This window comes from Ralstonia pickettii, assembly GCF_001699815.1.
Taxonomy (GTDB): Bacteria; Pseudomonadota; Gammaproteobacteria; order Burkholderiales; family Burkholderiaceae; genus Ralstonia; species Ralstonia thomasii.
This window is the reverse complement of sequence record NZ_MCGB01000061.1, coordinates 54,358-169,700: the sequence shown is the minus strand read 5'-3', so window position 1 is coordinate 169,700 and position 115,343 is coordinate 54,358. Positions and strand designations below refer to the sequence as shown.

The 115,343-nt window shown below is 63.5% G+C and carries 103 protein-coding genes (2 of these 103 only partly in view); 46 read left to right on the top strand and 57 right to left on the bottom strand.

What is annotated here, in order from left to right:
- The 3 genes from BEK68_RS11485 to BEK68_RS11475 all read left to right on the top strand — a co-directional run.
- On the top strand, positions 1-987 hold the 3' portion of the coding sequence (locus BEK68_RS11485; RefSeq protein WP_012435726.1) for a carbohydrate porin. The gene continues 462 nt to the left of window position 1, outside the view; 987 of the gene's 1,449 nt are visible here — the last part of the coding sequence; the start codon falls outside the window, past its left edge; it ends in the stop codon at positions 985-987.
- A gap of 236 nt (positions 988-1,223) precedes the next feature.
- Entirely contained in the window at positions 1,224-1,430 is a 207-nt protein-coding gene (locus tag BEK68_RS11480) for a hypothetical protein (RefSeq protein ID WP_012435727.1), read from the top strand.
- Between the two features lie 43 nt (positions 1,431-1,473).
- Complete coding sequence (locus tag BEK68_RS11475; protein ID WP_012435728.1) at positions 1,474-3,117, top strand: Nramp family divalent metal transporter; 1,644 nt, start codon at positions 1,474-1,476, stop codon at positions 3,115-3,117.
- A gap of 31 nt (positions 3,118-3,148) precedes the next feature.
- On the opposite strand, the gene BEK68_RS11470 is transcribed toward BEK68_RS11475, so the two are convergent.
- Positions 3,149-3,532 carry a hypothetical protein gene (locus BEK68_RS11470; RefSeq protein WP_233902599.1) on the bottom strand — a complete coding sequence of 128 codons (384 nt, stop codon included), beginning with the start codon at positions 3,530-3,532 and terminating at the stop codon, positions 3,149-3,151.
- Between the two features lie 338 nt (positions 3,533-3,870).
- Between BEK68_RS11470 and BEK68_RS11465 the strand changes: the two genes are divergently transcribed.
- Complete coding sequence (locus BEK68_RS11465) at positions 3,871-4,659, top strand: hypothetical protein (protein WP_012435730.1); 789 nt, start codon at positions 3,871-3,873, stop codon at positions 4,657-4,659.
- Positions 4,660-4,698: 39 nt separating this feature from the next.
- Here BEK68_RS11465 and BEK68_RS11460 read toward each other — a convergent pair whose 3' ends face one another.
- On the bottom strand, positions 4,699-6,216 hold the full coding sequence (locus BEK68_RS11460) for an efflux transporter outer membrane subunit (RefSeq protein WP_012435731.1): 1,518 nt from the start codon (positions 6,214-6,216) through the stop codon (positions 4,699-4,701).
- Between the two features lie 137 nt (positions 6,217-6,353).
- Between BEK68_RS11460 and BEK68_RS11455 the strand changes: the two genes are divergently transcribed.
- Together BEK68_RS11455 and BEK68_RS11450 are read left to right on the top strand one after the other, a co-directional pair.
- Positions 6,354-7,574 carry an efflux RND transporter periplasmic adaptor subunit gene (locus tag BEK68_RS11455; protein ID WP_021197846.1) on the top strand — a complete coding sequence of 407 codons (1,221 nt, stop codon included), beginning with the start codon at positions 6,354-6,356 and terminating at the stop codon, positions 7,572-7,574.
- 12 nt (positions 7,575-7,586) lie between these two features.
- Positions 7,587-10,751, top strand: coding sequence for an efflux RND transporter permease subunit (locus tag BEK68_RS11450; protein ID WP_012435733.1), 3,165 nt, complete (start codon positions 7,587-7,589; stop codon positions 10,749-10,751).
- 29 nt (positions 10,752-10,780) lie between these two features.
- Here the strand turns inward: BEK68_RS11450 and BEK68_RS11445 are convergent, their stop codons facing one another.
- A complete protein-coding gene (locus tag BEK68_RS11445) occupies positions 10,781-11,386 on the bottom strand; it encodes a response regulator transcription factor (RefSeq protein WP_012435734.1) in 606 nt (201 codons plus the stop codon).
- 77 nt (positions 11,387-11,463) lie between these two features.
- Between BEK68_RS11445 and BEK68_RS11440 the strand changes: the two genes are divergently transcribed.
- Positions 11,464-13,071, top strand: coding sequence for a sensor histidine kinase (locus BEK68_RS11440; RefSeq protein WP_012435735.1), 1,608 nt, complete (start codon positions 11,464-11,466; stop codon positions 13,069-13,071).
- Here BEK68_RS11440 and BEK68_RS11435 read toward each other — a convergent pair.
- The 4 genes from BEK68_RS11435 to BEK68_RS11420 all read right to left on the bottom strand — a co-directional run bounded on the left by BEK68_RS11435 (position 13,068) and on the right by BEK68_RS11420 (position 17,010).
- Positions 13,068-13,991 (bottom strand): cation diffusion facilitator family transporter, encoded by a 924-nt coding sequence (locus tag BEK68_RS11435; RefSeq protein ID WP_012435736.1) that lies wholly within the window; start codon positions 13,989-13,991, stop codon positions 13,068-13,070. The two genes, BEK68_RS11440 and BEK68_RS11435, sit on opposite strands and share 4 nt — an antisense overlap.
- A 343-nt stretch (positions 13,992-14,334) precedes the next feature.
- The gene (locus BEK68_RS11430) at positions 14,335-15,288 is read right to left on the bottom strand and encodes a hypothetical protein (RefSeq protein WP_012435737.1); all 954 of its coding nucleotides are present in this window, start codon (positions 15,286-15,288) and stop codon (positions 14,335-14,337) included.
- A 131-nt stretch (positions 15,289-15,419) separates the two neighbouring features.
- Positions 15,420-16,724: a CDF family Co(II)/Ni(II) efflux transporter DmeF gene (dmeF, locus tag BEK68_RS11425; RefSeq protein ID WP_012435738.1), complete on the bottom strand. Its 1,305-nt coding sequence runs from the start codon at positions 16,722-16,724 to the stop codon at positions 15,420-15,422.
- A gap of 7 nt (positions 16,725-16,731) precedes the next feature.
- Positions 16,732-17,010 carry a metal/formaldehyde-sensitive transcriptional repressor gene (locus BEK68_RS11420; protein ID WP_012435739.1) on the bottom strand — a complete coding sequence of 93 codons (279 nt, stop codon included), beginning with the start codon at positions 17,008-17,010 and terminating at the stop codon, positions 16,732-16,734.
- Between the two features lie 354 nt (positions 17,011-17,364).
- On the opposite strand from BEK68_RS11420, the gene BEK68_RS11415 reads away from it, so the two are divergent.
- Genes BEK68_RS11415 through BEK68_RS24840 form a run of 4 tightly spaced genes read left to right on the top strand, consistent with a single transcriptional unit; the run spans position 17,365 to position 21,893 of the window.
- Entirely contained in the window at positions 17,365-18,012 is a 648-nt protein-coding gene (locus tag BEK68_RS11415) for a heteromeric transposase endonuclease subunit TnsA (RefSeq protein ID WP_012435740.1), read from the top strand.
- A 2-nt stretch (positions 18,013-18,014) separates the two neighbouring features.
- Positions 18,015-19,937 (top strand): Mu transposase C-terminal domain-containing protein, encoded by a 1,923-nt coding sequence (locus BEK68_RS11410; RefSeq protein WP_012435741.1) that lies wholly within the window; start codon positions 18,015-18,017, stop codon positions 19,935-19,937.
- Positions 19,930-20,835: a TniB family NTP-binding protein gene (locus BEK68_RS11405; RefSeq protein WP_012435742.1), complete on the top strand. Its 906-nt coding sequence runs from the start codon at positions 19,930-19,932 to the stop codon at positions 20,833-20,835. The genes BEK68_RS11410 and BEK68_RS11405 overlap by 8 nt, the downstream gene beginning before the upstream one ends.
- Complete coding sequence (locus BEK68_RS24840) at positions 20,832-21,893, top strand: TniQ family protein (protein WP_012435743.1); 1,062 nt, start codon at positions 20,832-20,834, stop codon at positions 21,891-21,893. The genes BEK68_RS11405 and BEK68_RS24840 overlap by 4 nt, the downstream gene beginning before the upstream one ends.
- On the opposite strand, the gene BEK68_RS11400 is transcribed toward BEK68_RS24840, so the two are convergent.
- Together BEK68_RS11400 and BEK68_RS11395 are read right to left on the bottom strand one after the other, a co-directional pair.
- Positions 21,861-23,321 (bottom strand): hypothetical protein, encoded by a 1,461-nt coding sequence (locus tag BEK68_RS11400; RefSeq protein ID WP_021197849.1) that lies wholly within the window; start codon positions 23,319-23,321, stop codon positions 21,861-21,863. The genes BEK68_RS24840 and BEK68_RS11400 overlap by 33 nt on opposite strands.
- 311 nt (positions 23,322-23,632) lie before the next feature.
- On the bottom strand, positions 23,633-23,986 hold the full coding sequence (locus BEK68_RS11395; RefSeq protein ID WP_012435745.1) for a hypothetical protein: 354 nt from the start codon (positions 23,984-23,986) through the stop codon (positions 23,633-23,635).
- Positions 23,987-24,371: 385 nt separating this feature from the next.
- Between BEK68_RS11395 and BEK68_RS11390 the strand changes: the two genes are divergently transcribed.
- Both BEK68_RS11390 and BEK68_RS11385 read left to right on the top strand, forming a co-directional pair.
- The gene (locus BEK68_RS11390; RefSeq protein ID WP_139111351.1) at positions 24,372-27,038 is read left to right on the top strand and encodes a protein kinase; all 2,667 of its coding nucleotides are present in this window, start codon (positions 24,372-24,374) and stop codon (positions 27,036-27,038) included.
- A complete protein-coding gene (locus BEK68_RS11385; protein ID WP_012435747.1) occupies positions 27,031-28,248 on the top strand; it encodes a hypothetical protein in 1,218 nt (405 codons plus the stop codon). Before BEK68_RS11390 ends, BEK68_RS11385 begins: the two co-directional genes overlap by 8 nt.
- Here the strand turns inward: BEK68_RS11385 and BEK68_RS11380 are convergent.
- From BEK68_RS11380 to BEK68_RS11370, 4 genes are all read right to left on the bottom strand, one after another.
- Positions 28,245-29,456, bottom strand: a complete 1,212-nt coding sequence (locus BEK68_RS11380; protein WP_012435748.1) for a Druantia anti-phage system protein DruA — start codon at positions 29,454-29,456, stop codon at positions 28,245-28,247. The two genes, BEK68_RS11385 and BEK68_RS11380, sit on opposite strands and share 4 nt — an antisense overlap.
- A gap of 171 nt (positions 29,457-29,627) precedes the next feature.
- Positions 29,628-30,404 (bottom strand): metallophosphoesterase, encoded by a 777-nt coding sequence (locus BEK68_RS11375; RefSeq protein WP_012435749.1) that lies wholly within the window; start codon positions 30,402-30,404, stop codon positions 29,628-29,630.
- Positions 30,382-30,609: a hypothetical protein gene (locus BEK68_RS24835; protein WP_012435750.1), complete on the bottom strand. Its 228-nt coding sequence runs from the start codon at positions 30,607-30,609 to the stop codon at positions 30,382-30,384. The genes BEK68_RS11375 and BEK68_RS24835 overlap by 23 nt, the downstream gene beginning before the upstream one ends.
- Positions 30,610-30,724: 115 nt before the next feature.
- Complete coding sequence (locus tag BEK68_RS11370) at positions 30,725-31,945, bottom strand: AAA family ATPase (RefSeq protein WP_012435751.1); 1,221 nt, start codon at positions 31,943-31,945, stop codon at positions 30,725-30,727.
- 772 nt (positions 31,946-32,717) lie between these two features.
- On the opposite strand from BEK68_RS11370, the gene BEK68_RS11365 reads away from it, so the two are divergent.
- The 4 genes from BEK68_RS11365 to ubiA all read left to right on the top strand — a co-directional run bounded on the left by BEK68_RS11365 (position 32,718) and on the right by ubiA (position 36,872).
- On the top strand, positions 32,718-32,960 hold the full coding sequence (locus BEK68_RS11365) for a hypothetical protein (RefSeq protein WP_012436376.1): 243 nt from the start codon (positions 32,718-32,720) through the stop codon (positions 32,958-32,960).
- 174 nt (positions 32,961-33,134) lie between these two features.
- Positions 33,135-33,635 carry a Dps family protein gene (locus tag BEK68_RS11360; protein WP_004631595.1) on the top strand — a complete coding sequence of 167 codons (501 nt, stop codon included), beginning with the start codon at positions 33,135-33,137 and terminating at the stop codon, positions 33,633-33,635.
- Positions 33,636-33,763: 128 nt separating this feature from the next.
- A complete protein-coding gene (gene katG, locus BEK68_RS11355; RefSeq protein ID WP_012436375.1) occupies positions 33,764-35,929 on the top strand; it encodes a catalase/peroxidase HPI in 2,166 nt (721 codons plus the stop codon).
- 67 nt (positions 35,930-35,996) lie between these two features.
- Positions 35,997-36,872 carry a 4-hydroxybenzoate octaprenyltransferase gene (ubiA, locus tag BEK68_RS11350; protein WP_004631597.1) on the top strand — a complete coding sequence of 292 codons (876 nt, stop codon included), beginning with the start codon at positions 35,997-35,999 and terminating at the stop codon, positions 36,870-36,872.
- A gap of 65 nt (positions 36,873-36,937) precedes the next feature.
- On the opposite strand, the gene proC is transcribed toward ubiA, so the two are convergent.
- A complete protein-coding gene (gene proC / locus BEK68_RS11345) occupies positions 36,938-37,762 on the bottom strand; it encodes a pyrroline-5-carboxylate reductase (RefSeq protein ID WP_024542538.1) in 825 nt (274 codons plus the stop codon).
- Between the two features lie 31 nt (positions 37,763-37,793).
- A complete protein-coding gene (locus BEK68_RS11340) occupies positions 37,794-38,510 on the bottom strand; it encodes a YggS family pyridoxal phosphate-dependent enzyme (RefSeq protein ID WP_004631599.1) in 717 nt (238 codons plus the stop codon).
- 122 nt (positions 38,511-38,632) lie between these two features.
- Here BEK68_RS11340 and BEK68_RS11335 point away from each other — a divergent pair, with 122 nt between their 5' ends.
- The 9 genes from BEK68_RS11335 (at position 38,633) to BEK68_RS11295 (ending at position 48,056) form a co-directional block, all read left to right on the top strand.
- The gene (locus BEK68_RS11335) at positions 38,633-39,676 is read left to right on the top strand and encodes a type IV pilus twitching motility protein PilT (protein ID WP_004631600.1); all 1,044 of its coding nucleotides are present in this window, start codon (positions 38,633-38,635) and stop codon (positions 39,674-39,676) included.
- 66 nt (positions 39,677-39,742) lie between these two features.
- Positions 39,743-40,882 (top strand): PilT/PilU family type 4a pilus ATPase, encoded by a 1,140-nt coding sequence (locus tag BEK68_RS11330; RefSeq protein ID WP_004631601.1) that lies wholly within the window; start codon positions 39,743-39,745, stop codon positions 40,880-40,882.
- A gap of 197 nt (positions 40,883-41,079) precedes the next feature.
- The gene (locus BEK68_RS11325; RefSeq protein WP_004631602.1) at positions 41,080-41,517 is read left to right on the top strand and encodes a type IV pilin protein; all 438 of its coding nucleotides are present in this window, start codon (positions 41,080-41,082) and stop codon (positions 41,515-41,517) included.
- 8 nt (positions 41,518-41,525) lie between these two features.
- A complete protein-coding gene (locus tag BEK68_RS11320; protein WP_004631605.1) occupies positions 41,526-41,999 on the top strand; it encodes a GspH/FimT family pseudopilin in 474 nt (157 codons plus the stop codon).
- Positions 41,996-42,592, top strand: coding sequence for a type IV pilus modification protein PilV (pilV, locus tag BEK68_RS11315; RefSeq protein WP_004631607.1), 597 nt, complete (start codon positions 41,996-41,998; stop codon positions 42,590-42,592). The genes BEK68_RS11320 and pilV overlap by 4 nt, the downstream gene beginning before the upstream one ends.
- Positions 42,589-43,626: a PilW family protein gene (locus BEK68_RS11310; RefSeq protein ID WP_004631609.1), complete on the top strand. Its 1,038-nt coding sequence runs from the start codon at positions 42,589-42,591 to the stop codon at positions 43,624-43,626. Before pilV ends, BEK68_RS11310 begins: the two co-directional genes overlap by 4 nt.
- A gap of 2 nt (positions 43,627-43,628) precedes the next feature.
- The gene (locus tag BEK68_RS11305; protein WP_004631610.1) at positions 43,629-44,198 is read left to right on the top strand and encodes a pilus assembly PilX family protein; all 570 of its coding nucleotides are present in this window, start codon (positions 43,629-43,631) and stop codon (positions 44,196-44,198) included.
- 29 nt (positions 44,199-44,227) lie between these two features.
- On the top strand, positions 44,228-47,464 hold the full coding sequence (locus tag BEK68_RS11300; RefSeq protein WP_012436371.1) for a pilus assembly protein: 3,237 nt from the start codon (positions 44,228-44,230) through the stop codon (positions 47,462-47,464).
- A 94-nt stretch (positions 47,465-47,558) separates the two neighbouring features.
- Positions 47,559-48,056, top strand: coding sequence for a glutathione peroxidase (locus BEK68_RS11295; RefSeq protein WP_012436370.1), 498 nt, complete (start codon positions 47,559-47,561; stop codon positions 48,054-48,056).
- An 11-nt stretch (positions 48,057-48,067) separates the two neighbouring features.
- On the opposite strand, the gene BEK68_RS11290 is transcribed toward BEK68_RS11295, so the two are convergent.
- The 10 genes from BEK68_RS11290 to BEK68_RS11245 form a co-directional block, all read right to left on the bottom strand.
- Entirely contained in the window at positions 48,068-48,766 is a 699-nt protein-coding gene (locus BEK68_RS11290; protein WP_012436369.1) for a helix-turn-helix transcriptional regulator, read from the bottom strand.
- A gap of 41 nt (positions 48,767-48,807) precedes the next feature.
- The gene (locus tag BEK68_RS11285; RefSeq protein WP_004631617.1) at positions 48,808-49,287 is read right to left on the bottom strand and encodes a cupin domain-containing protein; all 480 of its coding nucleotides are present in this window, start codon (positions 49,285-49,287) and stop codon (positions 48,808-48,810) included.
- A 67-nt stretch (positions 49,288-49,354) separates the two neighbouring features.
- On the bottom strand, positions 49,355-49,750 hold the full coding sequence (locus BEK68_RS11280) for a VOC family protein (protein WP_009241464.1): 396 nt from the start codon (positions 49,748-49,750) through the stop codon (positions 49,355-49,357).
- A 170-nt stretch (positions 49,751-49,920) separates the two neighbouring features.
- Complete coding sequence (locus BEK68_RS11275) at positions 49,921-50,652, bottom strand: LrgB family protein (RefSeq protein ID WP_012436368.1); 732 nt, start codon at positions 50,650-50,652, stop codon at positions 49,921-49,923.
- On the bottom strand, positions 50,649-51,026 hold the full coding sequence (locus BEK68_RS11270; protein ID WP_009241463.1) for a CidA/LrgA family protein: 378 nt from the start codon (positions 51,024-51,026) through the stop codon (positions 50,649-50,651). The genes BEK68_RS11275 and BEK68_RS11270 overlap by 4 nt, the downstream gene beginning before the upstream one ends.
- 52 nt (positions 51,027-51,078) lie before the next feature.
- Positions 51,079-52,335 (bottom strand): glycolate oxidase subunit GlcF, encoded by a 1,257-nt coding sequence (glcF, locus tag BEK68_RS11265; protein ID WP_012436367.1) that lies wholly within the window; start codon positions 52,333-52,335, stop codon positions 51,079-51,081.
- A gap of 12 nt (positions 52,336-52,347) precedes the next feature.
- Complete coding sequence (glcE, locus tag BEK68_RS11260; protein ID WP_012436366.1) at positions 52,348-53,481, bottom strand: glycolate oxidase subunit GlcE; 1,134 nt, start codon at positions 53,479-53,481, stop codon at positions 52,348-52,350.
- Positions 53,482-53,543: 62 nt separating this feature from the next.
- Positions 53,544-55,037, bottom strand: coding sequence for an FAD-linked oxidase C-terminal domain-containing protein (locus tag BEK68_RS11255; RefSeq protein ID WP_012436365.1), 1,494 nt, complete (start codon positions 55,035-55,037; stop codon positions 53,544-53,546).
- Between the two features lie 493 nt (positions 55,038-55,530).
- Positions 55,531-56,421 carry a LysR substrate-binding domain-containing protein gene (locus BEK68_RS11250; RefSeq protein WP_004631636.1) on the bottom strand — a complete coding sequence of 297 codons (891 nt, stop codon included), beginning with the start codon at positions 56,419-56,421 and terminating at the stop codon, positions 55,531-55,533.
- 27 nt (positions 56,422-56,448) lie between these two features.
- The gene (locus BEK68_RS11245; protein WP_012436364.1) at positions 56,449-57,867 is read right to left on the bottom strand and encodes an FAD-binding oxidoreductase; all 1,419 of its coding nucleotides are present in this window, start codon (positions 57,865-57,867) and stop codon (positions 56,449-56,451) included.
- A gap of 118 nt (positions 57,868-57,985) precedes the next feature.
- Here BEK68_RS11245 and BEK68_RS11240 point away from each other — a divergent pair, with 118 nt between their 5' ends.
- Positions 57,986-58,543: a cob(I)yrinic acid a,c-diamide adenosyltransferase gene (locus BEK68_RS11240; protein ID WP_009241457.1), complete on the top strand. Its 558-nt coding sequence runs from the start codon at positions 57,986-57,988 to the stop codon at positions 58,541-58,543.
- 73 nt (positions 58,544-58,616) lie between these two features.
- On the opposite strand, the gene BEK68_RS11235 is transcribed toward BEK68_RS11240, so the two are convergent.
- The 5 genes from BEK68_RS11235 to BEK68_RS11215 all read right to left on the bottom strand — a co-directional run bounded on the left by BEK68_RS11235 (position 58,617) and on the right by BEK68_RS11215 (position 67,804).
- Complete coding sequence (locus BEK68_RS11235; protein WP_004631639.1) at positions 58,617-59,519, bottom strand: mechanosensitive ion channel family protein; 903 nt, start codon at positions 59,517-59,519, stop codon at positions 58,617-58,619.
- 168 nt (positions 59,520-59,687) lie between these two features.
- A complete protein-coding gene (gene aroG, locus BEK68_RS11230) occupies positions 59,688-60,767 on the bottom strand; it encodes a 3-deoxy-7-phosphoheptulonate synthase AroG (RefSeq protein ID WP_004631640.1) in 1,080 nt (359 codons plus the stop codon).
- Between the two features lie 388 nt (positions 60,768-61,155).
- Complete coding sequence (tldD, locus tag BEK68_RS11225; protein ID WP_004631641.1) at positions 61,156-62,619, bottom strand: metalloprotease TldD; 1,464 nt, start codon at positions 62,617-62,619, stop codon at positions 61,156-61,158.
- Between the two features lie 29 nt (positions 62,620-62,648).
- The gene (locus BEK68_RS11220; protein ID WP_012436363.1) at positions 62,649-63,518 is read right to left on the bottom strand and encodes a carbon-nitrogen hydrolase family protein; all 870 of its coding nucleotides are present in this window, start codon (positions 63,516-63,518) and stop codon (positions 62,649-62,651) included.
- A 5-nt stretch (positions 63,519-63,523) separates the two neighbouring features.
- Positions 63,524-67,804 carry a YhdP family protein gene (locus BEK68_RS11215; RefSeq protein WP_012436362.1) on the bottom strand — a complete coding sequence of 1,427 codons (4,281 nt, stop codon included), beginning with the start codon at positions 67,802-67,804 and terminating at the stop codon, positions 63,524-63,526.
- Positions 67,805-67,979: 175 nt separating this feature from the next.
- On the opposite strand from BEK68_RS11215, the gene glnE reads away from it, so the two are divergent.
- Positions 67,980-70,823: a bifunctional [glutamate--ammonia ligase]-adenylyl-L-tyrosine phosphorylase/[glutamate--ammonia-ligase] adenylyltransferase gene (glnE, locus tag BEK68_RS11210; RefSeq protein ID WP_012436361.1), complete on the top strand. Its 2,844-nt coding sequence runs from the start codon at positions 67,980-67,982 to the stop codon at positions 70,821-70,823.
- Positions 70,820-71,434: a rhombosortase gene (gene rrtA, locus BEK68_RS11205; RefSeq protein ID WP_012436360.1), complete on the top strand. Its 615-nt coding sequence runs from the start codon at positions 70,820-70,822 to the stop codon at positions 71,432-71,434. The genes glnE and rrtA overlap by 4 nt, the downstream gene beginning before the upstream one ends.
- An 88-nt stretch (positions 71,435-71,522) precedes the next feature.
- Here the strand turns inward: rrtA and BEK68_RS11200 are convergent, their stop codons facing one another.
- From BEK68_RS11200 to BEK68_RS11180, 5 genes are all read right to left on the bottom strand, one after another.
- The gene (locus BEK68_RS11200) at positions 71,523-73,469 is read right to left on the bottom strand and encodes a S8 family serine peptidase (RefSeq protein WP_012436359.1); all 1,947 of its coding nucleotides are present in this window, start codon (positions 73,467-73,469) and stop codon (positions 71,523-71,525) included.
- Positions 73,470-73,693: 224 nt separating this feature from the next.
- Entirely contained in the window at positions 73,694-75,337 is a 1,644-nt protein-coding gene (locus tag BEK68_RS11195; RefSeq protein WP_012436358.1) for a S8 family peptidase, read from the bottom strand.
- A 264-nt stretch (positions 75,338-75,601) separates the two neighbouring features.
- Positions 75,602-76,060: a hypothetical protein gene (locus BEK68_RS11190; RefSeq protein ID WP_012436357.1), complete on the bottom strand. Its 459-nt coding sequence runs from the start codon at positions 76,058-76,060 to the stop codon at positions 75,602-75,604.
- A 93-nt stretch (positions 76,061-76,153) separates the two neighbouring features.
- Entirely contained in the window at positions 76,154-77,860 is a 1,707-nt protein-coding gene (gene recN, locus BEK68_RS11185; protein WP_012436356.1) for a DNA repair protein RecN, read from the bottom strand.
- 10 nt (positions 77,861-77,870) lie between these two features.
- Complete coding sequence (locus BEK68_RS11180) at positions 77,871-78,809, bottom strand: NAD kinase (protein WP_004631655.1); 939 nt, start codon at positions 78,807-78,809, stop codon at positions 77,871-77,873.
- Positions 78,810-78,920: 111 nt separating this feature from the next.
- On the opposite strand from BEK68_RS11180, the gene hrcA reads away from it, so the two are divergent.
- From hrcA to BEK68_RS11160, 4 genes are all read left to right on the top strand, one after another.
- Positions 78,921-79,979 carry a heat-inducible transcriptional repressor HrcA gene (hrcA, locus tag BEK68_RS11175; RefSeq protein WP_004631656.1) on the top strand — a complete coding sequence of 353 codons (1,059 nt, stop codon included), beginning with the start codon at positions 78,921-78,923 and terminating at the stop codon, positions 79,977-79,979.
- Between the two features lie 125 nt (positions 79,980-80,104).
- Complete coding sequence (gene tauA / locus BEK68_RS11170; protein WP_012436355.1) at positions 80,105-81,169, top strand: taurine ABC transporter substrate-binding protein; 1,065 nt, start codon at positions 80,105-80,107, stop codon at positions 81,167-81,169.
- Entirely contained in the window at positions 81,166-81,957 is a 792-nt protein-coding gene (locus BEK68_RS11165; protein WP_012436354.1) for a taurine ABC transporter ATP-binding protein, read from the top strand. The genes tauA and BEK68_RS11165 overlap by 4 nt, the downstream gene beginning before the upstream one ends.
- Positions 81,954-82,823, top strand: a complete 870-nt coding sequence (locus BEK68_RS11160) for an ABC transporter permease subunit (RefSeq protein WP_012436353.1) — start codon at positions 81,954-81,956, stop codon at positions 82,821-82,823. The genes BEK68_RS11165 and BEK68_RS11160 overlap by 4 nt, the downstream gene beginning before the upstream one ends.
- A gap of 7 nt (positions 82,824-82,830) precedes the next feature.
- Here BEK68_RS11160 and hutC read toward each other — a convergent pair whose 3' ends face one another.
- Positions 82,831-83,544, bottom strand: coding sequence for a histidine utilization repressor (gene hutC, locus BEK68_RS11155; protein WP_012436352.1), 714 nt, complete (start codon positions 83,542-83,544; stop codon positions 82,831-82,833).
- 154 nt (positions 83,545-83,698) lie between these two features.
- Here hutC and hutU point away from each other — a divergent pair, with 154 nt between their 5' ends.
- The 6 genes from hutU to BEK68_RS11125 are packed head-to-tail and all read left to right on the top strand — an operon-like array spanning position 83,699 to position 90,774.
- Entirely contained in the window at positions 83,699-85,417 is a 1,719-nt protein-coding gene (gene hutU, locus BEK68_RS11150) for a urocanate hydratase (protein WP_012436351.1), read from the top strand.
- 25 nt (positions 85,418-85,442) lie between these two features.
- Complete coding sequence (gene hutH / locus BEK68_RS11145) at positions 85,443-86,999, top strand: histidine ammonia-lyase (protein ID WP_012436350.1); 1,557 nt, start codon at positions 85,443-85,445, stop codon at positions 86,997-86,999.
- Positions 87,000-87,001: 2 nt separating this feature from the next.
- Entirely contained in the window at positions 87,002-87,979 is a 978-nt protein-coding gene (gene hutG / locus BEK68_RS11140) for a formimidoylglutamase (protein WP_012436349.1), read from the top strand.
- Complete coding sequence (gene hutI, locus BEK68_RS11135) at positions 87,972-89,207, top strand: imidazolonepropionase (protein WP_012436348.1); 1,236 nt, start codon at positions 87,972-87,974, stop codon at positions 89,205-89,207. The genes hutG and hutI overlap by 8 nt, the downstream gene beginning before the upstream one ends.
- 56 nt (positions 89,208-89,263) lie before the next feature.
- Positions 89,264-90,379 (top strand): ferrochelatase, encoded by a 1,116-nt coding sequence (gene hemH / locus BEK68_RS11130; protein ID WP_004631671.1) that lies wholly within the window; start codon positions 89,264-89,266, stop codon positions 90,377-90,379.
- Entirely contained in the window at positions 90,376-90,774 is a 399-nt protein-coding gene (locus tag BEK68_RS11125) for an RNA-binding S4 domain-containing protein (RefSeq protein WP_012436347.1), read from the top strand. Before hemH ends, BEK68_RS11125 begins: the two co-directional genes overlap by 4 nt.
- 21 nt (positions 90,775-90,795) lie before the next feature.
- Here the strand turns inward: BEK68_RS11125 and BEK68_RS26455 are convergent, their stop codons facing one another.
- Positions 90,796-90,993, bottom strand: coding sequence for a hypothetical protein (locus tag BEK68_RS26455; protein ID WP_004631677.1), 198 nt, complete (start codon positions 90,991-90,993; stop codon positions 90,796-90,798).
- Between the two features lie 262 nt (positions 90,994-91,255).
- Between BEK68_RS26455 and grpE the strand changes: the two genes are divergently transcribed.
- The 3 genes from grpE to rnk all read left to right on the top strand — a co-directional run bounded on the left by grpE (position 91,256) and on the right by rnk (position 93,061).
- Positions 91,256-91,903, top strand: coding sequence for a nucleotide exchange factor GrpE (grpE, locus tag BEK68_RS11115; protein WP_012436346.1), 648 nt, complete (start codon positions 91,256-91,258; stop codon positions 91,901-91,903).
- A gap of 13 nt (positions 91,904-91,916) precedes the next feature.
- Positions 91,917-92,342, top strand: coding sequence for a thioredoxin family protein (locus tag BEK68_RS11110; protein WP_004631681.1), 426 nt, complete (start codon positions 91,917-91,919; stop codon positions 92,340-92,342).
- A gap of 311 nt (positions 92,343-92,653) precedes the next feature.
- The gene (gene rnk / locus BEK68_RS11105) at positions 92,654-93,061 is read left to right on the top strand and encodes a nucleoside diphosphate kinase regulator (RefSeq protein WP_012436345.1); all 408 of its coding nucleotides are present in this window, start codon (positions 92,654-92,656) and stop codon (positions 93,059-93,061) included.
- 12 nt (positions 93,062-93,073) lie between these two features.
- Here the strand turns inward: rnk and BEK68_RS11100 are convergent, their stop codons facing one another.
- A complete protein-coding gene (locus BEK68_RS11100) occupies positions 93,074-94,369 on the bottom strand; it encodes a phospholipase A (RefSeq protein WP_012436344.1) in 1,296 nt (431 codons plus the stop codon).
- A gap of 264 nt (positions 94,370-94,633) precedes the next feature.
- On the opposite strand from BEK68_RS11100, the gene dnaK reads away from it, so the two are divergent.
- From dnaK to BEK68_RS11085, 3 genes are all read left to right on the top strand, one after another.
- Entirely contained in the window at positions 94,634-96,586 is a 1,953-nt protein-coding gene (gene dnaK / locus BEK68_RS11095) for a molecular chaperone DnaK (protein WP_012436343.1), read from the top strand.
- A 134-nt stretch (positions 96,587-96,720) separates the two neighbouring features.
- Entirely contained in the window at positions 96,721-97,869 is a 1,149-nt protein-coding gene (dnaJ, locus tag BEK68_RS11090; protein WP_004631688.1) for a molecular chaperone DnaJ, read from the top strand.
- A gap of 149 nt (positions 97,870-98,018) precedes the next feature.
- Positions 98,019-99,917 (top strand): bifunctional chorismate-binding protein/class IV aminotransferase, encoded by a 1,899-nt coding sequence (locus BEK68_RS11085; RefSeq protein ID WP_012436342.1) that lies wholly within the window; start codon positions 98,019-98,021, stop codon positions 99,915-99,917.
- Here the strand turns inward: BEK68_RS11085 and BEK68_RS11080 are convergent.
- Genes BEK68_RS11080 through BEK68_RS11040 form a run of 9 tightly spaced genes read right to left on the bottom strand, consistent with a single transcriptional unit; the run spans position 99,861 to position 107,461 of the window.
- The gene (locus BEK68_RS11080) at positions 99,861-100,559 is read right to left on the bottom strand and encodes an ABC transporter ATP-binding protein (RefSeq protein ID WP_012436341.1); all 699 of its coding nucleotides are present in this window, start codon (positions 100,557-100,559) and stop codon (positions 99,861-99,863) included. The genes BEK68_RS11085 and BEK68_RS11080 overlap by 57 nt on opposite strands.
- Complete coding sequence (locus BEK68_RS11075) at positions 100,556-101,263, bottom strand: ABC transporter permease (RefSeq protein ID WP_004631691.1); 708 nt, start codon at positions 101,261-101,263, stop codon at positions 100,556-100,558. Before BEK68_RS11075 ends, BEK68_RS11080 begins: the two co-directional genes overlap by 4 nt.
- 11 nt (positions 101,264-101,274) lie before the next feature.
- The gene (panB, locus tag BEK68_RS11070; RefSeq protein ID WP_012436340.1) at positions 101,275-102,093 is read right to left on the bottom strand and encodes a 3-methyl-2-oxobutanoate hydroxymethyltransferase; all 819 of its coding nucleotides are present in this window, start codon (positions 102,091-102,093) and stop codon (positions 101,275-101,277) included.
- A 56-nt stretch (positions 102,094-102,149) separates the two neighbouring features.
- Entirely contained in the window at positions 102,150-102,794 is a 645-nt protein-coding gene (locus tag BEK68_RS11065) for a deoxynucleoside kinase (RefSeq protein WP_012436339.1), read from the bottom strand.
- A gap of 29 nt (positions 102,795-102,823) precedes the next feature.
- Positions 102,824-103,339, bottom strand: coding sequence for a 2-amino-4-hydroxy-6-hydroxymethyldihydropteridine diphosphokinase (gene folK, locus BEK68_RS11060; RefSeq protein WP_004631694.1), 516 nt, complete (start codon positions 103,337-103,339; stop codon positions 102,824-102,826).
- Positions 103,336-104,901, bottom strand: coding sequence for a polynucleotide adenylyltransferase PcnB (gene pcnB / locus BEK68_RS11055; protein WP_004631699.1), 1,566 nt, complete (start codon positions 104,899-104,901; stop codon positions 103,336-103,338). Before pcnB ends, folK begins: the two co-directional genes overlap by 4 nt.
- Positions 104,902-104,913: 12 nt before the next feature.
- The gene (locus BEK68_RS11050; protein WP_004631702.1) at positions 104,914-105,588 is read right to left on the bottom strand and encodes an HAD family hydrolase; all 675 of its coding nucleotides are present in this window, start codon (positions 105,586-105,588) and stop codon (positions 104,914-104,916) included.
- A 52-nt stretch (positions 105,589-105,640) separates the two neighbouring features.
- Complete coding sequence (gene hda / locus BEK68_RS11045; protein WP_004631704.1) at positions 105,641-106,342, bottom strand: DnaA regulatory inactivator Hda; 702 nt, start codon at positions 106,340-106,342, stop codon at positions 105,641-105,643.
- Between the two features lie 48 nt (positions 106,343-106,390).
- On the bottom strand, positions 106,391-107,461 hold the full coding sequence (locus tag BEK68_RS11040) for an AI-2E family transporter (protein WP_012436338.1): 1,071 nt from the start codon (positions 107,459-107,461) through the stop codon (positions 106,391-106,393).
- Positions 107,462-107,624: 163 nt separating this feature from the next.
- Here BEK68_RS11040 and purM point away from each other — a divergent pair, with 163 nt between their 5' ends.
- Positions 107,625-108,680: a phosphoribosylformylglycinamidine cyclo-ligase gene (purM, locus tag BEK68_RS11035; protein ID WP_004631708.1), complete on the top strand. Its 1,056-nt coding sequence runs from the start codon at positions 107,625-107,627 to the stop codon at positions 108,678-108,680.
- Positions 108,681-108,753: 73 nt separating this feature from the next.
- Here purM and BEK68_RS11030 read toward each other — a convergent pair whose 3' ends face one another.
- From BEK68_RS11030 to ccmC, 10 genes are all read right to left on the bottom strand, one after another.
- Positions 108,754-109,194, bottom strand: coding sequence for a hypothetical protein (locus BEK68_RS11030; protein ID WP_024542263.1), 441 nt, complete (start codon positions 109,192-109,194; stop codon positions 108,754-108,756).
- A 95-nt stretch (positions 109,195-109,289) separates the two neighbouring features.
- Positions 109,290-109,496: a hypothetical protein gene (locus BEK68_RS11025; protein WP_049768039.1), complete on the bottom strand. Its 207-nt coding sequence runs from the start codon at positions 109,494-109,496 to the stop codon at positions 109,290-109,292.
- A gap of 6 nt (positions 109,497-109,502) precedes the next feature.
- Entirely contained in the window at positions 109,503-110,588 is a 1,086-nt protein-coding gene (gene ada / locus BEK68_RS11020; RefSeq protein WP_012436336.1) for a bifunctional DNA-binding transcriptional regulator/O6-methylguanine-DNA methyltransferase Ada, read from the bottom strand.
- A gap of 95 nt (positions 110,589-110,683) precedes the next feature.
- Positions 110,684-111,583, bottom strand: coding sequence for a c-type cytochrome biogenesis protein CcmI (gene ccmI, locus BEK68_RS11015; protein ID WP_004631713.1), 900 nt, complete (start codon positions 111,581-111,583; stop codon positions 110,684-110,686).
- On the bottom strand, positions 111,580-112,050 hold the full coding sequence (locus BEK68_RS11010) for a cytochrome c-type biogenesis protein (RefSeq protein ID WP_004631714.1): 471 nt from the start codon (positions 112,048-112,050) through the stop codon (positions 111,580-111,582). The genes ccmI and BEK68_RS11010 overlap by 4 nt, the downstream gene beginning before the upstream one ends.
- Entirely contained in the window at positions 112,043-112,585 is a 543-nt protein-coding gene (locus BEK68_RS11005) for a DsbE family thiol:disulfide interchange protein (RefSeq protein WP_012436335.1), read from the bottom strand. Before BEK68_RS11005 ends, BEK68_RS11010 begins: the two co-directional genes overlap by 8 nt.
- Positions 112,582-114,600 carry a heme lyase CcmF/NrfE family subunit gene (locus tag BEK68_RS11000; RefSeq protein WP_012436334.1) on the bottom strand — a complete coding sequence of 673 codons (2,019 nt, stop codon included), beginning with the start codon at positions 114,598-114,600 and terminating at the stop codon, positions 112,582-112,584. The genes BEK68_RS11005 and BEK68_RS11000 overlap by 4 nt, the downstream gene beginning before the upstream one ends.
- Positions 114,597-115,067 carry a cytochrome c maturation protein CcmE gene (gene ccmE / locus BEK68_RS10995; protein WP_012436333.1) on the bottom strand — a complete coding sequence of 157 codons (471 nt, stop codon included), beginning with the start codon at positions 115,065-115,067 and terminating at the stop codon, positions 114,597-114,599. Before ccmE ends, BEK68_RS11000 begins: the two co-directional genes overlap by 4 nt.
- Positions 115,064-115,216 carry a hypothetical protein gene (locus tag BEK68_RS25750; protein ID WP_004631720.1) on the bottom strand — a complete coding sequence of 51 codons (153 nt, stop codon included), beginning with the start codon at positions 115,214-115,216 and terminating at the stop codon, positions 115,064-115,066. The genes ccmE and BEK68_RS25750 overlap by 4 nt, the downstream gene beginning before the upstream one ends.
- Positions 115,213-115,343 carry the end of a heme ABC transporter permease CcmC gene (gene ccmC, locus BEK68_RS10990; protein ID WP_012436332.1) on the bottom strand. 658 nt of this gene lie beyond the right edge of the window, so 131 of the gene's 789 nt are visible here — the last part of the coding sequence; its start codon lies beyond the right edge, outside the window; its stop codon occupies positions 115,213-115,215. The genes BEK68_RS25750 and ccmC overlap by 4 nt, the downstream gene beginning before the upstream one ends.

The window sequence follows — 115,343 nt, the reverse complement described above, 5'->3', positions numbered from 1 at the left end:
GGCACTGACCCGACGCTGTACCGCGCCCGCGTTTTCATGCGTCAGACCTGGGGCCTGGGCGGTGACACAGAAAAGGTCGACGCCGACTTCAACCAGTTCGCTGACGTGGTCGACAAGCGTCGCGTGGTGCTGACCGCGGGCAATCTGCCGGTGCTCGATGTCTTTGATGCCGTGGAGTACGCGCACGACCCGCGCACGCAGTTCCTGAACTGGTCGTTCATGACGCACCCGTCGTTCGACTATGCGGCCGATGCGCGCGGCTACAGCTGGGGCGTTGCGCTGGAGTACATCGACAGCGAGCTGGGCTGGGCCGTCCGCGCGGGCCGATTCCTGCAACCGCTTGAGTCCAACGGCTTGCCGCTCGACACGCGTTTTCTGAAGCACTACGGCGACATGCTGGAGCTTGAAAAGCGCTACACGCTGTTCGGCCAGGAGGGCAAGGTGCGCTTGCTGGGCTGGCGCAACTTCGCGCGCATGGGCCGCTTTGATGATGCGATTGCGCTCGGGCAGGCCACCGGTGCCGCGCCAGACCTGAGCCAGGTGCGGCGCGAGCACGCCAAGGTGGGCGTCGGCCTGTCGTTCGAGCAGAAAGTGGGCGAAAACCTGGGCCTGTTCACCCGCCTGAACTGGTCGGATGACAAGACCGAGACCTATGCTTTTACCGAGGTGGGCCGCAACGTGTCGTTCGGCGGTCTGCTCAAGGGCACGTCCTGGGGGCGGCCGAATGATGTGTTGGGGGCGGCCTTTTCGCTCAACATGCTGGGCCCGGATCATCGTGCCTATCTGGCGGCGGGCGGCAGCGGCGCCTTCCTGGGTGACGGCGCACTGAACTATGGCCACGAGCGCATACTCGAAGTGTTCTACAGCTTTCAACCGGTCAAGGGCATCACGCTCAGCCCCGATTTTCAGTTGATCCAGAACCCCGGTTACAACCGGGACCGCGGGCCTGCCAAGTTCTTTGGCATTCGTGCCCACGCGGAGTTCTAACGCCTACGGAGGACCCATATGGACAGTCCGAGTCGACCTTATCCGACAACCACATCAGTTTCCCACTAGGCCAGTCCGCCGCACGGTTTTCCCTGCTGCTGACTTGCCGCCCAGGCAAGGCAGCGGTGTCTGCATCGCTCCTTGATTGTTTGAATCTGCCGCCAGGGTAAGACGACCCCTGTGCGGCGATTGCCGCATGCCATGCACCCGTCGTGCGCATGTGGCGAGGAGTACCTATGCGCAAATTCAACATCCCCGCCCGTCGTTTCTCGGCAATCGCGCTGCCGTTCAGCTCGCCGTTCGTGCAGGCCCGGGCCGGTGCGCCCGAGCGTGCCAACGCCGTGCCCGCCACCTCCAACCGGCGTGCTGACGACGGTGGGCAGCCGCTCTCCAACCACGGCTACGCTGCCGCTGCCGTCCGGCTGTCGCGCACCTATTGGTAACCGGTGGGTCATCCAATCACCCAATAACAAATCGGAGGTCGCTATGACCCAACTGACTTCGGGCATCGACACACCACCACGTCATGCCGCTCTCGACGACGCCCATGTGGGCGACATCCGTGGGGCGCTCGGCACCATCGCCCACCATGACACCGGCGCGCGTGATAGCTGGCGTGCGCGCTTGCGTACATTGCTCGCCATCCTCGGGCCCGGCCTGATCGTGATGGTCGGCGACAACGATGCCGGCGCCTTCGGCACCTACACGCAGGCCGGGCAGAACTACGGCACCACGCTGCTCTGGACGTTGCTGCTGCTGATCCCTGTGCTGTACGTGAACCAGGAGATGGTGCTGCGCCTGGGCGCCGTCACGCGCGTCGGCCATGCGCGGCTGATCTTTGCGCGCTTCGGCAAGTTCTGGGGCAGCTTCTCCGTCATCGACCTGTTTCTGGTGAACGCGCTGACCTTGGTGACGGAATTCATCGGCATCAGCCTGGCGCTGGAGTATCTCGGCATCCCGCGTCATTGGGGCGTGTGTGCAGCGGCCGCGCTGGTGATGCTGGCCGCCTCCACGGGCGACTTCCGCCGCTTCGAGCGCTTTGCGCTGCTGCTGGTGGCGGGCAGCCTCACGCTTATTCCCATCTTTGTGATGGTGCACCCGCCGATGGGGCAGGTGGCGCGCGACTTCTTCGTGCCTGCTCTACCGGCCGGTGCACCGCTGGCGGAGGTAATGCTGCTGATCATCGCCATCGTGGGGACGACGGTGGCGCCGTGGCAGTTGTTCTTCCAGCAGAGCTACGTGATCGACAAGCGGATCACCGCGCGCTTCATCCGCTATGAGCGAGCGGACCTGTGGCTGGGCATCGTGCTCGTGATTGCCGGTGCCGTGGCGATGATCGCCTTCAGCGCGCAGGCCTTCCACGGTACGCCAGAGTTTGGCAACTACACCGATGCACTGGGCACGGCGAAAGGGTTGGAAGCGCACTCGGGCCGCTGGGCCGGTGTGCTGTTTGCGATCGCGCTGTTGGACGCCAGCATCATCGGCGCATGCGCGGTGTCGCTGTCCACGGCCTATGCTATCGGCGATGTGTTCGCTGTACGGCATTCGCTGCATCGCAAGCCGACGGAGGCCAAGGGTTTCTATGCGATTTACTTCGGGCTGACGCTGCTGGCCGCAGGGTTGGTGCTGACGCCGGGTGTGCCGCTCGGGCTGTTGACCAACGCGGTGCAATCACTGGCCGGCGTGCTGCTGCCGAGCGCGACGGTGTTCCTGCTGCTGTTGTGCAATGACAAGGCTGTGCTGGGCCCCTGGACGAACGGCCGCGCGATGAACATCTTCACCGGCGGTGTGGTGGCGGTGCTGGTGATGCTCTCCGTCATCCTGACGGCGGCGGTGCTGTTTCCCGGCATCGGCGAATTCGAGATCGGCGCGATCCTGATCGGCGGTTCGCTCATCGCCATTGTCATGTCGCTGGTGTTGTGGCACATCGAGCGGCGCAGTCATCGACCCCAGCATCCACTGCGCGTGAGCGTGCTCGATCGCGACCACTGGACCATGCCGCCGCTGGAGCAGCTCACGCCAGCACGTTGGACACCGCTCAAGCGCACGTGGATGTTTGTGCTGCGGGCTTATCTCGTGGTGGCCGCTGGACTGGTGCTGGTGCGGATCGCTGGGCTGGTGACGGGATGAGGCTAGGCCAACAGCCTACATACATCTTGCCTCACGCGCCGGGTAGCTGAAGCGGTTTTGAGTCCAGTTTGCCAACGGGGACAAGGGGTTGCTCGCAATCCCGGATGTTCACGTATACGTGCGCGTCCTTTTTCAACGGGCTGTCGAGAGGCAGTTGCACCACCACGTGTTGCAGTTTATGGCTGCTATGCATATATCTGCCGGCCGTGGTTCCGAAGTCGAACCTTACGACAGCAACCGGAGGATACGCTGCAGACAGGTCTCGCCTTTGGCGGCACAGCGCTCCGAACCGCCCCAGATCCGCTGGTGCACCAATCTTTTCGATTTCTCCGAGTCTCCATCCCTCGTCGTAGGCATATTTGCCTTCATAGATAGTCGAGCAACCGGCGAGGGACATGACCAGCATTGTGCTCATGGTGCGCATCTGCAGTGCGGAAGGAAGAGAGCGCATTCTGAGAACTCCTACCATCATCTGCCTCTTGATACTCCATTTGGACCTATGGCCACGAACCTGTTCGATAGGCATAGCGCATACTTGAAAAGTCCTGCCCTCCATTCAGTGTAGGTCACGTCTCCCACACAGTGATACCGTACAAATCACAGTGCGCTATTTGTCGAACGCGGTAAAAGAGGAAGACCGACAGAGTGAAAACGAAAACGCATCTCATGCAGGTTTTCGTTTGCGTCACCGGGTTATTCGGAAAAACGCATGCACGACGTCTATGCTTCGGCTGCCAGAAATTGGAGCCCCCCATGCAACACACTCGCTTATCCAGCCTTGTTGGAGTCATCGCAACGGTACTGGGTCTAACTGCGCTTCCGGCGTATGCCGTCCTTCCTGATGAGATTCAGGTCTACACCGGTGACATCAACGCGCCCGGCGAGTTTGGACTGGAGTTGCATCTGAACACGACGCCAAGCGGCATTGGAGAACCGTCTTATCCGCGCGAGGTCACGACACCGCATGGCTGGCGGGGCACTGCTGAATTCTCTTACGGCTTGACGCCTTCGGTGGAACTCGGTGTGTACGTCCCAACCGCGCTCACGCGCGAAAATACCTACTACGTCACCGGGCCAAAGGTGCGCGTCAAATGGATGCCCGTCCGACCCGAAGACGGTGTCGGTTACTTCGCTGGTCTCAACGTCGAGCTTGCTCATGTTGCAAGTCGCTTTGAGCAATCACAACAAGCGGTAGAGCTCCGGCCGATTTATGGCTATCAGAATGAGCAATGGCTATGGGCGCTCAACCCGGTGCTCGACTGGAATCTCTCCGGCCAGGATCGCAGTGGCGTGCCTGAATTCGCCCCGGCCCTCAAGATCGCCCGTACGGTGTCCACAGGCATTCGTGCCGGATTGGAGTACTACGCCGGTCTGGGTCGCGTCGACCATGTCTTGCCATTATACGAACAGCAGCACACGGCCTTTCTCGCGTTTGACGTGGATCGCAAGCCGTTCGTTTTCAACTTTGGCGTGGGCAGAGGCTTAACGCGCGCCACCGACCGGTGGACGTTCAAATGGATCTTTGAAGTCCCATTGAGTTAACCGTCAGCCCTCAGCGAGAAGGCTGGCGCCTCATCGGTTTTAGCGCCGTGCGACGTCAGCGTTGGGCCGGTTCCACCACCCGCCACCTAGGGCTTGAAACAGCGCTGCCGTATCGGCGAATCGGTTTGCACGCGCCCCAATCGTGGCTTGCACAGCAGTCTGGTAGGCCTGTTCTGCATTCAGCACAGCGAGGATGTTGACCTGGCCGATCGCGCGCTGCCTATCCGTGATGTTTAGAGTTCGGTGTGCTGCCTGTTCGGATCTGAGCGCGGCTTTCAGCACGTCGGCATCGGCATCTAGCGCGTGCAGGGTATCGGCGACGTTCTGGAATGCAGTGATGACGGTGCCACGGTACTGCGCCTCCGCTTGATCGACCCCCGCATCGGCTGCCCGTTTTTTCGCCAGCATCGCACCACCATCGAAGAAGGTCTGCGCCACATTGCCGACCAGGCTCCAGAAGACGTTGCCGTCCCGGAACATCTGGCTGAAGATTTCTGCGGTGCCGCCCTTGGTGCCGGTGATCGTCAGTTGGGGCAGCATATTGGCGATCGCCACGCCCACCTGCGCTGTTGCGGCGTGCAGCTGTTCTTCGGCTGCGCGCACGTCAGGGCGCTGCCGGACGAGATCCGATGGCAGCGACACGGGCAAGTCCTGCGGCAGCGTGAAGTCTGCAAAGGTGAACGTCTCGGCGATGCCTTCGCTAGGCAGCTTGCCGGCCAGTGCAGCCAACAGATCGCGCTGAACCGCCAGTTGCTTTTGCAGGTTGGGTAGCGCCTGCTCGGCCTGCGCAAGCGCCGTTTCGGCAGCTGCAATATCCAGCCCCGTTACCGCGCCCAGCGCGAACTGCTTGTGCAGGTTGTCGAGCAACTGCGTATTGATGCCGACAATGCGTTGTTGCGCTTCAATCTGCGCGCGCAGCGAGGCTTCCTGCACTGCCGCCACCACGATGTTGGACGCAAGGGTGAGGTGAGCCGCCTCCATCTGGAAGTACTGTGCCTCTTCGGTGGCCTTCAGTGATTCCACCTGCCGGCGGTTCAGGCCGAAGACGTCTGGGGCATAGCTCACCGTGAGCTGCGCGGTGTGCAGGGTGTAGATCGGTGCGCCAGAGGTGAGCGTGGGCGAAATCGTGCCGACGGCGTTTTGCTGTCGGCTCGGTTGATACGAGCCTTGCAGCATTGGGAAGAACGCTCCTTGTTGCGCGCGCGTTTGCTGCTGCGCCACGCGCAGTGCAGCCTGGGCGGCGGCCAGCGTGGGGCTGGCGGAAATCGCATCGGCAATCGTCTTGTTCAGCTTTTCTGACTGGAACGCCTTCCACCATTGATCGGAAACTGGCATCCCCGAGACAAAGCGCTGTGCTTCGCCGCCCTGCGTGGCTGCAGCCGATGTCTGCTGCGGCAGCGGCTTGGGCGTATAGCCAGTCACTTTCGGAGCATCCGGAGTCTTGAAATCCGGTCCGACCGCGCAGGCGGCGGTCAACAGGCATGCCGCCGCCACGATGGTCAGGCGCAGAAGAACAGTGGCGGACGATGGCATGCCGTGGGCAGTGTTGGCGGGCATGGAAGCACCCAGTTTGGTCGAATGGCGCCGATTCTATGGGGGCGTCGAATCGTTGCGAACTGTGATTCATCACAGTAGACCGCTCCACGTGCGGGCAGCATCATGCGGGCAAAATTTCTATCAACTGGGGTACTGCTGTGCAGGTTGATTACAAGTCCGCAGCCATTGGGGGCGTTGTCGCCGGGTTGGTCGTTGGCGGCCTGATGTGGGGAATCTGGGGGCAAAAGCGCTCGGAAGCTGCGCCCACACCATCGTATGCAGCCGCGCCGGTCACCGTGCCAGCGCCACCCTCACGCGATGGGCAGGCCGTGACCTTGAGCCAGGGCCAATTGCAGTACATCAAGGTTGCGCCCGTAGAGTTGCGCGAATTCGCCAACCGGCGCGAGGCGGTGGGCAATATCGACTTCAACGAGGACCGCGCTGTGCAGGTCTTCACGTCGTACCAAGGCAAGATCCGCAACACCTACGCCAAGGTGGGCGACATCGTTGCCAAGGGCAAGCCGCTGTTCGATATCGACAGCCCTGATCTGGTGCAAGCGGAATCCACGCTGATTTCCACTGCTGGTACGCGCAAGTTGACGACTGATGCGCTCGCTCGTGCGCGCCAGTTGTATGAGATCCAGGGCCTGGCACAGAAGGATCTGGACCAGGCTATCTCCGACCAGCAAGCCGCCGAGGCGGCCTACAAGGCCGCGCGTGAAGCCCTGGCTGTGTTCGGCAAGACGCCCGCACAGATGGACCAGATCGTGCAGACGCGCAAGACTGATTCGCTGCTGACGGTGGTGAGCCCGATCTCGGGCCAGGTGACCGCGCGCAGCGCGCAGCCAGGCTTGCTCTTGCAGCCCGGCAACGGTACGGCGCCATTCACGGTGGCTGATGTGTCCACCATGTGGATGCAGGCGTTCGTGCCGGAAGCCGATGCACCGCTGCTGCACGTCGGCCAGCCGGTCAAGATTCACGTCATGGCGTTCCCAAGCCGGGTCTTCAACGGCAAGATCACCACCGTGGGTGCATCGGTCGACGCCAACACGCACCGCATCCTGGTGCGTTCGGAAATCGACGACCCGAAGCACGAACTGCGCCCCGGCATGTTCACTTCATTCGACATCACCACCGGCGCGCCCATCCAATCCCCAGCGTTGGCGATGGACGGCGTGGTCCGCGAAGGCGACGGCACCATGACCGCGTGGGTTACGACCGACCGCAAGCGCTTTGCGCGGCGCGTGATCAAGCTTGGCCTGGAGCAGGATGGCTTTGTGCAGGTGCTCGAAGGCCTGAACGCAGGCGAGCTGGCCGCCAACGAAGGGGCACTGTATCTGAGCACGGCTGCCTCCGGCAGCGTCAATAGCGCTAATTGAGGGGAGTTCACCGTGCTCAAAGCGATTCTGAAGCTGTCGCTGCTGCGACGGCCGCTGATCCTGTTGTTCCTGCTGGCGTTCGTGACGGCAGGGCTGTTCGCGTATTCCAAGCTCAACATCGAGGCGTACCCCAACCCCGCTCCCGTCATTCTCGAAATCACGGCGCAAACGCCCGGTCTGTCGGCCGAAGAAATGGAGCGGTACTACACCGTGCCGATGGAGATCGGCCTCGCGGCGACGCCCGGTGTGGAGAACATCCGCTCCACGTCGTTCTATGGGTTGTCGTTCGTGCGCGTGACCTTTAAGTACGGGATCGACTACTACTTTGCTTACACGCAGGCGGCACTTGCCCTCCAGCAGAACGTCAGCCTGCCCAACAATGTGCAGCCGCAAATTCAGGCGTCCAGCCTGGTCGGGGAAGTGGTGCGCTATCAGTTGAAGGGCCCGCCCCACTTTGGCCTGACCAACCTGCGCACCTTGCAGGATTGGGTGTTGCAGCGCCGCCTGAAGACCGTACCGGGCGTGGCGCAGGTCGTCAGTTGGGGAGGCACGACCAAGGAGTACGACGTCGAGGTCGACCCGAAGAAGCTGGAAGCCTATGGCGTCACCCTGCCGCAGATGATGACGGCGCTCGGTAACGCCAATATCAACGTCGGCGGGCGCACGATCAACTTTGGCCAGCAGTCAGTCAACATCCGCGGCGTGGGTCTGATCCAAGACGTGAAGGACATCGACAAGATCGTCCTTACGCAGACCAATGGCGTGCCCGTGCAGGTCAAGGATGTCGCGAAGACGAAGATTGGTTTCGCGCCCCGTCTGGGCATTGCCGGCCGTGACAACGAAAGCGACGTCGTCACCGCCATCGTGGTGATGAACCGCACCATGCAGACCAACGACGTGGTGGCGCGCGTCAAGGCCGAGCTGGACAAGATCAACACCGATGGCACGCTGCCGGCAGGCGTGAAGGTCGAGCGTTACTACGACCGCTCGGAGCTCGTCTCGGTCACCACGCACACGGTCATGCATGCGCTGCTGTTTGGCTGCCTGCTGGTGTTCTTCATCCAATGGATCTTCCTGGGCGATTTGCGCAGCGCCATCATCGTTAGCGCCAACATTCCGTTTGCGCTGTTCTTCAGCATCCTGATCCTCTTGCTGACCGGCGAATCCGCCAACCTGCTATCGGTGGGCGCGGTGGACTTCGGGATCATCGTGGATTCGTCGGTCATCCTGGTCGAAAACATCTTCCGCAACTTCCAGATGCCGGCGGCGGAGCAGACGCGCCTGCTGATGAGCCGTGACGCGAAGATGCTGGGCTTCCGCGTGCCGGAGCGCTTGCGCATGATTTTCGTCAGTGCGCTGCAGGTCGATCGCGCGGTGTTCTTCTCCGCACTGATCACTGTGGCCGCATTTGTTCCACTGTTCACCATGCAGGGGGTGGAAGGCCAGATCTTCGGCCCGATGGCGCGTACCTATGGCTACGCGTTGGCGGGCGCGCTTATCGCCACCTTCACGGTCACGCCGGCGCTGTGCTCGTACCTGCTGCCCAAGAAGATCGAAGAGAAGGAAACCTGGCTCGTTCGCGCGTTGCACAAGGTCTACCAGCCTGCGCTGACGTGGTCCTTGTCCAACCGGCGCATTGCCGTGACGATCGGCGCGGTCGTGCTGGCGGTAACGGCGGCGCTCATGCCGCTGCTGGGTACGGAGTTCCTGCCGGCGCTTGAAGAAGGCAACCTGTGGATTCGGCTGACGATGCCGCAAACGGCGTCGCTGGAATCGGGCGTGGTACCGGTCGCGCGCATGCGCCAGATTTTGCTCAAGCACCCCGAGGTGCGCACGGTGGTGTCGGCCCACGGTCGCCCCGACGACGGCAGTGATGCCGCGGGCTTCTACAACGCTGAATTCTTCGTGCCCCTCAAGCCGTTCGACCAATGGTCGGCGGGGATGACCAAGGAGAAGCTGATCGCGCAGATCCAGAAAGAATTCACCAGTGAGTTCACCGGGGTCGGCCTGAACTTCTCGCAGTACATCCAGGACAACGTGGAAGAAGGGTTGTCGGGCGTGAAGGGGGCCAACTCGGTCAAGATCATCGGCCCGGACCTGCAGGTGCTGGAGCGGCTTGCCGATCAGGTACAGGGCGAGATGAGCGAGGTCAAAGGCATCACAGACCTGGGCATCTTCCGCGTGCTCGGTCAACCGAACCTGAACGTGCGCATCAACCGTGAGGCGGCCGCGCGCTATGGGCTCAACACTGGGGATGTGAACACCGTGGTGCAAGCGGCCCTGTCGGGCTCTCAGGCGACCACCATCCTGGAAGGCGATCGGCAGTTTGCACTGACGGTGCGGCTGGCCCCGGAGTACCGTGCCACAATCGATGCGGTGCGCAACATCCGCGTCGCCTACTCGAACGCGAATGGCGGCAACGCCTACATTCCGCTCTCGGCGCTGGCTGACATCACGCTGGATACGGGGGCGTCGTACATCTATCACGAGAAGAACGCCCGCTATATTCCGGTCAAGTTCAGTGTACGCGGGCGCGACCTGGGCGGCACGGTGGAAGAAGCGCAGCAGCGCATCGCCCAGCACGTCAAGTTGCCGCAAGGCTACCGCATCGAGTGGGCGGGTGAGTTTGAAGAACTCGAACAGGCCAAGCAGCGGCTCGCGGTCATGGTGCCGATCAGCATTCTGTTGATTCTGGTCCTGCTCTATGGACTGTTCAATTCGCTGCGCGATAGCCTGATGGCGCTGGCCGGTATTCCGTTTGCGATCACCGGTGGGGTAGCGGCACTGTTCCTGACGGGGCTGGACTTCAGCGTCTCGGCGGCCATTGGGTTCGTCTCGTTGTTTGGTGTATCGGTCATGGACGGCATCCTGATGATCACCTACTACAACGACTTGCGCCGGGAGCGCGGCCTCCAGCCAACTGAAGCGATGTTCCATGCGGCGCAACAGCGCATGCGGCCAATGCTGATGACGGCCCTGTCGGCGTGTATCGGCCTGTTCCCGGCGGCGATTTCCACGGGCATCGGCAGCCAGGTGCAGCGGCCCCTAGCCACCGTGGTTGTGGGCGGCATGTTGGTGGGCCCGTTGATGCTGCTGGTGATCGTGCCTGCGTTGCGGATGGTATTCCTCGGCAAGGAGCCGCCTGAAGACTCGCCCCTTGAGGAAGCGCCGGTCTGAGCGATGGCCGCCGCTTCGTGCGGCGGCCCCTATGGTTTGATAATGCCCGAGCTGGAAGCCCTGACCACGGCTTCGATGCGCGTGGCGACGCCCAGCTTTTCGCGCGCATTGTCCATATGGAAATCGACCGTGCGCTTGGAGAGCCCAAGAATCGTGGCGATCTCACCCGATGTCTTGCCGCGCGCAGACCATGCTAGCACCTCGACCTCACGCTCGCTCAGTTGTACGGGCGGATGTGCGGTATGCGTGCGCGGCCGTCTGGCGAGCCGGGTCTGCACAATGCTCATCAGGATTTCGAAGTCGACCGGTTTGGTCACATAGTCATCAGCACCCAGGCGACGCCCACGCAGTTCAGAGTCGCGTTGCGCCATCGCCGTCAAAAAGACGAACGGAATTTCAGCATAACGTGGCGCGAGCGTGCGCAATTGCTCCAGCAACTCGAACCCGGTCATGCCCGGCATGCCTACGTCGCACAGCACCAGATCGGGGGCTTCGCGCAGGAGCATCGCCAGCCCGGACTCACCATCGTTCGCCGTGATCACGGTGTAGCCGTGTTCGGCCAGTTCTTCGGTGATCAACTCGGCGGTTTCAACGTCGTCTTCAATGCAGAGGATCTTGGGGTTGGCTGGCTTCATGGGGATTTCAGCTGGTGGTATGGTGACTGATGCTCCGCTCATGACGTCGTCAAGAAAAACTGCGCAGGACATTACCTATGCAATCGCCAAAAACGGTCACAGCCGCGCCAGACGGGCGGCGCTTTGGAATCGCATCGCCGTTGATCCTGCGTCCCATCCGGGTCCGGCTGACGCTGGTGTTCGTGATCTTTTTACTGCTGGTGGTCGGCGTCGGCGCTTTCAGTATCGACCAACTGGCGAGCTTCCACAGCGTATCTGCGCAGATCAGCGGGCGCTGGCTACAGAACAGCCGGATTCTGGGCGACCTCAACAACTACATCTCGGATTATCGCGCGGCCGAAGGCGATTTTCTGATCGCCTCATCACGCGCTGACCTGCGAGCCGCCGACGAACAGGTCGCCATGCTCGACAAAGCGATTGCCACGTCCCAGGCCCGCTACGACAAGATCGAACACGACAGCGCCGAGCACGAGCTTTACAGCCAGTTTGTCACCCAATGGAACACGTATCGCGAGCTTGCGCGACGGCTGATGATTTCTGCCAAGGCAGGCGACGTAGCGGGTGCTGCGCGGCTCTATCACGCGGATTCCAAACACGCATTCGACTTGGCCAACGACACCTTGGGCGTGATGACCGAACGCAGTGTCGCTGGCGCCACGGCAGAAACCGAGCGAGAGGCGCAGGCCTACCACGATGCGCGGCAACTCATCGTTGGGGCGATCGTTGTGGCGGCATGTCTGGTCGTGCTGGCCGTGATCTACCTTGTCTTTGCCGTGTCGCGCCCGATTGCCGTGCTAGTGGATCGCATGCACCGCGTTGCCAACAACGATACCCAGATCGACATCCCAGGCTTGGACCGCCACGACGAGATTGGCGACATCGCGCAAGCCGTGGCGCGTTTTCGAGAAAACACAATCGAACTGGGGCGCAGCAAAGATGTACTGACCGCCCAGGCGGCCGTATTGCAGGAGACGCTTGACAAAGAGCGCCGCATGGCCGAACTCCAACGCAATTTCATCTCAATGGCGTCGCATGAATTCCGTACGCCACTGGGCGTGATTGACGGCCAGGCCCAGCGGTTGATACGCACGCGTGATGCGTTGCAGCCCGAGGCGCTCGAAGAACGCTGCGGGAAAATCCGGGCGGCCGTGCAGCGCATGACGCACCTGATGGATCACTTGCTCGACTCTTCGCAGTGGCTGGATTCCACGACGCCAGCAGCGATGCGGCGCACCGATTTCCCGCTTGCAGCGCTTCTGCACGAGGTTTGCGAAATGCACTTGGAAGGCACGCCGAGCGCTCGGATCGAGGTGTGCATAGAGACGGATGAGCCGAACACATTCTTCGGCGATGCCCGGCTCTTATTCCAGGCCTTCAGCAATCTTGTCGGCAACGCCGTTAAGTATTCGCCGCCAGGCGCACCGGTCAGTGTGCGTATGCGCAGCGATGCCGACGGTGTGTCGGTAACTGTGGAAGACCGGGGCCTGGGCATACCAGAGCGCGATATCGAGCGCTTGTTCGAGCGCTACGTGCGCGGCGGCAACGTTGCAGGGACGGTTGGAGCAGGTGTCGGGCTTTACTTGGTGAAGCTGGTCGTGGAACTGCACCGAGGAACGATCACTGTGACCAGCGAAGAAGGCAAAGGCTCAAGATTCAACGTGTTCTTACCGCGACTGAACGGCTAGCTTGTACCGGCTGTGAGCCTGTCTACGGGATCGACGTGGGTCATGACATTGAGAACATCATGTCTTTCCATGACGCGTCGCCTTGCTTCCAGCGCGATGTCGTGACCGACCTTCACGGTTGCGGTGCTTTCGATCTCCAAGTGCGCGTCCACCAGGATCATGTCGCCCATCTTGCGTGTCCGAACGTCATGAACGCCAAGCACGCCTGGCGTGCCGAGCATTACTTGCCGAATTTCGGTCGCTGTCTCTTCATCGACGGCTCTGTCCATGAGATCGTGCAGAGCATTCGAGCCAAACTGCCACCCCATTCTGGATACCATCAGCCCCACAATGAGTGCGGCTACCGGGTCGAGCAGGTGAAATCCAAGCAAATTGCCGATGATGCCGAGTGCGACCACCAACGAGGAGGCTGCGTCGGAGCGAGCATGCCAGGCGTTCGCTATCAGCATGCTGGAGCGCACGCGCTCGGCGACGGCCAGCATGTACCGGAACAACAGCTCTTTGCTCACCAGTGCGCCAAGTGCGACCCACAAGCCAATCAACTTCACATGTGAAATTGATTCCGGATGCTCCAGCTTTGTCACCGCACTCCAAAGCATCCCGATGCCTACGCCAAGTAGCAGCAAGCCCAAAACCAGGGATGCCGCTGTCTCGAACCGAAGGTGACCATAGTGATGTTCTGCGTCCGGTTCCTTCTGGCTATGGTGTCCGGCAAAGAGGACGACGAAATCCGAAACCAGGTCGGAAAGCGAGTGAATTGCGTCGGCTATCAACGCTTGTGAATGGGCAAGAACGCCAGCAACCAGTTGCGCGGCCGTTAGGGCCAAATTGACACCCACGCTCACGAGAGTGCTGCGTTTCGCCGCGCGCTTGATGGCCGGTGTCTCGCTGTCGAAATCGATCTCGGTTGGCTGTTGCATGGTCTGGTTTGTCTGATGGTCGAGGACCGGTCACCTTGAGGGCGAGCGCCTGGATTTGTCCGCGATCATAGGTTGAGAATTGACCGTTTGGGGAATAACCGGCAGCCGCAGAAAAGAATCCGCATGAGAGGCGTTCGCATTCGCTGGTGCACTGGTGGGCACAAGTGCAATACCGGGATCCCTGATCTAGGAAAGCGGCGTTTTCAGCCACAAGCCGGATCAGATTGCCTCGGGGTCAGAAAGCCATTTGCATCGAACCGAGTGCTTCATGCCAGATGCAATTGGCAAGGGGCGAATCTAAGTCCCTATCGACCATTTTGAACATGCACGCTAAGACAATTCGTTAGTGAGTCAGCATCGGCCTTCCGAACAGCGCCGGCAGGAAATCGTCCAGAAAGAACAACACCTGAACGTTCGCGCCGACACCGCGCGTTGATCCGTGGGTCAAGGGGAGGACCAGTTCCGCTGCCACCTGCCACGTATCCTTGACATAAGCGAAGCCTGGGTTGACGGTGCCACGCGTACGCTGGCCCCGTGGTGAGTCGAATGCGAATTCGACCAACGGGACCCATTGATGGAGCGGCTCCTCTTTGGGGAGCACGCCTGGTACAAACCGATCCGTCAAATAGAGCGTGCTGTACTCCAATGCGAACCCCCAATGCACCGTGGTGACGTTGGCTGTCCTCACAGGGTTGAACTGTCGCGTCATCGGGTCGTAGCTCAAGTTGTCCGATGTTTTGCTGGTCGGCACGGCCACGCTGACGCCAGCGGTGATGCCCAACGGCCGAAGCCAAGACCACGCCTCAGGCAAGGCACCCAACCCCTGACCTACATACAGGCTGGGGGCAATGGTCGCTGACGTGCTGGCGCCGAGTCGTCTGGCGCCGGTCTGGGGCAGCCCATAGATCAGCGAGGCGGCAACAAGCGTCTCGTTCAGATCGTCTTCGTAGAGCCGGGATTTGAGAATCAGGTCGGAACCGGTTGCGCCTGGCTGGCGTGCACTGTCCCAGTCGCGCCGGATGAAGCCGCTGTCAAAGCCGATCGAGACCTCAGGTGTCAGCAACCGCGCGAATGAGACTGTCGCGCCGCGATCCGTGACGTTGCGGCTGTTGTCAGGGTGCTGCACAGCGCCGGCGGTGATGGAAAATTCGTCAGCAACAGCGGGGTCGTCGAAATTCAGCGTTCCCGGAAAGAAGCGGTTGCCAGCAATGCCATGCGCATGTGATGGGCTGGAGACGAGCGCAGCAAGAGCGAACGCTGCCGCGCAAATGCGGGCAAATCTAGATGGGTGGTACATGGCCGGGAGAGCGTCCGCGGTCAGGCCGCGACAATGTTTTCTTGTTTTGGTTGGGCGAATGCGGCACCCACATGGCGGGGTACCGCCCCCGTTCTAATCGTCCGGAGGATATGTCCAGGTCGGACGTCAGGTTATTTGGTCGGTAACGAATGAACCTCGATCGTAACGTGTGACAGCGCTTGGAATCGCCGCAGCCGTTCGTGATAAAACTGCGGCCCGCGATGCGCCTGGCGTGTGCCGACCGAGACCACCACGCCCAGGTGCCCAGGGCCGATGCGCCAGACGTGCAGATCGAGCAGCGCGTCGCCATCGGTTTCCAGTGCAGTCTTGATGCGGCCGCCGATTTGCTTGTCTGGTGTCATGTCGACCAGGATGCCACCCGTGTCGCGCATCAGTCCGTACGCCCAGTTGGCGATGACCAGCGCACCGACGATACCTGCAAGCGGGTCCATCCAGAGCCAGCCGAAGGTTTTGGCCAGCAACAGCCCGATGATGGCCAGGACAGAGATGGCGGCGTCGGCCAAGACGTGCACATAGGCCGCGCGCATGTTGTGGTCGCGATGGTGCGCCCCGTGTCCATCGGCGTGATCGTGCTCATGCTCTTCGAAGGCCACGCTGTATTCCTGGCCGCCGATGCCGAGCACGGCAGTAAAGGCATGCGGCTCCGGAATCTCTGTGGTGGATTCTAGGTAGTTCGCCTTGCGGACCATCAGGAATTCCTGGCGGCTGCCGTCCGGCCGGATGGTGGTCACCGTCGCCACGTCGCTGGGCAGCGGGATGGTTTCTCCAGCCAAGCGGAAAACTGGCGGTACGTCGTCTTCAAAGATCGACAGCGCGAACACCCCTGCTGGCGCGTTGATGTGCTGCACTTCCTTGCCGTGTGCATGTTTGTCGCCAAGTCCGGCTGGGCCGTGATCGTGTCCGTGGGCATGACCATGGTGATGACTGTGGCCATGGCTGTGGCCATCGTGGTCGCCACCGCTCAGCAGCCAGGCACTGGCGATGTTCACCAGCAGGCCGACCACCGCAATCGGGATCGCCTCACTAAAGTGGATCGGCACCGGCGAGAGGAATCGCACCACAGCCTCGTAGCCGATCAGCAGCGCGATCATCGCCAGGATGATGGCGCTGGTGAAGCCGGCCAGGTCGCCGAGCTTGCCTGTACCGAACACGAAGCGTGAGTCGTTCGCGTGGCGCCGCGCATATGTGTAGGCCAGCGCCGCGATCAGCATGGCGCCTGCGTGCGTCGACATATGCAGCCCATCGGCCACCAGGGCCAGCGAGCCAAACATGCTGCCGCCGATGATCTCAGCGGCCATCATCAGCGTGCACAGCACGATCACGGCCCATGTCTTGCGCTCGTTTTTCTCGTGCCCTGCGCCCAGGAACACGTGGTCATGACCGATACCGAACGGCGTGTCGTAGAAATTGCTCATGGCTGGCTCATTTGAAATAGCTGTGCACGACCTCGATCAGCTGCTCCTTGGCGCTGCCTTCGGCGTGTTCATGTTCGTCATCCACCTCGGTCAGGTGGGTGCGTATGTGATCTTCCAGCACGACGGCCAGCAGGCCATTCATGGCGCCGCGGCAACTCGTGATCTGCTGGAGCACGGGGGCGCACCCTTGCTCCTCCTCCAGTGCGCGCTCAATGGCATCCAGCTGGCCCCGAATCCGGCGAACGCGGTTGAGTAGCTTCTGCTTCTCACGGATGGTGTGGCTCATCGATCACCTCATTAAATATACTATAGGGGGGTATACTACATTGAGTTCGGCTGCCAAGGGAGCAACATTTGCACCGAACCAAAGGACGTAGCCCTCTGCATATATGACGGCGAAAACGTCCGACTGCGTGACGCGAGCGGGATTTCTTGCCGCCGGCCCGCAACGCCATCGGTAACGCGGTGCGTTACACCCCCGATCGATAGTCAGGAGGGCCCCGTGTGTGCACTACATAAGTTGCTCTCAGCGACCTAGACTGAAACGCGCTCAGTGCATTGAGCCCCCTCGCGATGGAGGGTCGACAAGTCAGGGTGGGGAAAGCAAGAATCCACGGATGTGTGCTTTGTGGAGCGCTTTATGCCGGTGCGCCGGATCCCTAAGAACTACCTCTTTGTCACTGGACGTCATCCCTCCCCGCTGGCGGATGAGGTCATTGAATTCGAGTCGATTCTGGAGAAGGAGTACATGCTCCTGCTGGACTCGGATCCCCAAGTGGAATCGTACGAATGTCAGCCGGTCAAAATTGCACTGTCTCGCGGCCGAGTTTATGTTCCAGATCTGCTGGTGACCTACCGCTGTTCTCCGTCGGGCAATCAGCGGTCTCCAGAATTGGTGGAAATCAAGAAGCGGGAATACCTTGATCGACACGCCGAGACGTATCGCGAGAAGTTTGCAGCGGCAACTGTCGTCGCCGAAGAGAGAGGCTGGGTCTTCGTTACCCGAACAGAGATCGACATCCGGACGCAGCACGTTCAAAACCTGAAGTTTCTGCATCGGTATCGCCATACGCCCGCGGACCCGGTCGCAGTGGAGCGCTTGCTTGCTGCGATGCGCCGGCTGGACAGTCCAACGACCCCCGAGACACTACTTGGTAGTTTGGCGGACACCTTAGAGATGCGCGCAGGCCTGATTCCCGTGCTTTGGCATCTTGTTGCTCACGGCGAAATCCAAGCGGACTTGCAGATTCCGTTGACGGATAGCACGCAGCTATTTCTACCGAGCTAGCCATGGCAAGCAAGTCGTTAGGAAAGACGCCGACTCTTCTGCCGATTAAGAAGGGCAGCAGCTACAGTCACGATGGGCGCGCATACACAATTCTCCGCTACGCCGCCTTGGACCAGGTTCTCGCACGCGAGGACGCGTCGGGAGCGATTGTCATTTTGAACATAGGGTCGCTCAAGCCTCCGTTCAGAGGCAGTGATGGCTCGCCCGAGCCCCAAGGCCAGATCGACCTCGAAGACGTATCGGATGACGACTGGGAAGAGGCGCAAAGCCGCCTAGACATCATTAGTCCTCTGCTCGCTCTTCGGCGGAATCGAAAGAAAGCAGACTACGTCGCTGTGGCAGCCGACGCAGACGTGAGTATCGCGACGCTCTACAACTGGCTGCGGACCTACCTTGCGTCTGAACAGCTGTCTTCGCTAATACCGACGCGCAAGAGCGGTGGCCGCGGGCGCAGTCGCCTCGCGCCAGAAGTGAAGCTGATCTTGGACAACTACGTTCAAGAGCACTATCTGACCATGCAAAAGCCGTCCGTAGCGAAGGCGGCCAGGGAAATTCGCCGCCTGTGCTATGTCGCGGAGCTTGAGCCTCTTCCGGCCGAGTCGACGATACACCGGCATCTAAGTTGGTTGGATGAACAAGAAGCGCTCAAGCGTCGTGAGGGGCGCCGCGCCGCTGAGCAACGATTTAGCGTGAATAAGGGATCCATTCCGGATGCTGAGTGGCCTCTTGCCATGGTGCAGGTCGATCACACTCTGTTGCCCGTCATCATCGTGGACGACAAGCACCGCAAGTCGATCGGACGGGCCTGGATCACTTTGGCAATCGATGTTTTCAGCCGCGCATGTTTGGGCATGTACTTGTCTCTGGATCCACCTTCAGCGATGTCCGCGGGCATGTGCATCTCGCACGCCATGTTGGATAAGGGGGAATGGATGGCGCGGCTGGGGTGCGGAGATATTGAGTGGCCCTTCCGCGGCCCCATAGACGTACTCCATATGGACAACGCCAAGGAATTCAGAGGCAAGATGCTGGCCGTCGCTGCGAGGGAGTACCACATCGATATTCACCTCCGGCCGGTAAAGCAGCCTCGCTACGGTGCGCACATCGAGCGGCTCATGGGCACCGTATCGGAGGAGTTGAAAGAGCTCAAAGGGGCAACGTTCGCGAATCCCCAGCAGAAAGGAGAGTACGACGCCGAGGGCAATGCCTGCATGACTATCGATGAGCTGGAGAAATGGCTTGTCCTGATGTTCGCTCGATATCATCGAGACGTTCACGCGGGCATTGGCACGACGCCGCTGACCAAATGGACCGAAGGCATTCTCGGCACACGGGGAAAGATGGGCCGTGGAATCCCACCGATAGTCGCCGATCCCGAGAAGGTCCGCATCGACTTCATGCCATTCGAGGAGCGAGCGATCCGAGGAGATGGAGTTGTCAACGACAACATCCACTACTTCCACGATGTCTTGAGACCGTGGATTGGGGAACGCGATCCTGACAATCCGAAGCGAGGTAAGAAGTTCCGGTTCCGCTATGACCCACGCGACATGAGCGTGTTGTACTTCTTCGATACCGATCTCAAACGGTATCAGGCGATTCCCTATCGAGATTCGAGCTTGCCGCCGGCAAGCATCTGGGAGATACGTGCAGCCAACAATGCAGCGAAGGCTGCGGGCATGAAGGAATACAGCGAACGGGACTTGTTTGCGCTGATCGCGCGGCAGCGCGAACTCGAAGAAGCTGCCGCTGAAAAAAGCAAGGCGGCACGTCGTGCTGAGCAGCAGCGCAAACAGCAGGACAAAGCTCGCGCGCAAAAATCTAAAGACCTGCCACGGGCCTCGAAGATCGAGCCGTCCAGGCTTGCGCCGGCAGTCCGTGGGTACGACCCAGACGATATTCAGGCACTGAGCGACGATGAATAGCACGACGGTTGAGTATGGCCACCTCAGTCCAAAGGCACAGGAGTACCTGGACCTGCCAACCAAGGATCGGATTCGGAAGATTCAGGAGGGCACGTGGCTACAGCTCGACCATGCGACGACCACGCTCCAGAAGCTGGAGGATCTGCTCGACTATCCAAAGGTAACGCGGATGCCGAGTTACCTGATTGTTGGTCCGTCATATAGCGGCAAGACATCCATTCTTGAGCGATTCCGCGATCAACATCTTCCCGACGTGGATCCCGAGCACGAGGCAACACGGTGTCCGGTGGTGATGGTCGACGCACCACCCAAGCCCGACCTATCCGACTTCTACAGTCGAATCATGGATAGTCTGATGACGCCATATAAGCCGACGGCCCCAGTCTATGAAAAGTACTCGCAGGTCAAACGCCTCTTTGGCGAGATGGATGTGCGCATCCTCATCATCGACGAGATCCACCATCTAATTGCCGGTGGCCTGACCAAGCAACGCGAGTTTCGCAACGCACTCAAGAGCCTGAGCAATGAGGCGAAGGTCAGTATCGTCGCCTCAGGGATCGAAGAGGCATACAACGCGTTCAATGCCGATCCGCAGATGTCGAGTCGATTCGTTCCGATCGAGATGCCCAGTTGGACGCCCGGCCGGCAGCTAGGGACGTTGCTGAAGACGCTGGAGCGCCGGACGCCGCTGCGCAAGCCATCAGGGCTGCACTACCCCGAGATGATGCAGGCGATCTATATGAAGAGCGAGTCCACTCTCGGTGACATCTTCGATCTCGTGAAAACGGCGGCGGTTGACGCTATCCGTTCCGGCGAGGAAGCGATTACCGAAAAGCAGCTCGAAGCATTGGACTGGGTGCCGCCCTCCAAGCGCAAGACCTACAGGCGAAGGCTGTGAAAACCTGGTCATGCGCCAACGTGCTGCTCTGGCCGATTCGGTATAAACCGATACCGGGCGAGTTGCTGTCGAGCTGGGTTGTTCGATTGGCGCATGGCCACGGAATGAGTTTGACGTCATTCTGCAATCTGGCACTCGGAGCTGACGCACGCGTGTTGACAGTGGACATCGACCGGCGCAGCCCACAATGGCTTCTGGAGTCGCTGGCACTGCACACGGGGACTCCGTTGGAGGCAGTTCGTCAGACGACGCTGCGGTTCTATGAAGGGACGCTGTATCCAGAGTTCCACGTTGGTGGAATTCTTCCGTGGGTGATCTCGATCAAGCTGCCGCGAAGCGCCCGGCTTGGCCCAGGTCTTCAGTTTTGCCCGTACTGTCTAAGGACTGATCCAAGACCGTACTTCCGCCGCTGCTGGCGAGTCGCACTGCAAACATTCTGTGAGCGGCACCAGCGTTTGTTGCTCGATAGGTGCCCCCGTTGTGGCGCGAGCTTGTTTGTTCAGCGCGTCGATACAAACTTGTGTCACGCGGAGATCGATGGCATTTGCCATTGCCACAACTGCGACTTCGATCTTCGGATGGCGGAGGCGCCCAACGTAGATGATCGAGGCAGTGGTCTCCTTTCCGAGCTGCAGCAACTGACGCGCGATCTCTCTTCGTTGGGCGCCGCGGGCCCGCGAGACCTGTTGGATCGTTTGCACGCTATGGCCGTGACGATGTTGTCGTGCAAGGTCAAGCCGCGTCTCTGTGACTGTCTAGCCTGTCGCTTCGGTTACTCCGACTTGGAGATTGTGCGCACCAGAAAGCCGGCGCTGGAACTGCAATCTGTACTGGCTCGGCATGCAGTATTGCTGTGGTCCCTTTGGCTGCTTCAGCACGATCCCGAGGCGCACGCGCAGCCTGTCAAGCCCACTGCTCCGTTGCACCACCATTTTGTTAAGGATATCTTGGCTGGGTATCGGCGCGAGGCGTCTCTTCACGCGCGTCGAGACTTGCCCGCTGAGCTTCCAATTGCGATGAGCAGCTCACCGCAGATACGCGATGGCTGCGTGGTATAGCTGCATTGAGATCCAGGAGCGCAGTTCGTCGGGAGTACTGGCCTGCGTGTGTTCCAACGCCATCACACGATGGTCGCCACCGTCCTGTACTGAGATGAATGCTCCCGTCGCGGCCTGGACTGCACGTTGTATCGCTTCATCGCTCTGGTTTTTCAAGGGAACCGCAAACGATATAGGCGGGTTGGCTTCGTGAACCATGAGCAACGTGGATGCTTCCTTTGAGGAAACAGCAAAGGCAGCTACACGCTTGAGCCGGTGATTGTCTTCAGGCATCAAGAGGTGCTCGTTCAGCACACCGTCCTCGTCTGAGATCAGTGGCATCGGGACGGTCCAGCCATCGTCGCGGCTCGCCGTCAGGACTCGCACGGAAGCATCATTCAGCGTGGATAGCGCTTTGACAGCGTGTTCGAGGAATGCCGGCGGGTCTGGAATCTCGCTGTCATCGTCGACGATCTGTGTTTCGCGGATGCGCTTTGTGGAGCCCGGTTCGCCGATCGCGTGCTCGTTGATCGGTTCGCCGGACGAGGCACTAGCGCGAGGCTTTTGTCCGGCTATTGTTCGGTCGGCGAAGACGTATTTGTTTTCCAGGTCGGTGAATCGCCGATTGCCGCGCACGGGCATCGTAGCCGGAGCAAGCTGCGACGAAGGGTCATGCTCCTCCAGGCTGACTTGGGCGGGTTCCTTGGCTTTCCGGGCTGTGGGCGGTGCTTCCTGTGGCGGGGTATCGGGCACCATTCCGGTAGTGTGAGCTTTCTTTCCACCCGTCACATGGAACCGCAGTGACTTGAAGGGGAACGGGTGCGAGCAACTCAGGAGTTGATAGACGAGGAACGTTCCTTTGGGATCATTGCCTCGCGACAGCCACTTCCCAGCGGCTCGCAGTGTTGTCGTTCCTTCGAACGGAAATAGGGTCTGCGGGTAAACCTCTTGGCGAGCCTGAGCGGCGCGTACGCAGGAGGCTCCAATCATTTTGGCCGCGCGCCATGCCAGCCGACTGCCGGCGATTCTTGCGACGTCCTCGGCGCTTGCGCGCGGAATACGGTCGGCAAGTTGAAGCGTCATCCGGTTGTGCCGATCTATTGCCGGCGTCCCCGTGTAAAGATGCCCTCTATCGAGTTGGGGGTGGAACAGCCTGTTGAGGAGCTCACTGGACGAGCCGAAGTAGAAACGGATCAACTCCATGCAGGGCACGACAAGGAGCTTCCCGTCTGGCAAGGTGACTCGAACGCAATAGGAGTGCGTGTTCTCGCGATGTCCAGCATGCTCATGGAGCGGCAGCATGAAACTGCCGTCTTCGAAGCTCGATCCAGCTTTTACTAGCTCGCAGGTGTCCTGGCTGATCTCCAGGTTCTCGCAATGCAGTTCTTCGTCAGCGGCACGGGATTCCAAGCTCTGTTCGCGCCACACGTCGCCGATACGCAGGAGCATTGTGGTTCCGACTGAAACCCAGCATCGGGTCTGCTGCCTTTCGGTTTCGCGGAGCGAGAGAAGCGATAAGCGACTGCTGCCTTCAGGGCACTTGTCCTTGGACAAGGAGACCAGAACGGACGGATGGCGCCGTCGCACCATGCGATCGGGGAAGGCGATGGGGCCGAACCAATCCACGCGCCAACGGCCTTCCCTTTTTGGAAACGCGTTTATGCGGAACATGTGATCCTGATCTGATCGTCAAAGCGTCGCCCGGCACGGGGATCTACCTGGCCGCGGCCGAGCGCCGATGACGAATTTCTGGCTGTTGCTTACGCCCGGCTATGACGGAGGTACAGATACACCAGTCCGATCGGCGCAATGAAGATCGCGAAAGCCCAACAGATCAGCATCGTGCTGAACTTGGCGAACAGCATCACGATTGCGTTCACGAAGAAGACGTTGTTGCCGAGAATGAAGTTCATCACGCCTTCGTACACGAACCGGGCATATGGATAGAGCACGGTGCTGATGAGGGCGAACAGAACCATCTGGTAGGGGAGCGGTTTTCCGGCGTTGCTCGCGAAGAGGAATATGAACGCGGGAAAAATCACGCCAAACAGGAAATGGCGGAAGTAGTAAGCACGAGAGAGGCCACCAAAGGTTTTTGCGAACAACGTATTCATAAGTCAATCTGATTTGCGGGTACGAATCGAAAATGCACGCGGGCCGTTCGTGGGTTGCCGCGATGCCCAACGTACATTTAACGGCGGCGAATTCGCTTGCCGCACCCCTCGCCCGAAGGGAGGCGAATTCCGAGATATCTATATCAGGTGTAAGAGTATTTTAATTGTGGTTGCCAAATTTTCTTGGAGCCCAGTATGGGAGGTATCTGCGCCAATCCAGTGATGTATGAGATTAAATATCCCTCTAATTGGGGGGGGCTAGATCACTGAGCTATCTAACCGTCTGAGGGTACACTCCTCAGCCAAGAATCTTAGGGTTCTGAGAAATGGTCGAGGGGATATCGTGCAGGTCAGGCCTACGTGTGCCGGCCGTACGGTAGTGGGGATGGCGATTGCAACTTCGGCGATGGTCGACGTAGCGCAGATCATAGGCAACAAAACAATGGACGCACTTAGTGAGGCACAGCGCAACTGGATAGATGGCGCTCCCATTATTCCTGCCACGTTGACGGTACGAGCACTCGATGGCCAGTCAACGCATACCTATGAAGTTCTGGATCGAGATGCGGAGGGGCGTGTGCACGGTTTGCACAAACGCCGCGGGTGGAAGGGGTTCGTCTTGAGGGTTCGCGACCCGGCGACCCATGAGGAGTTTGCTGCCAAGCTTGCAGTCCCCGGCGACTACAAGCAGCCACGGCTCGAGCAAGAGCTGCTGTATACATCCAAACTTCGTCCAGCTAAATCGCTCTTTGTTTGCCCGATGTCAGTCGGCCTTTCTGCGCCGCCGCCGGGTATGCCGGATGCCGAAGAAGACTTTGTTTGCTTTATAGCCCCCTGGGTTACGGGGAGGACCTTGGAGCAGTATCTCCAAGAGGACTCGCTCGAGATCGATTTTGTCTGCAGTGTAGCAATGCAGGTGCTTCGAGCTATCACCTACCTCAAGCGGGTTGAGTTGAAACATGACGATCTGCACGTGGGCAACGTCATGATTTCTCAGGTGCCAGCGGAATTGGCTCTGCTCGCTGATGACGAGCATCGATTGGAAGTATCAATTATCGATTTGGGTAGTCTAAAACCATCCAATCAGACTACAAGCAAGAGCCGAGACGACAAAATCTGTTTTGTTCAGATATTGGTGGAGCTTTACAACGGTCTACATCGGAACCGTCGTGTCGCCTCCAGTCACCCTCACTTCATGCGCCGGTTCCTGCAGTTCATCGAAAAGTTGGTGGATGAGGACCAGGCGAGGCATTTTCCGATTGAGAACCAAATTGCCCAGGAGTTGCAAGTTCTTCAGCGTGAACTCGAAGAGGTGGAGATTGATGAGTCAAAGTTCCAGCCGTTTGAGGCCATTTCGGCCGAGCATTTAGCCGACGACGCGACGCTGCTGGAGCTTTTCGTTGAAACATTGCCGTGGATGCAGGACATCCAGGAGCGTAAACCTATCGTGCTCACTGGTCCACGCGGGTGCGGTAAGTCAATGATATTCCGCTATCTTGCAGTAAGAACACATTTGGGCTTACGTGCTCAGAATGCGGAACGCGGACGTGCAAGCCCTTTTGACTCTTTTGGGGTATATATCAGTTGCGCTGCACATCTTCAAAACAACCTTAGCTGGTTGGCTCGCAAGGAGGGGCGCGCTGAGCAGAGGGCGCATGAGATTGCAACTTACTTCCAATTGATAGTTGCTCGTGAGCTTCTAAAATCTCTTGGTATGGCCTATGCCGATTCAGTGGCGAACCGCGCTTTTCGACTAGATGAAGCTGGTTTCGATAATATCGTTGCACTTATCTCGTCGTACTTCAGTCGTCCCGTTGAATCGGCAAGACTGACCAATCGCAGTCGCATCCTTCATTTCGCAGATGACCTTGATGCCTTACGGGTTCAGCTCCATGGAACTTTGCTTCGAGATGGCGAATGGAACGATCATCTTCCGGATACGTTCCTTGCTGATCTAACTGGAAAGTTGGGATCTGTCTTCCCTTACTTCAAGAGGCATCAAGTGGTATTCCTGTTGGATGACTACTCGTCAAACCGAGTGCAGGAAGAAATTCAACGAATACTTAATAAGATAATTTTTGAGCGCGTTCCAACTCACTACTTCAAGATTTCCTGCGAGAAGTTCGGTTTTGATCCGGGCGATATCGATGGGGTCACACTAGAGGAGACGCGCGAGTTCACCACTATCGACGCAGGTAGCCGAGCTTTGGCGGACGTCGATGATCATGCTGCGAAACGGTTTGTGACGAACCTGATTGATCGACGGCTGAGCAGAGCTGGTTGGGCGGGGCGGGCAGAGAAGCTTATTGGATCTTCGGAACCATATGCTGATGATGTTCAGCTTGCCAGCTATATTCGCGAGCATGGCAGTACTCAGGGGCGTCGCTACTACTATCATGGGTTGCACGCTCTTGGGCGGCTATGGAGTGGCGATACCGCCACGGTTTTACAGATCGTTCGTGAGATGTTCGTCAAGGGAAGCGTGCAGCGCGATACCACGGCACCCATTACCAAGGCTGCTCAACACGAGGCGATCGTTTCTATCTCAAAGGCGTTCAAGGAGCGCGTGGATGGTTTGCATCCATTCGGAGCGCTAATGGCCAAGATTCTTGGACAGTACGGAGCGGCCGTCCGTGACGTGATGGTTAAGGGGCGACTGAACTCTGCGAAGGAGCCGTATCGACTTTACCGTCTGGAGATGACCAAGGATGAACCGAGATCGACGATTGCCTTGTTACGTGATCTTGACCCAGAGCTAGGATCTCTCGCGCGCGAGCTTCTCCGGCGAGCGATCTTTATTGAGCTACAAGACAGTCGCGCCAAGGAGGGGCTTTCAAAGCAAACTATGCGTTGGGAGTTGCGGCGAATATTCAATCCAGCATTCGGACTTTCGCTCAAGCGTGATAGTTATCTAGGGGTGCGCGACATTGAGGAGCTGCAAACATTCCTGACGGCTCCGGAGCGTTTTGCGGATCGAGCAAGGATGTCGTATGCCACCAAGAGCGGCGCGGATCGGTTCAGTGGGGAATTGTTCGAGGATACAGATGACTGACAAGCAGGCTTTCGTCAAACGAATTTGCTTTGACGATGTACAGGTGTCTCTTCCCGAAGTTGAACCGTGGGATGGAGATGAGGTTTCTCCCGATCTGCTAATTAGTGCCCTTGGTTTTGAGGATCGAGCTTCCGCTATCCCCCAATTGTTCGCTGAGCGCTTACCTCAGGGTGGGGCGGCTATTGCCTTGCTAGGTTGCTACGACATCAATACTCAGGACAACGAGGGTAATGGGGATGCCATCCGCGGGGCTCTGTCGCGTTTTTGTTCCGAAATTCGCACCTTCAGCGCCGAAAGTCCGCATGAGGTGCAATGCGCCGTGCAAGCTGCGCTGCAGGAGCTTCGGCAAAGCCGACAGAAAGTTCGCGTCGCTTTCGATATTAGCGGCGCATCAAGTACGTTGATCCTGTCCGTTCTTGCAACGCTCATTCCACAGGCACCGCGACTCGTACTCGACATCGTCTACGCAGAGCCAGAGGAATATGCTCCTCCGCGCTTCGAATATGAATCGAGGCTCGAGGAGTTGGTCCAAGAAGCCTTGTCGGATGGTGACGACAGCTCGTTTGCCGAGCAAGGTGTCTCCGATGTGGACGTCAACGAGCTGTATCCTGGTTTGAACGCAGAGAATCGCCCTGATCGAGTTATCGCGCTGCCCTCGTTACGCACATCTCGGTTGGTGCGCTGCCTTGCTCACATCAGCGATCAGCCACTTGTGTCGCCAGTGTCATCCATCTTCTGGATCCTTGGTGAGCCACCCGCGTCTTCCATGAGGTGGCGATTGGATCTGCAGCGTCGAATCGTAAATCGTCAGCTGGCAGTAATGGTAGGTAAGGAGCCTTCTGATACGACCGCTCCGTCACTATGTGAGCGCAACCACCATACTTGCAGTACGCGAGACTATCGCCAGACATTGGGCACTCTGGTCAGCCAGATTGATCAAAGCGCGGGATCGAACGTCTGGCTCATTCACATGGGATCGAAACTGCAGGCGGTTGGCGTCGCACTTGCGCTGCAGGTGCGTAACGAGGTCACAGTTCTGCGGGCGCGCCCAAAGCAGTTCAACGCTGGCAAGTACTCCAGTGGCGTTGGGACGCTGTGGCGATTGCACTTCGAAGACTTGGCAGGGGTTCTTGGCCGACTTCAACAGATCGGCGAGCTGGAATTGGAAACGAAAATTGAGACGTCACGTGAAAGACGTCCAAGTTGTTAGCGCTGTTTTTTTTGCGCTGTGAGAAGGTCCCATTCTTGGACCTTCTCGCGCACTAGATTTTGTGCATCGACTTCGCGCCAATCTGGGTAGCGGTGGGATCGAGGTACTGCCCATCGTTGCTTCCAGTAATCCGAGTACTCATCCACAGATAGTCTTTGGGGGGCTCCGAAAGAACCGCCTGCCATGCCAGAGTGGAGGTCGCTGACTAGGTTGAATAGATAGACTTCACGTTGCACGCCATGTGCAAGTAGGTCCAGCGGTAACCCAAGCAACATCAGCGCTTTGGTAACGTTTTGCCAGCGAACCTTGGGGCCGTTTCCATATCCGTTGGGTGTCAGCTGTCCATGGGCTACCAGCAAATCGCACATGCGATCGTAGAGATGCTCCAAATGGAGCATCCCGAATCCCTTCGTGTAACCAATCGGCTCCGCCAGCAGACGGCTATCGTATCGCAGGCGGTTGTACTGCGCGCTCTTGCCAAACGCGCTGGTCGTTGTAATCGCTACGAGCGGCTGCTGGATTTGTTGGCGTTGCATTGTCGTGCGCTTCGCCGCGTATCTTAGCCAGTACGCCTCCCGGATTGCGTCCGCTGCGAGTAGTCCCGCGCAAAGCTTGCCTCCTAGCAGGAAGCTATAAGGCGGGATCGCGCCGATGGTGTAGGCGTCCATCGTTTGGTTGACCAGCTCGAGTTTCCGACCAGCGGGAAACTCGAATAGTGTGTCTCGGCAGGCAAGGTCTGCCGGAGGGGATTGCAGTCCCAGGATACCAATCAGGCCGCCATGGGTTTCGTCCACTACAAGGAAGCGTAACCTGCGGCCGTATCCTTTCGAGTACGGCATGGACCAGCACGCACGAGCCAACGTCCACAGCTGCTCTTCCTCTGTCGTTTGCACCAGTCGGAGCGCGGGCTTTATTGCATGAACATCGATGTTCTGGCCGTTTTTGAACCAGTGACGGTGGCGCTCGAACAATGCCGCAAGCTTGCCACTGTATCCAATTCGCTCCCCAAGCCCGCGGGCAGCAACATGCAATCCTCGGACAAAGTCCTTGTTGCCGAACGTCAGAGCGTTGGTGCAGGCGGCGTGGGCTGAAACAATATCTGCGGCAAGCTGTTGTTTCCTAGATTCAAGCCATATGACTGCGCCTGAAGGGGCATGGAATGCCCCTTCAATGAGATTGGACGGAGTTCGGCGCACGTTACTGGTCATGGGGCGCTATTTGGCCAGAGGTGCGCGCGGAAGTCAAGCATGGGAAAAGCAACGCTAGTGCCGTGTCTCAGCATGCGACTTTCACGCGTGTAGCCTCATCGCCCGAGGTAATGTGCGGCGCCGCAAGAGTGCCTACCAATCGGTGTGATTCCCCAACGATGGGTTACGGGGCTATATCTCAAGCACTAATCCAGTACTGAAGGCCTGATTTTCCGCTGGGTGTCCTTTCGGTGCATATCCCCGTGGATTGCATATAACGCGACATGCGCCGACGCTGTAGTCGAAGCTGTCGTGCATATGGCCATGAATCCATAGATCGGCCAGTTGGACCACATCATCCATGCGGCTGGCATATGCAGACGTCAGCGGATCATCTTGATAGCGCGACGAGACACTCTTGGCCGAAGGGGCGTGATGGGTAACGACCACCCGCCTGTGCTGTGAAGGGGACATTAGTTCCGTGCGGAGCCAGTCGCGCGCGACGTGGTGCATCCGTGTCGTATCCCGCGGTTGCAACTTTCTGAACACCCCGTGCGATTCAAAACGAATGGCCCCGGTGAAGTCGGACATGCCTCGACCAGCGTAGCCTTCGGCGGTACGCACGTTTTCTTCTGTACCCCCGTACAAAGCGAAGTCTGTCCAGAGCGTGGCACCTAGGAACTCTACGTCCCCGATCACGAATCTATCCATGTCGAGGAGATGAACGTTCGACGTTGCCGCGCATGCCGCCCGCAGATCTCGCAGCACTCTGCTGTGCTCGCCTTTGTAGAACTCGTGGTTGCCAGGCACATAGATGACCGGCAGGCCACGACTCTGGGCTTCAATCCAAGGCATTCCTCGCTTGCCTATATGAATGTCACCAGCAAGCACGATGACATCAGCGCCCGTCGTGTCGATGTCGAGGGTAGTGAATTCGAGGTGCAGGTCACTTAGAACCAGGAGATTCATGCTTACTCGTGACGTCCTGGCTCACATCAGGAGGGATGTCGCTTGGGGCCGCTTCAGATTTTGCCTGCGGCTCTGGTTGGCGTCGGATGTAAGCCGGTACGATGCCTTGCTTTTCGAGGCGGCGTACTGCCGCGGCAACTGCCGCGTCCGCGCGCGTCAAAAATGTATCGCTGGTCATGAATCGGCCGAATTTGTCTGCCGGCATGGCTTGCTCCATTTGTCCTGCCCCCCAGATTACTCCGTCCACGCCTTCGCGGCAGCGCGTCTCTCCACAGGGCGATTGCAATAGCGTAGGTCGCGGGCATGGTGATTCATTGCCCCTAGGCCCGCTCACCAGATTGTCGGTCTGCCACGAAGCCGATCGCCTGCCGCCCGGCGCGCCGCGGCATCTTGGGCGCGGCGACGTGCTTTCCTGATGCCATCGCAGTCGCAAAAGCATCCTGGACCAAACGATGTGTTGCGCGCAGATCTAGGTCGCTCCGTCCTGCCAAGGCTTCTGCCGCGCTGGCGTCCAACTCAATGCGCTTGCCGGTGGCACGCTGCAGCCGCTGCACCTCCGCCAAAACAAGCAGCAACCGCTGCTCGGGCTCAGGTGCCGGGATGTCAAACACCTCTACGCGGCTCAATAGCGGGGAAGGCACAGCGTTGAGATCATTGGCCGTCAGGACGTAGATGATCCGACTGGCGTCAAACGCCATATGCAAGAACATGTCTTGGAATGTGCTTGCTGTCTCGGACTCAAGTAGATCCAGCAGTACAGGAGTTACCGGGTAGCGGACATCGCTACCAATCTTGTCCACTTCGTCCAAGATGAGCACAGGCGTCGCCGAGCTGCCACGGGCGAGCATCTCAATAACCATCCCAGGTCGAGCGCTGTGCCAGGCGCTATCGCCGCCCGTCAGTTGGAAGCTTGCCTGGGCACTTCCAGCGGACCACTTCCGCATTGGCACATTCAGAAGCTCTGCCAACTTCAGCGCAAAGTGCGTTTTTCCAATGCCTGGTGGTCCTGTCAGCAGGATCGGCCGAATCCGGAAATCCTTTGTCCGCATCGCACTGTTCAACGTGAGATCAATCCTGAGCTTCTCAATCGGCTCACTCAGGTTGCCGAACACGCTCCGCGCCGTTTCGAGCTTCTTCAGGGCAGATCGAACACGAGGTAGTGCGCGGTAGCCCTCATTGCTCCCGGCTCGCTCCAACAATGTCTCGGCGCACCGCCGCTGGCTGCGGTCTGCACCTTGCATGTGCTCGTTGGCGAGCGCCAGCGCTTCAGGCCCAAAAACCTGAATATGCCGGGGCCGAGCACGGCGAGGAGCGGGAACCACTTCTGCCGGCGTCGCCACAGCCGGTCCAGCAGATGAGGATTCATGCTCATCTTCTTTTATCACCGCAAGGTCCAGTTTGGCTTGTCGGGCAGCCTCAAGGACGGTGTGCGTGTTCGAGGGGATGAGCAGATGCCATGCCGCCGCACTACGCTGCTCGGACAGATCCCCTAAAGGAACAAATCCAGGTGGGTGCTCCGAAGGTTGCCGGGGAGCAGACATGATGATTCTCCATACGCGAATCAATGGCTTGCAGCCGCAGCCATCGAACCCGGCAACGCCGGGAGCCGAAGAAGCCCGAGGTCAGTCAGCTATTCGCGAGTGAGTTCGCTCTGACGGAGCGAACGCGCGGCTGCCGACATCGACCGCTGGGGTCGATTGGTGACGGCAGGTGTCTTTGGCAGCCATGGAGGTATGAAAGGTGTGATGCGGCTCGTGTAACCACGTTCTTGAACCATACAACACCAGGTAGGCTGAGGCTATCCGGCGAAGTACTGGACTTGGTTCGCAGCCGCGAACGTTGTGGTCGGACGACGTGATGGGCGGATGCGCTGCGCATCAAATGGTGCGGCGCATCATTTCGTAGAGCCGAAAAAGTGAGGGGAATGGCTCTGTAGTGCGGCTTCTCGCTGGGTAGCACCCAATCCAAACTTCGATATTTTCTAATCTACTTCGCTATTTTCTAATTATCTTCGCTACGCGGACAACCGTCACCTCATGACGGCTATAGCGCACGCCTAATTGATAGATAAAAACAATCAAATATACGTTTCGATAGTATTTGAATAGACTGTCTTCCATGTTGAGCGCATCGCTCATTCCCTAAATCACCGTGGAGCCCGACATGTCCCTGCCGCTTGCCTCGAACACCGTTACGACCGTGCTGGCATGGCTCGCTAGCTATGGTGAATCGCACTGACCTGACGGATGCATGAAGTTGCCTGCGCGTTTGGTGTAGGCGCCAGGAACGTGCAGGGTCGCGAGGAGAAAAGGCATGGCAATGGTGCGGATGTTTGTTTCGGAATGGCAGGGGTTTGCGGGCACAGTGCGCGCCTCGCAGGTCGAGGTGCTGACGCTGTCGGGCATGCCGGGCAGTGCGGCCGGCGGCCACGGCACGCGCGCCGCAGAATCCGCCCGCCTGCAACGCAAGTGGGTGCGCAAGCAGGTCGGTCTAACCATCGTGGCTGCCGGCGCTATGATCGTGTTCCTGCACGGTATGGTGCAGCTCATGGTCTGATGACCGGCCTGATGCTCGGTTGCCATCCGCTTTGCGTTTCGTCACAGGACGATGCGACGATTGGAACTTGCTGCGCGAGGGGCAACCGAAAGAAGGCTGGAAGCACGCGCGGCCCGACGCTGAATCCAGCGGACGGCATCGCGTTTTTGCACACCACTTCATAGGGGAATCCAGATGGCAAAGAAGAACAGCGGCGCGACTGCCGCAGCCCAGATCAACATCGGCATTGCTGACAAGGATCGCAAGAAGATCGCCGACGGCCTGTCGCGCCTGCTGGCCGATACCTACTCGCTCTACCTGAAGACGCATTACTTCCACTGGAACGTCACCGGCCCGATGTTCAACACGCTGCACCTGATGTTCGAGACGCAGTACAACGAACTGTGGAATGCCGTCGACCCGGTGGCCGAGCGCATCCGCGCGCTGGGTTATCCCGCGCCGGGCTCGTATTCGGAGTTCGCCAAGCTGTCGTCGATTCCGGAATCGAAGGGCATTCCCGAGGCGATGGACATGGTGCGCGAGCTGGTGGCGGGCCACGAAGCCGTGACGCGTACCGCGCGCAGCCTGTTCCCCGACGTCGACAAGGCCGCCGACGAACCGACCGCCGATCTGCTGACGCAACGCATGGACATTCACGAAAAGACCGCGTGGATGCTGCGCTCGCTTCTGGCTTAAGGCTGGCCTGAAGGCCGTTCGCCACGTTTGCGACAGGCGTTTCGGCAGCAGCGAATTGCGCCCCTCCCGCGAGCCCGTTGCGTTGCGGTTGGGGCGGCATCACCCCCCATGACCTAACCGAGAGAATCATGACGACTGAAGCCAAATGCCCGTTTTCCGGCCATGCTCCCGCTGCTTCCCACGCCTTCGGTGGCGGTACGGCCAACAAGGACTGGTGGCCCAATCAGCTGCGCGTCGATCTGCTGAACCAGCATTCCGAGAAGTCTGATCCGCTCGGGTCGAACTTCAACTACCGCAAGTCGTTCAATGCGATCGACTACGACGCGCTCAAGGCCGATCTGCGCCGCCTGATGACCGATTCGCAAGACTGGTGGCCGGCAGACTTTGGCCACTATGGCCCGCAGTTCATCCGCATGGCCTGGCATGCCGCCGGCACGTACCGCACGGGCGATGGCCGTGGCGGCGCAGGGCGCGGCCAGCAACGTTTTGCACCCCTCAACTCCTGGCCCGACAACGTCAACATCGACAAGTCGCGCCGGCTGCTGTGGCCGATCAAGCAGAAGTACGGCCAGGCCATCTCGTGGGCCGACCTGCTGATCCTGACCGGCAACGTTGCGCTTGAAACCATGGGCTTCCGCACGTTCGGCTTTGCCGCCGGCCGTGAAGACACGTGGGAACCGGACAACGATGTGTATTGGGGCAACGAGACCAAGTGGTTGGAAGCCACGCGCTATTCGGGCGAGCGCAACCTCGCGAACCCGCTCGCCGCCGTGCAGATGGGCTTGATCTACGTGAACCCGGAAGGCCCGGAGCACGCCCATGGTGATCCGCTCGCGGCCGCCAAGGACATCCGCGAGACCTTCGCCCGCATGGCGATGGACGACGAAGAAACCGTTGCGCTGATCGCCGGCGGTCACACCTTCGGCAAGACCCACGGCGCGGGGCCAGCAAGTCACGTTGGCGCCGATGTCGAGGCCGCGCCGCTGGAAGCCCAAGGCCTGGGCTGGGCCAGCACCTTTGGCACCGGCAAGGGCGCGGATGCGATCACCAGCGGGCTCGAAGTCACCTGGACGCAAACGCCCGCGCAATGGAGCAACTTCTTCTTCGAGAACCTGTTCAAGTACGAATGGGTGCAGGAAAAGAGCCCCGCCGGCGCACTGCAATGGGTGGCCAAAGACGCCGAGGCGATCATTCCGGGCCCGACGCCCGATTCGCCCAAGCGCCGCCCGACGATGCTGACGACCGACTTGTCGCTGCGTTTTGATCCGGCATACGAAAAGATCTCGCGCCGCTTCCTGGACAACCCGCAGGCGTTTGCTGAAGCCTTTGCCCGCGCTTGGTTCAAGCTCACGCACCGTGACCTCGGCCCGAAGTCGCGTTACCTCGGCCCCGAAGTGCCGCGTGAAGACCTGATCTGGCAAGACCCGCTGCCGACGGCGACGCACAAGCCGACCGAGGCCGATATCGCCGATCTCAAAGCAAAGATTGCCGCTTCTGGCCTGTCGGCATCCGAACTGGTTGCCGTGGCGTGGGCGTCTGCCTCGACCTTCCGCGGGTCGGACAAGCGTGGCGGCGCCAACGGCGCGCGCATTCGGCTGGCGCCGCAGAAAGATTGGGCGGTCAACCAGCCGGTGGCCGGCACGCTGGCTAGGCTGGAGGAAATTCAACGCGCCTCCGGCAAGGCTTCGCTGGCGGATGTGATCGTGCTGGCAGGCAGCGTTGGTATCGAGCTGGCCGCCAAGGCCGCCGGCACGACGATCACCGTGCCGTTCACGCCGGGCCGCGTCGATGCGACGGCCGAGCAGACCGATGCCACGTCCTTCTCGGTGCTCGAACCCGTGGCCGACGGTTTCCGCAATTACCAGAAGACGCAGTTTGCGGTGCCGGGCGAAGTGCTGCTGCTCGACAGGGCTCAACTCCTGACGCTGACGGCACCGGAGTTGACCGTGCTGATCGGTGGCCTGCGCGCCATCAACATCAACGCGGATGGCAGCCAGCATGGCGTCTTTACCAGCACGCCCGGCGCGCTGACGAACGACTTCTTCGTCAACCTGCTCGACATGAACACCGAATGGAAGCCTGCCGGCGACATCTACGAGGGCTATGACCGCAAGACGGGCGAGCGCAAGTGGACCGGCACGCGCGTCGATCTGGTGTTCGGTTCGAACTCGATCCTGCGTGCGCTGGCCGAGGTGTTCGGCAGCGCCGACGGTAAGGAGCGGTTCATCAGCGAGTTCGTGGCCGCGTGGGTCAAGGTGATGAATCTCGACCGGTTCGATCTGGCCGCCGCCTAAGCTGCTTTCGGCGGGACTAAAATGGCGCCTTGCCTCGTGCAGGCGCCATTTTTCTTTGGTGATTTCCATGCAATCGTCCGCTGCCCAACCCAGCCGCCTCATGCTCTATGCGCGCCTGATGCGCATGGACAAACCGATCGGCACGCTGCTGCTGCTGTGGCCGACGCTGTGGGCGCTATGGATGGCCGCCGATGGCCATCCGCCGGTGTCGCTGGTGGTGATCTTCACGGTCGGCACGTTCCTGATGCGCTCGGCCGGTTGCGCGGTCAACGACTGGGCGGATCGTGACTTTGACAAGCACGTCAAGCGCACCAAGGAGCGGCCGATCACCGCGGGCCTGATTGCCCCCTGGGAGGCGCTGGCGGTAGCCGCGGTGCTCTCGCTCATCGCCTTCACGTTGATCCTGCCACTCAATGCGCTGACAAAGTGGATGTCGGTGGCCGCCATCGTGATTGCCGGCACGTATCCGTTCTTCAAGCGGTTCTTCGCGATTCCGCAGGCGTACCTCGGCATTGCGTTCGGGTTTGGGATTCCGATGGCGTACGCGGCGGTGCAGGATCAGGTGCCGGTGCTGGCGTGGCTGATGCTTGCCGGCAATGTCTTCTGGGCCGTCGCCTACGACACGGCGTACGCGATGGTCGACCGCGATGACGATTTGCTCATCGGCATCAAAACCTCAGCCATTACTTTTGGACGTTTTGACGTGGCGGCGATCATGCTGTGCTACGCGGGGTTCTTCGGGATCATGGCCTGGGCTGGCCATGTGATGGCACTCAGCGTGGCGTACTGGATTGGGTTTGCCGCTGCCGTGGCGTTGTCGCTTTGGTATTTCCCGATGCTACAGACGCGTGATCGGATGAAGTGCTTTTTTGTTTTCCGGCATAACAATTGGCTGGGGGCCTGTTTGTTTGCCGGGGTGGCGGGGGCGTATTTGCTGCGCTAGGTGTTGGTGGTGCGTCCCCGATTTCATCCCCTGCCGGGGACGATACCGGGGATGGACCAGTACCCTCAATCCCGCCCAAACTCCTCCCCCATCTCCTTGCCGCGAGCCGCCGCAGCATGCATGGCCCGCACAAAGGCTGCCTTGATATCGGCGCCTTCCATTGAAGTGAGCGCCGCATACGTCGTCCCGCCCTTGGACGTCACACGCTCGCGCAGCACCTCCACCGGCTCGGACGATTGGCCTGCCAGCGTGGCCGCGCCAATAAACGTCTCCACCGCCAACGTGCGCCCATCCTCAGCCGACAGCCCAAGCTCCTGCGCCGCCTGCTGCATGGCCTCGATGAAATAGAACACGTATGCGGGGCCGCTGCCCGAGATGGCAGTCACCGCATCAATCTGCGCTTCGGCTGGCACCCAAACGCTCTTGCCCACGGCATTGGCGATGGCGCTGGCGGTTGCGCGGTCGGCGTCGGACAAGCCAGCGTTGGCGGCCAAGCCGGTCATACCCAGCCCCGAGAGCGCCGGCGTATTCGGCATTGCCCGCACCACACGTGCATGGCCATTCAGCCAGCGCGACAGATCCTGGATGCGGATGCCCGCCGCCACCGACAGCACCAGGCTGTCGCCCAGATGCGGCGCGAGTTGCGCACAGACCTCGCGCATCTGCTGCGGTTTGACTGCCAGGACGATCACGTCGCGGTCGGCCAGTTCTGCGCCGGGGGCGGCAGCGGTGCGAGCGGCCCAGGTGTGTTCGGCGCGGCTGCGGGCCGGTTCGGTCGGGTCCACCACCACGATGTTGGCGCTGTGTGCGCCTTTGGCGATCAGGCCGCCGATGAGGGCCGCCGCCATGTTACCGCCGCCGATGAAGCCGAGTTTCAGAGTGTCGAGCATGAGTGTGGTGGTGTGAAAAAAAGACAGGAATTCAGGCGTTTGCATAATGCCGCGCGCCGAAGATGGCGCTGCCGACGCGCACAATCGTGGCGCCTTCGGCAATCGCATCTTCCAGGTCGGCGGACATGCCCATCGACAGCGTATCGAGCGGGATGCCGGTCTCGCGCAGCCGATCCGCCAGGGCTCGCAGATCAGCAAAGGGCTTGCGCTGCGCGGCGGGGTCATCGCTCGGCTCGGGCACGGCCATCAGGCCGCGCAATTGCAGACGTGGCAGCGCCGAAACGGCTCGTGCCACGGCAAGCACTTCATCGAAATCGGGCAGCAGGCCATGCTTGCTGGCCTGGCGGCTGATGTTGATCTCAAGACAGACCTGCAGCGGCGGTAACGTGTTGGGGCGCTGGGCCGACAGGCGCTCGGCGATCTTGAGGCGGTCGATGCTGTGCACCCAGTCGAACTGCTCGGCCACGGCGCGTGTCTTGTTGCTCTGCAGGGGGCCGATGAAGTGCCAGCGGATCGGGTCGGCGCCCGTGCGCAGGTCGGCCAGCGCGTCGATCTTGGCGATGCCTTCCTGCACATAGTTTTCGCCAAAGAGGCGTTGCCCGGCGGCATGTGCGGCACGTACGGCATCGGCGTCGAACGTCTTGGATACAGCCAACAATGTGACACCTGCAGCATCGCGCGAAGCCAGTGTGCAGGCCGTTGTGATCCGTTGACGCACGGCTTGCAAGTTGGCGGCGATTACAGACATAATCCGGCGACGTTTGTTACAAATAAACAAGGTTCCGGCACGTCGAATGAACGGCTCGGAGCGCGTCTGGAGGCGCCATTGCGACGCCCGGGCGACATAAAAAAGTCGGGGGTCATTATAAGATGGACATCGCGCAGCTTCTGGCGTTTTCCGCCAAGAACAAGGCGTCGGACTTGCACCTGTCGGCCGGACTGCCGCCGATGATCCGGATCCACGGCGACATGCGCCGGATCAACGTGCCCCCGCTCACGCACCAAGATGTGCACTCCATGGTGTACGACATCATGAGCGACGGGCAGCGCAAGGTCTACGAAGAAAACCTGGAAGTCGACTTCTCGTTTGAGATCCCGGGGCTCTCGCGTTTCCGGGTCAATGCGTTCAACCAGAATCGCGGCGCTTCGGCCGTGTTCCGGACGATTCCGTCGAAGGTGCTCTCGCTGGACGACCTGAAAGCGCCGGCCGTGTTTGCCGATCTGGCGATGAAGCCGCGCGGTCTGGTGCTCGTCACGGGCCCGACCGGCTCGGGCAAGTCGACGACGCTTGCCGCGATGGTCAACCACCGCAACGAAAACGACATGGGCCACATCCTCACGGTGGAGGACCCGATCGAATTCGTGCACGAATCGAAGAAGAGCCTGATCAACCAGCGTGAACTCGGGCCCCATACCCATTCGTTCGCCAACGCGCTGAAGTCGGCGCTGCGTGAAGACCCGGATGTGGTGCTGGTCGGCGAATTGCGTGACCTTGAAACCATTCGCCTCGCGCTTACCGCCGCAGAAACCGGCCACTTGGTGTTCGGCACGCTGCACACCAGCTCGGCAGCCAAGACCATCGACCGGGTCGTCGACGTGTTTCCGTCGGACGAAAAAGAGATGGTCCGGACCATGCTTTCCGAATCGCTGGAGGCGGTGATCTCGCAGACGCTGCTCAAGACGCGCGATGGTTCGGGCCGGATCGCGGCGCACGAAATCATGATTGCCACGCCGGCCATTCGTCACTTGATCCGCGAGAACAAGATCTCGCAGATGTACTCGATGATGCAGACCAGCAGCGGCATGGGCATGCAGACGCTCGACCAGTGCCTGTCGGAGCTGATCAAGCGCTCGGCGATCAACTACGCAGACGCGCGCGCCATTGCCAAGAACCCAGACGCGTTCGTGAGCTGATGCGCGAACGGATGCGCTGACTGACACGTCAGCGCGCTTTCCAATTCTTTCCAGGAGGGGCACGCCATGCTGGACCGCGAAGCCGCCACCAAATACATCCACGAACTCTTGCAGTTGATGGTGAACAGCCGTGGCTCGGACTTGTTCATCACGGCAGAATTTCCGCCCGCGATCAAGGTGGACGGCAAGGTCACGCCGATCTCGCAGCAGCCGCTGAATGCCCAGCAGGCCGTCGGTCTGGTCAAGGCGATCATGAACGAGAAGCAGCTGCGCGAGTACGAAGACAGCTCGGAATGCAACTTCGCCATCACGGCGCCGGGCGCCGGGCGATTCCGCGTGTCGGCGTTCATGCAGCAAGGTCGCGCCGGCATGGTGCTGCGGACCATCAACACGAAGATCCCGACGCTGGGCGAGTTGGACCTGCCGCCGATCCTCAATGAGATCGTGATGAGCAAGCGCGGCCTCGTGATCGTCGTGGGCGCCACGGGCTCGGGTAAGTCGACCTCGCTGGCGGCGATGGTGGGCTATCGCAATGCGAATTCGTACGGCCACATCATCACCATTGAAGATCCGGTGGAATACGTGCACGCGCACCAGAACTGCGTGGTGACGCAGCGCGAGGTGGGTGTGGATACCGAGTCGTGGCACGTGGCGCTGAAGAACACGCTGCGGCAGGCGCCGGACGTGATCCTGATCGGCGAAATCCGGGATCGCGACACGATGGAATACGCCATCCAGTACGCGGAAACCGGCCACTTGTGCCTTGCCACGCTGCACGCCAACAGCTCGAACCAGGCGATCGACCGGATCATCAACTTCTTCCCGGAAGAGAAGCGTCAGCAGCTGCTGATCGACCTGTCGCTGAACCTGCGCGCGATGATTGCGCAACGCCTGCTGCCGCGTCAGGGCAAGAAGGGGCGCGTACCGGCCGTCGAGATCATGCTGGCGACCCCGCTGGTGCAAGACCTCATCTTCAAGGGCGAGGTGCACGAGCTGAAGGAGGTCATGAAGAAATCCCGCGAGCAAGGGATGATCTCGTTCGACCAGGCGCTGTTCGATTTGTACGAAGAAAACAAGATCACGTACGAAGACGCGCTGCGTAATGCCGACTCTCTCAACGATCTGCGGCTGCAGATCAAACTGCACAGCAAGCGGGGCGGGCAGACGGACCTGTCGGCCGGCACCGAGCATTTGAATGTCGTCTGATGTGGTCCAGGCGCTACACCATTTGAGGTAATTTGCGGCGCGCAACGTTTGCGCTTCGCCCTGTACCCACCCGTCGTCATTAACTTTTCTTAATATTTGCTGAGAATTGCCGTATAAGCGGTGGGTGGGCTTGCCAGGTCATCGGCGGGCGCGCATCAAAACGATAAAAGCAACAGCAAATCCGGGTGGGTGAAAACGTGGCAAGCAAGCCGAGGTGTCAGCGCGCGCGGGCGGCGCGGGGCTTTACGCTGATTGAGCTCATGATCACAGTGGCCATTGTCGGCATCCTGGCGATCATTGCGTATCCCAGCTACGTCCAGTACATCGTCCGCTCCAATCGGGCAGCGGCGGAATCCTTCATGCAGGAAGTGGCGGCCGCGCAGGAGCGCTTCCTGCTCGACAATCGCGCCTATGCGCCTGACCTGACAACGCTGCAATACGCCAGCAACGTCCCGGCGAACGTTTCACCCAACTACACCTTCACGCTGAGCGCCAGCAGCGTGCCGCCGTCTTACCAACTGGCGGCGACTCCGCAGGGCTCGCAACAGGCGAACGACGCCGCCTGCGGCACACTCACGCTGACCAACACCGGTGCCAAGGTGGCGTCCACAGGCGCCTCCAACTGCTGGAAGTGAGGCGAGCCATGACTACTCTGCGCAAGCCCACTCAAGGTTTCACGCTCACCGAGCTGATGGTCACGCTGGCTGTGCTCGCCATCCTCGTGACGATTGCGGTGCCGTCGTTCTCCGGCATGATCGCGACCCAGGCAACACGCAATGCATCGTTCGACCTGTCGTCCGCCGTGTCGTTGGCGCGTGCGGAAGCGGTCAAGCAGAACGCCATCGCCACCGTTTCGACCACGAGCACTTGGGCGAGCGGCTGGACACTGAAGGTAGGCCCGTCCGCCACGGTGATCCGCACGTTCGGGCCGTACAGCGGCGTCACCATTGCGGCGAGCAACGGCAACACGCTGTCGTTCGGCAACGATGGTCGCCCCACTGCAGGCGGTGTCACGTTCCAGGTTACGCCGACGAGTTCGTCGCAATCGGTCTCGCCTAGCTGCGTGCAAGTGGGCGGCAGCGGCCGCATCGCCGTGGTTTCGGGGACGTGCTCATGAGCGCCATTGCACGGTTGTCACATCGCCGGTTGGGCAAGCGCGGGCAGCGCGGCACGACCCTGATCGAGATCCTGATTTCGGTGGTGATCCTGCTGGTGGCGCTGTTGGGCGCGGCCGGAATGATGGTCCGCTCGAACCAGTCCGAGATGGAGTCCTACCAGCGCGTGCAGGCCCTGACGCTGCTGCAGGACATGGCGGCGCGGCTCAATGCCAACCGCCAGGTGGCCGCCTGCTACGCTGTGGCCGGCGCGATGACCACTGCCGGCACGGGTGGCATCTCGGCGCCCAGCTGCACGACGGGCTCGGCCGCACAGCAAGCCACTGTCACATCCGATCTCACAGCTTGGAACAATGCGCTGCTGGGCAATACCGAGACCGCTGCAAGCGGCACCGTTGCCCTGGGCGCCATGATTGGCGCGCGCGGCTGCATCGAAGCCATCGACACCGTCAACCAGGTCTATCGCGTGACGGTCGCGTGGCAAGGCCTGGTCAAGACCGTGGTGCCGTCACTGCCATGCGGCAGCGGCAATTTCGGTAGCGATGGCTACCGCCGCGCCATCAGCGTGCAGGTGCGCATGGGGGTGCTGTCATGATGGGCAATCGCACGCTGCGGCGTCTGCAGCGCGGGATGTCGCTGATCGAATTGATGGTCGGCATGACGCTGGGGCTGCTGCTGCTGACCGCGCTGGCGAGCTTGTATGCCTCGACCTCGCAATCGCGCGTGCAGCTGGGCAACAGCGCCACGCAGATCGAGAATGGGCGCTATGCGCTCGACATCATCAGCCAGGAAGTTGGGCTCGGCGGCTTCCTCGGTGATCTGAATCTGCTGGGAACCTCCGCCGTTGCCACGCCCGATGTCTGCGCCGCTGCCATCAATGCGCTCGGCTTCAGCAATAGCCCGGCAACGGTGCCCGTGGCCATCTACGGTTACGTGCCCGGTGCGAATGCGGCGCCATGCTTGCCCAACCTGTCGCCCAACTCGGAAATCCTGGTGGTGCGTCGCGTGTCGAGCACCATTACTTCTGCGAGCGCCGTAGCGGCAGGGCAGGCTTATCTGCAGGATTCGTTCTGCGGCACCGACACGGCGCCTTTTGTATTCAGCGCCACCGCAACGGACTTCACGCTCAAGGAAAAGACCTGCAGCAAGCCCGCAGACCTTCGCCAGGTCAGTGTGCGTGCGTTCTACCTGGCCACGTGCGACCGCTGTGGCACGGGCGGCGACAGCATTCCCACGCTCAAGATGGTTGAGTTTTCCAGCGGCGCAATGCAGCCCCCAAACTCGGTCGCCCAGGGCATCGACGACGTGCATTTCGCCTATGGCGTGGATATGGACGGCAACGGTTCGCCCGATTGTTACGTTGCCAATCCTGGCATCGACAACAGCACTGCATGCAACAACGTGGGGGGCTACAACTGGCTCGCGTCTGCCGCGACCAACTGGAGCAACGTGACGGCCGTGCGCATCAACGTGCTTGCGCGCACGCTGGGCGTGTCACCGGGCTGGACGGATACGCGGTCCTACGATCTGGGCCGCGGTACGCTCACCCCACCTTTCAAAGATGGCTACAAACGGCACGTCTACGCGCAACTCGCGCGCGTCGCCAATGTGGCCGGCCCACGGGAGTAGCCATGCGGCGCTTATCGGTTCGCCAATCGGCACGTCAGTCGGGCGTGACCCTCGTTGTCACGCTGATCTTCCTGGCGATTTTCATGGGCATTGTCGTGATGATGATGAACTCGGGCGTGATCAACACCAAGATCGCCGCCAACCAGCAATATGGTCTGGAGGCCCGCAGCGCGGCGCAGCAGGGCATTGAGCAGGTCATCAGCGCGGATTTCACCTCCAACCCGGTCGCCACCAACGTGCCGGTGGACGTCAACGGCGATGGCAAGGCGGACTACACCGCGCAGGTTGCTGCGCCTGCTTGTGTTGCCACCAAGCCCATTGCAAATACGCAGCTGACTACAAATACGACGAGCCCGAACTTTGCCGCTGACTCGTCCTGCTTCAGCGGCGTAAACAACAACTCGGACACGGGCATCCTCACCGCCGCCGGTACGCCAGGCGGGATGTCGAATTGCAGTGCGACGCAGTGGGATGTTGCCGCCACCGTCAACGATGCCAACGGTACGGCCGTGAACACGACGCTGCATCAGGGCGTTGCGGTTCGCGTGCTGACCGGCGCGGCATGTCCGTAAGCCCACGCGCAAAGCCAGGAAGAACCCATATGCGCTCCTTTGCCCAACGACTTGCCTTTGCCGCGACGGCAACTTTTGCACTCGCGCTGTCAGGCGCTCAACTTGCCAGTGCCGAAGACATTGATCTGTACACGGGGCTGCAGCAGAACGCCGGCAAGCCCAACGTTGTGATCATCTTTGACGATGGCTCTAACTCAGACGCCAACGCGACGTTCACCTGCTCGGCGACTGGGCTGACTGTGGCCAACCCAACAAAGAGCTCCGGCGCTGAGCAGTGTGCCCTCTACGGCGCCGCACAGTCGATTGCGAGCAATCCGTCTTTGCTGGGCAACGTCAATCTGGGTCTGATGTTGTTTGACCCCAAGAGCCCCGGCGGATTGTTCACGTTCCCTTCTGCGAATCCCAGGTCGGCGCAGACGCTGCAATTGATGGACAACAACGGCGTCAACAGCCTGCTGTCGTACATCCAAAACCAGTTCGCTACGGACCTGACCGGCGGCAACAATGTGCAGACAGCCGGCGCCATGCAGGAAGCCTGGGCGTTCTACGCGGGTTACCAGAACACCAAGGTGGCGGGCCTGTCTGGCACGCAGTACACATCGCCCATCAGTAACCCTTGCCAACGAAATTTCGTCATCTACATTGGCAACGCGACCAACAGCGGCCACCCTGCCGAGAGCGATCCGAAGATGCTGGCGGCGCTTCAAGCGGCCGTGCCCACGCCCACGGCTGCACAGACGACGCAAATCGCGATCAATAGCAAGTACGCGTCGAACTGGGGTGACGAGTGGTCGCGCTATATGTACCAGAGCGACCTGCAAGGCACGGCCAACACGGCCAACCCGCAGAACGTCATCACCTACGCCATCACGGTGACGGACGGCAAGAATCAGGACTACGTCAACTTCGATAACAGCATGGCCACCAATGGTGGCGGCAAGGCCTACACCGTTCAGCTTGGCGATGTGGCGGGCCTTCAGGATGCGCTGCTGTCGATCCTCAATGAAATCCAGGCGGTCAACAGTGTGTTCGCATCGGTCAGCTTGCCGGCTGCCGTGAACGCGCAAGGCCAGTTCCTGAACCAGGTGTACATCGGGATGTTTCGCCCCGATGCGACGGCAGCCCCGCGCTGGATGGGCAACCTCAAGCAGTACCAGGTGGGCTTCGACACCAACGGTAACCTGCAGTTGCTGGATTCAGTCGGCAAGGCCGCGCTGAGCAATGCGGGCACGGGGTTCATGTCGCCCAGCGCCATCAGCTTCTGGACCGCCGACCCGCCGCTGTCCTTTGGCTCAAGCGGTTATGGCAGCAGCATCAGCAATTGGCCGACCAAGGGTTTCTGGCAAAACAGCCCGTCCAGCAAGGGTTGGGCCTTTGACTCACCCGACGGTGAGATCGTCGAAAAAGGCGGCGCTGGTGAAATGCTGCGCGCATTATTCCTGACCAGCCAGGGCAGCCGCACGCTGCTTACCTGCAACGGCAAGGGCACTTGCCCGACCAGCACGGCTATGCCAACGTTCGACACGGCCAACACATGGCTGACCGGCACCAGCGGGCTCAACGCCATCAACTCGTACAACAGCACGAACGGCGCGCCCACCATCGCGTCGAGCGAGCAGACCAACTTCATCAACTGGGTGCGCGGCCGCGATGTTCAGGCGCTGGACAATTCGACGGTCGCGGGGCAGGAAGCCGAAACTGGCCCGGGCTCGCCCGTGACGATCCGCCCGTCCATCCACGGTGATGTGCTGCATTCCCGGCCGGTGGTCATCAACTACGGAGGCAGCACCGGCATCGTGGTGTTCTATGGCGCCAATGATGGCGTCTTCCATGCCATTAATGGCAATCAGACGACGGGTATCAACGGGGTGCGACCTGGCGGCGAGCTGTGGGGCTTCATCCCGCCCGAGTTCATTGGCAAGCTGAGTCGGCTCTATGCCAACTCGCCACAGGTGAAGCTGTCCACTACGCCGAACGGCATTACGCCGACACCGACGATGCGTGATGACTTTTTCGACGGCAGTACGACCGTCATGCAAGACCAGCGCGTTTCGGGAAGCGCCCGCACCATCATCTACTTGACCGCACGGCGTGGCGGTAGCTTGATTTACGCCCTGGAGGTAACCGACCCCGCCAACCCGCGCTATCTCTGGTCGCGCAGCAACACCGATATTCCGGAGCTGGGTCAGACGTGGTCCAAGCCGAGACTGATGCGCGTGGCCGGTTACGCCAACCCTGTACTGATCATGGGCGCCGGCTACGATGCGTCTTCCGAAGACAGCGACCCCGCACCCGGCACCGATACCATGGGTCGAGGCATCATTGTGCTCGATGCCTACAGCGGCGCGCCGGTCTGGAGCGCCTTGCCGAACTGCGCTGGCATGGCGGGCGTGTGTGTGAAGAACACCGGCCTGACCCGTTCGATTGCCTCGGATGTCACTACGGTCGATCGCACAGGTAGCGGTTACATCCAGATGGCCTACGTGGGCGACGTTGGTGGCAACATCTGGCGGGTGGACTTCCAAAGCTCCGCTGGCAACGCCCCCGCCAACTGGGCACTGACGCAGTTCGCGTCGCTCGGCGGCGCTGCCAACACCAACAACGCGCGCAAGTTCTTCTATGCGCCCGATGTCGTGCCCACCGCCGGTTTCAACGCCGTCATTGCCGGCACCGGCGATCGCGAGCACCCGCTATATTCGGCTTCTACAACGCCGGGCACCGCCTACAACGTGGTCAACCGCTTCTATATGTTGAAAGACCCGAATCTTGGCCCCGTGCCGGCTGGTTGGGTGCCATTGACGGAAGCCAACCTCGTAGATTCGACTTCGACGGCGTACAGCGGGACGGGCTCAGGCTTCTACATCACGCTGCCGAATCCGGGCGAGAAGGTCGTGAACGCCCCCCTCACGGTGGCTGGCTACACCACGTTCGGGACCAACACCCCGGCGGTTCCGTCCGCCGGCGCGTGCTACCCGAACTTGGGCATCGCCCGCACGTATTCGGTGAGCTTCCTGACAGGCACTGGCCAGAACCCGAATCGCTCGGTGGTGCTGGACGGTGGCGGGTTCCCGCCCTCGTCGGTCTATGGCGTGGTGCTGGTGAACAACGGCAGTGGCGGTACGACGCCGGTGCCGGTGTGCTTCGGGTGTGGCAACCAGACGGGAACGGGCGCAGGCGGCTCCGCGCTGGCGCCCGTCCAGGTGACACCTAAAGGCCTTGGCAAACGCAAGCGCACATTCTGGTTCTCCGAAACCGACAAGCACTGACCTGCATCTCCCAACGGCCCGCCCCGCGCGGGCCGTTACAATTCCGGCCAGATGCCGGAGCATTTCCGTTCCCGCAACCATCCGGAGAGTAGCCATGAGTGACGTCTATGCATTCGAGGCCGATTCGTTAACCGGCCAGCGCGTGCCGCTGTCGCAGTACAAGGGCAAGGTCCTGCTGATCGTCAACACGGCGAGCAAGTGCGGATTCACGCCGCAGTACGCGGGGCTGGAGGCGGTGTACAAGCGGCTGCACGACAAAGGGCTAGAGGTGCTCGGCTTTCCGTGCAACCAGTTCGGCAAGCAGGAACCGGGCGGCGAAGACGAGATCGGCGCCTTCTGCGAAAAGAACTACGGCGTCTCGTTTCCGATGTTCGGCAAGATCGACGTGAATGGCTCCAACGCGCATCCGCTCTACAAGTGGCTGACCTCGGAAAAGCCCGGCGTGCTCGGTATCGGAGCCATCAAATGGAATTTCACCAAGTTCCTGCTGCGCCGCGACGGCACGGTCTACAAGCGCTACGCGCCCATGACCAAGCCGGAAGAGATTGCCGACGATATTGAGCGGCTGCTGGCGGAGCCCGATCCCGCCTGACGTTGCGGTCGTCAATCCGACGAGCCTCGCACCTTGCGCATGAAATCCGCCAGCGAGCGCTCGGCGGATTCGGCAAAGTGGCGCTCCAGAATGTCGACCTTGACGCAGCGGTCGAGGCGGAAGGTGCGGTAGTCCTGACGGTGTTCGCACCAGGCGGCCACCAGCCAGACTTGTCCCCAGAAGAACAGGCCGAGCGGTTGGATGCAGCGCTCGGTCAACTGGCCCTGCGCGTCGCGGTAAGCAAGCCGCGCAACAGCGTGGCGGCCAAGCGCTGCATGCAACGTGTCGAATACTTGCTTGACCTCGCTGCCCATGCCGTAGCCGGGCGCGAAGATGCGTGTGGTCTCGGCTTCGGAGCGGCGCTCGGCGGGCAGGGCGCCCATCAGCTTTTCCAGTGCGGCTTCCACCGAGTCGGCCATGGTGCCACCACTCCACGCCTTGATCATCCGTGCGCCGGCCACGAGCGCTTCGACTTCGTCGGCGGTGAACATGAGCGGCGCAAGGTCGTAGCCTGCCCGCATGCGGTAGCCGATACCGGCCTCCCCTTCGATCGGTACGCCTGAGACGGATAGATCGCGGATATCGCGATACACCGTGCGCTCCGACACGCCCAGGCGGTCGGCCAGCATGGCCGCCGTGGTCAAACGGCGGCCTCGCAGGATCTGGGCAATCTGGAACAGGCGGTCGGCGCGGCGGGTCATGCGCGGCATTGTAGTGGGCTTGGGCCCGGGTGCAATGCGCGCCATATCCCCTACGCGCCGAAGGGCGTCAACTCGCGCTGCGGGTGGATGTCGACGATATCGACCTGCTCCCCACGGCGCAGCATGCGCTTGCCCAGTCGCGGGAAATCGGCAATCTCGATGTTGAGATGTTCGCCGCCGCACAGATAGACGAGATCGTCCTTGCCGCAGTTGCGCAGGTGATGCGCGACGCCTGTGGGGAAGGCCATGAAATCGCCGCCGCGCACGGTGAAGATGCTGTCGTCGATCTCGGCCTGCGCTTCGCCGGAAAGGATGTAGATCCATTCCTCCTCGCGCTGGTGCGAGTGATAGACGAACGACTCCTTGCCCGGCGGCACGCGCGCGAAATTCACGCCGGTACGTTTGAGCCCGAGCAGCCGGCCCATCATGGTGCCGTGAATTTCCGACAGGCTGTTCCAGGGGTGCGAAAACGACTGCGTGCGCGCGGTGACATCCGCGGCACGCATGAGATACGGGGATTGGCTCGGCATGGTGTTCTTCTCTGTCTCTTGGTGAAGGCCGGCGCCCGCGCACCGGCCTTGGGGAGCGTTACTGCTGTTACTGCTGCAGCAGGTACGCCTGCGTCTTGGCATCCGGCTCGTGCAGGCCGATGCGGTTGCCTTCGGTGTCGACGATGTGGGCGATGCGGCCCATGTGGTCGGGCAGTGTCATCGGCCCAAAGACGCATTGGCCGCCGCTGCCGTTCACGCGCTCGAGCACGGCATCCAGGTTGGGCGCGTTCAGGTAGACCACGCTGCCCTTGTCGGACGGCGCAAAGCCCTCCCCCTTGACCAGCGCACCGTGGATGGTCGTCTCACCCGCCGGAAACACGCCCATGGTCATGTCGCCCATGTCTTCCTGCTTGAGCTGCGTGTCGAAGACGTTCTCGTAAAACTTCACCGCGCGCGGGAAATCGTTGGCCGGGATTTCAAACCAGTTGATGACGCTTGCCATGATGTTCGCTCCGTTAGGTGGCTCAGGCGGTTGGGAGTGCCGTTGCCGGTTAAGGTGGAGCGATTCTGGCGGGGGGCTCCTGACAGCGTTCTGTCAGGAGCGTTCAGGAGGGTGGCAAAGCGTGTTGCAGATTGCCCAGGCAGTGAATACCGGGCGGAGGGAGGAGCGATTCAGTGCGGAATCCAACCCGCCAGCAGCGGCACCAGCACGGCCGTCAGCACGCCGTTCAGGCCCATGCCCAGCGCCGAGAACGCGCCGGCTTCCGGATTGACCTGAAACGCGCGGGCCGTACCAATGCCATGCGCCGCAATGCCGGTGGCAAAACCACGCACGCTGTACTCGCGCACGCGCAGCAGGTTCAGCAGCCGCGTCGTGGTGGTGGCACCGACAATCCCGGTAATGAGCACCAGCACCGCGGTGATGGTCGGCGCGCCGCCAATCTTCTCCGAGATGCCCATGGCGATCGGGATCGTCACCGATTTCGGCGCCATCGAGCGCAGCGTTTCCGGCGATGCGCCCAACAGCCACGCGATGCCCACGGCTGACACCACCGCGACGACCGACCCTGCAAGGAGCCCAGCCATCAGCGGCACCGCGTGGCGGCGCAGCTTCGCCCACTGCTGAAACAACGGCACCGCCAGCGCCACCGTCGCCGGCCCCAGCAGGAAGTGCACGAACTGCGCGCCGTCAAAGTAGGTCTTGTACGGCGTGCCCGTCACGGTCAGCAGCGTGCCCAGGATGACAACCGCAATCAGCAGCGGGTTGACCATCGGGTTAAAGCGGCTGCGTTCATGAAGGCGCACGCCGATCAGGTACGCGATGAGCGTGGCGGTCAGGCCGAGCAGCGGGCTGGCGGCCAGATAGACCCAGAGTTGGTGCAGGTTGGGAGCCATCACGTTCATGGGGCCAGCTCCTCCTGGCCTTCGCCGTGGTCCCCCATGCGGCGCATCAGCGCGCGCGTCACGAGCGCACCGGCGGCAATCGACAGCCACGTCGATACGACGGTCGCCACCACGATTGGCAGCCATTCCTGCCCGATGCGGTTCAGTTGCGTCATGACGCCCACGCCGGCCGGCACGAACAGGATGGTCAGGTGACGCAGCAGTTCACGGACGGTGCCCTGCATGACTTCGAGCACGCGGCCCTTGTCCACCAGCAGGTAGATGACCAGCAACACCATGCCGATCACCGGACCGGGCACCGGCAGGTGCAGCGAATACGTCAACAGCTCTCCCACCGACTGGAACGTCAACAGGATCGCGAAGGTTTGCAGCATGGGGCCTCCGGGCGAAACGAAGCGCCAAGTATAGAACCCGGCTGCGTTCGTTTCAGGCCAGCATGCGGTCGACCAGCTCGATCCAGTGTTCGACCGGCGTATCCGTGCCGCTCTGCAGATGCGTCAGGCAGCCGATGTTGGCGGAGACGATGCGCTCAGGCTGCGTGGCTTGCAGCTTGGCGAGCTTGTCATCGCGCAGGCGATAGGCAAGTTCCGGTTGCAGCACCGAATAGGTGCCGGCCGAGCCGCAGCACAGGTGGCTGTCGGCGCAGAGCTTGACGTCCACGCCCAGCGAGGCGAGCAGCGTTTCCACTGCGCCGCGAATCTGCTGGCCGTGTTGCAGCGTGCAGGGCGGGTGCCAAGCCACGCGCGGGCGTTGTGCTTCAGGTTTGGTCTTCTGTAGAAGCTGTTGCGAGAACGCGGGCAGCAGCTCGCACAGATCGCGCGTCATGGCGGACACGCGCGCCGCGCGCTCTGCATAGGCCGGATCGTCGCGCAGCAGGTGGCCGTATTCCTTGACCATCGCACCGCAGCCGGAGGCCGTCATGACGATGGCCTCGGCGCCGGCCTCGATATGCGGCCACCAGGCGTCGATGTTGGCGCGCATGTTGCCGAGGCCGCCCGCATGGTCGTTCATGTGATAACGGATGGCGCCGCAGCAGCCGGCGCGGTCCGCGCTGATGAGCTGCACGCCCAGCTTGTCGAAGACACGCGCCGTGGCGGCATTGATGTTGGGCGACATGGCGGGTTGCACGCAGCCTTCAAGCAGCAGCATCTTGCGAGCGTGCACGGTGCCGGGTCGCGTGCCGGCGTGCGGCTGCCGGGCCGGAACCTTGTTGCGCAGCACTGGCGGCAACATCGGCCGCACCGCCTGTCCGAGCTTGAGCGCGGAGCCGAACAGCGCCGGCCGCGTCAGGCCCTCGCGCAGCGCCCAGCGCACGGCGCGCTCGCCCAACGGGCGTCGCATTGAGCCCACCCCGCCTTTCGCGTCGAGCTGGTCATCGACGATCTTGCGGCCGATCTCCACCAGGCGCCCGTAGGTCACGCCGGACGGGCAGGTCGATTCGCAGTTGCGGCAGGTCAGGCAGCGGTCGAGGTGCAGGCGTGTAGCGGCGCCGGCGGGCTGGCCCTCCAGCACCTGCTTCATCAGGTAGATGCGCCCGCGCGGGCCGTCCAGCTCATCGCCGAGCAGTTGGTAGGTCGGGCAGGTGGCCGTGCAGAAACCGCAGTGCACGCACTTCTGCACGATGCTTTGGGCTTCTTCGCCGTCGGGGGTGTTGCGCAGGAACGCCGCGAGCGTGATTTGCATGATGGGCTTGCGTTAGAAGTCGGCGTACAGACGGCCCGGGTTGAAGATGCCGTGAGGATCGAAGCTGTCCTTCAGGCGTTTATGCACGGCCATCAACGGCGGGGCGACTGGCGTGAAGATGTCGCTGGCGCGGTCGCCGTTGCGGAACAGCGTGGCGTGGCCGCCGGCCTTGCGTGCTGCATCGCGGATGACGTCGGCGGAGGTGTTGGCGGTGTCGATCCACCAGCGCTGGCCGCCACCCCATTCGACGAGCTGCTCATCGGCCGACGCATGGCCGAGCGCCAGCGGCTGCGTGGCTGGAGGCAAAGCGATGCGCCACAACGGCAGGCTGCCTTGCACGGCACGCGCGAAAAACGCATGCGATTGCTCGCGCAGGTCGCGCCAGAACGCGGTCCCTTCTGCGTCCTCGACACGCTCGCCGCCGAGCTTGGTGATGGCTGCGCGCACGGCCGCATCGGCACCGCTCAGGCGCACCCACAGGGCACCGTCGATCCACGCGGACGCCGCAATCGGCAACGGCTGGCCCCCCCAGCGGTTGAGTGTGTCGATGGCCTCGCCTTGTGCCATGGCAAAGCGCAGCGTCGCATCGCAGAACGGCATCGGCAGCACCTTGAGCGACACCTGCACGATCAACCCGAGCGTGCCGAGTGCACCGGCCATCAGGCGCGAGACGTCGTAGCCGGCCACGTTCTTCATCACCTGGCCGCCAAAGTTGAGCATGTCGCCGCGGCCGTCCATGACGACAGCGCCGAGCACGAAGTCGCGCAGCGCGCCCACCGACTGCCGGCGCGGGCCGGACAGGCCGGATGAAAACGCGCCGCCTACCGTTGCCTGTCGGCCATTCGCAGCAAAGTGGGGCGGCTCGAACGCCAGCATCTGCTTGTGCTCGGCCAATGCGGCTTCGATCTCGACCAGCGGTGTACCGCTGCGCGCTGTGATGACGAGTTCTGCACAGTCGTAATCGACGATGCCGGACCACTCGCGCGTGTCGAGCACGGTGCCGTCGGGTGCGGGCGCTCGGCCATAGAAATCCTTTGTGCCGCCGCCGCGCAGGGTGAGCGGCGTGCGGTTGCTTGCGGCCTGCGTAATGGCGTCGCGAAAGCGTGCGAGCGCGGGCGAAAGGGCGGAGTCAGACGTGATGGGCATGTTGAACCTTCGGGCGCAACGGCTTGTTCGCTGCGTGCGGCTTCGGAATGGTCAGGCGGCGATCAGAAACGCGGCAAGTCGGGGTGGGGCAGCAGGCCGTTGCGCACGTGCAGCTTGCCGTATTCGGCGCAGCGCGCGAGCGTGGGGATGGCCTTGTCGGGGTTCAGCAAACGCACCGGGTCAAACGCGGCCTTTACGCGCAGAAATGCGTCACGTTCTTCTGCCGAGAACTGCACGCACATCGAACTGAGCTTTTCCACGCCCACGCCGTGCTCGCCCGTTACGGTGCCGCCGAGTTCCACGCAGGTCTCGAGGATGTCGGAGCCGAACAGTTCGGCGCGGTGCCATTCGTCCTGGTCTTCGCCGTTGAAGAGGATGAGCGGGTGCATGTTGCCGTCGCCCGCGTGGAACACGTTGATGCAGCGCAGGGCGTACTTCTGCTCCATCTGCTGGATGCGCCGCAGCAGCGTGCCAATGTGCTTGCGCGGGATGGTGCCGTCCATGCAGTAGTAGTCCGGCGAAATGCGCCCGGCTGCCGGGAAGGCATTCTTGCGACCGCTCCAGAACTTCAGGCGCTCGGCTTCGCTTTGCGAGACCTGGATGCGCGTGGCACCGGAGGCGCGCAGCACTTCGCTCATGCGCGCGATCTCTTCGGCCACTTCTTCGGGCGTGCCGTCGGATTCGCACAGCAGGATGGCGGCCGCGTCGAGGTCGTAGCCGGCGCAGACGAATTCCTCAACGGCAGCGGTGGCGGGCTTGTCCATCATTTCCAGCCCCGCCGGGATGATGCCCGCGGCAATCACGTCGGCCACGGCGTTGCCGCCGGATTCCACGTCGTCGAAGCTCGCCATGATCACCTGCGCGAGTTGCGGCTTGGGGATCAGGCGCACGGTCACTTCCGTCACCACGGCCAGCATGCCTTCGGAGCCGATCACCGTGGCCAGCAGGTCCAGGCCGGGGGCGTCGGGCGCCTCGCTGCCGAATTCAACCACCTCGCCGTCCATCATCACGGCGCGCACGCGCAGCACGTTGTGCACGGTCAGGCCGTACTTCAGGCAATGCACGCCGCCGGAGTTCTCGTTCACGTTGCCGCCGATGGTGCAGGCAATCTGGGATGACGGATCGGGCGCGTAATACAACCCGTGCGGGTTGGCGGCTTCCGAAATGGCGAGGTTGCGTACGCCCGGCTGGACCACCGCCGTACGCGTGTATGGGTCCACCTTGATGATGCGCTTGAACTTGGCCAGCGACAGCACCAGCCCGCCCGGCGTCGGCATCGCACCGCCCGACAGGCTCGTCCCCGCGCCGCGCGGCACCACGGGCACGCCCATGCGGTGGCACACGCGCAGGATTTCGACGACCTGCGCCTCGGTATCCGGCAGCACGACGGCCAGCGGCACCTGCCGGTAAGCGGCCAAGCCGTCGCATTCATACGGGGTGGTGTCTTCGCGCTCCCAGAGCAGCGCGTCGTCGGACACGATCTGGGACAGCGCGGCGGTCAGCTCAGCCTGCAGGGCAGACGGATCGCGAGCGGTGGCGGACAGCGATGCGTTCATGGGGTGTCTCTCATCGTTGTGCCCGGCAGCGGTGGCCGGGATGGAGGGCACTATAGCCCGGCCGCCGCGCCATGCGGCGTGTTAAGGACTTTTGCTGCGATGAATTTGGCTCGCCGGAGCGGCCAATGCGGTTCATCGCGGGGCAGCAAGGTTTCATTGCCCATTCGCGCGAGCCTGACCTCCACGATCGAGCCTTCAACCGCCGACGGTGGGGTGCAAAGCACCGAGCTTCACACTAAAAGTATCGAATCCGAGGTTCAGGTACCTCGCGCGTGAGGCAAATAGGATCGGCGTTGATGAAAAAAGCAGCAACGATGACGTTCGGAACGTCAACTTCGAGGCCCTGGGGCTCGACCCATGACGCTTTTTGCCCCGACGTTGCTGTTTTTTTCATCAGCGCTGAGGGTTCAGGGCTTCAACGTCGAAACTAAAAGTTTCGAATCCGGTAGTTCGAGACCCAGCCGCGAGGCTCGGGGGCCGGCCGCTGAGCGGTTTACCAATCCAGCCCAAGCAACCAATCCACAAAATGCCGCGCCTCGGGCTTCATCGGCGCCTGCTCGCGCTGGACAATGTAATAAGCATGTGGCGACGCCGATTCGATGTCCAGCAGCCGCACGATCTGCCCCGAAGCCAGCCAGTTGCGCGCCATGGCTTGACGCACCAGCGCCACGCCCTGGTTGGAGGCGACGGCTTCGAGCATCAGGCCGATGTCGTTGAACAGCGAGCCGGTCGCAGGCTCCGCCGCGTCCAGCCCGGCCGCCTCGAACCATGGGCGCCAGGGCTCCAGCGGGCTGCGCAGCAGCGTGAGGTTCAGCAACTGCGACGCTTCGGTGATGGTGTTGCCGCTGATCTGCTCGAAGTAGGCCCGCCCGCACGCCGGGAAGACCGGCTCGTTGAGCAGCAGCGTGGTCTTCAGGTCCGGATAGCGGCCGGTGCCGTAGCGGATTTCGACATCGGTGTCCTCGGCTTTCACGTCGAGGAACGGGATGGAGAGATGCAGTTCCAGATCGATGTGCGGGTACAGCGCGTTGAACTCCGGCAGACGCGACACGAGGTGCTGGCGTCCGAACGTGGGCGGAATCGCCACGCGCAGCCGCGCGCGCTGCTTGCTGAATTCCGGCCGTGCCAGTTCGTGCAGGGTGTCGAGCGCCACTTGCACACTGCGCAGGTAGCGCGTGCCCGCGGCGGTCAGCCGCAACGCCGTGCCCGTGCGCACGAAGAGGTCTTCGCCCCACAGCTCTTCCAGATTCTTGATGCGGTGCGATACCGCGCTGGGCGTGACGGACAGTTCTTCGGCCGCGCGCGCGAAGCTCGCATGGCGCGCCCCGGCCTCGAAGGCAATCAACAGATGCAGCGGAGGAACGCGCTTGAAGACGGAAGACATGCGGGCGGTCGCTGGTAGGTGAATCGGTTACACGTGGAAGATCTTGCCGGGGTTCAGGACGTGCTTCGGGTCCAGCGCCTGCTTGATGCTGCGCATCAGGTCGATCGCATCGTTGCCGTGTTCGGCGATGAGGAAGTCCATCTTGTGCAGACCCACGCCATGCTCGCCCGTGCAGGTGCCGTCCATGGCAATTGCACGGGCGACGATGCGCTGGTTGATGCGCTCGGCCTCTTCCAGTTCTTCCGGCTTGTTCGGGTCGATCAGCAGCGCAACGTGGAAGTTGCCGTCGCCCACGTGGCCGACGATGGGGGCGGGCAGCTGCAGCGCGCTGGCAAGCAGGTCCTTCTCGGTCTCGACCACGCATTCAGCCAGGCGCGAGATCGGCACGCATACGTCGGTGGTGACGGCGCGGCAGCCCGGCTTGAGTTGCAGAAAGGCGAAATAGGCGTTGTGGCGAGCGTTCCACAGGCGGCTGCGGTCTTCGGGGCGCGTGGCCCATTCGAAGCCTTGGCCCTTGTGTTCAGCAGTGATCTGCTGGACGGTCTCGGCCTGCTCCTGCACGCCGTGCTCCGAGCCGTGAAACTCGAAGAACAGCGTCGGCATCTCGGGCAGCGTGAGCTTGTCGTACTGGTTGATCGCGCGGATGGCCAGCGCATCGACAAATTCCACGCGCGCAATCGGCACGCCCATCTGGATAGTGTCGATCACTGCCGACACCGCATCGCCCATGCTCGGGAAGGCGCACACGGCCGCGGATACCGCTTCGGGCTGCGGATACAGCTTCAGCGTGATCTCGGTGATGATGCCAAGCGTCCCCTCGCTGCCGATGAAGAGGCGTGTGAGGTCATACCCCGCCGACGATTTACGTGCGCGGTTGGCCGTCTTGATGATGTGGCCGTCAGCGGTGACCACCGTCAGGTTCAGGACGTTTTCGCGCATCGTGCCGTAACGCACGGCGTTGGTGCCCGAAGCGCGCGTCGCGCACATGCCGCCGATGGATGCATCCGCGCCCGGGTCGATCGGGAAGAACAAACCGGTATCGCGAATCTCGGTATTGAGCTGCTTGCGCGTGACGCCCGGCTCGACCGTCACCGTCAGGTCTTCGGAGTGCACCGACAGCACGTGGTTCATCTGCGAGAGATCGAGGCTCACGCCACCGGCCACGGCCAGCAGATGGCCTTCGAGCGACGATCCGGCGCCATACGGGATCAGCGGAATCTCGTGCTCGAAGCAGAGCTTGGCGACGGCAGCGACTTCCTCGGTGGTCTGCGCGAAGACGACGGCGTCGGGCAGCATCGGGTCGTAGGCGGATTCATCGCGGCCGTGGTGGGCGCGCACGGCTTCGCTCATGGAGACGCGATCGCCGAAGCGGGTGCGCAGCGCGTCGAGCATGGCCGGGGGAATCGGCTTGCGGATGATCTGGGAGGGCGGGGCTGGATGGTTCATGGCGTCTCGCGTGGGGCAGCGGTCTGAAGCCGGCTCGGGCTGTCATTCTAACGCCGGGGTCGTGCCGCCCTTGCGATAATGGCGCCACCAACATTGACGCGATACAGGGAGACGCACCGTGGGCAACCGCTTATCGAAGATCGCCACACGCACCGGCGACGACGGCACCACCGGCCTCGGCGACGGTAGCCGCACGGCCAAGGACAGCCTGCGCATCGCCGCCATCGGCGACGTCGACGAGCTGAACTCGCACATCGGCGTGCTGCTGACGGAAACGCTGCCCGACGGCGTGCGCACGGCGCTCACCGCCATCCAGCACGACCTGTTCGATCTGGGTGGCGAACTCTGCATTCCGGGCTACACGATGGTGACGACCGCGCACGTGTTGCGGCTCGACCAATGGCTGGCCGACTACAACGCCGATCTTCCGCGGTTGGCCGAATTCATCCTGCCCGGCGGCAGCCGCGCTGCGGCCCAGGCGCATGTCTGCCGCACCGTCGCGCGCCGTGCCGAGCGCAGCATCGTCGCACTCGGCCGCGCCGAGACCATTGGCGAGGCGCCGCGCCAATACGTCAATCGACTGTCGGACCTGCTGTTCGTGCTGGCGCGCGTGCTCAATCGCGCAGATGGCGGCACGGACGTCCTCTGGAAACGCGACGAGCACAAGCCGGCGTAATCACCGTCGGCACCAAACAAAACGGCCCGGCGAGTGACGGCAACTCGCCGGGCCATTTTCTTGCAGCGCTGACTTAGTTCACGCTCGTTGGTGTCGTCGTGCTTTGCGCCACGGCGGCCAGCCCCGCCAATTGCCCCGGCGTGGTGATGGTCAGCGCCTGCGATGGCGTCGGCGCCGGGAAGCCGGCTTCGGCCAGCGCTTCCTTGATGGTGCGGTTGGTGTCGAAATAGACCTGCCAGTAGTTGTCGTTGTGCGTGTACGGGCGCACGGCCAGCACCGGCCCGACCAGGTTGAATTCCAGGATTTCAACATCGACCGCCGGTTCGGTCAGCACGTTGGGAATGGCGGCCACCTTCTCCTTGAGCAGCGCGATGGCGGCGCGGTGGTCGGCGCTTCCGGCCAGTTGTGCCTTCAGCTCGACGCGGCGGAAGGGGTTGGAGGTGTAGTTCTGGATCGTGTCCGCGAAGATCTTGCCGTTGCCGACAATGCTGACCACGTTGTCTGGCGTGTTGATGGTCGTGGCAAACAGGCCGATCTCCTTGATGGTGCCCGTCACGCCGCCGGCCGTCACGAAGTCGCCCACCTTGAACGGCCGCAGCACGATCAGGAACGCGCCCGCAGCAAAGTTCGACAGCAGGCCCGACCATGCCATGCCGATCGCCACACCGGCTGCGGCAATCAGCGCCGCGAACGTCGTCGTCTGGATGCCGAAATAGCCGAGGATGCCGATCACCAGCAGCACATTCAGCGTGACGGTGATGATGGAGCCGACATACCGCAGCACGGTCGGATCGACCTTCTGTCGGCTCAACGAGCCTTCCACCATGCGCACCGCCAGATTGATCAGCCAGCGGCCGACCACCCAGAAAACGATCGCGCCGAGGATCTTCATGCCGACGTCGGTGGCGTATTGCGCCACGATTGCCTGGTACTTGCTTGCGGTGTTGACGGCGGTGTCCGCCAGGTTGTCTGCCATGGGTGCCTCCGAAAGAGCAGGGGGAAACCCACCTACGATATGTCAAAGACAACGCACTTGTGTGACTTTGATACGTTTCGCTCACATTTGTTATAGATCTGAGCTTTGATGCGCGCGCAAACAAAAAGGACGCCCGCAGGCGTCCTTTCCAATCACGCTGAGGGCGTCTTAGTTGCCGCTGCCCGGTACCAGACGGCGCTTGCGCACGGCGTCGGCCAGCGTTTCCAGCACCTTCACCGAATCGTCCCAGCCGATGCAGGCGTCGGTCACGCTCTGGCCGTAGGCCAGGTCGGACACCGGCGTGCCTTGCACGTGGTCCTGGCGGCCGGCATTGATGTGCGATTCCACCATCACCCCGACGATGCGGTTGTCACCGGCAGCCATCTGGCGGGCGATGTCTTCGCACACCGGAATCTGGTTCTCGTGCTTCTTGCTGCTGTTGGCGTGCGATGCGTCGATCATCAGGCGCGCGGCCAGGCCCGACTTGGAGATGGCGTCGCAGGCTTCCTGCACGCTGGCCGCGTCATAGTTGGGCGCCTTGCCGCCGCGCAGGATGATGTGGCAATCCTCGTTGCCTGCCGTCGACACGATGGCCGAGTGGCCGCCCTTGGTGACCGACAGGAAGTGGTGCGGCTGCGATGCGGCCTTGATGGCGTCCACGGCGATCTTCACGTTGCCGTCGGTGCCGTTCTTGAAGCCGACCGGGCACGACAGGCCGGAAGCCAGTTCGCGGTGCACCTGGCTTTCGGTGGTGCGCGCGCCGATGGCGCCCCAGCTCACCAGATCGGCGATGTACTGCGGGCTGATCACGTCGAGGTATTCGGTGCCGGCGGGCAGGCCCAGTTCGTTGATGTTCATCAGCAGCTCGCGCGCGGTGCGCAGGCCGTCGTTGATCTTGAAGCTGCCGTCCATGTGCGGATCGTTGATCAGACCCTTCCAGCCGACGGTTGTGCGCGGCTTCTCGAAGTACACGCGCATCACGATTTCCAGCTCGTTCTTGAAGCGCTCGCGCTGCTCGACCAGGCGGCGGGCGTAGTCCATCGCTGCCTTGGTGTCGTGGATGGAGCAGGGGCCGATGATGACGATCAGGCGGTCGTCCATGCCATGCAGGATGCGGTGCATCGCGTTCCGGCTTTGGTAGATCAGGTCGGACACGGTGTCGCTGCACGGGAATTCGCGGATCAGATGCGAGGGCGGCGTCAGCTCTTTCAGTTCGCGAATGCGCAAATCGTCGGTGTTCTTCGGCATGGAAAGCTCCGGGGATGTGTCTTGAGTTCTATTGGAAACGTCTACTGTGTTCGGATCATGTTTCGCGTCGGTGCCGGGGTGGGGCAGGTGACTGGGCGAAAAAAAACCGCCAGGGTCGCTGGCGGTTTTCGGTATCTGCTGGGTGCTTTATTTTTGCTGCAAGCGCCCCTCTCCTTCCGCCAGCGGTGCGAGATGCCAAAAGTAAAAGTAAAAAAACTTGGCGAAGGACATGAGAGGAAAACCAGGCAATGCAGGAAAAATTGTGGCGCGTGGGTGACTTGGAACTACTGCGCCGCACCAATCGAACCGTCTTTATAAACCCTTTTTTTGAGGGCCGCAAGCGCGGATTTTCCGGGCCTGCGGCGTCAAGACGACGGTTTCAGGGCGATTAAGCCGTGCCGCCCACCGTCATGTTCTCCATGCGCAGCGTCGGCTGACCGACGCCCACCGGCACGCTCTGGCCTTCCTTGCCGCACACGCCGATACCCGAATCGAGGCGCATGTCGTTGCCGATCATGGTCACGTGCTTGAGCGATTCCGGGCCGCTGCCGACCAGCGTCGCGCCCTTGACCGGAGCGGTGATCTTGCCGTCCTCGATCATGTAGGCCTCGCTGGCCGAGAACACGAACTTGCCGTTGGTGATGTCGACCTGGCCGCCGCCAAAGTTGACAGCATACAGGCCCTTCTTGACGCTCGCGATGATCTCTTGCGGATCCTTGTCGCCGCCCAGCATGTAGGTGTTGGTCATGCGCGGCATCGGCAGGGCGGCGTAGCTCTCGCGGCGCGCGTTGCCGGTCACGGGCATCTTCATCAGGCGCGCGTTGAGCGTGTCCTGCATGTAGCCGGTGAGGATGCCGTCTTCGATGAGCGTGTTGCACTGCGTGGGGTTGCCTTCGTCATCGAGGTTCAGGGAGCCGCGGCGGTTGGCCAGCGTGCCGTCGTCGACCACGGTGACGCCCTTGGCCGCCACGCGTTCGCCCATGCGGCCGGAAAACGCCGACGAGCCCTTGCGGTTGAAGTCGCCTTCGAGCCCGTGGCCGATGGCCTCGTGCAGCAGCACGCCGGGCCAGCCCGGGCCGAGCACCACCGTCATCGTGCCGGCCGGTGCCGGCTTGGCTTCCAGGTTGACGAGCGCGGAAGAGACCGCCTCGTCCACGTATTCGCGCAGCAGTTCGTCGGTGAAGTAGCCATAGGCATAGCGGCCGCCGCCGCCGGAGCTACCCATTTCACGGCGCCCGTTCTGCTCGGCGATGACGGTGACGGAAATGCGCACCAGCGGGCGCACATCCGCGGCGATCACGCCGTCGCTGCGCGCAACGAGCATCACGTCGTATTCACCGGCCAGGCCGGCCATCACCTGCACCACGCGCGGGTCTTTGGCGCGGGCGAGCTTTTCGATCCGCTCGAGCAGGGCAACCTTTTCGGAGGCCGTCATCGAATCGAGCGGGTCGTTCGGTGCATAGAGCGAGTGGCTGCCCGGGGTGCTGGCAAGGCTGCCCGCCACCTTCACGCGGCCGGCGCCAGCTTTGCCGATGGTGCGCGTGGCACCGGCAGCCTGCATCAGCGCGGGCAGGCTGATGTCGTCGGAATACGCAAACGCGGTGCGGTCGCCCGAGACGGCGCGTACGCCCACACCCTGGTCGATGCTGAAGCTGCCGGATTTGACGATGCCTTCTTCCAGGCTCCATGCCTCGTTGCGGGTGTACTGGAAGTACAGATCGGCATAGTTCACGCGGTGCGTGAAGATGTCGGCCAGCGCGCGCTGCAGATGCGCTTCATCAAGGCCGTACGGATCGAGCAGCACGCGGCGCGCGATGGACAGATTCTGGATGGCGATGTCGCCTGCGTTCATGGTCGGTTCTCGCAAAAAATTCGATTGGCTTACATCACGCGGTGCTTGAGCGCCGGCAGATCCCGGCGCACTTGGGCGATGCGGGCGGGGTCCATGTCGCCGATGGCAACCCCTTCGCCCTCAGGAACGGAGGCGATGATTTCCCCCCACGGGTCGATCAACATGGAATGCCCCCACGTGCGGCGGCCGTTTTCATGGCGCCCGCCCTGAGCGGCGGCCAGCACATAACACTGGTTCTCGATGGCGCGGGCGCGCAGCAGGATTTCCCAGTGCGCGGCGCCCGTCACGTAGGTGAAGGCCGCCGGCATCAGAATCAAGTTCAGGTTGCCCTGCGACGCCAGCGCCCGGTACAGCTCGGGAAAGCGCAGGTCGTAGCACACCGACATGCCCACGCGGCCGCACGGCGCATCGAAGGCGACCGGCGTGGCGCCGGGCTCGATGGTGCGGGCTTCGTCGTAGCGTTCTTCACCGCGCACGAAGTTGAACAGGTGGATCTTGTCGTAGCGCGCGACGCGCAATCCGGCCGGGTTGAATGTGAGAGACGTATTGCGCACGCGCTGTGCGTCTTCGCACCACATGGGCAAGGTGCCGCCGACGAGCCACAGCCTGTGGCGTCGCGCGGCATCGGCGAGGAAGCTCTGGATCGGGCCATCCTCGTCGCCTTCGCGGATGGCGACCTTGTCGGTGTCCTTGCGGCCCATCATGCAGAAGTACTCGGGCAGCAGCGCGAGTTGCGCGCCCTGCGCGGCGGCCTCGGCGAGCAGCGCATCTGCGCGCGCCAGGTTGGCGTCCACATCGATGGCCGTCACCGTCTGGATGGCGGCGACACGAAAAGGTGCCTCGAAAGGCGCATCCATGCCGGAAGCGGCGGAGGCCGGAGCAACGGTGGTCGAAGTCATGGGCCCTATTTTGCCGAGGTTTGCGATTGGCTGCCGGAATTACCGTTGGATGCGACTTTCTCGATCTTCGGATCGGCCCAGCTACCGGTCACGTGGTATTGCGTGACGAATGCCTTCGACAACTGGTCGCCCAGGACCAACTGCGCGGCCAGCGTGCCCAGCCCGATGGCCGGATTGATGAACGCCGCCGCCAGCGAGGCCGACGTGGCGTCCACCTTGGGCGTGACCTTGACGCGCAGGTCCTGCGTTTCATCCAGGATGTTGGCCGAGCCCTGCATGGCCACCTGGAATTGCGGGCCCTTGACGGCAAAATCTTCAGTGTGGGCGATGCCGCTGGCGATGGTGCCGGTGGCTGCCACGCTCTCGAACGGCGTGCCGCGCCCGGTGGCGCTGCGCAGGTCGGTCGCGAAATGCAGCAGCCCCTGCAGGCTCAGCACGCCCGCCAGCTTGGCCAGGCCCGGATCGACCGGGAGGAACTGGCCGCGCTCCAGGTTCAGCGCCATGCGGCCGTTGAGCGTCGGGTAGTCGATCGACATGGGCGAGCCGCGCCAGACCACGCGGCCTTCGAGCTTGCCCTTGGCACCGTCGATCACCTTGGCGAAGCCCATTTTTTGCAGCAGCTCGCCGGTGTCGCGCAGATCCAGGTTGAAGTCGAGCAACGTCCGGCGCTCGGGATCATCACCGCCGCCGCGCAGGCGTCGCGGGATGCGCCACGTACCGTGGGCCGTGAGCGTGGCAGCAGGCTGCTCGATCTTCAGCGTTTCGAGCGTCCACACCGGCGCACCGTCGGTGATCTGGCTGCGCGCCTTGATCTCCAGCTTGCCGAGCGCCTTGCCGCGTAGGTCGAATTTGTCGGCGACGAGGTCGAGCGATGGAATTTCCTGCGAGCTGCTGGCCAGCGATTCGGTGAGCGCCGTCTCTTCCTTGGCGTCTGGGATGCTCATGCGCGACAGGCGCATCGTCAGCTCGCCGAAGGGCACGGCGGCGCTTTCGGCGTGCCAGCGCGCGCTGCCTGCAATCTCGCGCGAATCGATGGTCGATTGCCAGTTGGGGCCGTCGCGCGTCGCATCGATGCGCACGGCGTTGAAGTCGCGGCCCAGGATGCGCAGCGTTTGCGCGCGGGCGCTCAGGTGGCTGGGCAGATACGCGCTGTGGCTGTCGGAGGCGTTTGGAGCATTGGTGGCATGTTCGGCGGCAATCTGGCCGGCGCTCTTGTCTGCGGCGGGTGCGGCAAAGACATGGCGCCAGGCGTCGATGTCCAGTTGATCCAGCGCCAGGTTGGCCTGCACGCCCTCCTGCGGTTGCGGCACCGGTTGCCGCACGCCGATCCCGCCTCGCAGCACCTCGACGCCGTTGCCCGTGCTGCGTTGCTCGTAGCGCGCACTGACGATATTGCCGACCTGCAAAACGATTTCGTCGATGGCGTTGTTGGAAGCCAGCGGCTGCATCTCGAAACGCACCGGCAACGGCTGCCCGGCGGCCTTGTTGAGCGGCGCCGGCAGACGCACCGTCATCGGCGTGAGGTCGGACTGCACCTGGATGAGCGGGCGATGCTGCTTGACGCTGATGGTCGCGCTGTAAGGCGCGCTGCCCTCCAGCGAGCGTGCAACGGCGGCCACCGGGCTGTTTTCCGGCGTCGTCTCACGCAGCCCTTGTGCCGATGCGGTGCCCGCCACCTGGATGCGGATCGTGCCATCGGGCGCGGTGCCACCCGTGGGGCGGATTTCGCCGCCGGCAAAGCGCGCGCGCAGGTTGTCGAAACCGATGCCTTTTTGCGTGAAGGTCAGCGCGCCGTTGACATCGGTGAGCGGCGGCGCCTGCGGAACCAGCGTGACGTCATTGCGCAGGAACGTGACGCTGCCCTGGGCGCGCGTCGAATGCATCTCGTGCAGCGGCAGGTCCAGCTTGAGCGCCAGCGTGGCGTTGCCCTGGGCGCGCGCGTCCTTGGTGAAGTGGCCGATCCACTGGCCGATGGGGCTGGCCTCAACGTATTGCAGGAAGTTTTGCGTGGCGCCGTCGCCGCGGCCCTCGATGGTGAGTAGCGGGTTGTGGTCGCCCATGTCGGGCAGCCTGCCATTCACGTCCTGCAAGTTCACACCCATCACCTTGGCGCGCGCAACCTTGAAGGCCAGGGACGCGCGATCGAAGATCACTGTCCCGTCGATGTTGGTGAACGCCGGCCAGTCGCCCGGGTGCGTGGGCACGCGGCCCGGCAGGTTGTGCCCGGCTTCGGCCGGCGCTGATTGGTAAGTTACGTCCTGGATCGGCACTTCCACGCGGAAGACACCTTTGTGCGGCGGACGGAACGGAAAGTCGTGCAGATCACCTGCCAGTGCGAACCCGACGTTATTCGCCGTGCCGGCTTGCAGCGCACCGCCCAGGTAGTCGCGCAGATGCTGTCCGATCGACAGCGGCAGGTAGCGCGGCACACGCGGAACGTTGGCACGGTCGAGCGTGCCTTTCAGGTCGATGGTGCCGAGATGGCTGGTGTCTGGCGCGTGGCGATAGCTGCCCGTGATACGCGCTGACAGGTCGTCGTTGGAGAACGCGAGGTTGTCGCTGGCGACAACCAGTTCCTGCTTGCGATATGTCCAGTTGAACGTGCCCTGTAGCCGGTCCAGCGGCACGCGCGCGTCGGCAAAGGTGCCAGGCAGCAGTAGGGCGGTGTCGTTGGACTCGATGCGCAGCGTGCCCTTGTCGTCGGAGAAGACGGCGTTGCCGGAGAGGTTTTCAACGCCGGGCACGGCTGGCTCGGGATGCTGGCCCGGCGGTACCGCGGGCAGCGCACCGGGGCCGAACGAGACCTGGCGCATCGTGGCGCGGCCGGTGAAGTGCACCGGCGCCGGCGTATTTGGCCGCCAGCGGGAGACATCGCGCTGCCAGTTGATGTCCAGATCGTCGATGCGGCCGGACGGCTGCTTTGTCCGCAGTGGTTCGAGCACGCCGGCGGGCAGCGGCAGCGCGGTGGCGATGTTGCGCAGGTCGGCCAAATCCAGTGTCGTGGCCTTGACCTGCAGGCTGCGCAGCGCATCGCGCGCGTCGAGCGCCCACCCGACGGTGACATTGCGCACGCCGCGCGGCGTGCCAGCCGGGTTGGTCGGCGCCTGGATGCCGGGGCCTGCCAGTTCGGGTACCGACGGCGGTTGGGCGGGCGGGTTCAGCGGTTGCCAGAGCAGCGTGTCGAGGCGCAAGGCGTGCTCGCCTCGCGCGTTGCGCTGATGCGTGGCCAGCGCCTGGAGGCTGCGCAACTGCAGCGGGTCCAGATCCTTGCGGACCTGGAGATCAAGCTGTTGCCCGGTCAGGCGTGCCTGGCTGCGCGTGAACACGCCGCCGGCGAACTCCACCGAGCCGTCGGAGGTGAGCGTGCCGCTCTTGGCGGCGGCCAGCACGGGCACGTAGCGCTGCACGGCAGCCAACTGCAGCGTATCGACCTGCCAGGAGGCCTGGCCGTGCCAGTGGCGCCAGTCGCCGGGCCGGGCGAGCAGGTCGTGACGGAAATCGGCGTGCAGTTTGATGGGACCGTTGAACAGCGTGGCCGAGGTTCCGCTGGCCTCCAGCCGGTGGCGCGTCGGGCCGCTGTGTAGCTGCACCCGCACATTGCCCAGCGCCACTTCAGGCAGCTTCTGCTGTTCGTCAAGCCAGCGGACGGCGCCTTGCTGGAAATCGATGTCGCCCTGGGAGAGCAACTGATCAAGGAAATTGCTGTCGCCGCCGGTGTCGGGGCCGAGCGGCATGCCGGCGACGAGCAGGGCGCCCTGCGTATCGCGCCGTACCAGCACGTCGGCCTGGCTGGCGTGCAGGGCGGCAAAGGTGATCTGCATGCGCAGCAACGAGCGCCAGGACAGCCGCGCCTGCACGTCCTGTATCGCGAAGGTGCGGCGGCCCGCGGTGTCGTGCGCGTCGATGCGCTGGGCGCGGAATGCCGGGTGCCAGCCCTCCCAGTAGGTCTCAAGCGAGCCGATGTCCACCGTGGCGTGCAGTGCGCTGGACGCCTCGCGCTGCATCCATTCGCGTGCCACGCTCGCGCGCGGCCACAGGATGAAGCGCACCGCCAGCATGCCGACGACGGCCAAGACGGCCAGCGCGGCGGCCGTCTTCCAGAGCACCCGCCACAGCTTGCGCCAGATCGGGGCGCGAAAAGCAGCCCCGATGCCCGCGCCGACCCGGCGGGCAAGCCGTACCAGCCATGCCCAGGCCGTGGGCCGGCCCCCCCCGCGTGTGGACAGGGTGCTGGCGTGTCCACCATCGGACTTCGGCGATTCTGGGGGCTGGGACGGGCGAGGCATGATGCGGATTATCCGATATTCAGCAGGCGGCGCCACATTTGGGGTTGGGCGTTGCGCCTGCTCAGCGGCAAGCACGCTCAATGCCCGTGGACGTTCGTGATCACGGATGGCCCTGCGTATATCGGCGCGCATTTCAGCGAGAATGGACGTTTCCGCCAATGCTCGATGGGTCCGCATGACTGATTCCGCCTTGTCCGCCCAGCCATTTCTGCAAGCTCCAGCCCGTGCCCCGGAAGCCCCCGCTGCTGCGCTGCCTTTTGCGCTTACGTATTCGCGCTACCTCCAGCGTCAGGCGCAAGCACGCCCGGGCTGGGCCGAGCGCGTGCAGGCCGGCGCAGGCCGTCCGATTGACGTGGCCTGGCTGTCGGCGCGCTTTGCCGAACTGTTCGACACGAAGGCTGTGGAAGTCGAGGCCGCGCTCAAGCGCGCCTTGCGGCTGCTGCGCAATGAAGTCTTCGGTGCACTGGTTGAGCGCGATCTGTCCGGCGCCGCGACGCTCGATGAGGTGACGGGCACGATGACCGACCTGGCCGAGTTTGCCGTGCGCACGGCCGTTTCCGTGATCGGCCAGGAACTGAGCGCCCTGCACGGCCAGCCGATCGGGCAATCCTCCGGCGAGGTGCAGGAACTGGTGGTGGTCGGCATGGGCAAGCTGGGTGGGCGGGAACTAAACGTCTCGTCCGACATTGACCTGATCTTTCTCTACGACGACGACGGCGACACCCAGGGTGGTGCGCGCCCCCTCTCCAATCATGAATATTTCACGAAGCTTGGCCGGCGGCTGATCAACGCGCTGGCCGATGTGACAGAGGATGGCTACGTCTTCCGCGTCGACATGCGCCTGCGTCCGAACGGCGATGCGGGGCCGCTCGCGTGCAGCCTCGGCATGTTGGAGGAGTATTTCGTTGTGCAGGGCCGCGAATGGGAGCGCTACGCCTGGATCAAGGGCCGCGTGATCACCGACCCGACCAGCCCGCATGCCGCCCGCGTGATCCAGCAGCTGGATCGCGTGACGGGCCCGTTTGTGTTCCGGCGCTATCTCGATTACGGCGTGATCTCCGCCATTCGCGCGCTGCATGCGCAGATCCGCAACGAGGCAGCCAAGCGCAGCAACGGTGCCAACCAGCAGCGCGATGACACGGGCCACCTGCAGGCGCGCTCGCCCAACATCAAGCTCGGGCGCGGCGGCATCCGCGAGATCGAATTTGTCGCGCAGGTGTTTCAGCTCATTCGCGGCGGGCAGGATTTCGGGCTGCGCGTGCGGCCCACGCTGGAGGTGCTGCGGGTGGCGGCGGAGCGCGGCCTGATCGAGCCCGAAGCGGTGGAGCGCCTGACCGAGGCGTACCGCTTCCTGCGCCAGCTTGAACATCGCCTGCAGTACATCGAAGACGCGCAGACGCACAACCTGCCGGGCTCGCCGGAAGACCAACTGCGCGTGGCGCACATGATGGGCTTTGACGACTATGCGGCGCTGGTCACCACGCTTGAGACGTATCAGGACGAAGTTGCACAGCATTTCGAGCAGACCTTCTCCGACAAGCAGGACAGCCAGCCGCCGTGCGCCGCGGTCTGGCACGCAGACCTGCTCGACGACGAGCACACCGAAACCGCCCGCGTACAACTCGCCGAACTCGGCTATGCAAATCCGGAGAGCGTGCTGGAGCGGCTGCGTGCAACGCGCAATTCGCCGCGTTATCGGGCGTTGTCCGAAGTCAGCCGGCAGCGTTTCGACTTGCTGATCAACCGTGCGCTTGATCAGGCATCGCGGCAGACCGATGCCGATGTCACCATCGCGCGCTTTCTCGATTTCTTTGATGCGATCAGCCGGCGTTCGTCGTACCTGTCGCTGCTGAGCGAATACCCGCAGGCCATGGAGCGCGTGGCCCACACGCTCCATGCATCGCGCTGGGCGGCGGACTACCTCACACGCCATCCGCAACTGCTCGATGAGCTGCTCGATGTGGAAGCGCTGTCGGCCGAGCCCGACTGGCCAGCGTTCAGGGCGCGCGTGCGAGAGCGCCTGCAGGCAGCGTCCGACCACGTCGAGATGCAGATGGACATCCTGCGCCAGGAGCACCATGCAGAAACTTTCCGCGTGCTGCTACAGGACCTGCAGGGCATGCTGAGTGTCGAGCACATCAGCGACCGGCTCTCCGATCTGGCCGACGCCGTGCTGGACCTCACGCTTGAAACCGTCTGGCAGCAGGTCGCCACCCGCCATCGGGAGGTGCCACGTTTTGCCGTGGTTGCCTACGGGCGGCTGGGCGGCAAGGAACTCGGCTATGCGTCAGACCTCGACATCATCTTCCTGTATGACGACGATGACGAACGCGCACCCGATGTCTACGCGTCATTCGCGCGCAAGCTCATCACGTGGCTGACCAGCCATACCGCCGCGGGCACGCTGTTCGACGTCGATACGCGCTTGCGACCGAACGGTGCGGCGGGTTTGATGGTCACGCACTTCGAAGCCTTCCGCCGCTATCAGATGCGCGAGGGCGACAACGCTGCGTGGGTGTGGGAACACCAGGCGCTCACGCGTGCACGCTTCTGCGCGGGCGATGCGGAAATCGGCGAGCGTTTTGAGGCGCTCCGTACCGCCGTGTTGCGCCAGGAGCGCGATCCCGGGCCGCTGCGCGACGAGATCGTGGCCATGCGCGAACGCGTGGCGGAAGGCCATGCGAACCCGACCGGGCTGTTTGATCTCAAGCACGATCGCGGGGGCATGGTCGATATCGAGTTCACCGTGCAATTCCTGGTGCTGTTGCACAGCGCGGCGCATGCCGAGCTGACCCTCAACAAGGGAAATATCGCGCTGCTACGCATGGCTGGCGAACTCGGGTTGATTGACGCGACGGCGGCCGCGCAGGTGGCCGATGCCTACCGTGATTTCCGCGCACGCCAGCACAAGTTGCGGCTTGACGGGCAGTCCGCCGCGCGCGTACCCGTCGGCACCTGCGCGCGCGAAGCCGGCCACGTGCGTGCATTGTGGGAGCAGGTGTTCGGGCCCGCGCAATGACGGCGCATCGGCACGCGCTGCACACATGGGGCGCGTGCGCCGTTGTGGCTGCGCTGTCGGCGGCGTTCTCGTTCGTGCCGTGGCTGTACGCGTTCGGGCTGTATCAACGCGAGGCTGTGCGCGCGGGGCAGTGGTGGCGCATCGTGACCGCCATGTGGGTGCATCTGGATACGTGGCATTGGTTGGCGGATGCAATGGCCGCGGTGGGGCTCATCCTGCTGCTGGCGCGCGTGTTGCGGCCGCAAGCCATCGTTGGAGCGCTGGTGGTGTGCGGCGTGCTCGTACAGATCGCTTTGCTCACTCGGCCGACGGTGCAGTGGTACGGCGGGCTCTCTGGCGCGCTGCATGGTCTGGCGGCATGGGGCGGGCTGCGGCTGCTGAAACCGTCCGCCGACGGGGCCGAAGATCGCTTCTCGCGCTGGATTGGCGTGGCGCTGTGTGTGGGCGTGCTGGTGAAAGTGTGGCTCGAGCAATCGTGGCTGTCGCCCGTCGCCTATGACCCGCACTGGGGGTTTGGCGTGGTGCGCATCGCTCATGCGTTTGGTGCGGTGAGCGGATTGCTGGTGTGGGTGCTGGGGGAGTGGGGTCTTCGCAGACAATCGGCTGCATAGGTGAGCAGCGGAACGCCGGAGGGGTTAAAGCAGGAGGGGGAAAAATGCCCGCGTCCAATGAAGACGCGGGCCGAAAGTACAAATAGGCTTACTTAGCGCGACGCCGACGACCGGCCAAACCGGCGGCCAGCAGCAATGCTGCGCCGGCCAGACCGATGGCGCCACCGCCACCGCCGCCGCTGGAGGTCGCAGCAGGCGGGGTGTTGGCGCTGGCTGCTGCAGTGACTGTCACGTTCGCGGTATCCGTGGCGGTCGCGCCGGTGTTGCTCGTCAACGTGACGTTGAAGGCGTAGGTGCCCGCCGCGGACGGCGTGAATGTGGCGGTGTAATTGCCGTTGCTATCGGGGCCGGCTGTGGTAAGGCTGACGGATGGCCCAGAAGTCTGCGCCCACTGCACGCTCGTGATGGTGTTGACGAGGCCTGCACTGCCGGTCGCTGTGAGCGTGACCGCGTTGTTTGCGACCACTGCGCTTGCCGACGTCGATGCATGCACACTCGGATTGCCTTTCGCCAGCGCAACGGCGGCACCGGCATCGAGCATGCCCGCGCCGCAGACACCCGCATGCGTTGCGCAGTATGTGCCCGCCGGGAATGGCCGAGCCGACTGTTTAAGGACGGTGGCAATTTGATCTGGTGTCAGGGCACTGTTGACCGACAGCATCAGGGCAGCAACGCCTGCCACGTGTGGCGTAGCCATGGAAGTACCGGCTTCGCCCGAGTAGCCGGGGGAACCGGCACTGGTGGTGCCAGTGTTCGAGAGCGACGCGATCAGAGCCCCCAAACCGTTGACCACGGCACCATTGCCGCCGCCAGGAGCGCTCAGCGTGGTACCCGTCCCCACGTTGGCGTAGGTCGCCTTGTCGCCCTCCAGCGTATGGGCCGTGACGGCGATGGTTCCCGTGCAGTTGGCCGGTGAATCGATTGCCGATGCGCTCTCGTTGCCGGTAGCGACCACGATCACCGCGCCGCGATTGCGCGCGTTGGTGATGGCGGTTTGCATGGGCAGGTCACAACTTCCGGTGCCGCCCAGGCTCATGTTGATGACCTTTGCGGGTGTCGGGTTGACGCTGGGGGAGATGCGGCCTACGACACCGCCGCTTGCCCATGTAACCGCATCGATGATGTCCGACTCGGCGCCCCCGCAACGGCCGAGGGCGCGTGCCATCTGGACACCAACGCCCGGGGCAATGCCTGCGACACGAGTCCCGCTGTGCTGCGCAGCGACCAGACCTGTCACAAAGGTGCCGTGCCACGAACTATTGGAGGGCGTCGCACCGTTACAAACCGTCGGGTTGTTGGTGATGTCCGTAGCGGTGATCGCGTCGCCCGGGTCCGTCCCGATGCTGTCGCCCGAGTTGTTTCTGAACGTATTGGTGATGAAGTTGGAACCCGGGTTTATCTTGGCGCCCGTAAGGTCGGCATGGCTGAGGATGCCGGTGTCGACGATTGCGACATTGACCGTATTCGACCCGGTGGTCGTGTCCCACGCGGTCGTCAGGTTGGCTCCGCCCACAGCGGTTCCGCTGGCCGGCTGCAACGGGCCACTGGAATTCGGGATGGTGGTGATCGTTGCGTTCGTGGCCATCAGGTTCCATTGGGAACTGAACCATGCAGCCGATGGTGTGAATGCCGGGCGCAGGATGCGGTCAGGCGCAACATATTCGAACTGGCCGGTCGCGGCCATGCGCTGCGCCACGGCTTGGGCGTCATCCAGCGTCATGGTGCTAGGCAGCGTCACCACATGGGCGCCGCCCGACATGGCGCGCTTGTACGTCACGGGCAGCTGTGCGGCGGCAGACCAGCGTTGCACCGTCGCAACGTCGACTCGCATGATGCGCCCGTCTGGTTCTGCGGATTGCAATTGGAGAGCGCCATTGGCGCCGCTCTTTTCCTTGACGATCAACTGCGACACCCACTGTGTTTGGGCGCCTGCGTTTGCTGTATCGCCGCCGGCCAGCGCCGGCGCAGCTTGATACGAAACCAGTCCGAGCGCGACCAGCGCGCGGACGATACCCCCCTGGGCAATCGACTTCATGTAGTTAACCCTGTTGTTGTAGGAAACGGAGGCGCAATTATCACAAGAATTGCGCGTTTCCCACCTTAAACAGGCTAACTGCGTTGTTTAGTAATTTTTATATCTATTTGAAATCGCACGTGCGGTCCAACCAATCAACGTAACCGGCCAAGAGCCGCGTCCCGCGCGGCGTTACACGCGAAAAGCGGAGGCGCCTTTTTGGAGGCGCGGGCGCTGAATGCGTCTTAAGGCGCCTTTAGGCGACGGCGACCACCGGCCATGCCAGCCGCCAGCAGCAGGGCGGCACCGGCCAGCGGAATGGCACCACCGCCACCGCTGCTAGTACCCCCGGTCGATCCCCCCGACCCCGTCGTGCCACTGCCCGCGCCAGCCGGGGCCGTGTTCTGGGCATAGCCGACGGCACCGGCGGTATCCAGCAGGCCTGCGCCGCAGATGCCGGTGTTTACGGCGCAAAACGTGCCGCTCGGGTGCGGCCGCGCGGTCTGCTTCAGGCCAGCCAATATCTGCGCGTTCGACAACTGGGGTTGCACGCTAAGCATCAGCGCGATAGTGCCGGCGGTTTCCGGTGTCGAGAAACTTGTACCTGCCACCGACTTGACCGTGGGGTTGCCGACGCTTTGTGTGCCATCGTTGGAGTCGGCCTGGATGACGGAAACGGGCTCCGCACAAGTCGCGGGATTTGTCGTTGTTACGACCTTCGAGTTGCCGCAGCCACCCCCCGGCGCGGACAGCGCCACCTGCGGCCCCACGTTCGCGTAGCTGGCGTTCTCGCCGCTGTCGACGTGCGCGGTGACGGCGATCGCTCCTGAGCAATTGGCCGGTGCGTCAACGGTCTGCGCGGCTTCGTTGCCGGCAGCAGCTACGACGATGGTGCCGCGTGCGGCCAACTGATTCACTGCGTCTTGTTCTGCGGCCGAACATTGGCCAACGCTGCCCAGGCTCACGTTCACAACACGCGCCGGGTTGGCGTTGGCCGGCACGCCAGACACGTTGATGCCGCCCGCCCACAACATGCCGTCGACCGTGTCCGACAGCAGCGCACCGCACTTGCCCGACACGCGTACCGGCACGATCGGCGTGTTCCAGCCGACCCCCGCGATATCGAGCGCATTGTTTGTCTGGGCGGCGAGCACGCTGCTGACCTCGGTGCCGTGCCAGCTACTTGCAGGCGGATTGCTAATGTCATTGGTCGTGCAGCCGGAAATCTTGGGAACGTCAGCTGACGTAACGATGTCGCCTAGGTCGTGCGCGTCCGTTCCTCGGCCAAAGGAGTTACCCGCGCGCGCCGGGTCCGAGATGAAGTTGTAGCCCGGCAGGATCTTGGGGGACAGATCGGGGTGATCGGTGTAGCCGGTATCGACCACCGCCACCACGATGCCCGTCGAGCCCTGCGTGATGCTCCATGCCGCGGCCGCGTTGATGCCGCCCGGCACCAGCGCCGGCGCGGCCAGGTTGTTCTGCGTGGCGAACAGCGGATCGTTCGGAACGGTGTTGGGCCGCAGGATGCGATCGGGCACCACATAGGCCACGCGGGCGTCCTGCGCGATCTTGTCGACGGTGGCCTGGATGCTCGCGGCGTCGGTCAGGCCGGTGCGCATGAGTTGCGCGTTGGTGGCCAGCGTGCGCTTGACCTGCAGCGTGCTACCCGCGGCCTGCGCGACCGACAGCAAGCGGTTGCTCGCCTCGCTGGCCGAGAGCGTCTTGCGCGTGCCGCTCGTGTCGTCGCGCCATTTGATGATCAGGTCACCGGTGTATTGCGGCTGCGGTGTGGCAGCTGTGGCGAATTGGCTGCTCGCCACCCAGGCAACACAGGCAAGGCTGGCGCCTGCGCGGAGCCAAGACTTCAACCGGAAGAGGGAGGGGGTCATCAGCACGTGCTCCGTGGTGTCTCGTTGTCATGAGAAACGTCGTCACGATGTGATCGTTGACACACCGTTACACAAAACCAAAGGTAGCACGCGACTCGCCCACCTGGTGTGGTGGCGATGGCCGATCACGTTTGCGAGCGGAAAAGAGCCGGTCTGTGCGCCGCAACCGAAGCAGAATACGGGCCGGGTGAGGGGATGTGAAGCTGGAAACCGGACGCCAGACGGCGCCCGATGATTCACAGTGTGGAGCGATCTTGCGGCGGTTCAGCGTTGGATCTTCACGACGCGGTCCGGGTCGGCCGAAGCGATGCCGGGCGTGCTGCGCAACGCTGCCACCGCGCCATCCAACGTGGCCGATGCATCGCCCGAACTGGCGCGCACCACCCAGAACCCGCCCGACATCGGCCGTACCACGGCAAACGCCAGCCGTGGCGTTGCGCGTGCGCCGGCAGCATCCAGCAGGCCTTGCACGGTGGCAGACGACGTGGTCGGCGTGCTCAGGCCGATGATGACGTCGCCCAGACTGTGCGCAGCCGACACGGAAGCCGGCGGCTGGGTGTTGGCCGAGGCGGGGTCCATGGCAGGCGGCTTGCCCGGATCAATGGCCGGCACGGACTTGCACGCGGCCAGCAGGCACAGGCCGAGAGCCACCGCCACCGCAGGCTTGGCGGACGACAGCAGGAATCGAGGGCGGGCAGCCGATGATTGGGCCATGTGGGCCATGAAGTTCTCCTTGGATTCGATGGTGGGTGTCTGTGGCGGGTGCAGCCGGAACCTTCGCGCCAGCAGTGGCAGAAATGGTTCCGGTATAGGCGATCACTGCGCCACGCGGCGGGATTTCCGCGCCGAGGATTCTGGCGCCGATTGTGCACGGCCTGCGGCGAGCATCTCGTCTGCATGGCGGCGCGTGGTGTCGGTGAGCGACGCCCCGCCCAGCATGCGGGCGATCTCGTCCACGCGGCCCGTGGCGTCCAGGACCACGAGGTCAGAGCGCGTGCTGCCGGCCACCGTCTGCTTGGCGACCTGAATGTGGTGATTGGCGAGCGCCGCCACCTGGGGCAGGTGCGTGACGCACAGCACCTGGCGGCGCATGCCGAGTTCGCGCAGGCGTCGGCCCACGACTTCCGCGACTGCTCCGCCGATGCCGGAATCCACTTCGTCGAAGATCAGCGTGGGGGTCGGGCTCGCTTCGCTGGCAATCACCGAGATGGCCAGGCTGATCCGCGCCAGTTCGCCGCCCGAGGCGACCTTCGCCAACGGCCGCGGCGACACGCCCGCATGCCCAGCGACGAGAAATTCGACTTGTTCCAGCCCCGCTGCGCCGCCATGTTCCAACGCGTGCAGTGTGATGTCGAAGCGCCCGCCGGCCATCGAGAGCCCTTGCATGGCGCCGGTCACGGCGTCGGCCAACTCGCGTGCTGCCTTGGCTCGGTCGCGCGACAGCGATTGCGCCACCCTCATATAGGCGGCGTGGGTTTGCGCTTCCTGCGCCTGCAGCGCATCCAGATCGGACGCGGCTTGCAGCGCAGCGAGTTGCGCCTGGCGCTCCGCCAGTTCAGCCGGCAGCGTTTCAGGAGCCACGCGGTATTTGCGCGCCATCGTGTGCAGGGCCTGCATGCGCGCATCGACTTCGGCCAGGCGGTCCGGATCCAGTTCCGCGCGATCGGCATAGCGAGCGAGCGTATGCACCGCTTCCTGGATCTGCACCTCGGCCGGCTCCAGCGCGGCCAGGACATCGGCAAGCGCCGGATCGATCTCGGCCAGTTCACGCAGCGTATGGAGCGTCGTGCCCAGTTGCGTGAGCACCGCACCTTCCGATTCGGACAAGCCATCCAGCGCCGCGCGCGTGCCTTCGATCAGGCTGGCTGCGTGTGACAGACGGTGGTGCTCGGCCTGGACCTCTTCCCACTCGCCGGGTTGGGGGGCGAGCTTCTGCAATTCGTTGACCTGCCATTCGATGCGCTCGCGTTCGAGCTGGGCTTCGCGCGACTGCTGCTCGGCGGCTTCGCGTGCGCGCACCACGGCGTGCCATTCGCGGAAGTGCTCGCTGACGACGCGCACGGCACCTTCCAGGCCTGCGTGGGCGTCGAGCAGGCTGCGCTGCGCATCCGTCTTGAGCAGCAGTTGATGGGCATGCTGGCCGTGGATGTCGACCAGTTGCTCGCCTACTTCGCGCAACTGCGCCAGCGTGACTGCCGCGCCGTTGATGAAGGCTTTGCTGCGGCCGGCGGCATCGACCGTGCGGCGCAGCAGGATCACGCCCTCGTCGTCGTGCAGTTCGTGCGCCTCCAGCCATGCGGCCACATGCGGATGCACGTCGAACTCGGCGGTGATGTCGGCACGCGGCGCGCCTTCGCGCACGACGGCCGCATCGGCGCGCTCGCCCAGCGTGAGTGCGAGTGCGTCGATCAGGATGGATTTGCCCGCGCCCGTCTCGCCCGTGAACACGGTAAAGCCGTCGGCCAGATCGAGATCCAGCGCGTGAACGATGACGAAATCGCGGATGGTGAGGCTGCGCAGCATGGAAAGGGTGTTAGAGCCGGTTGTCTTCAGTCGGGTACTCGTGCCAGTGCAGCTTCTTGCGCAGCGTGGCGTAGTAGTTGTAGCCGATGGGGTGCAGCAGCTGCACCGTGCGCTCCGAGCGGCGCACCACGATGCGGTCGCCGGGCAGCAAGGACGTGAGCGACTGCATGTCGAAGTTGACGCTGGCATCGCGCCCGCTGGTGACCTGGATGACCACCTCGGCGTCTTGCGGAATGACGATCGGCCGGTTCGACAGCGAGTGCGGTGCGATGGGCACCAGCACCAGACCCGAGAGCGCCGGATGCAGGATCGGCCCGCCCGCGGACAGCGCATACGCCGTCGAGCCCGTGGGCGTGGAAACGATCAGGCCGTCCGAACGCTGGTTGTACATGAAGAAGCCGTCGACCGACACGGCCAGCTCGACCATGCCCGAGAAGCCCGAGCGGTTGACCACCACGTCGTTGAAGGCGAGGGCGGAGAAGATGACCTCGTCATCCCGCACGACCTGTGCCTGCAGCAACGTGCGGGTCTCGGCCTCGTAGCGGCCGGACAACATGTCGGGCAGCACGGTGTGCACGTCGTCGAACGGGATGTCGGTCATGAAGCCGAGCCGCCCGTGGTTGACGCCGATCACGGGGACGCTGGCGCCAGCCAGGTGACGCCCGATGCCGAGCAGCGTGCCGTCGCCGCCCAGCACGACGGCCACATCAGCGTGGCGCGCCATCTCTTCGGGCGGCAGGGCGGGGTAGTCCTGGACGCCGATGTTGAGCGCGGTTTCGCGCTCGAACACAATGTCATGCCCCCGCCCGGCGATGCACGACGCCAGCTCCATGAGCGGGCCGGCAATGTTGGCGGCCGAATACCGGCCGACCAGCGCAACGGTCTTGAAAGGCGAGACAGGCGAGGTGGCGGGAGCTTGCGGGGCCACGGCGGACGGGGAGGTCGACATGCGCGCATTACACCATATCGATATGACCGTCGCCACGTTAGCGCGTGTTTCGTGGAGAAACGCCGACATCACCCGCAGGCGGGCGCCGATTTTGCGTAAAATTGACGAATCATGGACAAGCGCGCCACCATCCTCCTCAAGACCCTGATCGAACGGTATATCGCCGAGGGGCAGCCCGTGGGCTCCCGCACCTTGTCGAAATATTCGGGGCTCGATCTGTCGCCGGCCACCATCCGTAATGTGATGTCTGACCTGGAAGAGATGGGCTTCATTGCCAGCCCACACACCTCGGCCGGGCGCGTGCCGACGCCGCGCGGCTACCGCCTCTTTGTCGATACCATGCTGACGGCCAGCCCGCTGGATGTGCTGAGCACGCAGGATCGCATGGCGCAGCAGATGGTGGGCGCGATCGCAGAGCAGGTGCGCTCGCAACTTGCGTCGCATGGGGCGGAATCGTCGCAGCGGGTAATTGCGGCGGCGGCGCAAACCTTGTCCAACCTCTCGCAGTTTGCCGGCATCGTGATGACGCCGCGGCGCACGCACGCGTTCCGGCAGATCGAATTCCTGCGGCTGTCGGAATCGCGCATCCTGCTGATCGTCGTCACGCCCGAGGGCGACGTGCAGAACCGCATTATCCATACCGATACGCCTTACAGCCCGTCGCAACTGGTGGAAGCGGCCAACTACATCAACGCGCATTACGGTGGCCAGACGTTCGATGCAGTGCGCGAAAGCCTGCGGGGTGAACTCTCTGCGCTGCAGGCCGACATGACGGCACTGATGCAGGCGGCCGTGGAGGCGGGCAGCAGTGCCGTGTCGGACGAGGAGCCGGTCGTCATCTCGGGCGAGCGCAAGCTGCTGGATGTGGAAGACCTGTCTTCGTCCATGGACAAGCTGCGCCGGCTCTTTGCCGTGTTCGAGCAGAAGACTGGCCTGCTGCAATTGCTCGACGTATCCAGCCGCGCCGAGGGCGTGCAGATCTTCATCGGCGGCGAAAGCAGCCTCGTCCCGCACGAAGACATGGCGGTCATCACCGCACCGTATGAGGTGGACGGCAAGATCGTCGGCACGCTCGGCGTGATCGGGCCGATGCGCATGGCATATGAGCGCGTGATCCCAATTGTAGATATCACGGCCAAGCTGCTGTCCAGCACGCTCAGCCAATATTGATCTACCGGTTGTTCTGTCTGCGAGCCGCATAAGCTCAGCCGATTTTCTTCGACGACAGGCTACGCTGCCGTCTCTCACAATCGACTCCGGCGCATGTGCGCGATTCTTTTCTGCCGGAGTCTTTCATGGCTGGTTCTTCCCTCTCTCGCTTGCTGGCTGCAGCGATGTCTGCGGCCATTTCGTTCGCCTTGTTTGGGGCTGCTCCTGCACGCGCGGCCGACCGCGAGGTTGTTATCGCTTATCAGGACATGGTGCTGCCCTGGCGCTACGCCCAAGCCACGGGCGAGGTCGAGCGTGCCACCGGCTATAAGGTGACGTACCGCCAGCTCGCCAGCGGTGCCGACGTGGTGCGCGCCATCGCCTCGGGTTCCGTGCAGGTCGGCGAAGCGGGCTCCAGCCCGATTGCTGCCGGCGTGTCGCAGGGCGTGGACCTGTCGCTGTTCTGGATTCTCGACAACATCAACGATGCGGAAGCGCTGGTTGCCCGCAACGGCAGCGGCGTGTCGCGGGTGGCCGACCTGAAGGGCAAGACCTTGGGCGTGCCGTATGTGTCGACCTCGCATTTCCATGCGCTGGTCGCGCTGCAACAAGCCGGGCTCGAGCCGCGCGACGTGAAGGTGGTCAACCTGCGGCCGCAGGAGTTGGCGGCCGCGTGGGACCGGGGCGATGTCGATGCGGCCTTTATCTGGGATCCGGTACTCGCCAAGGTGAAGAAGAACGGCACCGTGCTGACCACCTCCGGCAAGATCGCCGCCGCCACCGGCAAGTCGACCTTCGATGGCTTCGTGGCGGATCGCAAGTTCGCGCGTGACCATGCCGAGTTCATCGCCAAGTTTGTCGAAGTGCTGGCCAAGGCCGATGCCGCCTATCGCAACAACAAGGCCGCGTGGACGGCGACATCGCCGCAGGTGGCAGCCGTGGCCAAGACTTCGGGCGCGACGGCGGCGGACGTGCCGGCAAGTCTTGCGCTGTATGCCTTCCCGGATGCGGCGGAGCAGGCCTCCAAGCGATGGCTGGGTGGCGGGGCGGAATCGGGCGCCGCGCAGTCGCTGCTCGCCACAGCACAGTTCCTGAAGACGCAGGGCACGATCCAGGCGGTGCTGCCGGATTACGGTGCGACCATCGACTCGCGCTTTGTCCAGCGCGCGGCTGGTACTTCCAACAAGGCTGTCGCCACCGCAACGCGATGAGCCGTATCGATGTGCGTGGCTTGCGCGTCGACTACACCGACGCGCACGGCCGCACCACCCGCGCCCTGGCCGGTGTGGATTTGTCGATCAACGCCGGCGAGTTCGTCGTGGCCCTGGGCGCTTCCGGCTGCGGCAAGACTACGCTGCTGAACTGTCTTGCGGGTTTTGTGGCGCCCACGTCGGGGCAGATTCTCCTGGACGGGCGCGAAATCGATGGTCCGGGCGCCGATCGCGGCGTGGTGTTCCAGCGCTATGGGCTCATGCCATGGCTGAACGTGCGTGACAACGTGGCGCTTGGTCTCAAGCTGCGCGGTGTCGATCGCAAGACGCGGCATGCGCGTGCGCTTGAGTTGCTTCGGTGGGTCGGACTTGAAGCGCATGCTACGTCGCCGGTCTATGCGTTGTCAGGCGGCATGCAGCAACGCGTGGGCATTGCCCGAGCGCTGGCGACGGAGCCCCGCGTGCTGCTGATGGACGAACCGATGGGCGCGCTCGACGCGTTCACGCGCGAGACCATGCAGACGCTGGTGCTCGATGTCTGGCAACGCACCGGCACGACCGTTTTCTTCATCACACACGACGTGGAGGAGGCGCTGTTCCTCGCAACGCGCCTGATCGTGATGTCGCCATCGCCGGGGCGCATCGTGCAGACATTCGATCTGCCGTTCTCGCGGCAGGCGCTGGCAGGCGGCGACGCCCGCGCGGTGAAATCGTCGCCGGAATTCATTGCCTGGCGCGAGCGTGTGCTGGCGCTGATCCACCATGCCCCCGAGGAGTTGATCGCATGAGCGCGCTCGAAACTCCCGTGCTGCAGCGCGCCTCCCTCGATGCAGCGCCGCCCTCCAGCAGACCGGTGCGCAGGCTGCGCGGCTATCGTCTGCCGGGCGAGGGCAGCGCATCGGGGCTCAGCGTGTTGTCGGTGACTGCGCTGCTCGTGCTCTGGTGGGCGGCCACCACCTTCCATTGGGTGCCGCCGTTGTTCCTGCCCTCGCCGCAGGCCGTGGGGCGCGCATTCATCGATGCCTGGCATGGCGATATTCAAGGCGGCCAGCCGCTGGCAGCACATCTTGGCTGGAGTGCGCTACGCGTGTTCGGCGCGTTTGCACTGGCTGCCGTGACGGCCATACCGATCGGCCTCGCGATGGGTGTCTCCCGCACCGCGCGCGGCTTGCTCGATCCGCCCATTGAGTTCTATCGCCCGCTGCCGCCGCTGGCGTACCTGCCGCTCGTGGTTATCTGGCTGGGCATTGACGAGCGCGCCAAGATTGTCGTTATCTACCTTGCCTGCTTCGCACCGATTGCCATGGCCGCGCGTGCCGGCGTGCGCAGCGCCACGCTTGAGCAGATCAACGCCGCGTATGCGCTTGGCGCAAGCTTCACGCAGGTGGTGCGGCATGTGATCTTGCCCGCCGCGCTGCCGGAGATACTGACCGGCTTGCGTATCGCCATCGGCTTCGGCTGGACCACGCTGGTGGCGGCGGAAATGGTGGCTGCAACCGTGGGCGTGGGGCAGATGGTGCTCAATGCGTCGAGCTTTCTACGCACCGACCTCGTGGTGATGGGCATCGTGCTGATCGGCGCGATTGCATGGGTGTTCGACTTGGCCATGCGCGCCATCGAAGCGCGCGTGGTGCCCTGGAAGGGTCGCAGCTAGCGCAGACTCAGAAACTGCCCGTGAACTGATAACGCCCGCCGGGATGCCACATGGTCGCCACCGAGGCGACCTGGCCCTGCGACAGCGTTTTCCGCCGCAGCATCAGGCAGGGCTCGCGCACGTCCATGTGCAGCATCTCCGCAATCTCGCGCGGCGGCAGGCGCGCCTCAATGCCGTAATCCACGCCCTGCAATGGGGCGGCACGCATCAGGTAGGCGTTCGGCGTGGTCTGCGTGAAATCCTGCTCCATGTATTCGGGCGCCAACGCCGCGTTCACCCAACGGTCTTCCACCTGGATCGGCAAGTCGTTTTCGAAGTGCACGATCAGCGAATGGAAGAGCACGCCGCCGGCCGGCACACCAAACGAAGCCGCCATCGCTTCGTTGGCGCGGGCGCGTTCCAGCTTGTGCAGTTCGGCGCGGTGCCGATGGCCGCGCGCCGCAATTTCCTCGGCGATGTTGCGGATCGCCACCAGCGTCGCCTGGTATTTCTGCTGCGCGACGAACGTTCCCAACCCTTGCACGCGCGTGAGGATCTGCTCGGCGGTCAACTCACGCAGCGCGCGGTTGACCGTCATGCGCGACACGCCAAAGGTCTGCGCGAGCGTGGTCTCCCCGGGAATCATTTCCCCTTCCTGCCACTCGCCGCTGCGGATGCGCATGAGGATGTCTTCCTTGATGCGCTGGAAGGCGGGCGTGCTGGCGGACGGGTCGTGTGACATGGGCGTGGCTTGCGGTGCGGGTAGGGCCGCGGAAGTGATGTGCGGATGGCGGTCATCATCAGGGTTTGCTCTTAGCTTGTAAAGTTTTCTTGCCTAAGTTGTATATACAACATAAGATGCGCTCCATGACAAAGGAGTTCGCAGGAGACCTCACATGAACGCCCCGACCCACGCTGCCCACCTGACCAACGATCCGCGCTACGACGCCTCGCGCGAAATCCGTGCCCCGCGTGGCACCGAGCTGCACTGCAAGAGCTGGCTGACCGAGGCGGCCTATCGCATGCTGCAGAACAACCTCGACCCGGATGTGGCCGAGAACCCCAAGCACCTCGTCGTCTACGGCGGTATTGGCCGCGCTGCGCGCGACTGGGCCTGCTTTGACAAGATCCTGGAAACGCTGCGCGAGCTGAACGACGACGAATCGCTGCTCGTGCAATCGGGCAAGCCGGTGGGCGTGTTCAAGACCCACCCGGATGCACCGCGCGTCTTGATCGCCAACTCCAACCTGGTGCCCAAGTGGGCGAACTGGGAGCACTTCAACGAGCTGGATCGCAAGGGCCTGTTCATGTATGGCCAGATGACTGCCGGCAGTTGGATCTACATCGGTAGCCAGGGCATTGTGCAAGGCACGTATGAGACGTTTGCCGAAGCCGGTCGTCAACATTACGACGGCAAGCTGGCTGGCCGCTGGATTCTCACGGCGGGCCTGGGCGGCATGGGCGGCGCGCAGCCGCTGGCCGCCACGCTGGCCGGCGCCGTGTCGCTGAACATCGAGTGCCAGCAATCGAGCATCGATTTCCGCCTGCGTACGCGCTACCTCGACAAGCAGGCAAAGGACATCGACGACGCATTCAACCTGATTCGCCACCATTGCGAGCGCGGCGAGGCCGTGTCCATCGGTCTGCTCGGCAATGCGGCGGAAATCTTGCCGGAGCTGGTCAAGCGTGCCCGCGCCGGCGGCCTGAAGCCGGATCTGGTGACCGACCAGACCTCGGCGCATGATCTGGTCAACGGCTACCTGCCGATTGGCTGGACGGTCGAGCAATGGCGTGCTGCGCAACGCGACCCGTCGCAGCACGCCCGCCTGACCGACGAGGCCGCCAAGTCGTGCGCCGTACACGTGCAGGCCATGCTTGACTTCCAGGCCATGGGCATTCCGACCGTCGACTACGGCAACAACATCCGCCAGGTCGCGTTCGACCAGGGCGTGAAGAACGCCTTCGACTTCCCGGGTTTCGTGCCGGCCTACATCCGACCGCTGTTCTGCGAAGGCAAGGGCCCATTCCGCTGGGTGGCGCTGTCGGGCGATCCGGAAGACATCTACAAGACCGACGCCAAGATCAAGGAACTCTTCCCGCACAACACGCACGTCCATCGCTGGCTCGACATGGCGCGTGATCGCATCGCCTTCCAAGGGTTGCCCGCACGGATCTGCTGGCTCGGCCTGGGCGAGCGTCACCTGGCCGGTCTGGCTTTCAACGAGATGGTCAAGAATGGCGAGCTGAAGGCGCCGATCGTGATCGGTCGCGATCACCTCGACACCGGCTCCGTCGCCAGCCCCAACCGTGAAACCGAAGCCATGCGCGACGGCACCGATGCCGTGTCGGACTGGCCGCTGCTCAACGCGCTGCTCAACACGGCCGGCGGTGCGACGTGGGTGTCGCTGCACCACGGAGGCGGTGTCGGCATGGGCTATTCGCAGCACTCGGGCGTGGTGATCGTCGCCGACGGCACGGACGCTGCGGCCAAGCGTCTGGGTCGTGTGCTCGTCAACGATTCCGGCTCGGGCGTCATGCGCCATGCCGATGCCGGCTACGAAACCGCCATTGCCTGCGCCAAGCGCAACGGTTTGAACCTGCCGATGATCGGCTAAGTTAAAGACATCCTCTCGCATTGCTATGAACACCATGACCACGCCCCCCATCATCACGTTGCAGCCGGGCGCAATGTCCTTTGCCGACCTGCGCCGCGTCTGGCTCGCCCCCACGCCTGTTGCGCTGTCGGGCGATTGCGCTGCCGCCATCGAAGCCTCGGCAGCCACCGTGCAGGCCATCGTCGCCAAGGGCGCGCCGGCCTACGGCATCAACACCGGTTTCGGCCTGCTGGCCAAGACGCAGATCGCCACGCACGAGCTGGAGCGCCTGCAACGCAACCTGATCCTGTCGCACGCTGTCGGCACCGGTGAAGACTTGAGCGACAACGTGGCGCGATTGGTGCTGCTGATGAAGGCAGCGAGCCTGGCGCGCGGTTATTCGGGCGTGCGCCGTGTTGTGATCGACACGCTGTTGGCACTGCTGAACGCCGGCATCGTGCCCTGCATTCCGTCGAAGGGTTCGGTGGGCGCGTCGGGCGATCTGGCGCCGCTGGCGCACATGACGCTGGCCCTGCTGGGCGAAGGCGACGTGCGCGTGAACGGCGTACGCACCCCGGCACGTGCGGCACTGGCTGCCGCGGGCATCGAGCCGATCGCGCTGGCCGCCAAGGAAGGCCTGGCACTCATCAACGGCACGCAGGTGTCGACCGCGTTGGCGCTCAACGGCCTGTTCCTGGCCGAGCGACTGCTGCAAGCCGCCACGGTGTCGGGTGCGTTGTCGGTGGATGCCGCCAAGGGCAGCGACGCGCCGTTCGATCCGCGCGTGCACACTGTGCGTGGGCAAGCCGGCCAGATCGCCACCGCGGCCGTGTACCGCAACCTGCTTGCCGGCAGCGCCATCCGTCAGTCTCACCTCGTGGGCGACAAGCGCGTGCAAGACCCATACAGCCTGCGCTGCCAGCCGCAAGTCATGGGTGCATGTTTCGATCTGATCCGCCAGGCCGGCGCCACGCTGCTCACCGAAGCCAACGCAGTGACCGACAACCCGCTGGTCTACGCCGACGCCGGTGAAGTGATCTCGGGCGGTAACTTCCATGCCGAGCCGGTGGCGTTTGCCGCCGACATGCTCGCGCTGGCGATTGCCGAGATCGGTGCGCTGTCCGAGCGCCGCATCGCGCTGCTGATCGACTCCACGCTGTCGGGCTTGCCGCCGTTCCTGGTCGAGCAGCCGGGCCTGAACTCGGGCTTCATGATCGCCCACGTCACGGCCGCCGCGCTGGCGTCGGAAAACAAGACGTTCGCCCACCCGGCCAGCGTCGACAGCCTGCCGACTTCCGCCAACCAGGAAGACCACGTCAGCATGGCAACCTTTGCAGGCCGCCGTTTGCAGGACATGGCTGAGAACACCGCCACCATCGTCGGCATCGAAGCGCTGGCGGCGGCGCAGGGCATCGACTTCCACAAGCCGCTGGCGACGTCCGACACGCTGCAGAAGGCACATGGCTGCATCCGTGCGCGCGTGGCGTACTACGGTGAAGATCGCCTGTTCGCCCCCGACATCGAAGCCGCCCGCCGCCTCGTGCTCGACGGTGCCCTCGGCGATTCGTGCCGCGCGCACGTCGGCGAACTCGCACTCGTCTGACCATGCTCGCCCAAGCCGAACCGAACGTCTGGCAAGGCCGCGTCGATGCGGAGGAAGGCCCGCTGGGCTTGCGTTGGCACCAGACGGTGCGCCGCATCGATGCATCGACGCCGCTGGCCAACACCGTCGCCCTGGCGGGCTTTGCCTGCGATGCGGGTGTCGCACGCAACCACGGGCGCACCGGTGCACAGGCGGGCCCCGCGGCCATCCGCAAGATGCTCGCGAACCTGCCCGCGCGTGCGGGCCGTGTGGTCGTCGACGCGGGCGACGTGACATGCCAAGGCGATGCGCTGGAAGACGCGCAGAGCGAATTGTCCGGTGTGCTGCACGATCTGCTCGACCGCGGCGCATTTCCGATCGCGCTCGGCGGCGGCCACGAGATCGCGTGGGCATCGTTTGGCGGCTTGGCGAGGCATCTGGCGGCGAAATCCAACCAGCCCCCGCGTATCGGCATTCTCAATCTGGACGCGCATTTCGATTTGCGCGCCGGCGAGCGCGGCAGCTCGGGCACACCCTTCCGCCAGATCGCCGAAGACTGCGCACGGCGCGGCTGGCCGTTCCACTACGCCTGCCTGGGCGTGAGCACCTACGCCAACACCGAAGCGCTGTTCGCGCGTGCGCGCCAGCTCGGTGTGCGTTGGATGCACGACGATGAGATGGACGTCATGCAGCTCGCGCACGTGCTGAAGGTGGTCGAGGTGTTTCTGAGTCAGGTCGACCACGTCTATCTGACGATGTGCCTGGACGTGCTGCCGGCCGCGGTGGCTCCGGGCGTGAGCGCGCCGTCCGCACGCGGCGTGGGCATGGACGTGATCGAGCCCATCGTCGATCGCGTGGTCAGCTCGGGCAAGCTGCGGCTGGCGGATGTGGCGGAACTGAACCCGTCGCTCGACATTGATCACCACACGGCACGTGTTGCTGCCCGCCTCGTGGCGCGCGTGGCAGACGGCATTGGCCTGCAGGGAGCCGCACATGGCTGATCCGGCCAACCCGCACTGGGACGGGCTCTGGACCAACGTCCATCTCGCCACGCTCGCCGCCGATGCCGACGGCTACGGCGAGATCCGCGACGGCGCCATCGCCGTCAAGGACGGCCGCATTGCGTGGCTTGGGTACCGCGCTGATGTGCCCGTCAACGCCCGCGCCACACGCGAACACGATGGCGGCGGCGCGTGGCTCACGCCCGGCCTGATCGACTGCCACACACACCTCGTCTACGCCGGCAACCGCAGCAATGAATTCGAAGCGCGCCTGAACGGCGTGCCATACGAAGAGATCGCGCGCGCGGGCGGCGGCATCCTCTCGACCGTTCGCGCCACGCGGGCGGCCAGCGAGGACGCGCTGGCCGAAGCCAGTCTGCCTCGCCTGAATGCCCTGAGCGCCGAAGGTGTCACGACCGTCGAAATCAAGTCGGGCTACGGCCTGAACCTCGAAACCGAGCGCCGCATGCTGCGGGTGGCGCGCCGCTTCGGCCAGGCATTGCCAGTGCGCGTGCGGACCACGTTCCTCGGCGCGCATGCCGTACCGCCCGAATTTGCCGGCCGCGCGGATGACTACATCGATCATCTGTGCGCCGATGTGCTGCCCGCGCTTGCCGGAGAAGGTCTTGTCGATGCGGTTGACGCCTTCTGCGAAACCATTGGTTTTACGCCCGCACAGACAGTGCGCATGTTCGACGCTGCCCAGCGCCACGGCCTGCCGGTCAAGCTGCATGCCGAACAGCTCTCCGACCAGGGCGGCGCGGCGCTGGTGGCTCGCTACGGCGGTCTTTCAGCGGATCATCTCGAATGCCTGACCGATGCAGGCGTTGCCGCCATGGCGCAAGCCGGCACGGTCGCCGTGCTGCTGCCCGGCGCGTTCTACTGCCTGCGCGAAACGCGCCTGCCGCCGATGGCCGCGCTGCGTGCCGCCAGTGTGCCCATGGCCGTGTCGACCGACTGCAACCCTGGCACATCGCCGTTGTCGTCGCTGCTGCTGGCGATGAACATGGCGTGCACGCTGTTCCGCATGACGCCGCTGGAAGCGCTGACCGGCGCCACGCGTCATGCTGCCGCCGCGCTGGGCCTGTCTGGCACGTGTGGCGTGCTGGCTCCGGGCTGCGCGGCCGATTTCGCTCTGTGGCGCATCGACCGGCCCGCCGATCTGGCGTACGCGATGGGGCTTAACCCGTGTGTTGGTGTGGTCAAGGACGGCGCCGTGGTGGCGTAAGGAACACGCGATGAATCGGCTCGTATAATCGGCCGGTCTATCGCGAACCCGCGCCCATGCCCTTCTTGCCCGAACCCCTGTTCCAGCACGGCCAGCCCGATCGCACGGCGATCCTGCTCGTCAACCTCGGTACGCCCGACGGTACGTCGCCACGCGAGGTCGGCCGCTACCTGCGTCAGTTCCTGTCCGACCCCCGCGTTGTGGAAATTCCGCGCGCCGTGTGGTGGTTCATCCTCAACGTGCTGATCGTGCCGCTACGCTCGCGGGCGTCGGCGCACAAGTACGAAAGCATATGGCTGCGCGAGGCCAACATGACGGGCTCGCCGCTGCTCGTCTACAGCGAGCGCCAGGCGCATGCGCTGCAGCAGTTGCTGAACGCCCAGGGCCACGATGTGGTGGTTGCCTGTGCGATGCGCTATGGCAATCCTTCGATTCCGTCCGTCATGCAGGCGCTGCGCAAGCAGGGCGTCGAGCGTATCCTCGTGTTGCCGATGTATCCGCAGTATTCCGGCACCACCACCGCGACGGCCTTCGATGAGGTCTTCCGCGTGCTGGGCGAAATGCGCAATCAGCCGGAGTTGCGGCTGGTCAAGCATTTCCACGATGACCCTGCCTACATCAATGCGCTGCACCAGCAGGTGGGGGCGTATTGGGCACAGCACGGCGCACCCGATTTCGCGCACGGCGACAAGCTGGTGCTGTCGTTTCATGGTGTGCCGCGACGGACGCTGGAATTGGGCGATCCGTATCACTGCGAATGCCTGAAGACCGGGCGCTTGCTGGGAGAAGCGCTCGGCCTGCAGCCGGGTCAGTACCTGGTCACGTTCCAGTCACGCTTTGGCCGAGCCGAATGGTTGCAACCATACACCGCGCCCACGCTGGAAGAGCTTGGCCGAGTCGGCACCAACCGCGTCGATGTGTTCTGCCCGGGCTTCCCGGCCGATTGCCTGGAGACGCTGGAAGAGATCGCCATGGAAGGGCAGTCGACCTTCCGTGTCGCCGGCGGCAAGGAATTCCATTACATCCCGTGCCTCAATGACAGCGAAGCCTGGATCGCCGGCATTGCCGACATCGCGCTTGCGCATCTGCAGGGCTGGCCGCTCACGCTTACGCATCCGCACGTGCTGGAAGCCAGCCGCACGCGTGCGCAGAGCAAGGGAGCGGCCGCATGAAGGTGAGCACGGACGCGGCCGATCGCGTGCGTATCGACAAATGGCTGTGGGCGGCGCGCTTCTTCAAGACGCGTTCGCAGGCGACGGACGCGGTGGAGCGCGGTCGCGTGCAGATCAACGATCAGGCGGTTCGCCCCGCCAAGGATGTCAAGATCGGTGACCGCGTGCGGGTGCACGCGCATGAACAGCAGTGGGAAGTGGAAGTATTGGCGCTGGCGGAAGTGCGCGGCCCAGCTTCGGTCGCCCAAACGCTCTACGCCGAGACGGACACCAGTCGCTTAAAACGCGAAGAGAACGCCGACAAGCGCCGGCTCTATCGGGAACCCGCCACACAAATTGCCGGCCGGCCGACCAAGCGCGACCGGCGGCGCATCGACAAACTCGGCGGCGAATGACGCATTCCGCGCGAGTGTGTGCTAACTTGATACGCTCATCAAACCGCGCGGCATCTGCTCCATCTGCGCCGGCTTGATGATGTAGTGCTTGAAGAATGCCTTGCCGCTGCCGTACTCCGTATAACGTGGCGTGACAGCGCCAGACAGGCAAATGAACGTTGTGGCTGCGGTCAGGGTCAACAGCAGGAGCACGGTCAGAACGGGCAATTTGTTGTGCATGATACGAACCCTCAAAGAAGCTCGCGCCCCCCGATTTTTTCTTGCATCATAGGCGGCCAATTGGGGCGTCGCAATTGCTGTGCCGTTGCAGTCTGATGAAAGTTGTAACCCCATATTTCGTGATGCACGGCGCACAGTTGTCGCGCATCCGGCGCCCTTGAAAAGCGCGCCAAATGCCCCATAACGGGGACAAATCGTTTGTAAAAATCCAGCGGATCGATTCCGGGCACATGCCGTGCGTCGATCCCCTTTATCCAGCGCTATGAAACACACTTCGGACACCCCCTCGAACTCGGACATGCCATCGGACAGCCAAGCCACCCAGCCGAACGCATCGGCGACGGGCCAAGCGGCCCATGCCTATTCGAGTCAGGCGCAGCGCGCAAGCGCCGACGCCCAGGCTGTCGCCGGTGACGAAGCCGCCGTGGCAGAAGCTGTGGCCGACGTGGACGTCGCTGAACTGCGTCGTCAACTGGAGGCCGCAGAAGAAAAGGCTCGCCAGAATTACGAAAACTGGGCGCGCGCGACGGCCGAAGGCGAGAACATCCGCCGCCGTGGTCAGGACGATGTGGCCAAGGCCCACAAGTTCGCCATCGAAGGCTTTGCCGAATACTTGCTGCCGGTGATGGACAGCCTGCAAGCCGCCTTGGCGGACACGTCGGGCGACGCCACCAAGCTGCGTGAGGGCGTTGAACTCACGCTCAAGCAGCTCTACGCCGCGTTCGAGAAGGGCCGTGTGACCGAGCTGAACCCGGTGGGTGAAAAGTTTGATCCGCACCGCCATCAAGCTATCTCGATGGTGCCGGCTGACCAGGAAGCCAACACCGTGGTGGCGGTGCTCCAGCGCGGGTACACGCTGGCCGACCGCGTGCTGCGCCCGGCCCTCGTGACGGTGGCGGCTCCCAAGTGAGCCGACGCGCCCCATGATCCAGAACATAGCCACTTCGCACGACGCCCACGCCGCGATCCCGGTCGACAAGACCGCGCTCGCGGCGTTCGGCATGCGCGAGGTGAACACCGAGACCTTCGACGCGGCCATTGCGGCCGCGGGCGATGCGCTCGTGTGCGTGTTCTTTTGGGGCGTCGATTGCTTTAACTGCGAGATGGCCAAGCAGGCCATGCTCGCGCAACCGGCCGCCGTGCGTGAACTGGGACTGAGTTGGCTGCATGCCAACGTTTATGCTCACCCGGAGCTGGGCCAGCGCTTTGCCCTGCACGGTATTCCGGTGTTCATGTTCTTCCATCGTGGCAAGAAGCTTGGCCGGGCGACCGGCTGGCATGGCCACGCGCAGTTTGCCGCCGCCGTTGCCAATGCGCGCAACAAGCTGGCCGGCAAGCCGCTTGTCTGAGGCAGCGACCATGATGACGTCGACGCCCATGGCTGCGGCCCTCTTTCTTGCTTCGCCTTCCCGTGCTGTGCGCCCCTTGCCGCGCGCCGCTCAGGCGATGACCGCGGCCCTTGCCGCCGCCCGGCGGTCGTTCTAGTGCCCCTGCGGCACGTTGCCGCCGGGCTCGCTCTCTTTCACCAGCAGTTTTAGTGCGTGTTACCGCTGGCCGGCCTGTGTGCCCGCTGGTTTCCTTGCCGCTGCTTTGCGTTGGCCTGTGCGGCTATCGGCAGCGGCTTTGCTTCGTGTTGAACACAGACTTGTAGGAGATCGTCATGGCCAAAGCAGCCGCCATCTACTTGACCGAGCTGGACCTCACCCGCCTGGAAAACGCCGCCAACCGCGCGGGCAGCAACTCGCCGCTGGCGGATCTGGTCGACGACCTGATTGCCCGCGCCAACGTGGTGCCCAGCAACAAGATTCCCGCCGATGTGGTGACCATGAACTCGGTCGTGTGCGTGGTGGACGACGCCGGCGCCGAGCAAAAGTGGACGCTCGTCTACCCGGAAGAGGCCAACGTGGCGTCGGCCAAGCTGTCGGTGCTCTCGCCGATGGGCGCTGCGCTGCTGGGCGCGCGCGCGGGCAAGTCGGTCAAATACTCCGCGCCCAATGGTGCTCAGCGTTCGTTGCGCATCGATCGCGTGGCGTTCCAGCCCGAGGCGGCCGGCCAGCACACGCTGTAAGCCGGCTGCGTCCTATCGCGAGAGGCTGTACCCGACGCGCAACTGCGAGCCCAGCTTGTGGTTGTAGTCGAGCAGGCTCTCGCCGTAGCCGGTGAAATACTGGATGAACAGATAGCCGGCCGTGCCAGTGAAGATTCGGCTCATCGGATACGTCAATTGCGCGTCGACGCTCCCATAGGCCTTGCGGGTGCCCTTGCGCAGCGTGGCGGCCAGTTCCCAGCCGTTGGGCGCACCGTACGACACGCGGAAATCCCCGAAACCACGGTAGTGGGCGATGTCGGTGTTGCCGGTGCGCGTGAGGTACGCGTAGAGCTTGGGCTCGAACTTCCAGTGGTAATCGTTCAGGTCACCAAAGTGGAACGTCGGGCGTACGAATGCGGTGTTGATGGCGCGTGAGGCGTCACCGTCGCGGCCGTTCGATTCGTGCTCGATGCCGGCCGCGAACGATAGCCGTGTGAGCGCGCCGCCATGGACGCCCGTGTCGGGGCGGTAATAGAAGACGCTCGGCCGGTAATTCGTATCCCTGAACGGCGCCGATTCCTTGCCCAGATCCCACAGCGAGAACTGCGTATAACCGAAATACAGGTTATCGAACAGCGCTGCCGATGCCGGGTTTTCCGGCTGAAAAATCCGAAATTTGAAGCTCAACTGAAACTTGGCGTTCAGGCCCCCATGCGCGCCCACGGCGGCGAACATGGGTTCGTGGAACGTCAGGCGCGCGGTTTCTTCCGGGGGGCGGGACGCCTCGCCATTGCCGGCCACAGCCACGGGAATGGGCGGTGTAGCGGTTGCGTTGGCAGCGAGCGCACTCGGGTTGGTGCCGAGCGCGCCGCCGGGGCGGGTCGCTTCGGCGGCGGCGTTGCGGGCGGCGCCGGTGGGGGCGCCATCCGCGGCAATCTGCGGGGCGTCTGCGCCACGCACGAGCGTCACCAGAACGGGCGCTGCATCCAGGTCCGGCACATCAATCCGGACGGTACCGCGCAGCACCTCGGGCAGCGTGCCCGTATAGGCGACCGTGCGGACCTGGCCGAGACGCAGGTGCAGGGTTTCTTCGCCAGCGTTGTGTCGATCAAGAATCACTTCTACCGGGCCCTGCAGATCAGCGCTGGCGGTGACGCGTAGCTTGGCTGGCACGGCATAGCTGCGCTGGGCGGCGTCTCCCGAAATGACTAGGGTCAGATTGAACGGCTGGTTGGCATTGACGCGGCGGGAGGGCTGAAGGAGGGCAACGGCCGCATCGGCGCAGGGCACGGCGCATGCGGCAAGCAAGGTAGCGCCAAGGATGGATCGAAGCGAGGGCAACGGCATGGGCGCAAAAGCCAGGTTCGTGTCCGGCGAGTGGCAATGCGCGCAAGGGTACCACCCACACCTTTTGTGCCCGGTTTGCGGCTCCGGGCGTTCAAAACGCACGTTTTTGCCAGGGAGCGCACGTTTTCGGGTGCTTTCCCAGGAAAAACCGGCCAAAATGCTCAACTTTTCAAAATTCGGCCTTGAAAAGCCGGACGGCACTCCCACATCCGATCCAAGTTTGTATTCAGTGCAGTCCTGACACCAGATTCGAGGAGCAAGAACATGGGCAAAATCATCGGTATCGACTTGGGTACCACCAATAGCTGCGTCGCCATCATGGAGGGCAACACCCCCAAGGTGATCGAGAATGCGGAAGGCGCTCGCACCACCCCGTCGATCATCGCCTACATGGAAGATGGCGAGATCCTGGTCGGTGCCCCGGCCAAGCGCCAGGCGGTGACCAACCCGAAGAACACGCTGTACGCCGTCAAGCGCCTGATCGGCCGCAAGTTTGAAGAGAAGGAAGTCCAGAAGGACATCGGCCTGATGCCGTATTCCATCGTCAAGGCCGACAACGGCGACGCCTGGGTGGAAGTGCGCGGCCAGAAGCTGGCACCGCCGCAAATCTCAGCCGAAACCCTGCGCAAGATGAAGAAGACCGCCGAGGACTACCTGGGCGAGGAAGTGACCGAAGCCGTGATCACGGTGCCGGCCTACTTCAACGATTCGCAGCGCCAGGCCACCAAGGACGCCGGCCGCATTGCCGGTCTGGACGTCAAGCGCATCATCAACGAGCCGACCGCGGCTGCGCTGGCATTCGGCCTGGACAAGAACGAGAAGGGCGACCGCAAGATCGCCGTGTATGACCTGGGCGGCGGTACGTTCGACATCTCGATCATCGAGATTGCCGACGTGGACGGCGAGAAGCAGTTCGAAGTGCTGTCGACCAACGGCGACACGTTCCTGGGCGGCGAAGACTTCGACCAGCGCATCATCGATTACATCATCGGCGAGTTCAAGAAGGAGCAGGGCGTCGACCTGTCGAAGGACGTGCTCGCACTGCAACGCCTGAAGGAAGCCGCTGAAAAGGCCAAGATCGAGCTGTCGAGCACGCAGCAGACTGAAATTAACCTGCCGTACATCACGGCGGATGCCTCGGGCCCGAAGCACTTGAACCTGAAGATCACGCGCGCCAAGCTCGAAGCGCTGGTCGAAGACCTGATCGCCCGTACGATCGATCCGTGCCGCACCGCCATCAAGGATGCTGGCGTGAAGGTGTCGGACATCCACGACGTGATCCTGGTGGGCGGCATGACGCGCATGCCGAAGGTGCAGGAGAAGGTGAAGGAGTTCTTCGGCAAGGAAGCCCGCAAGGACGTGAACCCGGACGAGGCCGTTGCCGTGGGCGCTGCCATCCAGGGTCAGGTGCTGGGCGGTGACCGTACCGACGTGCTGCTGCTGGACGTGACGCCGCTGTCGCTGGGCATCGAAACGCTGGGTGGCGTGATGACCAAGATGATCGGTAAGAACACGACCATCCCGACCAAGTTCTCGCAGACCTTCTCGACCGCCGACGACAACCAGCCGGCCGTGACGATCAAGGTCTACCAGGGCGAGCGCGAGATGGCCTCGGGCAACAAGATGCTCGGCGAATTCAACCTGGAAGGCATTCCGCCGGCACCGCGCGGGACGCCGCAGATTGAAGTGTCGTTCGACATCGACGCCAACGGCATCCTGCATGTGGGCGCCAAGGACAAGGCGACCGGCAAGGAAAACAAGATCACCATCAAGGCAAGCTCCGGCCTGTCGGAAGCCGAGATCGAGCGCATGGTGAAGGACGCCGAGGCCAACGCCGAGGAAGACAAGAAGCTGCGCGAACTGGTCGACTCCCGTAACCAGGGTGAAGCGCTGGTGCACTCGACCAAGAAGGCACTGGGCGAGTACGGCGACAAGCTGGAAGCTGGCGAGAAGGACAAGATCGAAGCCGCGATCAAGGAGCTTGAGGAGACCCTGAAGGGGACCGACAAGGCCGCGATCGACGCCAAGACCGAAGCGCTGGCGACCGCCTCGCAGAAGCTGGGCGAGAAGGTCTACGCCGACATGCAGGCCAAGGGCGAGGCGGGTGGCGCTGAACAAGCCGCTGGTGCCCAGGCAGGCGCGCAAGCAGGGCAAGGCGCACCGCACGACGATAACGTCGTCGATGCCGAGTTCAAGGAAGTGAACGACAAGAAGTAAGCCAGATCGTCCGCCAGGCGGACGTGAGGGTACGCCGGGCAGTGATCATCGGGTTGTGCGGGACGCACCTGATGTCACGCTCGGCTTTTTTGCTATTCGACACGCAGTAAAAACAGGCGACGACTGAAGCCACCATGGCAAAACGTGATTACTACGAAGTGCTCGGGGTGGGTAAGAACGCGAGCGACGACGAGATCAAGAAGGCGTATCGCAAGCTCGCGATGAAGTACCACCCGGACCGCAATCCGGACAGCAAGGAAGCGGAAGACAAGTTCAAGGAGGCCAAAGAGGCCTACGAGATGCTCTCCGACGCTGAGAAGAAGGCTGCCTACGACCAGTACGGCCACGCGGGCGTCGACCCGAACATGGCTGGCGGCTTTGGCGCGGGCGGTGCAGGCTTTGGCGGCGGCTTTGCCGAGGCCTTCGGCGACATCTTTGGCGATATCTTCGGGCAGGCCCAGGGCCAGGGCGGACGTCGCGGCGGTGGCCCGCAGATGTATCGCGGCGCCGACCTGCGCTACAGCATGGAGATCACGCTGGAGCAGGCCGCGCATGGCTACGATACGCAGATCCGCGTGCCGCACTGGGACGAGTGCGACCACTGTCATGGCAAGGGCGCGGAGCCCGGTTCCAGCGTGGAGACCTGCCCCACCTGCCACGGCGCCGGTCAGGTGCGGGTGTCGCAGGGCTTCTTCACGATGCAACAGACGTGTCCGAAGTGCCACGGCAGCGGCAAGTACATCCCCAAGCCGTGTACCAAGTGCCACGGCCAGGGCAAGCTGAAGAGCCAGAAGACGCTGGAAGTGAAGATTCCGGCCGGCATCGACGAAGGCATGCGCATCCGTTCGTCGGGCAACGGCGAGCCGGGCATCAACGGCGGGCCCCCGGGTGACCTGTATGTGGAAATCCACATCAAGCAGCACGCGGTGTTCGAGCGCGACGGCGACGATCTGCATTGCCAGATGCCGATCTCGTTTGCGACGGCAGCCATTGGCGGCGACATCGAAGTGCCGACGCTGGGTGGTCGCGCCTCGTTCACGGTGCCCGAAGGTACGCAGGCCGGTAAGACGTTTCGCCTGCGCGGCAAGGGCATCAAGGGCGTGCGTTCGGGCTATGCGGGCGACCTCTACGTGCACATCAACATCGAGACGCCGGTCAAGCTGACGGAGCACCAGAAGGACCTGCTCAAGCAGTTCGACAAGTCCGTGCACGAAGGCGGCTCGCGGCACAGCCCGCAAGAGCAGTCGTGGCTGGACAAGGTAAAGAACTTCTTCTCCTCGTAAGAAGCCGCGCAAAGGTACCGCGCGGCCCGAGCTTGGCACTGTGATGCTCGTCGTACCGATGTACGGCTGCGCTTCTCGTACCAACCTCGGGCCGCTCGCTACGCTTTTCGAGGCTTCTTGAACACCATCTTTTCGATCAGGACTTCGTCATGCAGCCGCTCCAAGCGCCAGACGCCGGCGCGCCGTTCGCGCTGCTGGACGATGCCACCTCGGGCGACGCGCCGTGCTCGCGCTGGTACGCCGGTTATGTCGGCGAGTTCTTCCGGCCGGCCGGCATGCTCGAGGGGCTGGACGATGATCTTCGTGCCGCCTGGCGCGAGGGTTTGCATGCCCTGATCATTGCGCCGTATGAGTTTGGTGGGCCGCTGGTCGGTCTGCCGGCTTCCACGGAAACGTCTTCTTCATTGCCTGGCCACGATGGCCGCCTGCGCGTGCTGCTGTTTCGCACGATGCAGGTGCTGTCGCCGGCAGAGGTCGATACGTTGTTCGACGCGTGGCCCGAAGCGAGCGGGGCAGCGGGCCTGTTCGATTGTGCGGCCAGCGTCGATCACGCCACCTATACCGACGCCATCGCGCGCATCCACGACTGGATTGCGGCGGGCGATACCTACGAAGTCAACTACACGTACCGCCTGCGCATGACGGCGTTTGGCGCGCCAGCGGCGTTGTATCGGCGCCTGCGTGCGCGTCAGCCGGTGCCGTACGGCGCCTTCATCGGGCTGCCGGAGGGCGCCGCGATTCTGTCGTGCTCGCCGGAGCTGTTCTTTTCGCATCGCGCCGGCCAGCTTGTCGCGCGGCCGATGAAGGGCACCGCGCCAGCCTCCGGCGACGTCGAAGTCGACGAAGCCCGCGCCATCGCACTGGCCGCAGACGAAAAGAACCGCGCCGAGAACTTGATGATCGTCGACCTCTTGCGCAACGATCTGGGCCGCCTCGCGCGAGCGGGGTCAGTGCACGTGCCGGCGTTGTTCGAGGTGACGCCGTTCGGCAGCGTGCTCCAGATGACGTCAACCGTCGAGGCCGAGATTCCGCCCGCCACCGGCCTTGCCGATTGCCTGCGAGCGTTGTTCCCGTGCGGCTCGATCACCGGCGCGCCCAAGCGGCGGACCATGGAGATCATCGAGGCGCTCGAGCCCGAGCCGCGTGGTCTGTACACCGGCGCCATCGGCTGGATCGATGCGCCTGCCGACGATCGAGCGATGGGCGACGCATGCTTCTCGGTGGCGATCCGCACGCTGGTCCTTGGCGCGCCCGGCACCGATGGTCTGCGTCGCGGCGAACTAGGCATTGGCTCCGGCATCGTGCACGACAGCATCGCCGATGAGGAGTACGCGGAGTGCCAACTGAAAGCGCGCTTCGTGACGGCGCTTGACCCGGGGTTATCGCTGTTTGAGACGATGCGCGCGACGCGCGAGGGCGTGGCGCTGCTGGATTGGCATCTGGCGCGGCTGGAGCGTTCAGCGGCAGCCTTTGGTTTCCCGTTCGATCGGACTGCACTGACGAATGATGTGGCGCGTGCGTGCGCAACGCTGGAAGGCGAGGGCGCCTATCGCATGCGCCTGTTGCTTACCCCGGACGGTGGAGCAAACGTATCGGCCGTGCCGCTGTCACCGCTGCATGCCAGCTGGGATGCGCCGGTCCGCCTGCTGGTCGCATCGCAACCGCGTGAGGTCACGCACAGTCTGCCGACGCACAAGACCACGTTGCGCGAAGGCTACGATGCAGCCTGGCAGGCCGCCGAGCGCGCAGGTGCATTCGATGCCGTGTTCTTCAACGCCGATGGCACATTGGCCGAAGGGGGGCGCAGCACGTTGCTGGTCAAGCTCGATGGCGCGTGGTGCACTCCGCCGCTGTCCGCAGGCGTCTTGCCGGGGGTGATGCGTGCCGTGCTGTTGAACGACGCTTTGCCATGGCTTGGCGGGCCGCTGCAAGAGCGTTCGCTCACCCGCGCCGATGTTGCCCGCGCAGAGGCCATCGCCGTATGCAACGCCTTACGCGGTGTGGTGCCCGCGCATTTCGAGCCGGCCTTGACCGTTGACGTGCTCTAGCTTCCAGCGCGCCACGCCGGGCAGGTTGATCAGTTCGCGGTCGTGGCAGACCATCAGCAGTGTGCGGCCCTCTGCTGCCAGTTCTCCCACAAGCGCAATGACTTGCTCGCGTGCGGCGCCGTCCAGGTTCGACGTCGGTTCGTCGAGCAGCAGCACGTCGGTGTGCAGCGCCCGAGCGCGCGCCAATGCAAGACGTTGCGTTTCGCCGCCGGACAGACGCTCGGGCGGCACATCCACCACGTGTTGCAGGCCCGCCCAGCGCAGGGCATCGCCGACGCGCGCATCCAACTCCGCACGTGCCACGCGGTGCGCGCCCGTGGTCAGCCCATAGGCGAGATTCGCGCGTACCGACGTGCGGAACAGGTAGGGATGCTGGTGCACGTAGGTCAGCCGCGCGCGCAGCTCGTGCGGGTAGGGCGATAGCGCCTGCCGCCCGCGGCCCAAATCGACGGTCGCACCATTGGCGGGTGCAAGCCCGGCCAGCATGCGCAGCAGCGTTGATTTGCCGACGCCGTTTGCGCCCGTGATGACAATCGCATGCCCTGCCGACAGCGCCAGGCGCGGAATCTCGAACAGCACGCGCGCGCCGTGCTGGCAGCGCAACCCTTCAAACACCATCGTGGGCTGCGAGAACGCGCTCATGCCGGCTCCCTGCGATAGTTGCCAGCCCCTTGCAACCACGCCAGCACAAGGTTGACGAGCAGTGCCAGCACGATCAGCACGATGCCGAGTGCGATGCCCTGTGCAAACTCGCCCTTGCTTGTTTCCAGCGCAATCGCGGTGGTCATGGTGCGCGTGACGCCCTCGATGTTGCCGCCGACCATCAGCGCCGAGCCCACTTCGGCGATGACGCGCCCGAAGCCGGCCACCACTGCAGCCATGAGGCCGAAGCGCAATTCACGAAACACCGTCAACAGCAAACGGACGCGCCCGGCGCCCAGCACACGTGCGGTTTCTGCGAGACGCGGATCCGCCCGCTCAAGTGTAGTCAGTGCAAACGCCACGATCACCGGCAGCCCAAGCACCGCTTGTCCGAGGATCATGCCGCCTTGCGTGAACAGCAGCCCGAAGCCACCCAGCGGCCCCTGGCGCGAAAGCAGCAGATACAGCAACAGCCCGATCAGCACGGTCGGAAACGACAGCGATGCCTGCGCCAGCACCACCAGCGCACGGCGCCCCGCAAACCGGTGCATGGCGATGAGGTAAGCGATGAGCAGACCGGGGGGCGCCGCCAGCAGCAGCCCCGCGATCGCCACCTTCAACGACACCCAGACGATCCGCCACAACGCCGCATCGCCGCTGGCAAGCAGGGCGAAGGCGTCGACGGTGGCCGACCAGATTTCCATGCGGATGCCGCTCAGGCGAAGGTGTGTTCCGGGCCGGGGAACGTACCGTCCTTGACGGCAGCCACATAGGCGGCGACGGCACCATCGATGGTGGTCTGCCCGTCCATGAAGTTGCGTACGAATTTGGGGCGATGACCCGGGAATACGCCCAACATATCGTGCATGACGAGCACCTGGCCGGAGCACTCCAACCCGGCACCGATGCCGATAGTCGGGATGGCAAGCAGACGAGTGACTTCACCGGCCAGCCCAGCCGGGATGGCTTCCATGACGACGAGTTGCGCGCCGGCGTCCTGCACGGCCAGCGCGTCGGCCTTCAGTTGTGCGGCCGCCTCGTCGCCGCGGCCCTGCACTTTGAAGCCGCCAAATGCATGCACCGATTGCGGCGTCAGGCCGATGTGCGCGCACACGGGGATGCTGCGTTCAACCAGGAACTTGATGGTTGGCGCGAGCCACACGCCGCCTTCGAGCTTGACCATCTGCGCACCGGCCTGCATCACGCGTACGGCACTGTGGAAAGCCTGTTCGGGCGTGCCATACGTGCCAAACGGCAGGTCCGACACGAGCAGCGCCTTGGTCGTCCCACGCGATACGCATTCGGTGTGATAGACGATGTGCTCGAGCGTGACCGGCAGCGTGGTCTTCTGGCCTTGCATCACGTTGCCGAGCGAATCGCCGACGAGCAGCACGTCGGTGCCGTTGCGATCCATCAGGGCGGCGAAACTGGAGTCGTAGGCGGTCAGCATGACGATGCGCTCGCCGGCGGCACGCATGGCCTGCAGCGAAGTCACCGTGACGGCCTTGCGGTTCGATTCCTGGAGATAGCTCATGGACTGAGACTCATTGGGGCATCGCGAGCGCCCACGCAGACCATGTGGTGCGTCGACTAGCGCGTTGCCAGCTTGATGAATTCCTTGGGCCCGCGCATCGCGTCGATGCGGGCGAGCAAGGTGCGGAAATCGTCGTCGTTGCCTGCGGGGTCGAAGGCAGCGGTGTCGACGATCATCGTCGGTGCGGCATCGTAATACAGAAACAGCTCGCCGTATGCGGCGCAGATGCGTTCGAGATACTCCGCATCGATGCCGGTTTCGTAAGGAACGGCGCGACGGGTGACGCGTGGCAGCAGGTCTTCTGCGCGAGCCTGCAGGCAGATGACGAGGTCGATGCGCTGTTGCGGCAGGGCCAGCGCATTGGCCATCGCGTCGTACAGCGCGAGTTCATCGGCGGGCAGCGTGAGCTGGGCGAACAGCCGGTCGCGCGGCAGGAAGCTGTCGGCGACGATGCGCTCGCCGGCGAGCGTTGCCTTGTGCCACGCCTTCAGACGCTCGGCACGTTGCAGCAGGAAGCGCAGCTGCACCGGCAGCGCATAGCGCGCGGGGTCTTCGTAAAAGCGGGCGATGAAGGAATTTTCGGCGGGCGTCTCGAACAACGTTGACGCACGCAGATGATCGGCCAGACGCTGGGCGAGCGCGGTCTTGCCCACGCCAATGGGCCCCTCGACAACAATGCGGCGCAGGTGGTCCAGGGCCATCGGCAGGTGTTTGTGCGTGGTGCGAATGATCAGGCGGCGGGCTGCTTGGCGCGCATGCACTGACACATCGTGGTCTTTTCGATGCGCTGGTCGGCCACGCCGGGCAGCAGCGCAGCCACGGCGCCAATGCCTGGAATCACGAGGTCGGGCGCCAGTTCATGCAGGGGCAGCAGGGTGAAGGCGCGTTGGCCCACGCGGGGGTGCGGCACCGTCAGCTCGGGTGAGGTGAGGACGTGGTCCCCGTAGAGCAGCAAGTCCAGATCGAGCGTGCGCGGCGCGTTGTGGAACGGGCGCTCGCGGCCGAACTGGTCTTCGATGTGGTGGCAGATGCGGAGCAGCTGGTCGGCGGTGAAATGCGTATCGATGCGCACCACGGCGTTGATGTAGTCGTCGCCGCTGGATTCGACGGGCGCGCTGCGATACAGGCTCGATTTGCCGGTGACGGTGATGCCGACCTGCTGTGCGAGGCAGACCACGGCGTCTTTCACAGCCTGGCGCGCGTCGCCCAGGTTGGCGCCGATGCCGATGTACGCCACTGTCTTCACGTTTCCTCCGAACTTCCCGGATTGACGTCACCGACTGTATCCGATTTTGCCGGACCACGTCGGCGGCGACGGCGCTTGCCCGGGCTGGCCGGGCCGGCATTTGCCGAGGGGCTCGGTGCGTGCTTCGCTTGTGCCATGAGGGCTTCGCGGGCTTCGCCGTCGCCGCTCTGGAAGTCGGTCCACCAGTCGGCGAGTTCCTGTGGCAATTCGCCCGAGGCACAGCGCAGCGCGAGGAAGTCGTAGCCGGCGCGGAAGCGCGGCGACTCCAGCAGCCGATACGGCATGCGGCCCGAGCGCTTCTCAAAGCGCGGCTGCATGCTCCAGATTTCCTTCATGTCGGAGGTGAAGCGCCGCTGGATGGCGAGTTGCTCGGTCTGACGGTCGAGCACTTCATCCATGGCGGTGTGCAGCGCGGGGATCAGCGGCTCGCCGGCAGCGCGGCGGCGGTTCCAGTGTTCGACCACGTGATGCCACAGCAGGGAGGCAAACAGGAAGCCCGGCGAGACCGGCTTGCCAGCCTTGACGCGATCGTCGGTGTTGTCGAGCGCAAGCTGCACGAAGCGCTGGCCCATCGGCTGCTCCAGTGCGACGTCCAGCAGCGGCAGCAGGCCGCGATGCAGGCCCGCCTTGCGCAGCTCCTGCAGCGACGCCCAGGCGTGGCCCGACATCAGCAGCTTCAACATCTCGTCGAACAGGCGGGCGGCCGGCACGTTGTGGATCAGCGGGCCCAGCTCCGCGATCGGCGCGCGCGTGTCCGGGTCGATGTCGAAGCCGGTCTTGGCTGCGAAGCGCACCACGCGCAGCATGCGCACCGGGTCTTCGCGGTAGCGGGTGTGCGGATCGCCGATCATGCGCAGCGTGCGGGCGCGCATGTCTTCCATGCCGTGATGGTAGTCATGCACGGTTTCGTCGGCGGGGTCGTAATACATCGCGTTGACGGTGAAGTCGCGGCGGGTGGCGTCTTCGGCCTGGGTGCCCCAGACGTTGTCGCGCAGCACACGGCCGCTGGCGTCGACGGCGTGCGTGTGGTGGTCCAGCTCGGTGCGCTTGACGCGCTTGCCGGCGGGCACCTGCTCGGCGTCAACCGCGTCGACGAGCGCGCGGAAGGTCGAGACTTCGATGATTTCCTGATCGCGTCCGCCGTAGAACGTGACGTGCACGATCTGGAAGCGGCGCCCGATGATGCGCGAGCGGCGGAACAGCGCCTGGACCTGATCGGGCGTGGCGTTGGTCGCCACATCGAAGTCTTTCGGCTTGATGCCGAGCAGCAAGTCGCGCACGGCACCGCCCACGATGAAGGCGGCGTAGCCGGCTTCCTGCAGCGTGGATGTGACCTTGACCGCGTTGCGGGAGAGCAGCTTCGGGTCGATACCGTGCTCGTCCACGCTCCATACCCGTGCCTGGCGCGGCACGCCACCGGCGGAGGCCTTGGTGCGAGCCTTGGCCGCCTTCGGTGCCTTGGGCGCGCGGGTCTTCCTGGCGGCGGTCGCCCCGGGTTCAGCAGGTGCCTGAGGCTCTGCGGAGGTTTTGCCCAGCAGGCGATTGATGAGTTTCTTGATCACGCCGCGCCCTGCTTAGAAGAGATCCATGATGCGCCAGTTGCGCGCGGCTGCGAGGTTGCGCAGCGTGTCGTCCGGGTTGGTGGCGACGGGGTCAGTCACTTCCTCCAGCAGCGGCACGTCGTTGGCCGAATCGCTGTAGAAGGTGCTTCGCTCGAAATCGCTCCAGCCGCGGCCCATGTTGGCCAGCCACTCGTGCACGCGCGCAACCTTGCCTTCACGGAAGCTCGGTGTGCCGGCCACATCGCCGGTGAAGGCGCTGTCCGGGCTGCCGTCGGTGGTGGCCGGTTCGGTGGCGATCAGGTGATCGATGCCGAACGCCTCGGCAATCGGGCGGGTGACGAAGCTGTTGGTGGCGGTGACCACGCAGCACAGGTCGCCGGCGTCCAGGTGCTTGTAGACCAGCGCTTGCGCTTGCGGCGTGATCTTCGGACGGATCACGTCGTGCATGAACTCGGCGTGCCACTGGGCGAGCGTGTCGCGCGGGTGGGCAGCGAGCGGTGCCAGGGCAAAGCGCAGAAACGCGTGGATATCCAGCGTGCCGGCTTTGTAGTCGGCATAGAACTGATCGTTCTTGCGCTGGTATTCGGACGCATCCACCACGCCGCGGCGAATGAGGAAGCGTCCCCACTCGTGGTCGCTGTCGGTGGGGATGAGGGTGTGATCGAGGTCGAAGAGGGCCAGATTCATGGGGCGCGATTTTACCCGAACGTTACATAACCGGCCGCGCCAGCCCCGGGGCTCACTTCATCAGCGCGAGCATGTCGCGCACGAGCGGCAGGGTGACGGCGCGCTTGCGGGCGAGCGAGTAGGTGTCGAGAGCGTCCAGCAAAGCCATCAGGCTCGGCATGTCGCGGTAGGAGTGCGTCACGAGCCACTGCGGCACATCGGCTGAGAGCTGCATGCCGCGTTCGCGGGCGGCCTGGCGCAGCGCTTCAACCTTGTCGGCGTCGGACAGGGGGCGCAACCAGTAGACCAGACCCCAACCCAGCCGAGTGCGCAGATCTTCACGCAGCGGCATCGCCATCGGCGCAGCTGCCCCGGAAATGGCGATGGCGGCATGCGGATGTGCGCGCACTTCATTGACGAGGTTGAACACGGCGATCTGCGCCCATTCGTCCAGGCGCTCGGCGTCGTCGATGGTCCAGACGGTGATGGTCGGGTCGAATTCGAAGGCCTCGGGCGGGGCGTCGGGTTCCAGCGTGCGGACTTCGTAGCCGCCGGCCTCGGTCTGGGCACAGATGGCCTGCAGCAGGTGGCTGCGGCCGCTGCCTTCCTCGCCCCACAGGTAGACCAGGCGGTCGGTGGCGGTACCGTCCACCACTTGCGGAATCAGGGCGCGCAGGCGCAGCACCGCCTCTTCGTTGCCGGTGGCGACGAAGTTGTCGAAGGTCGGGGCGGGTGTCGCACCGAGTTCGAGCGGGAGCTGTTCGGGTGTGGCCATGAAACGTGGAGTGGAGTCGCCGTACTTTTCAGTTGCCTTTGGTGGCTTTCAATCCTGGTAGAGCCGGCTGCCCAGGTAAAGCTGTCGGATCTGCCGCAGACCGACCAGCAGCACAGCACTCATCGGTAGGGCGAGGAGGATACCGAAAAAACCGAACAATTGGCCAAAAGCCAGCAAGGCGAGGATGACCGCCAGCGGATGCAGGCCGATGCGTTCGCCCACCAGGCGGGGCGTCAGGTAGAAGCCTTCCAGGAACTGGCCGATGCCGTACACCACGGCCACCGCCAGCAGGCCATAGAGGTTGCCGAACTGCAACAGTGCGGCCAGGATGGCCAGCGTAAGCCCCACGCCAAAGCCGATATACGGGATGAACACGGCCAGCCCCGTAAAAATGCCCACCGGCAGCGCCACGTCAAAACCCGCCAGCGCCAGCCCCGCCGAGTAGTACACCGCCAGCACCAGCATCACGATGATCTGCCCGCGCAGGTATTGGGAAAGCAGGCCATCGGTTTCGGCGGCCAGTTCGCGCGTTTTGCGCAGCCAGCGGCGCGGCACGGCGGTTTCGAGCCGGCGCATGAGCATGTTCCAGTCCATCAGCAGGTAGAACATCACGATGGGCACCAGGAAGAAGATGCCCAGCACCTGGATGGCCGCCGAGCCCGACACGCGCAGATAGGTCAGCACTCGGGCGACCACGTCGTCCGGGCTGGCGGCGAGCTGTTCCGTGAGCAGCGCCCGCAGGCCGGGAAAATCAAAGCTGACATGCAGGCCCATCTCGGCCAGCCTTGGCGACAGAAACGCGTTGAGCTTGGCGAGCATGCCGGGCAATTGCTCGTGGATGGCCGGAATCTCCCGCTGCAGCACCGCCAGGATCAGCAGCATCAGCGCCACGCCGACCACCGACAGCACCAGGATCATCAAAAACACGCCCAGCACGCGCGGTACGCGATGGCGCTGCAGCCATTCCACGCCCGGGTGCAGGATGTACGACAGGATGAACGCGAAGACGAAGGGCGTGAGCGTCGGCGCCAGCGCCTTGAGCAGGGCCAGGAAGACAAGCGCCACGGCGATCCAGGCGAGCGTGCGCTTGGTTTCCTGTGACAGCACGGGGGCGTTCATGGGGGCGACGGTTCCGATGGCGGGGTGGAGGAGTCGGAAAAGCGGCCATCGGGACGGCCGCATCCGGTAAAATCGCGATTTTACTGGACCGGCGGGTCCGATTTTTGTGACTTCCCGCTGCCGTCTCGCTTTCTTTCCCGGTTTTTTCAATTCAGACGACTGTATGAGCGCTTCCGATACCCCATCCGCATCGACCGGCCTGTCTTACCGCGACGCGGGCGTCGACATCGAGGCGGGTGACGCCCTTGTCGACCGCATCAAGCCGTTTGCCAAGCGCACCATGCGCGAAGGCGTGCTGGGCGGCATCGGCGGCTTCGGCGCGCTGTTCGAGCTGTCCAAGAAGTATCAGGAGCCGGTGCTGGTGTCCGGTACCGACGGCGTGGGCACCAAGCTCAAGCTGGCCTTTGCGTTGAATCGCCACGACACGGTTGGCCAGGATCTGGTCGCCATGAGCGTGAACGACATCCTGGTGCAGGGCGCCGAGCCGCTGTTCTTCCTGGATTACTTCGCCTGCGGCAAGCTCGACGTCGACACCGCTGCCACCGTGGTCAAGGGCATCGCCCAGGGTTGCGAGTTGGCCGGCTGCGCGCTGATCGGCGGCGAAACCGCTGAAATGCCGAGCATGTACCCGGACGGCGAATACGACCTGGCCGGCTTTGCCGTCGGCGCCGTCGAAAAGCGCAAGATCATCGACGGCACGACCATTGCCGAGGGCGACGTGGTGCTGGGCCTGGCTTCGTCGGGTGCGCATTCGAACGGCTACTCGCTGGTGCGCAAGATCATCGAAGTATCGCGCCCGGACTTGAACGCCGATTTCCACGGCCAGCGCCTGCAGGACGCCATCATGGCGCCGACGCGCATCTACGTGAAGCCGCTGCTGGCATTGATGGAGAAGCTGACCGTCAAGGGCATGGCGCACATCACCGGCGGTGGTTTGACCGAAAACGTGCCGCGCGTGCTGCAAGACAACCTGACCGCCGTGCTGCACAAGAGCGCCTGGACGCTGCCGCCGCTGTTCCAGTGGCTGCAGAAGGCCGGCAACGTGGCCGATGACGAAATGCATCGCGTGTTCAATTGCGGCATCGGCATGGTGGTGATCGTGTCGGCAGCCGATGCACCGGCCGCGATCGCGCACCTGAAGGACGCGGGCGAGACGGTCTACCAGATTGGCGAAATCCGCGCACGCCAAGCCGGCGAAGCGCAGACGATCGTGGTCTGACGCGAAGTTCGCCTCAACAAAAAAACCGCCGATGTGTTCGGCGGTTTTTTTATGCGCGTTGTCTTGCGGGCGCTTATTTCAGCGGGACGTATTCGCCGCTGGCGGGGTCGTCCTTCTGCAGCGCGCCGGTGTTCTTGTCGATGAGCAACGTGACCACGCGCGGTGCGGTGTTCGGGTCGCCGCCGCACGCGGGGGTGTGGTTTTCCCGCACTTCGACGCTGTTGTGCGTGTCATCGGCGCGGTCCACCATGAACGACAGGCACTCCTGCGGCAGGGTGGTCAGCTTGTACTTTTCGATGGCGGCGCGGGCCAGATCGACGGCCTTGGTCTGTTCGGCTTCGCTGACGGCGGGCGCGCTGGCGGGCGGCGCATTGGCCGCGTTGGATGCGCCGGGGGCGGGGGCCGCAGGCGTGGAGGCCGGAGCGGGCGAGACAGTCGTGTGCGCGTCGTCGGAGCGGCCACAGCCCACCAGCGCCAGAGCGGTGAGCACGGCAAGCAGCAGGGGTTTGGTCATGATGTGCGGAGCGTGTCGGCGATGTTCAGCCCACGACTTTACCCGGAACTGACCGATCGTTTCCATGCCGCATACGCCTGGGGCATGCACAGCGCTCAGGGCCGGTAGCCAGCGGCACGCGCGTCGGCTTCGTTGAGGAAGAACACGCGGTGGCGCACGTAACCGCCGCGCTCGATGGCCCGGCGTGCTGCTGCGCAATCGAGCCGGCCGTAGATGCGCGCGCGCCGATGCCCGCCCAGCGTGCCGGGCGCGGCGCTCTCATAGGGCTGGCCGTTGGCGCCGGTGAGCGTCCACGTTCTCACGGGGTTTCATGCAGCGGATTGCGCCTCGCGCTCCAGCAGCGCCAGCTTGCGCTCCACGCCCCAGCGATACCCCGAGGCGTTGCCGTCTCGGCGGATCACGCGATGACATGGGATGGCCACCGCAATGTGGTTGGCCGCGCAGGCCTGCGCCACCGCGCGCACCGCCCTGGGGGCACCGATGCGCGCGGCAATCTCGGTGTAGCTGGTGGTGCTGCCCGGCGGCACTTCGCGCAGCGCCTGCCACACGCGCTCCTGAAACGCGGTGCCGCGCACGTCCAGCGGTAGGTCCAGGCCGATGGACGGCGCTTCGACAAAACCCACCACTTTCGCCACCAGATTTTCGAAGCTCGCATCGCCGCCGATGAGTTCGGCCTTCGGGAAGGTGTCCTGCAGATCGCGCACGAGCGCGTCGGGGTCGTCGCCCATCAGGATCGCGCAGATGCCGCGATCGCTCTGCGCCACCAAGATCGAGCCGAGCGAGCATTCGCCCACGGCAAAGCGGATCGTCGTCTGTGCGCCGCCTGCGCGGTAGCGGCTGGCCGTCATGCCGAGCACGTTGTCCGACGCCTCGTAGAAGCGGCTGCTGGCGTTGAATCCGGCGTCGTAGATGGCTTCGGTGACGCTGCTGCCGCGTTCCAGTTGCGCGCGCAGCTTGCGGGCGCGATGCGCATCGGCATAGGCCTTGGGCGTGAGGCCGGTGACGCTTTTGAACAGACGATGGAAGTGATACGGGCTCAGGCTGGCGTCTTGCGCCAGCGCGTCGAGCGTGGGCGGCGTGTCGGCTGCTTCAATGCGCCGGCACGCTTGCGCGACGAGCGCGGTTTGCTGCGCCCGGACGGTGGTCTGATCCGGGCCAGCACGGCGGCTCGGGCGGTAACCGGCGGCTTCTGCGTCGGCAGGCGTTTCGAAGAACTCGACATTTTCGGGGCGCGGCAGGCGCGACGGGCTGCTCGGCTGGCAATACACGCCGGTGGTCTTCACCGCATAGACGAATTGCCCGTCGGCAGAGGCATCGCGCGCCAGCACGCGAGCCCAGCGCGGGTCGTGTTCGACGAGGGTGGTGTCCGGTACGGGGCGGGCGGAGGTTTGCATGACGTCATCCAATGGACTGGGATGACTGTACTGTAGGTGTGGCCCCCTGGCGGGACACTCCGGGTCTTGCGGTCAAATTCGAAGCAGCGCACGCGTCACTTGACGCGGGGTGCTTTTTGCTGATCGGCGCGCGCGGCAGCCAGGTTGGTGGCGATCTGCTTGGCACCGGCAGATTCGGGCGGCAGCAACTGGTACAGGCGCTCCCAGTGGGCGATGGCATCGCTCACGTCACCACGTTCGACGGCGGCGGAAGCGGCCAGGGCCAGCGCTTTGGGCTCGTCCGGGTCGGCCTTCAGGGCAAGGCGCACCTGCTCGATGGGCGCACCAGCCAGGGCGCCGCCCTGCGCGGTGGCGAGTGCGTCGGCGTAATCGGCGCGCAGGCTGGCGACGTCGGGGGCAAGGGCGACCGCTTTGGCATAGGCGGCGACAGCATCGGCGGGCCGCTCCATCGTGCTGTAGGACCGCGCAAGCAGCGCCCAGCCGGGTGCGTCGTCAGGCGTGTCGCGCAGCCGTTTCGCCAAGCCGTTGACCATCGATTCGATCTGCGCATCTCCACCGGTGTGGTCGCTGCGGGCGGCGGTCATCATGTCGCCGGGCATCCACAGAGCAGAGGGCTTTCCCAGGTGCTGGTACAGCAGCACGGCGAAGGTGGGCAACGCGGCCAGCAGCACTGCGGCGAACAGAACGGGGCGGCGGTCGGGCCGCGCCTGCGGGGTGCTGGCGGTGCCGGCTGTGTCGTCCAGCAGCCGCCGGCCAAGCTCTGCGCGTGCGTGCGCGTGGCCTGCGGCATCCATAGCGCCGGTGCGCAGGTCGGTATCCAGTTCGCGCAGTTGGTCTTGGTACCAGCGCACCATCTGGCTGCGCACGGTGGGGATTTGGATGTGCGTATCGCCCACATCGTTGCGCGCGCGTCGCAGCAATGGCGTCAGTAGAACCACCATGGTGACAGCCGTGAGGACGGCCGCGAGCAGCCAGAACAAGGTCATCACGGTCATGGACGGGGGTCTTCCGGTGGCGACGCCGCAAGCAGGGCGGCGAGGCGCGCTTGCGCGTCAGCGTCCATCTCGGCAGGGGGGGCCTTCTGCTGTTTGCGGGACGACACGATGCCGAACACCACCGACATCAGCAACAGCACCGGGCCGAACCACAGCAGATACGTCAGCGGTTTGACAGGCGGACGGTACAGGACGAAATCGCCATAGCGCTGCACGAGATAGTCCTTCACGTCGGCCTCGGTGGCGCCGGCACGCAGTTTTTCGCGAATCTGGCGGCGCAGGTCGACGGCCAGGTCGGCGTTGGAATCGGCGAGGGTCTGGTTCTGGCAGACGAGGCAGCGCAGCTGCTCCGACAGCGCATGGACGCGGGTGTCGAGATCGGTGTCCGACGCTGCGGCACAGGCGGGCGTCTGCAGCACGAACGCAGCGACGCCCGCGAGAAGGAGCGCAGCCAGTCGTTTATGCATGACCACCTTCCTGCTCCAGTTGCTGCAGAAGCGGCGCGATCCTGCGTTCCATGGACTCGGCCGTCACGGGGCCGACCTGCCGATAGCGCACTACGCCAGCGCGGTCGATGACGAAGGTTTCCGGCACGCCGTAGACGCCGTAGTCGATGCCGACCTTGCCGTCTGCGTCGATGAGGGACGTGACATACGGGTCGCCCATTTGTTTGAGCCACGCGCGTGCCGCGTCGGCGTCGTCCTTGTAGTTCAGGCCGTAGATCGGCACGGCTGATTGCTTTGCGAACGCGTTCAGCACGGCGTGCTCTGCGCGGCAGGCGGTGCACCACGATGCCCAGACGTTGAGCATCCAGACCTTGCCGCGCAGGTCTTGCGGCGTGAGGGGGCCGGCAGTCGATTCCAGCGCCGTTAGCCTGAACGCCGGTGCGGGCTTGCCGACCAGCGGCGAGGGCAGTTCGCGCGGATCGCGCGACAGCCCCGCCGCCAGCGCAATCACCAGAACAAGGAACGCTGCCAGCGGCAGCACGTAGCGCAGCTTCACCGTAGCTCCTCGGTCGCTGGCATCGCTAATGACGGGCCGCCCCGTGCAGTGTCGGGCGCGGCGCGCGATGACGTGGAGCGGCGGCGCAGCCGGTAGCGGCGGTCGCACACGGCCAGCAGCCCGCCCAGCACCATCAGCACACAGCCTGCCCAGATCCAGCCGACAAAGGGCTTGATGTAGATGCGCATGGCCCAGTTGTCTTGTCCGAGTGATTCACCAAGCGCGACATAGAGATCGCGCGTGATGCCGCTGTCGATGGCGACTTCGGTCGTGGGATTTTCCTGGCTGTGGTACAGGCGCCGCTCGGGTAGCAGCGTGGCCACGGGTTTGCCGTTGCGGCTGACGTCGACATGGCCGCGCAAGACGTCGTAGTTGGGGCCCTGCGCAGGCGCAACGCTGGCGAGGTGGAACATGTAGCCGCCCACCTCCACCTTGCCGCCCACGCGCACCGGCAGCTCGCGTAGCGTCTCCTGGCTGAGCACCAGCGTGACACCCGCAATGAACACGCCGACCCCCGCGTGCGCCACGAGCATGCCAAAGTAGCTCGGCGGCAATTGCCGCAGCGTCGTCAATCGATTGCCGGGCTGGCGAAGCTTTTCGGCCAGACTGGCCAGCGCGCTCACAAGACACCATGCGGCGAGCGTCAGCCCCAGGCCCGCCAGCGCGGACGTCCGATACAACACCGCCAGTCCGAGCCCGACGGCAACACTCGCCACTGCTGCCCATCGCAGCCGCACCGCCATCGACGGCAGCGCACCGTGACGCCAGCGTGCCAGTGGCGCGGCACCCATCAGCAGCACCGCAGGAGACATCAGCGGCACAAAGACCTGTTCGAAATACGCTTGCCCGACCGAGATCTTGCCCAGCCGCAGCACATCCAGCAAAAGCGGATACAGCGTGCCAAGCAATACCGTGGCGGCCGCCACCGCCAGCAGCACGTTGTTGGCCAGCAGGAACGATTCACGCGCGAACAGCGGGAACGTCGCGCCTTCCGAGGCGCTGCTGGACAACCGCTTTGCGCGCCACGCAAACAGACCGAGGGCGCCGCCCGTTACGATGCCCAGCAACGCGAGGATGAAGAGACCGCGCTTCGGGTCGACCGCAAAGGCGTGCACCGACGTCAGCACGCCCGAGCGGACGAGGAACGTGCCGAGCAGACTGAGCGAGAACGTGAAGATGGCCAGCAGCGCCGTCCATGCGCGGAACACGCCGCGCTTTTCCGTCACCGCCAACGAGTGGATCAGTGCCGTGCCTGCCAGCCACGGCATGAAAGACGCGTTTTCGACCGGGTCCCAGAACCACCAGCCGCCCCAGCCGAGTTCGTAGTACGCCCATGCGCTGCCGAGCATGATGCCGGTCGTCAGGCATGCCCAGGCGGCGGTCGTCCACGGCCGCGACCAGCGCGCCCAGGTGGCATCGAGCCGGCCCGACAGCAGCGCGGCCATCGCAAACGAGAACGCCACGGCAAAGCCCACGTAACCCATGTAGAGCATGGGTGGATGCGACACCATGCCCGGGTCTTGCAGCAGCGGGTTGAGGTCGCGCCCTTCCAGGGCAGGCGGCAACAGGCGCAGGAATGGGTTGGATGCGAACAGCAAGAAAAGCAGCAGCCCCGTGCTGATGGCGCCCATCACGCCCAGCACGCGCGCCACCACGGGCAACGGCAGTTGACGGCTGAACAACGACACGGCCAGCGACCACAACGCCAGCATCGCCGTCCAAAGCAACATCGATCCCTCGTGTCCGCCCCACACGGCGGCCACGCGATAGGGCAGCGGCAGCGCGCTGTTCGAGTTGGCGGCGACATAGAGCACGCTGAAGTCGTTGCTGACGAAGGCCCATGTCAGCGCGCCATACGCCACGAGAACCAATGCACATTGCATGCGCGCAGCGGGTCGCGCCACGGCCATCCAACGCTCGTCGTCGCGCGCTGCGCCAACCAGCGGCAGCACGGATTGCATGGCAGCAGTCAGCAACGCCAGGATCAACGCGAAATGGCCTAGCTCGGCAATCATCGTGACGCGCTCCGGGCAGATTCCTTCGCCATCTGTTCGTTGACTTGCACAGCGCGGCGTAGGGCATCAGCAGCTTCGGGCGGCATGTAGTTTTCGTCGTGCTTGGCGAGCACCTCGTTGGCGACGAAGACGCCGTCCTCACCGAGCCGGCCGCGTGCCACGACGCCCTTGCCTTCGCGGAACAGGTCCGGCAGCAAGCCGTGGTAGACGACCGGCACGCCGCGCGCTGTGTCGGTGACAATAAAGCGGATGGTCATGCCGTCACGTTCGCGCTGGATCGAGCCGCGCTCGACGAGCCCGCCCAGCCGGAAGACCTGTGCCACAGGCGCTTCCTTGGCGGCGATCTGGGTGGGGCTGAAGAAAAACACCAGATTGGAGCGGAATGCATTCAGCGTAAGCGCGGTAGCCGCACCCGCGCACACCAGCGCGGCGAGCAGGATGCCGAGGCGGCGTTGTCTGCGTGTCATTGGTCGCCGCCGTCAGGATGGGGATGACTGGCGCGATTGGTTGCGCGCCAGCGGCGGGCGAGCAGCAGCAACTCGGCTGCGATGCAGATGGCGGCCACGGCAAACGCGCCCGCAATATAGTCGACGTGATTGACGGAGAGCTGGCTCATGCCGGTGTGCTTGGGTTGAGGTCGTCGTCGGCGCGTTCGCGCATGATGCAGCGCACGCGAATCAGCGCCACGCAGATGCTGTACATCCAGCACGCGAGCGTCATCAGCAACATCCCGAGCAACATCG

Coding starts and splice junctions, on each gene's coding strand:
- BEK68_RS11480 (WP_012435727.1), top strand. CDS start 1,224: ATGCGCAAATTCAACATCCCCGCCCGTCGTTTCTCGGCAATCGCGCTG.
- BEK68_RS11475 (WP_012435728.1), top strand. CDS start 1,474: ATGACCCAACTGACTTCGGGCATCGACACACCACCACGTCATGCCGCT.
- BEK68_RS11470 (WP_233902599.1), bottom strand. CDS start 3,532: ATGAGCACAATGCTGGTCATGTCCCTCGCCGGTTGCTCGACTATCTAT.
- BEK68_RS11465 (WP_012435730.1), top strand. CDS start 3,871: ATGCAACACACTCGCTTATCCAGCCTTGTTGGAGTCATCGCAACGGTA.
- BEK68_RS11460 (WP_012435731.1), bottom strand. CDS start 6,216: ATGCCCGCCAACACTGCCCACGGCATGCCATCGTCCGCCACTGTTCTT.
- BEK68_RS11445 (WP_012435734.1), bottom strand. CDS start 11,386: ATGAAGCCAGCCAACCCCAAGATCCTCTGCATTGAAGACGACGTTGAA.
- BEK68_RS11440 (WP_012435735.1), top strand. CDS start 11,464: ATGCAATCGCCAAAAACGGTCACAGCCGCGCCAGACGGGCGGCGCTTT.
- BEK68_RS11435 (WP_012435736.1), bottom strand. CDS start 13,991: ATGCAACAGCCAACCGAGATCGATTTCGACAGCGAGACACCGGCCATC.
- BEK68_RS11430 (WP_012435737.1), bottom strand. CDS start 15,288: ATGTACCACCCATCTAGATTTGCCCGCATTTGCGCGGCAGCGTTCGCT.
- dmeF (WP_012435738.1), bottom strand. CDS start 16,724: ATGAGCAATTTCTACGACACGCCGTTCGGTATCGGTCATGACCACGTG.
- BEK68_RS11420 (WP_012435739.1), bottom strand. CDS start 17,010: ATGAGCCACACCATCCGTGAGAAGCAGAAGCTACTCAACCGCGTTCGC.
- BEK68_RS11415 (WP_012435740.1), top strand. CDS start 17,365: ATGCCGGTGCGCCGGATCCCTAAGAACTACCTCTTTGTCACTGGACGT.
- BEK68_RS11410 (WP_012435741.1), top strand. CDS start 18,015: ATGGCAAGCAAGTCGTTAGGAAAGACGCCGACTCTTCTGCCGATTAAG.
- BEK68_RS11405 (WP_012435742.1), top strand. CDS start 19,930: ATGAATAGCACGACGGTTGAGTATGGCCACCTCAGTCCAAAGGCACAG.
- BEK68_RS11400 (WP_021197849.1), bottom strand. CDS start 23,321: ATGCTCCTGCGTATCGGCGACGTGTGGCGCGAACAGAGCTTGGAATCC.
- BEK68_RS11395 (WP_012435745.1), bottom strand. CDS start 23,986: ATGAATACGTTGTTCGCAAAAACCTTTGGTGGCCTCTCTCGTGCTTAC.
- BEK68_RS11390 (WP_139111351.1), top strand. CDS start 24,372: ATGGCGATTGCAACTTCGGCGATGGTCGACGTAGCGCAGATCATAGGC.
- BEK68_RS11385 (WP_012435747.1), top strand. CDS start 27,031: ATGACTGACAAGCAGGCTTTCGTCAAACGAATTTGCTTTGACGATGTA.
- BEK68_RS11380 (WP_012435748.1), bottom strand. CDS start 29,456: ATGACCAGTAACGTGCGCCGAACTCCGTCCAATCTCATTGAAGGGGCA.
- BEK68_RS11375 (WP_012435749.1), bottom strand. CDS start 30,404: ATGAATCTCCTGGTTCTAAGTGACCTGCACCTCGAATTCACTACCCTC.
- BEK68_RS24835 (WP_012435750.1), bottom strand. CDS start 30,609: ATGCCGGCAGACAAATTCGGCCGATTCATGACCAGCGATACATTTTTG.
- BEK68_RS11370 (WP_012435751.1), bottom strand. CDS start 31,945: ATGTCTGCTCCCCGGCAACCTTCGGAGCACCCACCTGGATTTGTTCCT.
- BEK68_RS11365 (WP_012436376.1), top strand. CDS start 32,718: ATGGCAATGGTGCGGATGTTTGTTTCGGAATGGCAGGGGTTTGCGGGC.
- BEK68_RS11360 (WP_004631595.1), top strand. CDS start 33,135: ATGGCAAAGAAGAACAGCGGCGCGACTGCCGCAGCCCAGATCAACATC.
- katG (WP_012436375.1), top strand. CDS start 33,764: ATGACGACTGAAGCCAAATGCCCGTTTTCCGGCCATGCTCCCGCTGCT.
- ubiA (WP_004631597.1), top strand. CDS start 35,997: ATGCAATCGTCCGCTGCCCAACCCAGCCGCCTCATGCTCTATGCGCGC.
- proC (WP_024542538.1), bottom strand. CDS start 37,762: ATGCTCGACACTCTGAAACTCGGCTTCATCGGCGGCGGTAACATGGCG.
- BEK68_RS11340 (WP_004631599.1), bottom strand. CDS start 38,510: ATGTCTGTAATCGCCGCCAACTTGCAAGCCGTGCGTCAACGGATCACA.
- BEK68_RS11335 (WP_004631600.1), top strand. CDS start 38,633: ATGGACATCGCGCAGCTTCTGGCGTTTTCCGCCAAGAACAAGGCGTCG.
- BEK68_RS11330 (WP_004631601.1), top strand. CDS start 39,743: ATGCTGGACCGCGAAGCCGCCACCAAATACATCCACGAACTCTTGCAG.
- BEK68_RS11320 (WP_004631605.1), top strand. CDS start 41,526: ATGACTACTCTGCGCAAGCCCACTCAAGGTTTCACGCTCACCGAGCTG.
- pilV (WP_004631607.1), top strand. CDS start 41,996: ATGAGCGCCATTGCACGGTTGTCACATCGCCGGTTGGGCAAGCGCGGG.
- BEK68_RS11310 (WP_004631609.1), top strand. CDS start 42,589: ATGATGGGCAATCGCACGCTGCGGCGTCTGCAGCGCGGGATGTCGCTG.
- BEK68_RS11305 (WP_004631610.1), top strand. CDS start 43,629: ATGCGGCGCTTATCGGTTCGCCAATCGGCACGTCAGTCGGGCGTGACC.
- BEK68_RS11300 (WP_012436371.1), top strand. CDS start 44,228: ATGCGCTCCTTTGCCCAACGACTTGCCTTTGCCGCGACGGCAACTTTT.
- BEK68_RS11295 (WP_012436370.1), top strand. CDS start 47,559: ATGAGTGACGTCTATGCATTCGAGGCCGATTCGTTAACCGGCCAGCGC.
- BEK68_RS11290 (WP_012436369.1), bottom strand. CDS start 48,766: ATGCCGCGCATGACCCGCCGCGCCGACCGCCTGTTCCAGATTGCCCAG.
- BEK68_RS11285 (WP_004631617.1), bottom strand. CDS start 49,287: ATGCCGAGCCAATCCCCGTATCTCATGCGTGCCGCGGATGTCACCGCG.
- BEK68_RS11280 (WP_009241464.1), bottom strand. CDS start 49,750: ATGGCAAGCGTCATCAACTGGTTTGAAATCCCGGCCAACGATTTCCCG.
- BEK68_RS11275 (WP_012436368.1), bottom strand. CDS start 50,652: ATGAACGTGATGGCTCCCAACCTGCACCAACTCTGGGTCTATCTGGCC.
- BEK68_RS11270 (WP_009241463.1), bottom strand. CDS start 51,026: ATGCTGCAAACCTTCGCGATCCTGTTGACGTTCCAGTCGGTGGGAGAG.
- glcF (WP_012436367.1), bottom strand. CDS start 52,335: ATGCAAATCACGCTCGCGGCGTTCCTGCGCAACACCCCCGACGGCGAA.
- glcE (WP_012436366.1), bottom strand. CDS start 53,481: ATGCCCATCACGTCTGACTCCGCCCTTTCGCCCGCGCTCGCACGCTTT.
- BEK68_RS11255 (WP_012436365.1), bottom strand. CDS start 55,037: ATGAACGCATCGCTGTCCGCCACCGCTCGCGATCCGTCTGCCCTGCAG.
- BEK68_RS11250 (WP_004631636.1), bottom strand. CDS start 56,421: ATGTCTTCCGTCTTCAAGCGCGTTCCTCCGCTGCATCTGTTGATTGCC.
- BEK68_RS11245 (WP_012436364.1), bottom strand. CDS start 57,867: ATGAACCATCCAGCCCCGCCCTCCCAGATCATCCGCAAGCCGATTCCC.
- BEK68_RS11235 (WP_004631639.1), bottom strand. CDS start 59,519: ATGGCAGACAACCTGGCGGACACCGCCGTCAACACCGCAAGCAAGTAC.
- aroG (WP_004631640.1), bottom strand. CDS start 60,767: ATGCCGAAGAACACCGACGATTTGCGCATTCGCGAACTGAAAGAGCTG.
- tldD (WP_004631641.1), bottom strand. CDS start 62,619: ATGAACGCAGGCGACATCGCCATCCAGAATCTGTCCATCGCGCGCCGC.
- BEK68_RS11220 (WP_012436363.1), bottom strand. CDS start 63,518: ATGACTTCGACCACCGTTGCTCCGGCCTCCGCCGCTTCCGGCATGGAT.
- BEK68_RS11215 (WP_012436362.1), bottom strand. CDS start 67,804: ATGCCTCGCCCGTCCCAGCCCCCAGAATCGCCGAAGTCCGATGGTGGA.
- glnE (WP_012436361.1), top strand. CDS start 67,980: ATGACTGATTCCGCCTTGTCCGCCCAGCCATTTCTGCAAGCTCCAGCC.
- rrtA (WP_012436360.1), top strand. CDS start 70,820: ATGACGGCGCATCGGCACGCGCTGCACACATGGGGCGCGTGCGCCGTT.
- BEK68_RS11200 (WP_012436359.1), bottom strand. CDS start 73,469: ATGAAGTCGATTGCCCAGGGGGGTATCGTCCGCGCGCTGGTCGCGCTC.
- BEK68_RS11195 (WP_012436358.1), bottom strand. CDS start 75,337: ATGACCCCCTCCCTCTTCCGGTTGAAGTCTTGGCTCCGCGCAGGCGCC.
- BEK68_RS11190 (WP_012436357.1), bottom strand. CDS start 76,060: ATGGCCCACATGGCCCAATCATCGGCTGCCCGCCCTCGATTCCTGCTG.
- recN (WP_012436356.1), bottom strand. CDS start 77,860: ATGCTGCGCAGCCTCACCATCCGCGATTTCGTCATCGTTCACGCGCTG.
- BEK68_RS11180 (WP_004631655.1), bottom strand. CDS start 78,809: ATGTCGACCTCCCCGTCCGCCGTGGCCCCGCAAGCTCCCGCCACCTCG.
- hrcA (WP_004631656.1), top strand. CDS start 78,921: ATGGACAAGCGCGCCACCATCCTCCTCAAGACCCTGATCGAACGGTAT.
- tauA (WP_012436355.1), top strand. CDS start 80,105: ATGGCTGGTTCTTCCCTCTCTCGCTTGCTGGCTGCAGCGATGTCTGCG.
- BEK68_RS11165 (WP_012436354.1), top strand. CDS start 81,166: ATGAGCCGTATCGATGTGCGTGGCTTGCGCGTCGACTACACCGACGCG.
- BEK68_RS11160 (WP_012436353.1), top strand. CDS start 81,954: ATGAGCGCGCTCGAAACTCCCGTGCTGCAGCGCGCCTCCCTCGATGCA.
- hutC (WP_012436352.1), bottom strand. CDS start 83,544: ATGTCACACGACCCGTCCGCCAGCACGCCCGCCTTCCAGCGCATCAAG.
- hutU (WP_012436351.1), top strand. CDS start 83,699: ATGAACGCCCCGACCCACGCTGCCCACCTGACCAACGATCCGCGCTAC.
- hutH (WP_012436350.1), top strand. CDS start 85,443: ATGAACACCATGACCACGCCCCCCATCATCACGTTGCAGCCGGGCGCA.
- hutG (WP_012436349.1), top strand. CDS start 87,002: ATGCTCGCCCAAGCCGAACCGAACGTCTGGCAAGGCCGCGTCGATGCG.
- hutI (WP_012436348.1), top strand. CDS start 87,972: ATGGCTGATCCGGCCAACCCGCACTGGGACGGGCTCTGGACCAACGTC.
- hemH (WP_004631671.1), top strand. CDS start 89,264: ATGCCCTTCTTGCCCGAACCCCTGTTCCAGCACGGCCAGCCCGATCGC.
- BEK68_RS11125 (WP_012436347.1), top strand. CDS start 90,376: ATGAAGGTGAGCACGGACGCGGCCGATCGCGTGCGTATCGACAAATGG.
- BEK68_RS26455 (WP_004631677.1), bottom strand. CDS start 90,993: ATGCACAACAAATTGCCCGTTCTGACCGTGCTCCTGCTGTTGACCCTG.
- grpE (WP_012436346.1), top strand. CDS start 91,256: ATGAAACACACTTCGGACACCCCCTCGAACTCGGACATGCCATCGGAC.
- BEK68_RS11110 (WP_004631681.1), top strand. CDS start 91,917: ATGATCCAGAACATAGCCACTTCGCACGACGCCCACGCCGCGATCCCG.
- rnk (WP_012436345.1), top strand. CDS start 92,654: ATGGCCAAAGCAGCCGCCATCTACTTGACCGAGCTGGACCTCACCCGC.
- BEK68_RS11100 (WP_012436344.1), bottom strand. CDS start 94,369: ATGCCGTTGCCCTCGCTTCGATCCATCCTTGGCGCTACCTTGCTTGCC.
- dnaK (WP_012436343.1), top strand. CDS start 94,634: ATGGGCAAAATCATCGGTATCGACTTGGGTACCACCAATAGCTGCGTC.
- dnaJ (WP_004631688.1), top strand. CDS start 96,721: ATGGCAAAACGTGATTACTACGAAGTGCTCGGGGTGGGTAAGAACGCG.
- BEK68_RS11085 (WP_012436342.1), top strand. CDS start 98,019: ATGCAGCCGCTCCAAGCGCCAGACGCCGGCGCGCCGTTCGCGCTGCTG.
- BEK68_RS11080 (WP_012436341.1), bottom strand. CDS start 100,559: ATGAGCGCGTTCTCGCAGCCCACGATGGTGTTTGAAGGGTTGCGCTGC.
- BEK68_RS11075 (WP_004631691.1), bottom strand. CDS start 101,263: ATGGAAATCTGGTCGGCCACCGTCGACGCCTTCGCCCTGCTTGCCAGC.
- panB (WP_012436340.1), bottom strand. CDS start 102,093: ATGAGCTATCTCCAGGAATCGAACCGCAAGGCCGTCACGGTGACTTCG.
- BEK68_RS11065 (WP_012436339.1), bottom strand. CDS start 102,794: ATGGCCCTGGACCACCTGCGCCGCATTGTTGTCGAGGGGCCCATTGGC.
- BEK68_RS11050 (WP_004631702.1), bottom strand. CDS start 105,588: ATGAATCTGGCCCTCTTCGACCTCGATCACACCCTCATCCCCACCGAC.
- hda (WP_004631704.1), bottom strand. CDS start 106,342: ATGGCCACACCCGAACAGCTCCCGCTCGAACTCGGTGCGACACCCGCC.
- BEK68_RS11040 (WP_012436338.1), bottom strand. CDS start 107,461: ATGAACGCCCCCGTGCTGTCACAGGAAACCAAGCGCACGCTCGCCTGG.
- purM (WP_004631708.1), top strand. CDS start 107,625: ATGAGCGCTTCCGATACCCCATCCGCATCGACCGGCCTGTCTTACCGC.
- BEK68_RS11030 (WP_024542263.1), bottom strand. CDS start 109,194: ATGACCAAACCCCTGCTGCTTGCCGTGCTCACCGCTCTGGCGCTGGTG.
- ada (WP_012436336.1), bottom strand. CDS start 110,588: ATGCAAACCTCCGCCCGCCCCGTACCGGACACCACCCTCGTCGAACAC.
- ccmI (WP_004631713.1), bottom strand. CDS start 111,583: ATGACCGTGATGACCTTGTTCTGGCTGCTCGCGGCCGTCCTCACGGCT.
- BEK68_RS11010 (WP_004631714.1), bottom strand. CDS start 112,050: ATGCATAAACGACTGGCTGCGCTCCTTCTCGCGGGCGTCGCTGCGTTC.
- BEK68_RS11000 (WP_012436334.1), bottom strand. CDS start 114,600: ATGATTGCCGAGCTAGGCCATTTCGCGTTGATCCTGGCGTTGCTGACT.
- ccmE (WP_012436333.1), bottom strand. CDS start 115,067: ATGACACGCAGACAACGCCGCCTCGGCATCCTGCTCGCCGCGCTGGTG.
- BEK68_RS25750 (WP_004631720.1), bottom strand. CDS start 115,216: ATGAGCCAGCTCTCCGTCAATCACGTCGACTATATTGCGGGCGCGTTT.